Annotated in this window: 116 protein-coding genes (2 of these 116 running past the window's edge); 29 read left to right on the forward strand and 87 right to left on the reverse strand. The window is 60.6% G+C overall.

What is annotated here, in order from left to right; translation table 11 throughout:
* The 39 genes from BT116_RS11105 to BT116_RS11295 all read right to left on the reverse strand — a co-directional run.
* Positions 1-2, reverse strand: partial view of a CinA family protein gene (locus BT116_RS11105; protein WP_072343288.1) — a 2-nt sliver only. It extends 499 nt beyond the left edge of the window; only 2 of the gene's 501 nt are visible here; its start codon straddles the left edge of the window (only 2 of its three bases are visible, at positions 1-2); its stop codon lies beyond the left edge, outside the window.
* Positions 3-73: 71 nt separating this feature from the next.
* Complete coding sequence (locus BT116_RS11110; protein ID WP_072343290.1) at positions 74-613, reverse strand: lysis system i-spanin subunit Rz; 540 nt, start codon at positions 611-613, stop codon at positions 74-76.
* Positions 595-1158, reverse strand: coding sequence for a glycoside hydrolase family 19 protein (locus BT116_RS11115; RefSeq protein ID WP_072343292.1), 564 nt, complete (start codon positions 1156-1158; stop codon positions 595-597). Before BT116_RS11115 ends, BT116_RS11110 begins: the two co-directional genes overlap by 19 nt.
* Before the next feature lie 24 nt (positions 1159-1182).
* On the reverse strand, positions 1183-1629 hold the full coding sequence (locus BT116_RS11120) for a phage tail assembly chaperone (RefSeq protein WP_072343295.1): 447 nt from the start codon (positions 1627-1629) through the stop codon (positions 1183-1185).
* Entirely contained in the window at positions 1630-2526 is an 897-nt protein-coding gene (locus BT116_RS11125; RefSeq protein WP_072343298.1) for a gp53-like domain-containing protein, read from the reverse strand. It abuts the gene before it with no gap.
* A 119-nt stretch (positions 2527-2645) separates the two neighbouring features.
* Positions 2646-3206, reverse strand: coding sequence for a tail fiber assembly protein (locus tag BT116_RS11130; protein ID WP_072343301.1), 561 nt, complete (start codon positions 3204-3206; stop codon positions 2646-2648).
* Positions 3207-3213: 7 nt separating this feature from the next.
* Positions 3214-4314: a phage tail protein gene (locus BT116_RS11135; RefSeq protein ID WP_072343304.1), complete on the reverse strand. Its 1101-nt coding sequence runs from the start codon at positions 4312-4314 to the stop codon at positions 3214-3216.
* Between the two features lie 28 nt (positions 4315-4342).
* Positions 4343-4852, reverse strand: a complete 510-nt coding sequence (locus BT116_RS11140) for a phage tail protein (RefSeq protein ID WP_072343306.1) — start codon at positions 4850-4852, stop codon at positions 4343-4345.
* The gene (locus BT116_RS11145) at positions 4849-6003 is read right to left on the reverse strand and encodes a phage tail protein (RefSeq protein WP_072343308.1); all 1155 of its coding nucleotides are present in this window, start codon (positions 6001-6003) and stop codon (positions 4849-4851) included. Before BT116_RS11145 ends, BT116_RS11140 begins: the two co-directional genes overlap by 4 nt.
* A gap of 11 nt (positions 6004-6014) precedes the next feature.
* Complete coding sequence (locus tag BT116_RS11150; RefSeq protein ID WP_072343311.1) at positions 6015-6614, reverse strand: YmfQ family protein; 600 nt, start codon at positions 6612-6614, stop codon at positions 6015-6017.
* On the reverse strand, positions 6602-7642 hold the full coding sequence (locus BT116_RS11155) for a baseplate J/gp47 family protein (protein WP_072343313.1): 1041 nt from the start codon (positions 7640-7642) through the stop codon (positions 6602-6604). Before BT116_RS11155 ends, BT116_RS11150 begins: the two co-directional genes overlap by 13 nt.
* Positions 7632-8030, reverse strand: coding sequence for a phage GP46 family protein (locus BT116_RS11160; protein ID WP_072343316.1), 399 nt, complete (start codon positions 8028-8030; stop codon positions 7632-7634). The genes BT116_RS11155 and BT116_RS11160 overlap by 11 nt, the downstream gene beginning before the upstream one ends.
* Complete coding sequence (locus BT116_RS11165) at positions 8030-8539, reverse strand: phage baseplate assembly protein V (RefSeq protein ID WP_072343318.1); 510 nt, start codon at positions 8537-8539, stop codon at positions 8030-8032. The genes BT116_RS11160 and BT116_RS11165 overlap by 1 nt, the downstream gene beginning before the upstream one ends.
* Before the next feature lie 130 nt (positions 8540-8669).
* Positions 8670-9710 carry a phage baseplate assembly protein gene (locus tag BT116_RS11170; protein WP_072343322.1) on the reverse strand — a complete coding sequence of 347 codons (1041 nt, stop codon included), beginning with the start codon at positions 9708-9710 and terminating at the stop codon, positions 8670-8672.
* Between the two features lie 3 nt (positions 9711-9713).
* Positions 9714-10952: a DNA circularization protein gene (locus BT116_RS11175; protein WP_072343325.1), complete on the reverse strand. Its 1239-nt coding sequence runs from the start codon at positions 10950-10952 to the stop codon at positions 9714-9716.
* Positions 10939-12513, reverse strand: coding sequence for a phage tail tape measure protein (locus BT116_RS11180; protein WP_072343327.1), 1575 nt, complete (start codon positions 12511-12513; stop codon positions 10939-10941). The genes BT116_RS11175 and BT116_RS11180 overlap by 14 nt, the downstream gene beginning before the upstream one ends.
* A 130-nt stretch (positions 12514-12643) precedes the next feature.
* On the reverse strand, positions 12644-12940 hold the full coding sequence (locus tag BT116_RS11185; RefSeq protein WP_041020046.1) for a phage tail assembly protein: 297 nt from the start codon (positions 12938-12940) through the stop codon (positions 12644-12646).
* A complete protein-coding gene (locus tag BT116_RS11190; protein ID WP_003198314.1) occupies positions 12937-13284 on the reverse strand; it encodes a phage tail tube protein in 348 nt (115 codons plus the stop codon). The genes BT116_RS11185 and BT116_RS11190 overlap by 4 nt, the downstream gene beginning before the upstream one ends.
* 66 nt (positions 13285-13350) lie before the next feature.
* Positions 13351-14847, reverse strand: a complete 1497-nt coding sequence (locus tag BT116_RS11195; protein ID WP_072343330.1) for a phage tail sheath subtilisin-like domain-containing protein — start codon at positions 14845-14847, stop codon at positions 13351-13353.
* Entirely contained in the window at positions 14847-15029 is a 183-nt protein-coding gene (locus BT116_RS11200) for a DUF2635 domain-containing protein (protein ID WP_003198311.1), read from the reverse strand. The genes BT116_RS11195 and BT116_RS11200 overlap by 1 nt, the downstream gene beginning before the upstream one ends.
* Positions 15026-15610, reverse strand: coding sequence for a phage tail terminator protein (locus BT116_RS11205; protein WP_072343333.1), 585 nt, complete (start codon positions 15608-15610; stop codon positions 15026-15028). The genes BT116_RS11200 and BT116_RS11205 overlap by 4 nt, the downstream gene beginning before the upstream one ends.
* A gap of 183 nt (positions 15611-15793) precedes the next feature.
* The gene (locus BT116_RS11210; protein WP_072343335.1) at positions 15794-16810 is read right to left on the reverse strand and encodes a contractile injection system protein, VgrG/Pvc8 family; all 1017 of its coding nucleotides are present in this window, start codon (positions 16808-16810) and stop codon (positions 15794-15796) included.
* Positions 16811-16819: 9 nt separating this feature from the next.
* The gene (locus tag BT116_RS11215) at positions 16820-17032 is read right to left on the reverse strand and encodes a tail protein X (RefSeq protein ID WP_072343338.1); all 213 of its coding nucleotides are present in this window, start codon (positions 17030-17032) and stop codon (positions 16820-16822) included.
* Positions 17025-17408, reverse strand: coding sequence for a phage tail protein (locus tag BT116_RS11220; RefSeq protein ID WP_072343339.1), 384 nt, complete (start codon positions 17406-17408; stop codon positions 17025-17027). Before BT116_RS11220 ends, BT116_RS11215 begins: the two co-directional genes overlap by 8 nt.
* A complete protein-coding gene (locus tag BT116_RS11225) occupies positions 17408-19585 on the reverse strand; it encodes a phage tail tape measure protein (protein ID WP_072343341.1) in 2178 nt (725 codons plus the stop codon). Before BT116_RS11225 ends, BT116_RS11220 begins: the two co-directional genes overlap by 1 nt.
* A gap of 128 nt (positions 19586-19713) precedes the next feature.
* The gene (locus BT116_RS11230) at positions 19714-20280 is read right to left on the reverse strand and encodes a phage tail assembly protein (RefSeq protein WP_072343344.1); all 567 of its coding nucleotides are present in this window, start codon (positions 20278-20280) and stop codon (positions 19714-19716) included.
* A gap of 184 nt (positions 20281-20464) precedes the next feature.
* Positions 20465-20971, reverse strand: coding sequence for a phage major tail tube protein (locus BT116_RS11235; RefSeq protein WP_072343347.1), 507 nt, complete (start codon positions 20969-20971; stop codon positions 20465-20467).
* Positions 20971-22137, reverse strand: coding sequence for a phage tail sheath protein (locus BT116_RS11240; RefSeq protein WP_072343350.1), 1167 nt, complete (start codon positions 22135-22137; stop codon positions 20971-20973). Before BT116_RS11240 ends, BT116_RS11235 begins: the two co-directional genes overlap by 1 nt.
* A gap of 2 nt (positions 22138-22139) precedes the next feature.
* Positions 22140-22349 carry a hypothetical protein gene (locus tag BT116_RS11245; protein WP_072343353.1) on the reverse strand — a complete coding sequence of 70 codons (210 nt, stop codon included), beginning with the start codon at positions 22347-22349 and terminating at the stop codon, positions 22140-22142.
* Positions 22350-22440: 91 nt separating this feature from the next.
* On the reverse strand, positions 22441-22839 hold the full coding sequence (locus BT116_RS30530; RefSeq protein WP_072343356.1) for a tail fiber assembly protein: 399 nt from the start codon (positions 22837-22839) through the stop codon (positions 22441-22443).
* Positions 22840-22848: 9 nt separating this feature from the next.
* A complete protein-coding gene (locus BT116_RS31435; protein ID WP_256572574.1) occupies positions 22849-24999 on the reverse strand; it encodes a phage tail protein in 2151 nt (716 codons plus the stop codon).
* On the reverse strand, positions 25000-25635 hold the full coding sequence (locus BT116_RS11260) for a phage tail protein I (RefSeq protein ID WP_072343358.1): 636 nt from the start codon (positions 25633-25635) through the stop codon (positions 25000-25002).
* The gene (locus tag BT116_RS11265) at positions 25632-26627 is read right to left on the reverse strand and encodes a baseplate J/gp47 family protein (RefSeq protein ID WP_072343361.1); all 996 of its coding nucleotides are present in this window, start codon (positions 26625-26627) and stop codon (positions 25632-25634) included. Before BT116_RS11265 ends, BT116_RS11260 begins: the two co-directional genes overlap by 4 nt.
* Positions 26624-26956, reverse strand: coding sequence for a hypothetical protein (locus BT116_RS11270; protein WP_063322739.1), 333 nt, complete (start codon positions 26954-26956; stop codon positions 26624-26626). The genes BT116_RS11265 and BT116_RS11270 overlap by 4 nt, the downstream gene beginning before the upstream one ends.
* Before the next feature lie 11 nt (positions 26957-26967).
* Positions 26968-27579, reverse strand: coding sequence for a phage baseplate assembly protein V (locus BT116_RS11275; protein WP_072343364.1), 612 nt, complete (start codon positions 27577-27579; stop codon positions 26968-26970).
* Between the two features lie 3 nt (positions 27580-27582).
* Complete coding sequence (locus tag BT116_RS11280) at positions 27583-28095, reverse strand: hypothetical protein (protein ID WP_072343367.1); 513 nt, start codon at positions 28093-28095, stop codon at positions 27583-27585.
* A gap of 36 nt (positions 28096-28131) precedes the next feature.
* Positions 28132-28482 (reverse strand): phage holin family protein, encoded by a 351-nt coding sequence (locus tag BT116_RS11285; RefSeq protein ID WP_060738977.1) that lies wholly within the window; start codon positions 28480-28482, stop codon positions 28132-28134.
* Between the two features lie 132 nt (positions 28483-28614).
* Complete coding sequence (locus BT116_RS11290) at positions 28615-29043, reverse strand: hypothetical protein (protein ID WP_072343370.1); 429 nt, start codon at positions 29041-29043, stop codon at positions 28615-28617.
* Positions 29044-29587: 544 nt separating this feature from the next.
* On the reverse strand, positions 29588-30322 hold the full coding sequence (locus tag BT116_RS11295; RefSeq protein ID WP_072343527.1) for a LexA family transcriptional regulator: 735 nt from the start codon (positions 30320-30322) through the stop codon (positions 29588-29590).
* Positions 30323-30921: 599 nt separating this feature from the next.
* On the opposite strand from BT116_RS11295, the gene BT116_RS11300 reads away from it, so the two are divergent.
* From BT116_RS11300 to fdxA, 4 genes are all read left to right on the forward strand, one after another.
* Positions 30922-31275, forward strand: coding sequence for a DUF6124 family protein (locus BT116_RS11300; protein WP_072343372.1), 354 nt, complete (start codon positions 30922-30924; stop codon positions 31273-31275).
* A gap of 556 nt (positions 31276-31831) precedes the next feature.
* Complete coding sequence (locus BT116_RS31030) at positions 31832-31999, forward strand: hypothetical protein (protein ID WP_170845942.1); 168 nt, start codon at positions 31832-31834, stop codon at positions 31997-31999.
* A 386-nt stretch (positions 32000-32385) separates the two neighbouring features.
* A complete protein-coding gene (mutS, locus tag BT116_RS11305) occupies positions 32386-34953 on the forward strand; it encodes a DNA mismatch repair protein MutS (RefSeq protein ID WP_170845944.1) in 2568 nt (855 codons plus the stop codon).
* A gap of 142 nt (positions 34954-35095) precedes the next feature.
* The gene (gene fdxA / locus BT116_RS11310; protein ID WP_030139464.1) at positions 35096-35419 is read left to right on the forward strand and encodes a ferredoxin FdxA; all 324 of its coding nucleotides are present in this window, start codon (positions 35096-35098) and stop codon (positions 35417-35419) included.
* A 491-nt stretch (positions 35420-35910) separates the two neighbouring features.
* On the opposite strand, the gene rpoS is transcribed toward fdxA, so the two are convergent.
* From rpoS to BT116_RS11350, 8 genes are all read right to left on the reverse strand, one after another.
* Positions 35911-36918 carry an RNA polymerase sigma factor RpoS gene (gene rpoS / locus BT116_RS11315; RefSeq protein ID WP_003198289.1) on the reverse strand — a complete coding sequence of 336 codons (1008 nt, stop codon included), beginning with the start codon at positions 36916-36918 and terminating at the stop codon, positions 35911-35913.
* A gap of 106 nt (positions 36919-37024) precedes the next feature.
* The gene (locus BT116_RS11320) at positions 37025-37870 is read right to left on the reverse strand and encodes a peptidoglycan DD-metalloendopeptidase family protein (protein ID WP_072343376.1); all 846 of its coding nucleotides are present in this window, start codon (positions 37868-37870) and stop codon (positions 37025-37027) included.
* Positions 37871-38081: 211 nt separating this feature from the next.
* On the reverse strand, positions 38082-38717 hold the full coding sequence (locus BT116_RS11325) for a protein-L-isoaspartate(D-aspartate) O-methyltransferase (protein ID WP_170845943.1): 636 nt from the start codon (positions 38715-38717) through the stop codon (positions 38082-38084).
* A gap of 41 nt (positions 38718-38758) precedes the next feature.
* On the reverse strand, positions 38759-39508 hold the full coding sequence (gene surE, locus BT116_RS11330; protein ID WP_072343382.1) for a 5'/3'-nucleotidase SurE: 750 nt from the start codon (positions 39506-39508) through the stop codon (positions 38759-38761).
* Positions 39496-40554 carry a tRNA pseudouridine(13) synthase TruD gene (truD, locus tag BT116_RS11335; protein ID WP_072343384.1) on the reverse strand — a complete coding sequence of 353 codons (1059 nt, stop codon included), beginning with the start codon at positions 40552-40554 and terminating at the stop codon, positions 39496-39498. Before truD ends, surE begins: the two co-directional genes overlap by 13 nt.
* Positions 40551-41024, reverse strand: a complete 474-nt coding sequence (ispF, locus tag BT116_RS11340) for a 2-C-methyl-D-erythritol 2,4-cyclodiphosphate synthase (protein ID WP_072343388.1) — start codon at positions 41022-41024, stop codon at positions 40551-40553. The genes truD and ispF overlap by 4 nt, the downstream gene beginning before the upstream one ends.
* A 43-nt stretch (positions 41025-41067) precedes the next feature.
* The gene (gene fghA, locus BT116_RS11345; RefSeq protein ID WP_072343391.1) at positions 41068-41913 is read right to left on the reverse strand and encodes an S-formylglutathione hydrolase; all 846 of its coding nucleotides are present in this window, start codon (positions 41911-41913) and stop codon (positions 41068-41070) included.
* 88 nt (positions 41914-42001) lie between these two features.
* Positions 42002-43114, reverse strand: a complete 1113-nt coding sequence (locus BT116_RS11350; RefSeq protein WP_072343393.1) for an S-(hydroxymethyl)glutathione dehydrogenase/class III alcohol dehydrogenase — start codon at positions 43112-43114, stop codon at positions 42002-42004.
* Positions 43115-43221: 107 nt separating this feature from the next.
* Here BT116_RS11350 and BT116_RS11355 point away from each other — a divergent pair, with 107 nt between their 5' ends.
* Positions 43222-44118, forward strand: a complete 897-nt coding sequence (locus BT116_RS11355) for a LysR family transcriptional regulator (RefSeq protein ID WP_072343395.1) — start codon at positions 43222-43224, stop codon at positions 44116-44118.
* A gap of 52 nt (positions 44119-44170) precedes the next feature.
* On the opposite strand, the gene ispD is transcribed toward BT116_RS11355, so the two are convergent.
* The 23 genes from ispD to rpsB all read right to left on the reverse strand — a co-directional run bounded on the left by ispD (position 44171) and on the right by rpsB (position 70539).
* A complete protein-coding gene (ispD, locus tag BT116_RS11360) occupies positions 44171-44878 on the reverse strand; it encodes a 2-C-methyl-D-erythritol 4-phosphate cytidylyltransferase (protein WP_072343398.1) in 708 nt (235 codons plus the stop codon).
* The gene (gene ftsB, locus BT116_RS11365) at positions 44875-45153 is read right to left on the reverse strand and encodes a cell division protein FtsB (protein ID WP_003184873.1); all 279 of its coding nucleotides are present in this window, start codon (positions 45151-45153) and stop codon (positions 44875-44877) included. The genes ispD and ftsB overlap by 4 nt, the downstream gene beginning before the upstream one ends.
* A gap of 170 nt (positions 45154-45323) precedes the next feature.
* Positions 45324-46613 carry a phosphopyruvate hydratase gene (eno, locus tag BT116_RS11370; protein ID WP_030139475.1) on the reverse strand — a complete coding sequence of 430 codons (1290 nt, stop codon included), beginning with the start codon at positions 46611-46613 and terminating at the stop codon, positions 45324-45326.
* Between the two features lie 204 nt (positions 46614-46817).
* Complete coding sequence (kdsA, locus tag BT116_RS11375) at positions 46818-47663, reverse strand: 3-deoxy-8-phosphooctulonate synthase (protein ID WP_063322754.1); 846 nt, start codon at positions 47661-47663, stop codon at positions 46818-46820.
* 4 nt (positions 47664-47667) lie between these two features.
* Positions 47668-49299, reverse strand: a complete 1632-nt coding sequence (locus BT116_RS11380) for a CTP synthase (RefSeq protein ID WP_003198266.1) — start codon at positions 49297-49299, stop codon at positions 47668-47670.
* Positions 49300-49573: 274 nt separating this feature from the next.
* The gene (tilS, locus tag BT116_RS11385; RefSeq protein WP_072343400.1) at positions 49574-50902 is read right to left on the reverse strand and encodes a tRNA lysidine(34) synthetase TilS; all 1329 of its coding nucleotides are present in this window, start codon (positions 50900-50902) and stop codon (positions 49574-49576) included.
* Between the two features lie 134 nt (positions 50903-51036).
* Entirely contained in the window at positions 51037-51984 is a 948-nt protein-coding gene (locus tag BT116_RS11390) for an acetyl-CoA carboxylase carboxyltransferase subunit alpha (protein WP_072343403.1), read from the reverse strand.
* Between the two features lie 149 nt (positions 51985-52133).
* Complete coding sequence (dnaE, locus tag BT116_RS11395; RefSeq protein WP_072343405.1) at positions 52134-55655, reverse strand: DNA polymerase III subunit alpha; 3522 nt, start codon at positions 55653-55655, stop codon at positions 52134-52136.
* Positions 55656-55896: 241 nt separating this feature from the next.
* Positions 55897-56556, reverse strand: a complete 660-nt coding sequence (gene rnhB / locus BT116_RS11400; protein ID WP_072343408.1) for a ribonuclease HII — start codon at positions 56554-56556, stop codon at positions 55897-55899.
* Positions 56553-57683 (reverse strand): lipid-A-disaccharide synthase, encoded by a 1131-nt coding sequence (gene lpxB, locus BT116_RS11405; protein WP_072343410.1) that lies wholly within the window; start codon positions 57681-57683, stop codon positions 56553-56555. The genes rnhB and lpxB overlap by 4 nt, the downstream gene beginning before the upstream one ends.
* Positions 57684-57685: 2 nt before the next feature.
* Complete coding sequence (lpxA, locus tag BT116_RS11410; RefSeq protein WP_003198252.1) at positions 57686-58462, reverse strand: acyl-ACP--UDP-N-acetylglucosamine O-acyltransferase; 777 nt, start codon at positions 58460-58462, stop codon at positions 57686-57688.
* The gene (gene fabZ / locus BT116_RS11415) at positions 58459-58899 is read right to left on the reverse strand and encodes a 3-hydroxyacyl-ACP dehydratase FabZ (protein ID WP_003184897.1); all 441 of its coding nucleotides are present in this window, start codon (positions 58897-58899) and stop codon (positions 58459-58461) included. The genes lpxA and fabZ overlap by 4 nt, the downstream gene beginning before the upstream one ends.
* A 105-nt stretch (positions 58900-59004) precedes the next feature.
* Entirely contained in the window at positions 59005-60060 is a 1056-nt protein-coding gene (gene lpxD / locus BT116_RS11420; RefSeq protein ID WP_072343413.1) for a UDP-3-O-(3-hydroxymyristoyl)glucosamine N-acyltransferase, read from the reverse strand.
* A gap of 3 nt (positions 60061-60063) precedes the next feature.
* A complete protein-coding gene (locus tag BT116_RS11425; protein WP_003184901.1) occupies positions 60064-60567 on the reverse strand; it encodes an OmpH/Skp family outer membrane protein in 504 nt (167 codons plus the stop codon).
* Between the two features lie 45 nt (positions 60568-60612).
* Positions 60613-62988 carry an outer membrane protein assembly factor BamA gene (gene bamA / locus BT116_RS11430; protein ID WP_072343415.1) on the reverse strand — a complete coding sequence of 792 codons (2376 nt, stop codon included), beginning with the start codon at positions 62986-62988 and terminating at the stop codon, positions 60613-60615.
* Between the two features lie 74 nt (positions 62989-63062).
* Entirely contained in the window at positions 63063-64415 is a 1353-nt protein-coding gene (gene rseP / locus BT116_RS11435; RefSeq protein ID WP_072343418.1) for an RIP metalloprotease RseP, read from the reverse strand.
* 52 nt (positions 64416-64467) lie between these two features.
* Positions 64468-65658 carry a 1-deoxy-D-xylulose-5-phosphate reductoisomerase gene (gene ispC / locus BT116_RS11440; RefSeq protein WP_072343420.1) on the reverse strand — a complete coding sequence of 397 codons (1191 nt, stop codon included), beginning with the start codon at positions 65656-65658 and terminating at the stop codon, positions 64468-64470.
* Complete coding sequence (locus BT116_RS11445) at positions 65655-66461, reverse strand: phosphatidate cytidylyltransferase (protein ID WP_072343423.1); 807 nt, start codon at positions 66459-66461, stop codon at positions 65655-65657. The genes ispC and BT116_RS11445 overlap by 4 nt, the downstream gene beginning before the upstream one ends.
* Positions 66461-67216 (reverse strand): polyprenyl diphosphate synthase, encoded by a 756-nt coding sequence (uppS, locus tag BT116_RS11450; RefSeq protein WP_072343426.1) that lies wholly within the window; start codon positions 67214-67216, stop codon positions 66461-66463. Before uppS ends, BT116_RS11445 begins: the two co-directional genes overlap by 1 nt.
* Positions 67217-67229: 13 nt before the next feature.
* Positions 67230-67787 (reverse strand): ribosome recycling factor, encoded by a 558-nt coding sequence (frr, locus tag BT116_RS11455; protein WP_063322765.1) that lies wholly within the window; start codon positions 67785-67787, stop codon positions 67230-67232.
* Positions 67784-68527 (reverse strand): UMP kinase, encoded by a 744-nt coding sequence (pyrH, locus tag BT116_RS11460; protein ID WP_003198235.1) that lies wholly within the window; start codon positions 68525-68527, stop codon positions 67784-67786. The genes frr and pyrH overlap by 4 nt, the downstream gene beginning before the upstream one ends.
* 213 nt (positions 68528-68740) lie before the next feature.
* Entirely contained in the window at positions 68741-69607 is an 867-nt protein-coding gene (tsf, locus tag BT116_RS11465) for a translation elongation factor Ts (RefSeq protein ID WP_063322766.1), read from the reverse strand.
* Positions 69608-69801: 194 nt separating this feature from the next.
* Positions 69802-70539 (reverse strand): 30S ribosomal protein S2, encoded by a 738-nt coding sequence (gene rpsB / locus BT116_RS11470; protein WP_003198231.1) that lies wholly within the window; start codon positions 70537-70539, stop codon positions 69802-69804.
* A gap of 447 nt (positions 70540-70986) precedes the next feature.
* On the opposite strand from rpsB, the gene map reads away from it, so the two are divergent.
* The 5 genes from map (at position 70987) to BT116_RS11495 (ending at position 76674) form a co-directional block, all read left to right on the forward strand.
* Positions 70987-71769 (forward strand): type I methionyl aminopeptidase, encoded by a 783-nt coding sequence (gene map, locus BT116_RS11475; RefSeq protein WP_072343430.1) that lies wholly within the window; start codon positions 70987-70989, stop codon positions 71767-71769.
* A 44-nt stretch (positions 71770-71813) separates the two neighbouring features.
* Positions 71814-74516, forward strand: a complete 2703-nt coding sequence (locus BT116_RS11480; RefSeq protein WP_072343433.1) for a [protein-PII] uridylyltransferase — start codon at positions 71814-71816, stop codon at positions 74514-74516.
* 135 nt (positions 74517-74651) lie between these two features.
* Complete coding sequence (dapC, locus tag BT116_RS11485; protein ID WP_072343436.1) at positions 74652-75851, forward strand: succinyldiaminopimelate transaminase; 1200 nt, start codon at positions 74652-74654, stop codon at positions 75849-75851.
* A 189-nt stretch (positions 75852-76040) separates the two neighbouring features.
* Positions 76041-76361: a type II toxin-antitoxin system RelE/ParE family toxin gene (locus BT116_RS11490; protein ID WP_072343530.1), complete on the forward strand. Its 321-nt coding sequence runs from the start codon at positions 76041-76043 to the stop codon at positions 76359-76361.
* Between the two features lie 10 nt (positions 76362-76371).
* Positions 76372-76674: an XRE family transcriptional regulator gene (locus tag BT116_RS11495; RefSeq protein WP_057448352.1), complete on the forward strand. Its 303-nt coding sequence runs from the start codon at positions 76372-76374 to the stop codon at positions 76672-76674.
* A gap of 306 nt (positions 76675-76980) precedes the next feature.
* Here BT116_RS11495 and BT116_RS11500 read toward each other — a convergent pair whose 3' ends face one another.
* Complete coding sequence (locus tag BT116_RS11500) at positions 76981-77340, reverse strand: DUF6124 family protein (protein WP_072343439.1); 360 nt, start codon at positions 77338-77340, stop codon at positions 76981-76983.
* A gap of 1018 nt (positions 77341-78358) precedes the next feature.
* On the opposite strand from BT116_RS11500, the gene BT116_RS11510 reads away from it, so the two are divergent.
* From BT116_RS11510 to BT116_RS11520, 3 genes are read left to right on the forward strand one after another with little or no spacing between them, the layout of a single operon-like run.
* Entirely contained in the window at positions 78359-79273 is a 915-nt protein-coding gene (locus BT116_RS11510; protein ID WP_256572573.1) for a hypothetical protein, read from the forward strand.
* The gene (locus BT116_RS11515) at positions 79273-79716 is read left to right on the forward strand and encodes a hypothetical protein (protein WP_072343448.1); all 444 of its coding nucleotides are present in this window, start codon (positions 79273-79275) and stop codon (positions 79714-79716) included. Before BT116_RS11510 ends, BT116_RS11515 begins: the two co-directional genes overlap by 1 nt.
* Positions 79717-79718: 2 nt before the next feature.
* Positions 79719-81836, forward strand: a complete 2118-nt coding sequence (locus BT116_RS11520) for a hypothetical protein (RefSeq protein ID WP_072343451.1) — start codon at positions 79719-79721, stop codon at positions 81834-81836.
* Positions 81837-81883: 47 nt separating this feature from the next.
* On the opposite strand, the gene BT116_RS11525 is transcribed toward BT116_RS11520, so the two are convergent.
* A complete protein-coding gene (locus BT116_RS11525; RefSeq protein ID WP_072343454.1) occupies positions 81884-82078 on the reverse strand; it encodes a hypothetical protein in 195 nt (64 codons plus the stop codon).
* A gap of 356 nt (positions 82079-82434) precedes the next feature.
* Between BT116_RS11525 and BT116_RS11530 the strand changes: the two genes are divergently transcribed.
* The 4 genes from BT116_RS11530 to BT116_RS11545 all read left to right on the forward strand — a co-directional run bounded on the left by BT116_RS11530 (position 82435) and on the right by BT116_RS11545 (position 85591).
* Complete coding sequence (locus BT116_RS11530; protein ID WP_256572572.1) at positions 82435-82743, forward strand: arsenate reductase; 309 nt, start codon at positions 82435-82437, stop codon at positions 82741-82743.
* A gap of 32 nt (positions 82744-82775) precedes the next feature.
* Positions 82776-83810, forward strand: coding sequence for a 2,3,4,5-tetrahydropyridine-2,6-dicarboxylate N-succinyltransferase (gene dapD, locus BT116_RS11535; RefSeq protein ID WP_072343461.1), 1035 nt, complete (start codon positions 82776-82778; stop codon positions 83808-83810).
* A gap of 174 nt (positions 83811-83984) precedes the next feature.
* Complete coding sequence (locus BT116_RS11540; protein ID WP_072343463.1) at positions 83985-85190, forward strand: aminotransferase class V-fold PLP-dependent enzyme; 1206 nt, start codon at positions 83985-83987, stop codon at positions 85188-85190.
* Entirely contained in the window at positions 85187-85591 is a 405-nt protein-coding gene (locus tag BT116_RS11545) for a SufE family protein (RefSeq protein ID WP_072343465.1), read from the forward strand. The genes BT116_RS11540 and BT116_RS11545 overlap by 4 nt, the downstream gene beginning before the upstream one ends.
* 139 nt (positions 85592-85730) lie before the next feature.
* Here the strand turns inward: BT116_RS11545 and tcdA are convergent, their stop codons facing one another.
* Positions 85731-86549, reverse strand: a complete 819-nt coding sequence (gene tcdA / locus BT116_RS11550) for a tRNA cyclic N6-threonylcarbamoyladenosine(37) synthase TcdA (protein ID WP_030139502.1) — start codon at positions 86547-86549, stop codon at positions 85731-85733.
* A 278-nt stretch (positions 86550-86827) separates the two neighbouring features.
* On the opposite strand from tcdA, the gene dapE reads away from it, so the two are divergent.
* The 3 genes from dapE (at position 86828) to BT116_RS11565 (ending at position 89248) form a co-directional block, all read left to right on the forward strand.
* Positions 86828-87979 (forward strand): succinyl-diaminopimelate desuccinylase, encoded by a 1152-nt coding sequence (gene dapE, locus BT116_RS11555; RefSeq protein ID WP_072343468.1) that lies wholly within the window; start codon positions 86828-86830, stop codon positions 87977-87979.
* Complete coding sequence (locus BT116_RS11560; protein ID WP_072343470.1) at positions 87979-88788, forward strand: putative RNA methyltransferase; 810 nt, start codon at positions 87979-87981, stop codon at positions 88786-88788. Before dapE ends, BT116_RS11560 begins: the two co-directional genes overlap by 1 nt.
* 82 nt (positions 88789-88870) lie before the next feature.
* Positions 88871-89248 carry a hypothetical protein gene (locus BT116_RS11565; protein ID WP_072343472.1) on the forward strand — a complete coding sequence of 126 codons (378 nt, stop codon included), beginning with the start codon at positions 88871-88873 and terminating at the stop codon, positions 89246-89248.
* 82 nt (positions 89249-89330) lie between these two features.
* On the opposite strand, the gene BT116_RS11570 is transcribed toward BT116_RS11565, so the two are convergent.
* On the reverse strand, positions 89331-89540 hold the full coding sequence (locus BT116_RS11570; protein ID WP_003198198.1) for a cold shock domain-containing protein: 210 nt from the start codon (positions 89538-89540) through the stop codon (positions 89331-89333).
* Positions 89541-89774: 234 nt separating this feature from the next.
* Between BT116_RS11570 and plsB the strand changes: the two genes are divergently transcribed.
* The 4 genes from plsB (at position 89775) to BT116_RS11590 (ending at position 94053) form a co-directional block, all read left to right on the forward strand.
* Positions 89775-92273: a glycerol-3-phosphate 1-O-acyltransferase PlsB gene (gene plsB / locus BT116_RS11575; RefSeq protein ID WP_072343474.1), complete on the forward strand. Its 2499-nt coding sequence runs from the start codon at positions 89775-89777 to the stop codon at positions 92271-92273.
* A 187-nt stretch (positions 92274-92460) separates the two neighbouring features.
* Positions 92461-92835: a hypothetical protein gene (locus tag BT116_RS11580; RefSeq protein ID WP_072343476.1), complete on the forward strand. Its 375-nt coding sequence runs from the start codon at positions 92461-92463 to the stop codon at positions 92833-92835.
* Between the two features lie 91 nt (positions 92836-92926).
* Entirely contained in the window at positions 92927-93331 is a 405-nt protein-coding gene (locus BT116_RS11585; RefSeq protein WP_063322781.1) for a YbaY family lipoprotein, read from the forward strand.
* 32 nt (positions 93332-93363) lie between these two features.
* Complete coding sequence (locus BT116_RS11590; RefSeq protein ID WP_072343479.1) at positions 93364-94053, forward strand: DUF4197 domain-containing protein; 690 nt, start codon at positions 93364-93366, stop codon at positions 94051-94053.
* Between the two features lie 171 nt (positions 94054-94224).
* Here the strand turns inward: BT116_RS11590 and BT116_RS11595 are convergent, their stop codons facing one another.
* Positions 94225-97290 carry an efflux RND transporter permease subunit gene (locus tag BT116_RS11595; RefSeq protein ID WP_072343481.1) on the reverse strand — a complete coding sequence of 1022 codons (3066 nt, stop codon included), beginning with the start codon at positions 97288-97290 and terminating at the stop codon, positions 94225-94227.
* A gap of 6 nt (positions 97291-97296) precedes the next feature.
* Entirely contained in the window at positions 97297-98397 is a 1101-nt protein-coding gene (locus BT116_RS11600; RefSeq protein ID WP_072343484.1) for an efflux RND transporter periplasmic adaptor subunit, read from the reverse strand.
* 94 nt (positions 98398-98491) lie between these two features.
* Between BT116_RS11600 and BT116_RS11605 the strand changes: the two genes are divergently transcribed.
* Entirely contained in the window at positions 98492-99127 is a 636-nt protein-coding gene (locus tag BT116_RS11605) for a TetR/AcrR family transcriptional regulator (RefSeq protein WP_072343487.1), read from the forward strand.
* A 64-nt stretch (positions 99128-99191) separates the two neighbouring features.
* Here BT116_RS11605 and BT116_RS11610 read toward each other — a convergent pair whose 3' ends face one another.
* Positions 99192-99974, reverse strand: coding sequence for a class I SAM-dependent methyltransferase (locus BT116_RS11610; RefSeq protein WP_072343490.1), 783 nt, complete (start codon positions 99972-99974; stop codon positions 99192-99194).
* 91 nt (positions 99975-100065) lie between these two features.
* Between BT116_RS11610 and BT116_RS11615 the strand changes: the two genes are divergently transcribed.
* The gene (locus tag BT116_RS11615) at positions 100066-100686 is read left to right on the forward strand and encodes an energy transducer TonB (protein ID WP_072343493.1); all 621 of its coding nucleotides are present in this window, start codon (positions 100066-100068) and stop codon (positions 100684-100686) included.
* Positions 100687-100699: 13 nt separating this feature from the next.
* Here the strand turns inward: BT116_RS11615 and BT116_RS11620 are convergent, their stop codons facing one another.
* The 7 genes from BT116_RS11620 to ppc all read right to left on the reverse strand — a co-directional run bounded on the left by BT116_RS11620 (position 100700) and on the right by ppc (position 108136).
* A complete protein-coding gene (locus BT116_RS11620; protein WP_072343496.1) occupies positions 100700-101398 on the reverse strand; it encodes an extensin-like domain-containing protein in 699 nt (232 codons plus the stop codon).
* A gap of 16 nt (positions 101399-101414) precedes the next feature.
* Entirely contained in the window at positions 101415-102236 is an 822-nt protein-coding gene (locus tag BT116_RS11625) for an isocitrate lyase/PEP mutase family protein (RefSeq protein ID WP_072343499.1), read from the reverse strand.
* Between the two features lie 31 nt (positions 102237-102267).
* Positions 102268-103128, reverse strand: a complete 861-nt coding sequence (locus BT116_RS11630; protein WP_072343502.1) for a DUF72 domain-containing protein — start codon at positions 103126-103128, stop codon at positions 102268-102270.
* Entirely contained in the window at positions 103128-103436 is a 309-nt protein-coding gene (locus BT116_RS11635) for a hypothetical protein (protein ID WP_072343505.1), read from the reverse strand. Before BT116_RS11635 ends, BT116_RS11630 begins: the two co-directional genes overlap by 1 nt.
* Before the next feature lie 359 nt (positions 103437-103795).
* Positions 103796-104473 carry a tRNA (adenosine(37)-N6)-threonylcarbamoyltransferase complex dimerization subunit type 1 TsaB gene (tsaB, locus tag BT116_RS11640; protein ID WP_072343508.1) on the reverse strand — a complete coding sequence of 226 codons (678 nt, stop codon included), beginning with the start codon at positions 104471-104473 and terminating at the stop codon, positions 103796-103798.
* Positions 104474-104566: 93 nt separating this feature from the next.
* Positions 104567-105214, reverse strand: coding sequence for an adenylate kinase (gene adk / locus BT116_RS11645; protein ID WP_072343510.1), 648 nt, complete (start codon positions 105212-105214; stop codon positions 104567-104569).
* 291 nt (positions 105215-105505) lie between these two features.
* The gene (gene ppc, locus BT116_RS11650; protein WP_072343533.1) at positions 105506-108136 is read right to left on the reverse strand and encodes a phosphoenolpyruvate carboxylase; all 2631 of its coding nucleotides are present in this window, start codon (positions 108134-108136) and stop codon (positions 105506-105508) included.
* A 179-nt stretch (positions 108137-108315) separates the two neighbouring features.
* Here ppc and BT116_RS11655 point away from each other — a divergent pair, with 179 nt between their 5' ends.
* From BT116_RS11655 to BT116_RS11665, 3 genes are all read left to right on the forward strand, one after another.
* A complete protein-coding gene (locus tag BT116_RS11655) occupies positions 108316-108660 on the forward strand; it encodes a pilin assembly protein (RefSeq protein ID WP_072343512.1) in 345 nt (114 codons plus the stop codon).
* A 284-nt stretch (positions 108661-108944) separates the two neighbouring features.
* Entirely contained in the window at positions 108945-109358 is a 414-nt protein-coding gene (locus BT116_RS11660) for a DUF4398 domain-containing protein (RefSeq protein WP_003198164.1), read from the forward strand.
* A 51-nt stretch (positions 109359-109409) separates the two neighbouring features.
* A complete protein-coding gene (locus BT116_RS11665) occupies positions 109410-110198 on the forward strand; it encodes a lipotoxin F family OmpA-related lipoprotein LptF (RefSeq protein WP_072343536.1) in 789 nt (262 codons plus the stop codon).
* 100 nt (positions 110199-110298) lie between these two features.
* On the opposite strand, the gene BT116_RS11670 is transcribed toward BT116_RS11665, so the two are convergent.
* The 3 genes from BT116_RS11670 to BT116_RS11680 form a co-directional block, all read right to left on the reverse strand.
* The gene (locus BT116_RS11670; RefSeq protein WP_003198160.1) at positions 110299-110628 is read right to left on the reverse strand and encodes a PA3694 family proteiin; all 330 of its coding nucleotides are present in this window, start codon (positions 110626-110628) and stop codon (positions 110299-110301) included.
* The gene (locus BT116_RS11675) at positions 110625-111530 is read right to left on the reverse strand and encodes an alpha/beta hydrolase (protein ID WP_072343515.1); all 906 of its coding nucleotides are present in this window, start codon (positions 111528-111530) and stop codon (positions 110625-110627) included. Before BT116_RS11675 ends, BT116_RS11670 begins: the two co-directional genes overlap by 4 nt.
* A gap of 84 nt (positions 111531-111614) precedes the next feature.
* Positions 111615-112123: the end of a flavohemoglobin expression-modulating QEGLA motif protein gene (locus BT116_RS11680; protein ID WP_063322801.1), read on the reverse strand. The gene runs 769 nt beyond the window's last position; only the last 509 of its 1278 coding nucleotides appear in the window; its start codon lies beyond the right edge, outside the window; the stop codon is at positions 111615-111617.

The following is a 112123-nucleotide window of genomic DNA, read 5'->3' on the forward strand; positions in this document are numbered from 1 at the left end:
ACGGTGCTCTCCAGATTCGACGCGATGGAGGCCTACCGTACACGAGCGGCCAAAGCTTGCAAGACTCGCCGGATTACCGATCCAGCGCTCTGATATAGGCCTGACAGGCCTGCAAGGCAATCAATCCGCGATCACCGGCGTCGGTGATGGCGATAATTCGTTGAGCATGCGCCGGGTCAAGTCGGGCGCGTGGGGCACCATGATCCAGGCTGCTGGCGCCGGTGGCGGCAGGCACTGCACAACCGGCGGCGGCAACATCGTCGGCGTCGAGGAGGACTGACAGCCGGACATCGGCAGTAGCAAGGCGATCGCGCAGGCGATCCTGGTCACGTTGGGCATCGCTCAAGGCTCGGTAATGGGTTTGTTCGCTGGCGGACAGCTGCTGCTCAAGGGCCAGGCGTTTGTCTTGCTCGATCTTTTGCTGCGTTGCGGCCGCTTGGGTCATTTGATTAAGCGTTTCGGCCTGGGACTGTGCGAGTCGGGCCAACTGCTGTCCGTAACGCCAGTCCTGGAACCGCCACGCGAGCATTGCCGAACCGCCGGCCAGCAGCGCGAGCAACACAACAATGCCCAGGGCGCGAGACGAAAAAGGCATCAGGTCGAAGGTTGGCATAACACCTCCCTCGCCCGCGCCCACAATTGCAGGCGGTCCTCCAGGCCGTTCAAACTGCCATTAATGCGCCGGGTGATGGTGTTGAACTGATCACGATCGGCCAGCTCGTTCAAGCCGCTCTGCTCCCAGAACCAAGCGGCGGATTCGGATGCCCATTGCGGCTGCTCAAGAAGCTCAGGCATCGCCAGCAGCCGTTCATCACCGAACAAGCCAAGACTACAGCGACGATAATTGTCCCGACCGGTAATCTGGATCAAACCTCGGCCGCGATACTTCTGACCGTCACCGTCCGCCGCCGGCGTATTGCCCAGGCGAGCGGCCAACGCGCCGGTGTCGTATTTGCTTAGATAGGCTTCGCTGCCCAGCTCGCGCACATACCGTAGCTGCCCCGACTCATGGCCGATTTGCGCCAGGAACGCAGCGATGCGCTTAGGCGTGGCGATACGGTGGCGGGACATGGCGATGTTAAGGGCTGAAACAAAAACGCCCGCTTGGGAGCGGGCGCTGGGCATGATGTCAATGAGTTGCTGTTGCGTAAGGTCCATATTCAGGTCATCGCAAGTGCATGATCAAAGGTGTACGGCCAGCCAGGACGGCGCAACCGGACGATATTCAGTGACTGGAAAGTGCTCATCCTGCGGCCAATCTCTCAGCGCCCGGCGATAAGCCTGGAGCTGTGTGTACTGTGCCTGGTCCAGCGTCGTACCACCGCCGTCGTCCATTTCATCGCGATCCCTTGCAACGAGGCGGTCTGTTGCCGTGAGCTGGGCGTTGCGCCACACGTATTCATTTTCTGAAGCCTGGGCCGATGTCAGAGCGGCTGGGTCAATGAGAACGGGATAACCGTTGTCAGGGTTGGATGAAACACGCTTGGGCGAGATGGCGAGTTGCTGAAGCAGCGACAACCAGTAAGCCCGAGGTATTTCGATGACATCATCGGGAATATCAGAAACATTGATACCGGGAACATACGCTCCGCAAGTGCTTGGACTGAACAACAAAGTGAATTCATTCATTCAATAACCCTTCGCAAAATAGGTAACGCCCCATCCCGCAGCGACGTGCCCAGAATAGTCTCGGACTTTCAGGCGCACGCCTTGGCGGGTGGCAGTTCCACCGACCATAATCACCATGGCTCCATCACCACCTACATGGTTCGCCACAACCGAAACAAAAGCATTGGGAAATGATATTGGGAACGTAACGAACACTTCCCCATTTGCGTCAGTTGTACCGTAACCCCACTGATCGATGTTTCCGCTCGCGTACTTTTGGTAACCTGGATTCCCCAACTGGCCTGAAAACAACGAGGTATATTTCAGAAGAACGGTGCCGCCTATCAGCCGCCATTGATTGTCCAGCTTGACGAATTCCGCCGTTTCACCACGGCCCAGATCGATTGACCCAAGCGTTGAGGACGAAGGTCCTAGCGTATCGGCAGACGAGGTTGTCGATACATTCACGACCGCCCCTACGTTGATCAGTGTAAGCGTCGCCCCATGCATGATTCCCACTGTACTGGGCAGCGTGACGTTGATCGCCGTAGCGCTGGCAAAACTGACGGCTCCGCCAACATGGGCTTGTGTCAACGCCGTACTGACTGCATACACGGAAAAGCCGGAATATTGAACACCGCTGCGCTTCACAAACTCTGTGGTCGCCACGGATCTATCGTTATCGAACTGGGGAGCAGTGGTGAATAATCCGCTGCTACGCAAGGCCGTCAACAACTGGTTATCCAATTGTTCCGACGGTGTTAGTCCTGCGGCTTGAATGACGCTCAACAACTCCTGCGTCACTCCATTACCCCAACTGGCGGGAATCAAGGAGCCCGGCGTACCCGCCAAGGGATCCTCATCCACGAACCTGCCATTCACCAAGCCCGCACTGGGCACACTTCTTGGATAATCCACGTTGTCCTCCCTTGACACTCAAACGGCCAAAAAACAGGCAATAGAAAAACTGCGCCTGTTGATTCGCCCAACAGAGCTCAAAAAAATGAGTAGGTTTAAGCGGTTTGCTCCGTGGCGATTTAAGCCACAGACTCAGGCACGACCGGCCAGTTGATATTGGTTGGAAAACCGGTTTGGTGCTGGATACGGTTCAACTCGACGCTGTAGAGCTTCCACTCCATCAGGGCCAGTTGTTCCTGGTCGTTGGCGTCGCCGATGTCTTCGGCGTATTGAAAGGGAGCGACTTTTTGAAGGGCTTCGCGCAGCAATTTATCGCGCTTTGACAACGCTTCGCGCTTGAGATCGGCCAGCTGCAGCATCTCGTCAAACACCCAGGTGTTATCGCGCCATACATAGTAATTGCCTGGCCACGGTTCGGCTGTGTATATATCCGGTAATTGGCCGAACTCGGTCCACTTCAGATGAGCGCCGTTGTCCTTGCGATAAACCGAACCGCGCCAGTCCACCATTTCTCGCGGAACGCCGTTCACCATGATCCACGAATGATGCTCTTGGGCGGCAGGAAGTTCGAAGGAAAGTTGAATGCCGTTACTGGGGACTTGAATGCCCATTCCAGGGGTCACGACAAGATCTACTGGACCAGATAAAACACCGGTGTCGTCGAACAGGTAAATAAACATAGTCACCTCAGATCAGCTTGATTCGGGCGGGATAGGCGATATTCCTGGGGCGGGTTTCAGTGCCGAAGCTCCCGATATTGCCTACCATGTCTGGACCGGAAAAGAACTGTGGATTGGGATAAGTCGTACCCACTATCCCTGTTGCCGGTGCAGCATTGACATCGCGGGTGACGTCCCAAGACGCATCAGCAATCGCAGGACCAGGGCGATTGGCACTACCCGAGCTAGTGGGCAAATAATGGTTGTGGCTTTCGAGGGCATACATCTGTCTGCTGCCCGCCGAACGGTCAATATCCACGCCTCGCGCCTCATCCAACACGCGCAAGAATTCGCCGCGAATATCGGGGATCCGAAAAGTTGTCGCCCCATCACCGCTCGTCCACGCGCCTTCATTCCCCGCCCTGCTGGATTCGCTCACTAACGCTCCGGACAATTGCGCGTGATCCCACAACCACGGCCAATCGCTACGCACCAATAGGTTTCCGTTAAGCACTGCATACCCACCCGGAATAACTTGGCGAGTACTCTCGAAAGAAACCCGCCCCAGTGCCGTCGCATCCAACCGGCCTATCGGCCACCAAACTCCGGCTTCATCACTGCGCAAATGCCACCAATCACCACTACCCATTAACACCAGAAATGGATAACCACTGGCTGCCAAGTGAGTATGAAACCGGATCCTGTCAGTACCAGCAGCCCGCACTGTCAGGCGGTTACCACTGTTATCCACGCGCCGCACAATCACATCGCGAACACCGAGCGCCGCATTGGCCGCGGGCAGGGTTACTGTGCTTGTACCCGCACTTGCATCGATCAACACCAGACCCAACTCATCGGCGACCAGCGCCTTCGATGCCGTGAGCCGTGTAACGACAGAACGCATCGGACTGCTACGCCCGAGAATGGTTTGCAGTGCCTTGATCAACTGGCCGTTGTCCACCTCGGATGGCGTCATGCCGGCCGAGGAAATCACGCCGAGGATTTCTTGGGTGACACTGTTTCCCCATACCGCAGGAATCAACGACCCGGGAGTGCCCGCCAGCGGGTTTTCATCCACGAACCGACCGTTCACCAGCCCGACACTGGGAACACTTTTGGGATAATCCATGTTTTATTTTCTCTCTATGAGACAGAGCTCAAGCGTGAAGAGGTAGCGCTCGGAGGGTCGCGAGCACGTCGTCAGCGGCCTGAGTCGCAAGATCCACCTTGCCTTTGGCCATGTGCGCGCGAATCTGCACCTTGGCCTTGAGGCGCAGCTCGCGAAGCGCCAGCAGGTTCGCTTCAAACTCGGCAGCCTTGGCGAGAATCTGATCCGCCGCCTGCCTGGCTGTACGCCCTTTGACAGTCCACGCCGAAACGGCCAGTGGGACGGCCTTTTTCGGGTAGCCCTGATCCTTGAAAGCCTGTGCCTCCAAGGCGGCTTGTTGGTATTCCAGGGCGCGCAATGGATCACCGACCAGCGTGCGACGGGCGCTGTCGGCAGCGGCATCGACCTTGGTGCACAGGCGTTCGGCTTCCTGGCGTAACAGCTCGGCAGCATTCTCTTCAGTCAGCACCCAGGCGCCGTCCTCCCAGGTATGGGCGGAAGAAGGTGAAGGCGGGCGAAGTCCATCCTCGTACTGGTGCAGTTCTTGAATGACTTTCATCGGATCAGCTCCCAGGACAGGTGAACATTGATCGCATTGGTAAAGTTGACGGCAATACCCACGCTGTAATCGGTTAATGCCTGGTGCCCCTTGATTCCCATGCTCAGCAACAGCTCGTCGCTATCAGCAGTGGTGGCACCCAATGTGTGCTCCGCCTGAAAGCATTGCCAAAGCGAGCGAGATTGAGAGTGATCAAAACTGGCTGTGACGGTAGAAACCGTAACGTCGTTGACAACGTTATTGGAGAACAGCACACACATATATGGGCTGCTCCAGCCCCCCGCTTGGTTGCCGATACTTTGCAAGGCGGGTGACAGGTAGCTGTAATTGCCCCCAACCCACCCGGCCTGAACGAAGGCCAGCGAAGTCACGGCACTCGGAGAGGGCGTTGGATTCCCCGCCACAAGCCGCGCTGCACGCGCATGCGGATCCAGCGGCAGATAAACCACCCCCGTGCCATTCACCGTTTGAGACCAGGTCAATTGAGCACGGTTGTAGATCGTGCGAATCGTCGGCAAGGAGCCCGGCGCCCCGGTCATCACCCAGGCCAGGCACATGTCCAGGGGTGTGGACGCAAAGCCGCCGCCGGACGCTCCGTTGACAGTCCCCTTCAAGGATTCCGGCGAGAGGTCATACAAGCTTCCACGCTGCATATAGAACGTCAGCGCGCCGCCTATGACCTGCGCTCTAAGAAAATAGCTGGCGCTGGGCAACAAGTCGGCGCTGCTCCAGGCCGCCGTCACGTAAGTACGGGATCGACCCAACCGCCCACTTACCACCTCTTGTCCAATGCTGATGTACACACCCGCCGGAATCGAGACACGGCCGCCACTGGTGGACAGCGCCATTGGCGTTATCGCCAAGCGGGCGTCCGCAGTTGCAATCGTTGGCAGCGGTAAGGCGCTGATCGGAAGCGCGAGGTCCTGGTTCCAGCCCTTGGCAGTGACTGACTGAATCGCCTCGAGCAGTTGATCGTTTTGAGTTTCATCTGGCGTCAGATCCCCCGCCTTGATGACATTCACGATTTCCTGCGTCACGCCGTTCCCCCAAGCCGCCGGAATCAACGACCCGGGCGTTCCGGTCAAGGGGTTTTCATCCACGAACTTCCCATTCACCAACCCGGCGCTGGGCACACTCTTCGGATAATCCATCCGTCTACTCCCTAGTCATAATTGATGTGAACCTTGGTATGCGCCGGTGCGCTACGGTGGATCAGGCATTCCAGCGCCGAGCCCGGATTGACGCCAAAGCGCTCTCCCCAATAGCTCGCACCAAAACGCCGCCCCAACAGCAGGCGGCCGCCGGTATTGAGGGTCCACATGAACTGCGCCTGCCAGGTGCCGAAATGCGCTTCGCCGAACCGCGCGCGGCCCATGCGCGGTGCCTTGAGTTCGGTGATGGTGGCGTTGGGGTAACCCTGGCTCTTGGCGATTTCCACGTAATAGGCAATGGCCTGGCTGCCCACCGCCAACAACCGTCGGCGCACCGCCAAGCGACGATCGTCATACAACGGCGTGGCGCCCAGGCACGGATCAGGCAGGTTCATCACCCGCTCCCAGTCCGGCACCAACTCACTTACGCCCGCCGGGTCCATCTCGTTGAGCAAGTCGGCGGCACGGGCGTCGAGGCGGGCCAGCTCCTGGGCGATGCCTTCCAGCACTTCCTCCAGTTCCGGCACGCGCTCCGGGTCCCACGCCGGACCGCTGGGCAGCAGGCTGCGCAGTTGGGCCTGGTACTGTTCAGCAGTTCTTATGCCTGCCATACGCAGCCTCCGAACGTCAGCAACTGATTACTGGCCGCCACCACATCGGCGCTCGGCGCAGTGAGTTTGTGGTCGGTTTCGCCAGTGGCGCTGCTGATGGCTTCGGCGATGTGGGTCAGCAGCAGGGTTTCACCGAGGCCGGCTTCGCGGTTGTGCAGGTCGCGCAGTTGCGCCTCGATCGCCGCGCGCACGGCGCTGGTGTCCGGGGTGATGCGCAGCCGGTAGGTCACCGGCACCTGCGTCGGCGCCAGTACGTGCAGCTCGGCGGTCACCGGACGCAAGGGCTCGATGTAGGTCCGCACCTCTTCCAATTGCTCGGCGTTGGGGATCGGTTGCGGATCGTCGTCCCGCATCACGAAAAGACCGACGGTGCCCGGTCCCAGGTAGCTGCCACGACACCACGCGCGGGTAATGCCAGGGTACTCCAGAGCCCAGGTTTCATAGTCCTGTGCCGAACCACCGTGGGGAATGACGCGATAGGAACGGATCACCCTGGCCCGCAGGGATTCAAGGCTTTCCCGAGCAACGCCGCCAGTCAGCCCCGGCGCCACCACCGTGAAGCTGCTACCAATGCCGAGGATCGGTTGGACGGGCGTCAGCACCAGGCCGGCGTCGGCGTTGCCCAGGCTGCCGGCGTCCAACGCGGCGATGGAGGCGGTGTTCAGGCCATTGCTGGTGGTGCGGGCGCTGGTCACTTTGTAGGTGCGGCCATCGGTGGATTGCAACAGCGTGTCGACATCCAGTACCGCGCCGGCGGTGGCGGTGAAACTGACGCTGCCGCTGGCCACCTGGGCCGCTTTGCGCGCCTGGTTCAGGCGCAGGGCGGCGATGCGTTCCAGGGTGGACTCATCGGCCTTGTCCGGCAGGATCTGCTCGGCGATCCAGTCCAGGTAGCCATACAAGCCATAGGCGGCGCCACCGAGGGTGCGGGCCAGCACTTGGGCATCGGACTGGCGCAGCGAATCGCTGGCCAGGTCGCTTTGGGCGCGCTTGATCAGCACCGGCAGCGAAGGGGTTTCAAACGGCATAGGTCACCTGCCAACTGTTATCGGGGTTGATGTCCAGGCGCTCGCCATCGGCCAGAGTCAGGACCGTGCGCAGGTTCAGGCGCTGGGCGTCGAGGCGTTCGCTGATGATGTCGATGGCCTTGCAATGGCCGTCATCGATCAGCCATTGCAAGGCTTCGCGTGCATAGAATTCGGCGTCGAGCTGGGTCTGGCGGGTCAGCTTGACCCGGCGCAACAGCCACAGCCGCGAGCCGATGCGGTCGTCGGCCACGGTGGGAAAGGTGTCGCCCCACCAGCCGAAACGTTCGTCATCATCGACGGCATCGTCGTCAGCGGCGCGGCGCCAGGTGAACAGGCTGATCAGCACCGAGCGGGTCAGCGCGGCGTGCAGGTTCTGGCTGATGAACATCATTGACCTCCCGCCGGCGCACCGGTCTGGCCGCTGCCGGCCTGTACGCCGCCATGCACATGTTTGATCTGGCTGATGCCGCCGGCGATCTGGTCGCCTTGGGAGACGATCTTGCCGGTGTGGTTGATGACCGGGCTGTCGATGTTCACCGCGCTACTGGCGCGGATGTTCAGGGTTGCAGTCTCGATGTCGATGACACGACCGCGCTTGAAGTGGAGCTTGTCGCCTTCGTCGGTGTAGAGCGCCACTTCGCCGGGGGCCAGGGCCTGGAGACGGAAGCGGCGATCGGCAACCACCAGGACCACGGCATGGGAGCGGTCGCCTCCCAGGAACGTGGCAATGCCCTCGGCACCGGCCAGCGGGTTGCTGGTGAAGCCGTAGGGTTCGAAGTGCTCCATGTCGTCGTTCACTTCGCCGGCGGTGAGGCGCATTTGCAGCGACTGCAGCTTGGTGGCCGAATTGGCGAGCACGACAGTGCCGCGCGCCAGGAGGCGGGTCAGTAGGCTCATTGAGGTTTCCTTGAGAATCGGGGACTTGAACGCGGTGTTCGGATCAACGTCTCTATTGGCGGCGCTGCCGCCATCGCGAGCAGGCTCGCTCCCACAAGGGGGCTGTGGTGGGCAGGCATCGGCGCCAGGCTCAGGGTTTGGGCGGCACCGGGTTGGCGTCGAAGGTATGCGGCGGCGCGACTTGCAGGGTGGTGACGGAGCCTTGTGCCGATAGGGAGTACGTGACTTTGGAAATCAGCATGTCAGCGTCGAACCCCAGCACCGGGTCGATCACCCGTACCAAAGTGTTGTGCCGCCACAGGTCGCCATTGGCTTGGCGCCAGCCCTGCACGCGGTAAGTGGTGGTCAGGGCCTTGCCGGAGCGGATGGCGCTTTCCCAGTCGGCCCGTTGCTGGGCCAGCTCGAAGGTCAACTGCGCGCTCTCGCTGATCACCGTCACCCGCTTGCGCTTGAAGCTCAAGTCGGTGGCGGTGCCAGAGACTTCGCTCACCGCCGCCCCACTCTGCTGATCACTGCCCTTGTGCTGACCGATGACCCGGTATTCGGAGAACACCTGGCTATAGTCCATCGGTGCGTTGCCCGACAGAATGTTCTTGCCCAGCTCCAGCACATCACTGGCCCGTCCGCCGCTGCCGGGTTTGGCCAGCAGCACGCGACCTTGCGCGTCATCGGTGGAGAATACCCGGAACAACGTCAGCAAACGGTCGATGGATTGAAAGACCGTTTCCCCCGGTACGATGCTGTGCTCGCTCAACCGCGCGGTTTCAGGGATTTCACTGACGACCCCCACGCCGTATTGCGACGCCAGGGCCTGGACGATGCTCAACACCGTTTGCCCACGCCATTGAGTCGGGCGGTTGATCGCCGCGCAGTCCACCAAGTCCTGGGTCTTGGAACCGCCTTCAATGCTCAGGCTGATCTGCCGACCGTCGTAGCTGACCGGTGCCTTGAACACATAACCGCTGAGCACCAGGTCGGCACCAATGCGTACCTGGCATTCATCGCCCGGACGGATCGGCACCGCTTGGGTCTGCCCCGGCCATTGCCAGGTGACGTCGAGTTTGAAGGTACGGAACTGGCGCTCCAGGTCCGCACTGATTTCCACACTTTTCCAGCCACCGTAATCCAGCCCGCCGACGGTAAGCGAGACAGCGTTGTCGAGCTCGTTCATGGCTTACTCCCCGGAGACTTTCAGGTCATTGGGCGGCAGGAAACCAGGATGGGCGACGCCATTACGCTGGGTCACTTCAGTCACCCGGGTGGCATCGGCAAATTGCTGATACGCCACCACCAGCGCTGGCAGGCTTTGCTTGAACGACAGGTTGATCAGCCTGACACCCGACGACGCCACCGCCGTCAGGTGCGCGGCCATTTGCTGGCGCAGGTTGTTCATCGCCTGATAGTGCTCCGGATCAGCCTTGAGGGAGGCCTGCCAGATCGCATCGTTAAGGGCATCGCGCAGCGCCAGCACATCGTCGGCCACCGGCACGTCTCGGCGCTGGACCGGTTGCACGGCCTGTTGCGCCACCGACGGCGTGGCGTCCAACTTGACCACAGGCGCCGCCACCGGCATCGCCGCAATCCATTGTGCGGCCTGCACCAGCAGCGTGTCCTGGACCAGATCGGCCACAGCCTGGGCCGCCGCCGTGGTGTCCTTGCCGGTGGTGAGCTTGGGCGCGTCGGCCTTGCGAATGGCCTCCACCTGTTGCGACACGCTGGCAATCACGCCGCGATAGCCGTCACGGGCAAAGTCCTTCAGCTCGCGGATGTCGCCCAGCAATCCCTTGAACTCGGCCGCCACTTCCTTGGGCAACGCTTTCACTGCCTTGACCAGATCGCTGAGTTGCCGATAGGTCTCGATCAACGGCTTGAGCTCCTGCTCGATCACTGCGTAAACATCCTTGAGGCTGTTGCGCAGGTCCGCGATACCGATCCGTGCGGCCTTGATCAAGGTCATGGCGTCTTCGAAGCGCCGCACCGCCGAACCGAGGAAGCTGTCGGCCGAGACCAGCAGCAGTTTCTGGCTGTTGATCGTGGCCGATGGGAATTGCAATGGCTGGTCGGGGTAGAACTTCAGGGCGAACGTCACCAGCCCACCGTCCTGACGGGTCTGAGTCATGTCGCATTCGCCAACCTTGACCTGCATGCGCCCCAGCCATGGATGCACCAGCGCACCGCTGCCCTGCTCCAAGGCCTTGAGCAGCTTGTCGCGCTGCTCCAGGCAATCGGGGCCGACGATGAACGCGGTCAACTCATGAATCTTCGCCTGCTGACCGAGCCCCTCGAAAAACGGTTGGTCACGCTGCGGATATTCATGCAACTGGCCTTTGTGGCCGACCGGGGTTTTCGCCTGGTCGACCCAGAACCCGACGCCACGAAACGACGCCGGCAACAAACGATCACGCCAGCTCATTGGAGCCTCCTGTGGACAGTGAGCGATAGCCGATGCGCGAACTCACCGCCAGGGCCGGTTGATTGGTCTGTGGTGGGTCGGCGCGCAACCCGGCCGGCGCATTTTCGAAGCGCACGGTCAGGCCGCCTTCAAGTTGCGTACGATTGTTCGCGGCGCTTTGTTGCACCAAGACGCTGGAGGTCTGTGGCAACGTACCCGCCGCCAGCGAGGTTTTCGCTGGCCCGTTGGCGGACGCTGGCGCCAGGCTGGACGACAGGCCTGGAGGCTGCTCGCTGGCCCCGCCAAAAAACGCCGGCGCCAGCTCACCCTTGCCTTCGGCATTGGTGGCGCGCTGCGCTTCGGTCAGTCCTTCGACCTTGCCAGTGAACGTGGTGATGAGTTCACCGAAGCCGCCATTGAAGAACGCCCTGATCGGTGCAATCACGCCCTGCAGCTTGTCCCACCACTGGCTGAACCACTCGCCCACCGGCCCCCACTGTTGGGTGAGGCCCTCGATGGGCGACCAGTCGAACAGGCCTCTGAACACCGCCAGCATGATCGCCACCTGGTTGCGCACGCCCTCCCAGATCCCGGCGAAGACTTCTCCGATCGTTCCCCAGTTGGCCAGGATCAGCCCCAACGGCGTCCAGTCGAACAAGCCTTTCAGGGCATCCATCACCGGCACGGTCAAGGCCTTGAGCAGGTCCCAGATCGCCGCGAATAACCCGGTCAGCGGTGCCCAATTGGCAACTATCAAGCCTAAGGGTGACCAGGCGAACAGCGTTTGCATGAAGCCAATAACCGGCGTTGCCGCCGCCACGATCACATTCCAGAGCGCACCAAAAAAGCTGCTGATCGGACCCCAGTTGCTGATCACCAGCCCCATCGGGGTAAAGGCGAACATTGTCTTGAAGAACTCGACCATCGGCAGGACGATCGGCGCAAGCCGCTGCCAGAGCCCGGCAAAGAACGCCGAAATCGGTGTCCAGTGGGCGATGATCATCCCTGCCGCCAAGGCGATGCCCATGGCAATCAAGCTGATGGGGTTCATCTTCAAGGCCAGGTTGACCACTTCAAGCGCCTGGCTCGCACCGCTGACCGCCGTCTGGATCGCGCTGAACGCCACGACGCCATTCGCCAGGCCCTGTACCAGTTGCGGGTTGTCCTGCAGTACCTGGGCCACGCCGCTGACCATGGGCTGCAAACTGACCGCCACTGCGTTGACCGCAGGCCCCAAGGCCGAGCCGAACTGCACCGACACGTTGCTGATGGAAGTCTTCAATCCATCCAGGTTCTGTGCCGCTACACGAGGCGCTTCAGGTACCTGGACGGCGCTGGCCACCGCGCTCGCTGCGCCCGCTTCGTCCTTGAAGGCCAGCGCCGACTTGAGCCCGTCCGTAAACGGTTGGGCCAGGCCACCGCTGGGTAGCAGACCGGAAATGTCCAGGCTGCCCAGGCCCGTGGCGTCGAGGTTCTGCTTGAAACTCGCGACCTTCGCACGAAGGCCGGCGAGCTTGGGTGACAGCTCATCGATGCCGGTCAGCAGCACCGCTTTTTTCTCTACCGTTTGTGTGTCTGCCATCACTGCACCTGCTGCATCGCATTGATCCGTTGCGCGTGCTCCAGGGATTCGCGGAGCACATCCAGTGGCCTGGCCATCATCTGTTCGGGGTCAACCTTCCAGAACCAGGCCAGGTCATAGGCGGCGGCGATCAGGTCGCCGATGGCTGCGACGCCGCACTCATGAAAAAACTCGCGACGGCCCAGCTCAGGGCATTGAGGTCAGCCAGGTCCAACTGGTTGACCGACGACGGCGGGATGCCCGCGCACACCGCGATGTATTTGGCCGCGACATCCATGTCCAGGCTCACCTCCTCGCTCTTGTCGATCTTGTACGGCAGCGCCTTGATCGCGCGGACTTCCTGCACCGTCGGCCGGCGCAGGGTCAGTTCGTTCAACGGCTCGCCATGGGCCTCGATGGCCACGCGCAATGTCACGACATCGCTCATTGCCAAGTCCCCTTGATGCCTTCGAATTTCAGCTCGATGGTGGCGTCGTCACCCTTGGACACCGGCTCTTCCACCAGGTAGGCGCCGGCCAGCACGTAGACCTTGCCGTTGTTGAATTCGCAGGTGACGGTCATGTCGGTGCCCGCAACCAGTTGCTTGAGCGGGAAGTCCGCGGTGTGCAGCGCCGTCACCTTGAAGGACGGCGCGATGTCGGTTTCCTTGTAGAAACCCGGTACGACGGTTTCGCGTTTGGTGAACATCAGTGGCGCTTCGCAGCCACCGTTGATGGTTAGTTGAGCGCCGTCCACTTTGACGTAGCAGGTGCCCGCAATCAGTTGACCCATGGTGTTTCTCCCTTCAAATAAAAAGCCCACGCAAGGTGGGCTGATGCATGCGACTGAGTGCTACCGTCAGGCGACGTCGTCGTACTGCAGGCGGAACTGGTTGAGCAGCGCGAACACCCGCAGGCCGTTGATGTAATCCGGTGGGAACAGCACATTGACCCGGCTCGGGTCCTGGCTGTCACGCTCGACAACCAGGTGCTCGGCGAACAGCTCGGCGTTTTCCACGTGGCCTTCCAGCTCGAGCTTGGCGTATTGAGCGATCAGCTCGCCGCGAATGGTGCTCGGGGTCACGATGGGCTGGCCGGCGCCAAAACGGGTGCCGTCGGAGGCCAGCTTGTGGCGACCATATTTGCTGGTGATCACGCTTTGCAGGCGGCGGACGATGAACGCCGACTGGTGCATGGTTTCGCTGTCCAGGTAGGAATTGTCCGCCTGGCCGAAAGCGTTCTTCTGATAGGTGGTGATGGAACGCTGGATGCGTACGTAGCCACCTTCGTAATACGCCGTGGCGATGCCGTAGTTGAGCAGCGACTGACGCTCGGTGAGGGTGAAACGTTCGCTGGCGGGTGCCGGGTCCAGGCCTGGCAGGCTGCCGCTTTGGGTCGGACGGCTGGCGTCGGCGGAGATGAACACCGCCGTGCGCGCCGCCAAGGCAGCGGCCTGGACCCAGAACGGTTGCGGTACGCCCAGCTCCAGCGCCTGGAGCGTCATGTGCTGGTCGTTGCGGGCCTGACCGGCGGCGACCAGGGTGCCGATGGTGCCGCGCTTGGCGCTGTAGACATGGCCGAACAACTGCTTGGCCCAGGACCAGCGGCCGGTGTTGTCGTCCATGACGGCTTGCCAGGTGTTGAGGCTCGCTACATCGGACCAAGGCATGGCGATGAATTCGAAAGGTTCGTCGCCCAGGGCCGCGACGGCAGCGGTCTGGTCTGGCACACCGGCGCCACCGGTCATCGCGTTGATGGCGGTGGTCAGGCCGGCAGGGGTATTTTCGCCATTGCTCTTGCCCAGGCGATTGAATTGAAGGCTGATGTCATTGCCGCTGTCGCCGGTCCATTTGGCACTGAGGGTCACGACGCCCTCGGCGGCCGCAGCGGTCACCGGCAGATCGGCGGCGGCGTTGATTTTCAAGGCCAGCGCGGCGGCGGCCTGGGCCGCCGTGGCACCGTTGACGATGGCGGCCTGGACGCGCACACCGCCGACGTACAGGTTGAGCACACCGCTTTCAGTCGCGGTACCGGTGAAGGTCAGCACGCCCTTGGCGATAGCGCCTTCGACGTTGTGCAGCGGCAGGCACCAGATTTCACCGAGCGGATCGGTCTTGCGCCAGGTCTCGTACATCGAGGCAAGCATCGAGCCCTGCCCGCCGATGTTCTTGGCCAGCGCGACGCTGGACACCAGCACCAGTTTGCCAACTTCCGCCGGGGCGACGTTGTCGTTGACCTGGGCGACGATCAACCGGCGCATGGCCGATGACGCGCTATTGGCGGCCGAGTTGTCCATTTCGGCGTAGAACAGCGGCACACGAATGTCCGCGGGAATGTTGCTGAATCCGATCGCCATTATTTGGCTCCCTGTGGTTTTGCCGCTTTCACGGCTTTGGTGGTGATATCGCCATCGGCCAGACGTCGACGCCACCAGGCGTTGTCTGGCACTTCACGGCCTTCGAGGGGCAACAGATCGCCCGCTTCCGGGTCCGGTACGGCACGGCCCGGGGCCGGCAGCACGGTGATGCGTTTGCTCATGGGGTTACGTCTCCAGAGAAAGTCAGTTCCACGCGCCCGTCGGGGCCGGGACGTTTCAGGTTGGGGTCCGCCGGGTCGATGGCATCGACCCGCACGGTGGCCCCGGTAAAGGACGACAAGCCGTCCAGTTCACGCTCGTGCCAGCTTTCGGCAGGCTGGCTCGCCAGATTGCGGCCCAGCTGGAACTCGGCGAAAAAGCGCAGCCGGTACACCACGCGGCGGCTGTTGATGGAAACCAGTTCGCTGCCGTCGTACTCGACGCCGGTGTACTCAGCGCCCGGCTTGAACCCCACCAGCGCCCGCCACAGTTCGGCCCGCAGGTCGTGCAACAAATCCAGCGCTTTTGTCGCATCGGTGGCATCGAGCACCAGCACGGCATCGAAGCGATCACGCACCGCTTGCAGCGTGACGTTTTGAGCTGCGTTCTTGCTGGCAATGTCGGCGGTGGGCAGGACATAGGCGCAGGGGGTCTGCAGCGGGGTCTCGGCTTGCAGCGTGGCGAGGTCAAAGCCTGCGGCCACGCGATGGGCAAGCGTCGGACAGTGCTCACGCAACTGCGTGAGGATCGGTGTGATCTTCATGGGGGACTCCAGTTGTAGAGACGGTGCAGTCGAGGGCGACCTGTGGGAGCGGGCTTGCTCGCGATGGCGGCGTGTCAGTCAGTGCAAATGTTGAATGTCTGGGCGCTATCGCGAGCAAGCTCGCTCCCACAGGGGGACCCGGTTGGGCGCGGGGTATGTGCAACGCTGAACAAGACTGTGGGATCAGGCCTTGGCATCCAGACAGGTCGCATTGATCAAGCAGCGATAGCTTTTTTCCCGGTCGCCACTGGCGGTGACCTTGTCGATCGACCAGCGACCGCGCATGAAATCCGGCCAGGTGGCGTCCAGCAGTACGATGCCCTCGGCAGACAATCCCGGGTTGCCAGGGCACTCAATCGCCACCTTGAGGGCTTCGCGCATCATCCTGCGCACCTCGCCTTCACCGGCAGCGCGGGCGTCATCTGCGCCCTGGAAACGCTGGCGCAGGGTTTTGAACGGCGCGAGGCCGCTCTCTTCGACCTGCAACTTGCCGGCCGTCGCGTCCCACCAATGGGTCTTGCAGCCTTGGTATTTCGCCCGGGCGGTTTCATCCAGCTTGGCCGAAGTAAAAGCCTGGTCGCCAGGACGATTGTTGGTCGTCACCGACAGTTTTATCTCGGGCAGGACCTTGCCCGACAACGACTTCGCCTGGCCGCGCCGAGCCAGCACATACAGCTCGTTGATCGGCTTGGCGACGGCGTCATAACGATGGGCCAGGCGCGTCAGGAACCCCATGTCGGTTTCGTTGGACTGGTCGATGTGCTCGATCTTGATCAGCGCCAGGTCTGGCGCCACCCGGGGAGAAAAACCGTGCCTGGACGCCAGTTGACGAAACAGCGCCCCCAGGGTCGTCGGTCCATGGCTGACGGATCGGCGCTGCTTGAACCCGGTCTGGTCCGCCGCACTGAACGGCGCGGCCATGGCCACCAAGGTCAGGCGCAACGGGAACAGCGTCGGCGTGCGCCGGGTGATGACGAACTCGCCCTTGTCCACCAGACCCGACTCCAGGTAGCCGACCCGTAGACCGATTTTCCCGCCCAGGCTGGGCAACCCTTCCAGCCCGTCCAGGCTGATGGTGAGGGTCAATTGATCCGACTCGATTCCTGCCGCGTCGACGTGTGTCCAATTGAGCAATCGTGCGTTGAGCAGTGCGGCGTTCGCACCATAAATTTCCACCGCAGGCGTGAAACCCAATGACATGTAGCCTCCTTAATCCCAGGCCGAAACCGGTGGGGTTGCCACGGGCTTGAGGTCCACTTCCGGCAAGACCACCCATACGCCCGCCGGCAATACAGGCCCCCATTCAGCCAACCCCGGATTGAGCCGCCAGAGCGCCTCTTCGACGATGTCGTCACCGCGCTCAAGCTCGCGGTACAGCAACAGATTCACCGAATCACCGGCGATACTTCGAACCCTACGCATTGGCGAACTCCGTCAATTCAACCACCCAGCCGACCACCATCGCCGTGCCGTCATCAATGATCTCGGTCTGGGTTTCCGTCACCTTGCTGATCTGCCACAGACCCCAATTGCGACCGATGCCATCGACCAGCGGCACGGGAACTCGCTGCGCCTGCAAGGCGCGCAACTCATCGAGGCGATCCATGGCGTTGGCGTACATCGACTTGCCGGTGATCGTCAGCCCTTGCAGGCCTTGGCCGACCTGGCTGGACTTGGGTTTGCTGGTGAGGATGTCGATGCTCTTCCAGCCACCGTCCGAGGTGCGTACCAGGCTGTGGTACGCAAAGTTTCTCGACAAACCGAAAATGAAACTGCCGAGTGCCATTTGCTGACGCATCACGTACCTCCGTCGGTCAGGGCCGCGTCACTGCGCATGGCGAGTGAGTTGGGCATGGTCGTCAAGCCGAATTGGCCCGAGAGCTGCTGCACGACCAGGTTGGCCAACTGACTCGCGCTGGCCTGGTCCTGGCCGTTGATGTAGATGTTTGCGGTCATGGTGTTTTGTTGCGTGGTTGTCTGGGTGCTAGCCAGGTCTTTGCTGACCTGGTCTGGAGCGGCGAGTCTGTCGGCGGGGGCGACGAGCTTCTCACCCAAGGACGCGCCCGCATCGCTCCCCAACCAGCCGCCCAGCAGTCCGCCAACCAGACCACCAATGGCAGTGCCGATCACCGGAACGACGCTCCCCAAAGCGGCACCGGCCGCAGACCCCGCAGCAGCGCCTGCCCAGCCGCCACCTGCAGCTCCCAGGCCTGCACTCATCATTCGTTTGTCGCCGGTCAGTACACCCTCGGCCACATCAGCGACGGCACCGACTACTTTTAATGGGCCGGGCGCCCTGCGGGTCATCGAGCGTAATGAGGCCGTTGGCCCGGGTGAAAAACGCCCTGCGCCTCCCAGTGAGCCTCGTGTACTGACGCGTATTTTCGTCCTGCTCGTGGATTCGGGACGCTGGTTGGCATTGCGTGTATCCAGCTTGTCCCCGCGAGGATTTCTGAAATCTTCAGAGATCACTTCCCCCAATCGGCCGGGAAGGTGCGGAGCGACCTTGCCCAACACCCGCTTGGCCACCTGATTGGACATCTCATCCCCTACAGCCTTGAGCAGCGCGCCCACCAGCGGTTTGATCGCCGCGCCAATCAACACAATGGCCGCAGCGGCTTTAGGTGAGGACTCCGCCAACTCACTCATGCCATCGGCCAGCGACCCCAACCACTGGAACGAGGTATCCGCCGAGGGCATCAGGGCATTGCCCGTGGCCAGCGACAAACGCTCGCTGCGGGCGTTGAGGACGTTCAGTTGGCCCTGCCGGGTGTTCGACAGCGCCAACGCGTCCTGCCGCACCGAACCGTTGTTGTCCAATTGTGAAGTGGCGTATTGGCCTGGGTCTTTGACCTGCCAGAACGCGGCGTTCACATCGTCGAGTTTCTGCGACATGCGCAACACCGCGGCATCCCCAGAGCCAAACAACGAAGAGGCCAGGGACGAGCGTTTTTCGGCCGGCTGCGCGTTCAAGGCCGCCAGCACCGACATCACTGTCCCCGGCGCGGCGTCCTTGTCACGCAAGCCGCTCGCCACCTCTTTGGGATCAAGTCCCAGTTGCTTCCAAGCCGCTTGCTCGGTCGCGGAGGCATGATCGCCCTTGCCTAGAGCAGTCGTGAAGTGATCGAGCGCCACACCCGCTTCAGCTTGTTGCGCGCCGGTATTGAGAAGTGCCGCCGTCAGCGCCGCAGCTTGGGTAGGCTGCAGGCCCGCCGAGGTCGCGGCCGCACCGTCACGCTGCAACACTGTGCCGATCTCATTCGCTTTCGCACCACCGGGAATCTTGCTCAGGTGGTTGGTTGCATCCGCCAGATCAAACGCTTTCTCTGCGCTGAGCTTCATGGAGGTGCGCCAGCCAAGCAGCATCTCGGCGGCTTCCATGGCTGGCATTTTGAACGTCGATGCTGTGACACCCGCATCACTGGCGAAACGCAACAGCGCCAATTGCCGGTCCGAGGCATTGGGCAGATCGCTGCCGACTCCTGCCCTGGCCGCCAGGCTTTGCATCCTCACCACCTCAACCGCCGTGGTCCCGCCGGCCGCCACCAACGGCGCACTGGCGATACGCTGGGTTGGCTCCGCCATTTCTGCAATCTGGCGAGGCGTGAAGTGGCCGGCCTGCTTCAGATCGGCCATGGCCGCATCCATCGCTATCGCCGGTTTGAGCAGCGCCGGTGGTTCGATACCGCCACCCGACTTACCCTTTGGCTCATTGGCCGACTCACCCTTGGCGCCAGCGCCCATCGTTTGGGAAAACAATCGTTGCGCCGATAGCTTCACGGTCAGCGACTCGATCGCCGTGGTCAGCAACCCGAGCTTGAGCCCAAGTTTCTCCAGCGCCAGGTCGAGGCCCGACAGCTGATCCCTGGCGAACGTGCCTTGTGCTGACACACCGTTCGTAGGGCTGGTATTACCGAACGCCAACCCACTCTCATTGAAGGCTGCGTATTTGAGCGAATATCTATCGTCCGCCATCCCGCTCTACTCCTGTTTCACGCCAAGGCGAGTGATCGCAATGTCGTAGCGGCGCAAGGCCTTGCCGGCGTCCCACTCCAGGATTTCCGCCTCACTTACCGAGTAAATGAGCGGCACCACATCGAGGATCACTTCGATGTCGCGCTCCGAAAGAAGTCCGCCGGTTTGTTTAAAAAATCGTCGATGCGCACCTGCAGTTGCGTCCAGTCGGGCACGGTCAGTAGGTCCAGATCGGGAATCATCAGGCCGGTGCAGTGGGCGGTGATGAACTCGGCGCGCTCCTTGGCCGTCTTCAGTTTTTTCATCGCCTTGGTCGCACGCAGCACCGGCATCTCCAGGGTCAGCGACGTCAGGCTGCGACCCGCGACGTCGAGCGGTTGCAGCAGTTGCACCTGGTCGGGATCGCCCTGTGGCTCATCCAGAAAGTGCGACGCCGGGCGCGTCGACATGTCGTGCACGTACTGGGCAATGCTCACGTAGTCCGGGCGCTTGAGCTGGTCGAGTTCCTTGACCGACAACCCGGTGGCCAGTTTGGCCAGTTCGAAGAACTGATCGTCTTCATCATCGCCGGCGCGGGCCAGGGCGTCTTTTTGCGCGGCGTAGTACAGCGGTTTGAGGGGGAGCTGCTCGATCCGCGCATCGTCGTCACCGATGATCGGCGACAGCAAGACGTGAACGGGAGGTGTCCAGGGCATGAAGTGAATTCCTTGGTGGATACTGGAAAGTGCTGCGCTTTGCCGGTCAATCACGATGTGCCCCCTGTGGGAGCGAGCTTGCTCGCGATGGCGTCGGATCAGTCAGCATCGATGTTGGCTGACACACCGCTATCGCGAGCAAGCACGCTCCCACAGGGGCTGCATCTAGCCGACTGGCAAAGGTTTAAGGCAACAACACCGCACGGCGAGCATCGCCGAGGATGTCGACGCCGTTGAGCACGAACTTCTGGGTGCGCACGTCGATGTCGATCACCGGGACGCCGTTTTCCAGGCGGTTGTAGGTGCGGCAGGACAGCTCCAGGTTGGTCTTGGGTTTCTCGCCCATTTTCAGCAGGGTTTCCTCGAGGGACTTCAACTTGCCACCCACCGTGTGGTAGGTAAACCAGGTGTTGCCGTCCTGATCCTGGCCGGCTTCACGCACGTTCAGCAGAATGTCGTCGCCCACGCTCACGCCCAGCGCCAGCATGATTTCCGGACCAAGGCCTTGCAGCGTCAACTTGGCTGTCAGCACTTTGCCGCTCTTGGCCATTTCCTCACCAATGAAACGGCCGCCACGCATCTCTTCCATGTCGAATTCGATCTTCGGCGGGGTGAACTCTTCCACGGTCGCCGACAACGGCAAGCCTTGCAGGGTGGCCGCGATGGCCTGTCTTACGCGGTTGGTAAACATTAGAGAACGTCCTCCAGGAACTGCTCGATGATTTCATCGCGGGCATTGAGTTGATAAATCATGTGTTCGTTCGGCGCGTAGCGGCCATAGTCGATGACCACGTACCAGGTGCCGTTCTTGTACTTCTCGACGCTGTTCAATTCCGGGTGCAGGTACACGCTGCCGCCGGGAATGGTTTCGTCGGCAACCAGGGTTTGCAGCCAGTCGTTGATGCGCTTGACCTCCTGGTCCATGAACGACTTGGTCAGGTTCTTCGCCATTGCCTTCTGGCCGGCCTTGACCAGCTTGCGGCTGATGGCATCCTCAAGGCCGACGTAGCTGATGAACTTGCCGGTGATGGAGCGGTTGCCCAGCAGCGAGAAGCCGCCGAGGATGGTCCGGGCGTAGTAACTGACGCCGTAGCGGTTGAGCAGATCGCCTTCGGTGGAGGTGTCGAGGATGTTGTATTCCACGGTGCGGGAAACGTCTTCGGCGTAGGTGACCTGGTTGCCCGGGCTCTCCCATTGCTTGACCTTGGCGAGGGCGGCGATGGCCAGGCTCGACGGGGCCAGGAAGACGTTTTTCTTCGCGGCCTTGGAGTACACCGCCGGCATGTTGTGCACCACCAGGCAACGGTCGAAACCGAGGTCCGCACCGCCCAGTTCCTGGCTGTAGGTCACCTGGTCGGCGACCGAGGCGTCCTTGCCGTCGAGCACCACACGGGCCTTGATGCGCTTGCCGAACGAAGCGAACTCACTGGCCACAGCCTTGGTGCCGGTAAAGCCTGGCGCGCCGATGATGGTCAGGTCTTCAGCGACCCCACTCAACGCGGCCAAGCCCAACTTGCGCCCGGTCTGCGCCTCGATGCCGCCGATCACGTTGTTCTGCGTGTCGGCCAGCGTGGCGCCCTCTTCGACGATGACCACGTACACCGGCACCTTGACCACTTTGAGGATCTGGTAGACGGCGTGGAACAACGTCCCCGCTTCGGCACCGGTCGGATCCAGCTGGGCCTGGGTGGTGAAGCTGTTAATACGGAACGGGGTGTTTTTCGGAATCAGCGGGTTGGCATTCGGCGCGGTGCCGACCAACCCGATGACGTTGTCACCCAGGCCACCCATGGCCTCGGGAGATTCAGTGGCATTGACGGGAATGCCGTTGTGCTCGAAGTTCAAAACCTCAGCCATGGTTATTCAGCCTTCTTGGTGGTGGCCTTTTTGGCCGGGGTGGATGCAGAGGCCGATTCGCCGGCCTCGGTTTTTTTCAGCTCCAGGCGACCGGCGCTGCGCAAGGCATTGGCCTCGACGTCGAGCAGGTCGAGTTCCTGGCCAGTGGTCGACCAGTGACCGCCGCCGGTGGGGAATGGGAGGAGTACGGTGTAGGTTTGGCGTGGTGCCATTTTTTGGTTCTCCAGATACGGAAAAGCCCCTTGGAAAGGGGCTTTGGGTTGTTTTTGACGGATAAGAAAACGCCCCGTCGGTGCGGGGCGTTTATTGGAGTTGAAGATCAATCCATGTTGGCGGTATTGGACGCTGGCCTGTGTCTGGAAATAATTCGGACTGAGGCCAGTCGCGCAACTTTTGAAGGTAATCGAGCAACTCTACAAATTGCTCATTATTGAGCGTCGTGGTCCGCTCCAGGTCCTGCTCGTCTCGGTGCCTATCACGCAGCCATTGACGAGCCAACAGCTCTCCATCGCGCCACAGACGTTCAGACGCTTTCCGCTCCTCCAGCGCCGTGACCTTCTCGGCGAACAAATCATTCTCGAACAACCAGCCTGGCTGAACCTGCGCAGCACACGATTGCCATTTTAGATCGGGGTGATATCGCCCCTCCGGATCAACGGTCGTCGTTTCGAGAACGATGCCGTCTTGTACCAATGCCCACATGGCCTTCCCTCAGTAAGTAATAAATACGCAGCCGTCCGCACCAGCTTGCGACCGGGTCTTTGAACGGCCGCCGCCCCCCATGCCCGGTCGAGTCAGAATCGATGTATCCAGAGCTGCAAAAGCACTCTCGCCACCACCGCCTGGACCGCCCCAGTTCCCTGTACCTGCTGAGTTGCGAACAGGCGGAAAGCCCAGACCGAGCGAGGCGTTAAAATCACCACCGGCCCCTACACCACTTTGAGCACCGTTATTCATAACGCCACCACGCCCACCGGTCGCCGAACAGAAGGAGCCAAAGGACGAGGTACCTCCGGCAATCCCAGGATCACCCTCAACCGTAACGGCTGCACCGCCTGCACCAACTGTTACGGAGATAACACTGCCCGGCACCACGGTACAGAGACGGTTGCTAATACCTCCACCACCGCCCCCGCCGGCACCGATAGTGGTTGACCCATCACCACCAAACGCTCCGCTCCCCCCGCCACCAACGACTTCAACATAAGCCTTCGTCACACCTGCCGGTACAGTCCACTGATAAACGCCGGCAGTTCTGTAATGCATCTTTCCACGAAAGGGCAAATTATCGTTGGTCAACAAACAGGACCAAAACAAACCACCGCTGGGTAAGTTGTATTGTCCGACCCAAAAGCGTCGTTGATTGCCAAGGATTGCATTCTCAAAAGCGAAATAGTAAGTGCAGTCGCTTCGGGGGGTGATAGCCAAGACACCCAGAACGTTTCCGCTACTATCGGGCGGTGCATCAGGGGTAGCCAAATTTGGAACAAGCGCGCCATATGCGAGGTACAGCCCACCAGGAGTAATAGCCTTAAATGTCTCTAGTATAGGTGCTCCTATACCGCCAAGCCCAAGCTGTCCGAAACTGATTTTTCCGGCCATTAGTTCCTTGAAGCTCGTAGACAAAACGTCACGAATCGACCCGCCCTCGGCGTACCAAGTGATACCAGCACCCGTTGAAAGCGTGATGGTATCCATTGTCTTGAGCGCAAGCTGGCCCGGCATCATGCCAGCTACATAATCGGTACCTTGCAGAACGATGGTCGCAGGGCCTGTTGATACATTGGTGAAAGTAATGGTGCCGCCATTAAACCCCGTGCTTGCCTTCGGCAACGTGATATTCACCGGGTTGGCCGAATTGATGATGAACGACCTACCGAACGCATCCGCAGTCAGAACGGTACTTGCGTCCAGCCCACCAACGCTTGAATGGTTACCGAGTGCGCGTTGCACAAACGCAGTCGTCGCGAGTTGCTGATTGTTGGTGCTGACCGGTGCAGTCGGAGCCGTCGGGACGCCCAGCAACGCGGGCGAATTGAGCGGCGCAAACCCTTGAGTGATGTTCTGAAACACCAACCCCGTAGCGCCCAACACAATCGCCCCATCGGTTACCAACTGCCAGATCGTGTTGGCAAGCGTCGCGCCCTCCTCCACCGAGACAATCAACCCCGAAGTCACTTCGGCGCTCGCATCGGCATCCTTTGCCCGAACCCAAGCGTCGTTCGCGGCCACGTAAATACCGTTGTCTTTCGCCAAAGTCTGGGACTTGACCAAGACCCGATTCCCGGCGATCACTGCAATACCATCGATTGCCTGCGCGCCACTCAAGACAATATTGCCCGTCGTCGCTACCCGCACCGACTGTTTCCTGTCGAGCTTGGCAAGTTCATCAGCGACATAACTTGCAACCCAAGCCCGCGTCGCCTTGACCACCGTATCGTCGATCAGCAACGTCACCAACTCAGCATTACTGGTCTCGAAAATCGCCCGGATGTAAAACTCTTTCCCCGACCCCGAAGTCGCCAACACCGGTTTGAACGACTCTGGATATTTGACAATCGCGTACAGGATCCCGGTATCGGTCCAGATCCCGGCCTCTCGCACATACCAGCCACCCACTTCAGGCGGGATGGTCACTTCGGCCAGCAACCAACTCGGGTTTTTCTCATCCTGGAACAACGCATTGAGCGGACCACGCCACACTTCGCGTTTGAGCGCCGTGGCGGTGGCGGCCGGGTTGTAAACCTCGCCGCCGCCATCACCGACGGAAATCTGCGACAGCTTGATGGGTGTGCCCGCCGCCTTACAGGCGGTTTCGTAGGCAATCCCCGCATCGGTGAGCAGGGTGTAGTAGTCGGCCATTTAGGACCCCTGTGGATAAATAGTGGAGGTTTCGACGGTGTAGAGTCCGGCGGCCATGAAGGCCTGGCCCGAGGCTTCCAGTCCTTCGATGACGATCGGATAAACCGTGGTCAGTTCGCCGCACAGCGTCGCGGCGCCGATGACGTGACGACCGAATGCACTCAAGCCGACAGACACCTTCAAGGTGTCGCGTTCGCTTTTGGCATCCGCCAGGCGACGGTCGAGACGGGCGTCGATTTCTTCGCTGTAGGGCTGCTCGGTAAATGCCCTGACGGCAAAACTGTAGGGCGGGCCAGCGGGTGTTTGCTCATACCAGGCGCGCACTTCAGGCATCAGCTGCAAACCCTTGGCAGCATTTTCCAGCGCCTTTCGCGTCCCGGCCTGCCGGGCGGTTGGCCAGGCAAGTTCAACGGTCAGGCGCTTTTCAGCTTCGGGCGCCGTGGAGCTCCACTCGTTGACCCCACGATCCGCCGCGAGATACGGCAGGAACGCCAAGGGCGTGGTGGCCGGGTTCATCAGCTCGGGAAACGGCGGATCGATGCGTTCGAGCAGCCGAGCGAACCCCAGATCCAGTGCCCTTTCCAACGGCGAACTGTTGGCCGGCAACAGACTCGGGCGAGGTGTGTCGTCACTCATAACGTGTCCACCTCGACCTCGACGCCCGTGCAGTACGGGGCTTGGAAAGCCGTCGTCACAATCGGTGCAAGTGGTTCGAGAATCTGGAGCTGAACCGCGCCTGCGCTGTGCAGCGTGTAGTCGATCCAGCTCGGGTCCACCCGACCTTCCAGTCGATGACACGCCTCGGCGTATTCCCGTAATTGCTGTTCGGCGGCAACCTGGGTCAAGCCCGAATCCGGACCGGCATTGATCTTCGCCACGACGCGGATTCTGTAGGGTTTGATTTGTGCGGCCTGCACGATGACCAGATCGGTTTCCGGTCGCACGTCAGGCCGGGCGAAGTGCTGGCGAACACCGCCCAGCAGCGCCTCGGACGGTGTGCCATCGCCCTCGCGGGAAAGCACCGTGACCGTGACTTCACCCGGCGCCGTCCGGCGTCCGTTGCCGTCCTTGACTTGCGCAGCGAGACCGTCCGGATCGAATGTGTAGGTCACGTTCACGACACCGCCAGCGGCACTGTCCACCTTCACCACTGGCCGTTCACCCAAGGTAAAAATCTCCCGCCGATACTGCATGCGCGAGCCGGCCGCTGGCGCATGAGGCGCCAGGTAGTAGCGCAACCGCGCATCGTCATCGCTCTCGTAGACCGGGGGGATGGGCGGGAAGGCCGCCGGGTCGCCCGGGTCGAGCAACTGACGCTCAAGGCCCATGTCCGCGAGACGAGCGTCGAGGTTGGTACCCGTGGCCCACCACGCCAACATCTGCTTGATGCGGGCGTTGTATTTGCGTTCGTGGGTTTGCAGCCGCACGCAGAAGGCTTCAAGCGCCAGGGTCAGCAGTTCGCTTTCGTTTTCAAGACTGTCCACCAGCTTCGCCGCACTTGCTGGCGAGCGCGCGCCGACGTACTCGACCACGAAGGTCTTGAACTCTGCGAGCAAGTCCTCGAACGCTTCGACAGTGACGATGGCCGGTTCGGCCAGTTGGTTCTGGCCGGGTATCAGCATGCTCATGTCACCACCTCGAACGTCTGTTTGCGGTTTTTCCAGGTGCCGGCGAAACGCAACAGCAAGCCGGCGCCGTGTCGACTGGCGACAATGACCTGCGGCTCGAAATCACCGATGCCGTTTTGTGGGTTGTAGAACGCTTGGGCCGCGTGGCTCTGGGCGAGGATCAGCAGGTCGTCACCAAGGTTCTGCCCCAGCAACTGCGTGAGTGCGCAGCCATACAACGGGCGCTTCTGGCGAGTGCCCAACGGCGTCGTCAACGCCCGGGTGGCGCGCTGTACGAACTGCAGCCAGTCGTCGACCGTGGCGCCGGTATTTCGATCGATTCCAATCATGAGGAAGTCCCTTATGCGGTACTGATGACGCGTCCCTGGTGGTCCACCACCGGGCCGCTCAGGTGCACGCCGGAGGCGTCGAGCCGAATGCCGACGGCGCCCAACTGCCATTCGATGGCGTCGGCGGTCATCGCCAACCGCGACGGGCCGATGCTCAGTTGGAGCGCTTCACGGGAACAGCTGAACGTCGCCGGGCCGTTCTGCCAGTGCAGGACATGGCTGGCATGGTCGTAGCCGTTTTCCGTACCGTCCTGATAGAGGCGCCGCGTCAGCGAGGCCTGGGTCGAGACGGGCGGAAACTGACCGCCGTTGAGGCCGAACAACGCCACTGCCTGCCCGCCGCTCTCGCCGCCGCCATGGTTGAGCAACAGGCACTGCTCGCCCACGGACGGAATCCGCGACTCGCTCTGGGCGCCGGCGCTCGGGTTGAAAAAGCGGATCGCCGGGGTCAGCAGGCCACCATGGCTGACCTTGCAGGTGTTGCTGGCAGCATCGACTTCCTGGCAAACGCCAATGCGGCAGAAACTCTCCGCACGCCGATGCAAATCTTCCAGCTCGGTTTCCATCTGAGCCAGACGCTCGATGATCGGCCTCAGATGCATCTGTAACAGCGCATCAAACATGGCTCAGCCCTCGAGTGCGGTGTATTGATCCGGGTCGTCGATGTTCGACACTTCCCAGGTACGGGCAAATTTCGGGATGCCCAACGGGTCCTCCAGCAGCGTCGGGCCGAGGTACAGGGTTTGGTTGAAGGACAGGGTCCAGGCGCTGTACGCCCGTGCTTCGTGGATGAACGTGGATGCGATGCCATCGATTTCCGTGGGCAGGTCGCATCGATCACCCGACAGGCCCCAGCGGTTATCCATGACCAGGTGTTTCAATTCACCGGCCAGATCACAGGCCTCCCATCCTGGAACGGCCATGACCACTTGCAAGGAAACCGTCAGGACATGGGCGATACGCCCGTCATTGGCGCGGTTACCGGGCGCATCGCGCTCAAGCGCAATCAGCACCCAGGGTTGGTCGTCGGCGCCATCGAACGCCTGGGGGCTGCCGACTTTCAAGGCGGGATAAATGGCGCGCAGCGTCTGGGCAATAGCCGAGAACAACTGCGACGGTTTTTCGATAAGGGCAAGCATTGATCGCCTCCTTGTGTATGGATCAGCGCTGTCGATTCACTGCTGGTCGGGCGGCAGGTCCCGCGGTGGCACTTCGCAAACGCCGATCCGCTTGGCGACCCAGCGCTCGTACAGACCGATCGCCACATCGGCACCGGCCATGGCGGTCAGGCAACCCAGGGCGCAAGCACTCCAGATCGACATGCCGAGGGCATACAACAGCATGGTTGCCGACACGCCGCAGACCACGCAGGCACCGGAGCGCAGCACCACGCGGCGCAGCAACGGCCACCCACGAGCGCCCTCCTTGTCGGCGCGCCACATCTCGCCGGACACCCCGCCCACCAGGGCGAGCACGATGACCAACCAGATCGGCATGTCCAGCAACGCTTGTTGCTCGTTTGTCATGTCTCGTTTCCTGGGGTGATTAAGATTGGGCGGGGAAGTTGTTTGAAGTTGAAAGAGATGTGGGTCGTTGCAACCCGTTAAGTCATTGGAAGCGGCGTTCAAACGTTTTTGTCAGCTCATTGAAGGCTGACATCACTTTGGCGCAGCGCAGGTCGCGCCTTTGTAAGTCATGGTGTAGGTGTAGTGCCTGTCCCAGGGTAGCGGTAGCGCACTGGGTGCTGCCCATTCGGCGTAGTTACCCGACATCGAACCTGCGACAACCAACTTACCCATGGCAATGGTCGCGAGATTGTTGGCACTCCCTGCACCCGGCATTGGCACACTCCCGTTCCATTGGAGATCGTCCCCGTTCTGGAACCATGCGCCCTTCCAGCCGGCCTGGGAACTCGAGTACCAGGTATTGTCTTCTTTGAAACAGATCGTTTGGTTGGCATAAAAACCGCCACCCGGAACATGGTAGGAAGCGAATTGCCAGGAACCGACAGGTGAGGTTTCGGCAAACGCGTGGAGGGCCTGGGTCGCCAGGACGGCTGCGAGCAGCATGCTGAGTAATTTTTTCATTAGTTTTCTTCCCTTTAAATGAGTGGATTTTTTGAGAACGTCGATACACGTTTTTATCTGAACACCTCCTTAGCCTTCACAAGTGAGCGCATGGAAATCTCCTTACTAATTTGAAGTGCCTCACGACAGAGGCATTCCAAAAAGCCCGGTTGCCCAGGCTTTTCAGTAATGCGCTTGATCTTTCGGCGCGACTGGCGCGGTACGGATCCATTCAAATTGTTCCTCCGGCCGCGGTCCCTGCCCGCCGGATAACTGCTTCTGGTGCTTTACGCTGCACACCCGGGTCAGTTGCCAACCCTCTGAACCGTCAAGGCCGGTTCATCGCTGCCTGTTAGTGAAACTAAAGAGCTTCGTTGCCAGCCGCTTTGTCGAGCGGCTTGGACACAGAATATGCATGGATGCATATACAGTCAATGCGCAAATGCATTTATTTATGCATGGCGAATGCGAAAATGCATGGAAGCCCCGTAAATACGGGGTTGCGGGCTTTCGAGAGGCGAAAAAAAACCCGCACGGCGGCGGGTTTTATCTGACAGCGCAGGGGTTAACGGGCGTACATGCCCCACCAGAAGACGTGACCGAGGATAACGATTTGCTCGTCCTGCATTTCCTGGAAGGTGTAGTCCTCGTCCGGATGTTCGTCGCGGTTGAAGCTGCGCAGGCGGATGCCGGTGGGCAGGCGATAAAGCTGCTTCACCCGCAGTTGGCCGTTGTGGTTGATGGCGTAGAGATCACCGTCGACGATGTCGCCGATCCCGCATTTGCCTGCGTTCACCCCGACCGTGGCACCGTCGCGCAGCACCGGCAACATACTGTTGCCGCGCACCGTCACGCACTTGGCCTGGTCGAACTGCACGCCGTTATGCCGCAGGCTACGCTTGCCGAAGCGCAGGCTGGAGCGCTCGCTTTCCTCGATGACGAATCTTCCTGATCCAGCAGCCAATTCAACCTCGCGCAGAAAAGGGACCGACACTTCGTCTTCTTCGACGGGTGTTTCGTCGTCCCACAGGCTTATGTCCTTGAGTTCGGAATGCGGCTCATCGCGGCGAGCGTTGCCAGCGGGCGCAACGTCCGCGCGCCCGCGCAACTGGTCGGTGCTCACGGCGAAGTACTCGGCGATCTTCGAGATGTGTTTATCCGAAGGATCGACAATCTTGCCGCTGAGGATCCGCGAGAGGGTGGACTGAGGCACGCCGGTACGCCGGTGAAGCTCCGTGGGGGAGATCCCGTGCTGATCGAGCAATGCTCTTAATACGGTAGAAACGTTGCGTTTTTGCATAACGCGCATAGTGCTTGTTCTTTTCGCAGAAGACAAATGCTGTTTTGCATAAATATGAGATACGGCTCACTTGAAGCATATTCAGTCATTGTGGCGAGGGGATTTATCCCCGCTGGGGCGCGAAGCGGCCCCCAAATCCCGCGGCCGGCGTGTCAGGCAGATTGAATTGACTCTAGGGGCTGCTTCGCAGCCAACGGGGATAAATCCCCTCGCCACAAGAGCGGGCTGGTCGCTGGGGAATTTTCCCTACAACTTCTTGGGAAATCCCTCGATCCGCGTCCTTCAAATGTGCGACACCAGGCTACATCGCCTTGCGCCTCTGCCTACAACTGCGCCAGAATCCGCCGGCTTGTCCACCTTGGATCCCATCGGTACTTTGATTCTCGTCACTGCCCATCAGTGATCGGGTTTAGTAGCTCGGTATCCAAGATGTTCATTGCTCCATTCAGTCAGGTATTCCTGCACTCAATGGTGGCTGTGCGCAGGGCGCCTTCGGGTGCGCCGGTCTCTTGGATCCCCGGTCTACTAACCTGCGTACAGCTGCCACCCACTTCGTTTAGTAGCGAATGGGTGGTGGCTCAACTTCAAGGATCCATAAAATGCCGAAGAACACTCCAAATCCCCCAGACGATCACGTCTCCCGCAGCCAATCGGCCAATGCCAGGAAACTCGACGAAGCCGCCACCCGCGCCTTGGACTATTACCTCAAGCCCAAAGCCGGCAAAGAAACATCCAACACACTCGATACCCTTTTCATCATCGCTCCTAACATCGACGCCGAATGCCTGCTCGCCAACCTCAGCGAAACCCTGGCCTCGGCCAATGCGATGGTCAGTGATCTGGCATTCGACCTGGAGGGCTCACGACGACATATCGCGTTGGGGGTCCAGCAGATGATTGAGTTGGGGCAGTTGTTGGCGAATCGGGCGTTGGATGTGGTTGAGCCGCGATAGGCGTTTTTGATCGTTCCCACGCTCTGCGTCACCCTCCAGAAGCGGAACGCGGAGCGTCCCTGGCGGCATTCCCACGCGGAGCGTAGGAACGATCAATCACCGGTTCAATCCTTTTGGGCGCGCTACTCACGCCAGCGGGAGCAAGCTCCCTCGCCACGGGTTCAATCCAATCCTTGAATTGGGGAATTTCCCCTACAACCTCTTGGGAAATCCCTCGATCGCATCCTTCAATGTGCGTCACCAGGCTACATCGCCTTGCGCCTCTGCTTACGACTGCCCCAGAATCCGCCGGCTTGTCCACCTTGGCCCCCATCTGTATTTTGGTTCTCGTCACTGCCCATCAGTGATCGGGTTTAGTAGCTCGGTATCCAAGATGTTCATTGCTCCATTCAGTTAGGTATTCCTGCACTCAATGGTGGTTGTGCGCAGGGCGCCCTCGGGCGCACCGGGTCCTTGGATCCCCGGTCGACTGACCTGCGTACAGCTGCCGCCCTCGTTTAGTCGCGAGTGAGCGCTTCGCGCTGGAGCGCCAACGAACGGCCATCGGGAGCGCACTATGATTTCGATCAAGCAAGGCTTGTCTAAAGGAGCAAAACGCCCCTTTGCTGATTTCATTCGTAACGCAAAATCGAAGGAAAAGAAGCGTGTTTACCGCATGGTATTGGCCGAGGCTACCAAGCAGCAGAATCTGGCGATGATGCAAGCCGAGGTAAAACGAGCCTGATCTCCAGATTCAAGAGAGCTCGATCAAGTGTCGTAATGCCGTCCAACATTTTCATCGACTGTGGTGCCGCCTTCACGAGTTCAAGCCCGCTCCCACAGGGGGAAACGCGGTCCCGCCAAGAATCAGGTCGGCTATCAGGCCGCCTCGCGGTGGACGTTGATCTCCGCGCCCCATTAACCACGCTGGATTTTCGAAAGTGAGCCCGCCGTCGGGGCGGAACCCTAAGCAGCCGTTACCGCAGCAACGGATATGCACACAATCCCAAACGCTGGGTAGCACCAGACCGCCCATGTTAACCTTGCGCCCATCGCGGAAAAGCCGGGCCAATGCCCCTCCTTTTGCCCCACACCTTTCAACGAGCTTGCCTGACACCCATGAATACCGCCGTGAACGACCTCTCCAGCCACACGCCGATGATGCAACAATACTGGCGCCTGAAGAACCAGCACCCCGATCAGCTGATGTTCTACCGCATGGGCGACTTCTACGAGATTTTCTACGAGGATGCGAAGAAAGCCGCCAAGTTGCTAGACATCACCCTGACGGCACGTGGGCAATCGGCGGGCATGGCGATTCCGATGTGTGGGATTCCTTACCACGCGGCGGAAGGTTACCTGGCGAAGCTGGTCAAGCTCGGTGAATCCGTGGTGATTTGCGAGCAAGTCGGCGACCCGGCCACCAGCAAGGGCCCCGTGGAACGCCAAGTCGTGCGGATCATCACCCCGGGTACAGTCAGTGACGAGGCCTTGCTGGATGAACGCCGGGACAACCTGATCGCCGCAGTGCTAGGGGATGAACGCCTGTTCGGCCTGGCGGTGCTGGACATCACCAGCGGCAATTTCTCGGTACTGGAAATCAAGGGCTGGGAAAACCTGCTGGCGGAGCTGGAGCGGGTCAATCCGGTGGAGCTGTTGATCCCGGACGACTGGCCCAAGGACCTGCCCGCAGAAAAACGCCGTGGCGTGCGGCGTCGGGCGCCGTGGGATTTCGAGCGTGATTCGGCGCTGAAAAGTCTCTGCCAGCAATTCTCCACCCAGGACCTCAAGGGCTTCGGCTGCGAAAACCTGACCCTGGCCATCGGCGCGGCCGGTTGCCTGCTGGCCTACGCCAAGGAAACCCAGCGCACCGCCCTGCCCCATTTGCGCAGCCTGCGTCACGAGCGCCTGGATGACACCGTGGTGCTGGACGGCGCGAGCCGACGCAACCTGGAGTTGGACACCAACCTGGCCGGCGGGCGCGACAACACCTTGCAATCGGTGGTCGATCGCTGCCAGACCGCCATGGGCAGCCGCCTGCTGACCCGCTGGTTGAATCGGCCGCTGCGGGACCTGACCGTGCTGTTGGCGCGCCAGTCCTCCATTACCTGCCTGCTGGATCGCTATCGCTTCGAGCAGTTGCAACCGCAACTCAAGGAAATCGGTGACATCGAGCGAATCCTCGCCCGAATCGGCCTGCGCAACGCCCGTCCCCGTGACCTGGCGCGCTTGCGCGATGCCCTCGGTGCGTTGCCTGAACTGCAGGTGGCGATGACCGACCTCGAAGCGCCGCACCTGCAACAACTGGCACGCACCACCAGCACCTACCCGGAACTGGCCGCGCTGCTGGAAAAAGCCATTATCGATAACCCACCGGCGGTGATCCGTGACGGTGGTGTGTTGAAAACCGGCTACGACGCCGAACTCGACGAGCTGCAAGCGCTGAGCGAGAACGCCGGCCAGTTCCTGATCGACCTCGAGGCCCGGGAAAAAGCCCGCACCGGCCTGGCCAACCTCAAGGTCGGCTACAACCGCATCCACGGTTATTTCATCGAGTTGCCGAGCAAGCAGGCCGAACAGGCCCCGGCCGATTATGTTCGTCGCCAGACCCTCAAGGGCGCCGAGCGGTTCATTACCCCGGAACTCAAGGCGTTCGAAGACAAGGCGCTGTCAGCCAAGAGCCGCGCCCTGGCCCGGGAAAAGATGCTCTACGAAGCGCTGCTCGAAGACTTGATCAGCCAACTGCCGCCGTTGCAGGACACCGCCGGCGCCCTGGCGGAACTGGACGTGCTGAGCAACCTGGCCGAACGTGCGCTGAACCTGGACCTGAATTGCCCACGCTTCGTCAGCGAACCGTGCATGCGCATCACCCAGGGTCGCCACCCAGTGGTCGAGCAAGTACTGACCACGCCATTCGTGGCCAACGACCTGAGCCTGGACGACAACACCCGCATGCTGGTGATCACCGGTCCGAACATGGGCGGTAAATCCACCTACATGCGCCAGACCGCGCTGATCGTGCTGCTGGCCCACATCGGCAGTTTCGTCCCGGCGGCCAGTTGCGAATTGTCCCTGGTGGACCGGATTTTCACCCGGATCGGCTCCAGCGACGACCTGGCCGGTGGGCGTTCGACCTTCATGGTGGAAATGAGCGAAACCGCGAACATCCTGCACAACGCCACCGAACGCAGCCTGGTGCTGATGGACGAAGTCGGACGCGGCACCAGCACCTTCGACGGCTTGTCCCTGGCCTGGGCCGCGGCCGAGCGCCTCGCGCACCTGCGGGCCTACACGCTGTTCGCCACCCATTACTTCGAACTCACCGTGTTGCCGGAAAGCCAGCCGCTGGTGGCCAACGTTCACCTCAATGCCACCGAGCACAACGAGCGCATAGTGTTCCTGCACCACGTGCTGCCCGGCCCGGCCAGCCAGAGCTACGGCTTGGCGGTGGCGCAACTGGCCGGCGTGCCAAGTGAAGTCATTACCCGTGCCCGCGAGCACTTGAGCCGCCTGGAAACCACCAGCCTGCCTCATGAAGCGCCGCGCCCGACCAAAAGCAAACCGGCCGCACCGCAGCAAAGCGACCTGTTCGCCAGCCTGCCGCATCCGGTACTCGATGAACTGGCCAAGCTCGATCTGGACGACCTGACACCTCGTCGGGCACTGGATTTACTCTATACATTGAAGACACGGATCTAACATACAGGCTTTCAAGCTGTTAGAATCGCGCGCGGTTTGGGATGCTGCGGACTATTAGCCTGGTTCGCAGACTATCGCTCCCAAACCTGGCGACCCTACCGTGAAGGGGCTTCGCTGCCGCCGCCTGAGGAGAGAATTAGAAATGACCTTCGTCGTCACCGACAACTGCATCAAGTGCAAGTACACCGACTGCGTAGAAGTGTGTCCGGTGGACTGCTTTTACGAAGGGCCGAATTTCCTGGTCATTCACCCGGACGAGTGCATCGACTGCGCCCTGTGTGAACCGGAATGCCCGGCGAATGCCATTTTCTCGGAAGACGAAGTGCCGGCCGGCATGGAGAACTTCATCGAGCTGAACGCCGAACTGGCAGACATCTGGCCGAACATCACCGAGAAGAAAGACGCGCTGCCTGACGCCGAAGAGTGGGACGGCAAGACTGGCAAGATCGCAGACCTGGAACGCTGATTGCCCAGCGTTCGCTAAAAAGGCCCCTTGCGGGCCTTTTTTGCTTTTTCGGATCAAGAAATCGCAGGCAAAAAAAGGGGCGGTTTGACCCGCCCACATTTTTTCCCTAATCCCTTTAATCCTTTTCATCATCCTGATGAATCGCGTCCTGCGATGTCCTTCCTTCCCATCGTCCTTGACGGGTGTGTCTGTCCGTCGACACAGGACTGATATTAGTATTTTCCCTGGCGAGTGCAACGCGGCTGATACAGGTGGCTTGCTCTGTCACGTCACCTTCACAAAATAAAAACCCTTATAAATCATATAAATACAAAAAAATCACAATACTTATAGCAGTCTGTCCCGCCAATGAGAAACCGATCACTTACGCGACACTAGGCAAAGGCTTACAAGTCGAACCTACAAATAGAGCGACCCTGGAAAAAACAATCCTTCCGAAACGGAAAAGCCCCGAACCAGTCGGGGCTTTTCTTGCTGATGCTGCACTCGGGTTATTGAAACAGCGACTCACTCGACAGGCCATTCTTCTCCAGGATCTCCCGGAGGCGCTTGAGGCCCTCCACCTGGATCTGCCTGACCCGTTCACGGGTCAAACCAATCTCCAGGCCTACATCTTCAAGCGTGCTGCTTTCATGACCGCGCAAGCCGAAGCGGCGAATCACCACTTCCCGTTGTTTGTCCGTAAGTTCCGAAAGCCACTGGTCAATGCTCTGGGACAAGTCATCGTCCTGGAGCAACTCGCACGGATCGGTCGGACGATCGTCGGTCAGGGTATCCAGCAGGGTCTTATCCGAGTCCGGCCCCAGTGAGACATCTACCGAAGAGACACGCTCGTTGAGCCCAAGCATGCGCTTGACCTCACCTACCGGTTTTTCCAGCAGGTTGGCGATTTCTTCGGGTGAAGGCTCATGGTCGAGCTTCTGGGTCAACTCGCGGGCGGCCCGCAGATAGACGTTCAGTTCCTTGACCACATGAATCGGCAACCGGATCGTCCGGGTCTGGTTCATGATCGCCCGTTCGATGGTCTGGCGGATCCACCAGGTGGCGTAGGTCGAGAAGCGGAAGCCGCGCTCGGGGTCGAATTTCTCGACGGCGCGAATCAGGCCCAGGTTGCCCTCTTCGATCAGGTCCAGCAGCGAAAGCCCACGATTGACGTAGCGTCGGGCGATTTTCACCACCAGGCGCAGGTTGCTTTCAATCATGCGTTTTCGACCGGCCGGGTCGCCACTTTGCGACAGCCGCGCAAAATGAACTTCTTCCTCTGGGGAGAGCAGTGGCGAAAAACCGATTTCGTTGAGGTACAGCTGAGTGGCGTCCAGCGCCCGGGTGTAATCGATGTACTTATGTTGTTTAAGCGAAGCGGAGTGTTTGGATTTGGCACGAACGGAAGGTGGAGTCGCCCCTTCATCATTCGACATCGAATCCATAGCGATGCCGGTCTCCATAAGGAGAACCTCATCGTCGATGTCAAACTCCGGCACTTCTTTACTGAGAGCCATTGTTATAGTCCTTTGGTGAGTTCGACCTCAAGCCCAAGCGACGCCTTTATCCTTGGCAACGCTGGAGCCTGTTCCCTCTACGTGACGGAACAGGCTGACAATCAAATCAACGCCGAGGCAGGAATTGCAGCGGATCGACTGGTTTACCTTGCCGGCGAATCTCAAAATGCAGTTTCACCCGGTCTGTTCCCGTTGATCCCATTTCGGCAATTGTCTGTCCGACTTTGACCTGCTGCCCCTCCCGAACCAACAGCCTGCGGTTGTGACCGTAGGCACTGACGTAGGTATCGCTGTGTTTGATGATCACGAGTTCGCCGTAGCCCCTCAAACCACTCCCGGCGTACACAACCGTGCCATCAGACGCGGCTAAAACAGGCTGTCCCAAATTCCCGGCGATATCAATTCCTTTATTCAAACTACCGTTTGAAGAGAATTTTCCAATGAGAACGCCATCAGAAGGCCATCCCCAGCCGGTCGGGGCGGGGCCTGCGGGAGGCATTGGAGCAGGGGCTGGTTTGCTCGCGACGGACGGTACTACCGCCGTCCCAGCCCCCGTCGGCCGGCGAATGACCGTGGTCTTGCTCGACGAAGAAGGCGTCGAACCCGACTGCGTAACCACCGCGGTAGGCGTTGAACCGCTACGGCCATCGAAGCGAATCGTCTGACCGGGGTGAATCGTATAAGGCGCAGGAATGTTGTTGCGCGCCGCGAGGGCTTTGTAGTCCCAGCCGTAGCGGAAAGCGATGGAAAACAGCGTATCGCCGCGACGGACTACATATTGGCCGGTCGTTACTGTAGGACGTTGCGGTGTTGCACTGTTGCGATCGACAACCCGCACATTACTCGACGGCGTACTGGAACATCCGACCAGCAAAGTGCTCAAGACGAGGCCAGTCACCAGGCGCTGAAAGCTCGTGATACCCATACGCTGCGCAATGACTGTGAGACTCACCCGCCGCTCCCTTTGTGGTGGCAGAAAAATTGGAAACTGCCTGTCCAGGCAGAACTCATACAAATATAGCTGGCAACGACTACGCCTCTATTAATGAAGCGCAACGTGCCGCCGCACACGTTTGCTCGACGCCGTTGGACTCTGTTCAGCAAATCGGTGCCGCTGTAAGACACAGGCCAGGCCATGGAATTCAGCGTGTGTTTATAAATGCTCAGGCCAACGGCCCATTGAGTAACGGCACGAACCGCACCGCCCCCAGGACGTGCCGTGAAAAACCATGTTCCTCACGCACGATCAGCATCAGTTGCTGGACTTCACCGGCGCCCACCGGAATGACCAGTCGCCCGCCGGGAGCAAGCTGATCCAGCAGGGCCTGGGGTACATCGGTGGCCACCGCGGTCACGATGATGCCGTTGTACGGTGCCAGGGCCGGCCACCCCTCCCAGCCATCTCCCCAGCGAAACACCACGTTGCGCAGGTTCAACTCCGCCAGGCGTTCCTTGGCGCGATCCTGCAGTACCTTGATCCGCTCTACGGAAAACACCCGCTCGACCAGTTGCGACAACACCGCCGTCTGGTAACCCGAGCCGGTACCGATCTCCAGCACCTTGTCCAGCGGCCCCGCCTCCAGCAGCAACTCGCTCATGCGGGCCACCATGTATGGCTGGGAAATGGTCTGGTTATGGCCGATCGGCAACGCCGTGTCTTCATAGGCGCGATGGGCCAGGGCTTCATCGACGAACAGATGGCGCGGCGTACGGCGAATCACCTCCAACACCTGGGCGTTGGAGAGACCTTCTTCGTAGAGACGCTGGATCAGTCGTTCACGGGTGCGCTGGGAGGTCATGCCGATTCCGCGGCGCAGCATATCGTCTTGCTCACGAGCCATCAGCGCAGCCCCTCCAGCCAGCCATCGAGATTTCGAAAGGCGTCGTTGAAGGTACGGTCCAACTGCAACGGCGTGATCGAGACATAACCTTGCATCACCGCATGGAAATCAGTGCCCGGCCCGCCGTCTTCGGCATCACCGGCGGCGGCGATCCAGTAACCGGCCTTGCCGCGCGGGTCGACGACATGCATTGGTTTGGCGGCCCGGGCACGGTGGCCCAGGCGAGTGAGCTGGATGCCACGGATGTGATCGAGCGGCAGGTTGGGGATATTCACGTTCAGTACCGTGCGTGGCGGCAGCTCCAACTCGCCGTGGGCTTCGACCAGTTTACGGGCGAAATAGGCAGCGGTCGGCAAGTTATCGACCTGCCGCGAAACAAACGAAAAGGCAAACGATGGCTTGTCCAGGAAACGACCTTCCAGGGCGGCGGCAACCGTGCCGGAATAAAGCACGTCGTCCCCCAGGTTGGCACCCAGGTTGATACCTGACGCCACCATGTCCGGCTCGCGCTCCAGCAAGCCGTTGAGGCCCAGGTGCACGCAATCGGTCGGCGTCCCGTTGAGGCTGATGAAACCGTTATCCAGATAGCAGGGGTGCAACGGACGGTCGAGCGTCAGCGAGCTGCTGGCGCCGCTTTTGTCCTGGTCCGGGGCGATGACCACGCACTCGGCAAAATCCGCCAGCGCAGCATAAAGCGCGGCAAGACCGGGTGCTGTCACCCCGTCGTCGTTAGAAATCAGAATACGCATGGGCTGTCCGTCTGCCCCACCGGCACCAAATCGACGAGTTCGCGCACCAAGACAGTGGCGAAACATCCGGCCGGCAGGACGAATTCCAGTTGCAGAATGTCAGGCTGGGGATAATGCCACGACAGGCCGCCAATGGGCAGTCGCAGGATGCGACGTTCGTGACTCATTCCCGCGTTTATCAACCAGTCCCGCAGGTCGGCTTCGCCCGCGGCGATGGCTTGTTCCAACTCGAACGTCGCGCCGGCGGCAGGCGACGGTCCTTCGCCCCACTGCGGCCCGGTCGGGTGCAGGTCGAGAATGGCCAGGCGCGGGTCGCTGCACTCAGCCTCGCCGGCAGGGAAAAAACTGCGGCTGTCGGTGAAGGCGAGCAAGTCACCCACCTGCGCTTGCTGCCAGGTACCGTCGGCAACCCGCGCCGCCAACACCCGGTTGAACAGAAAGCTGCGGGCGGTGGACAACAACCGCGAGCGTACATTGCGCTGTTCCGGCAACGCCTTGCGCGCCGCCCAGGCCCGGGCATCGACGACATTGCCGCCGTCATGGCCGAAGCGCTGGGCGCCAAAATAGTTGGGGATGCCCTGGCGGACGATCTGTTGCAGCCGCGTATCGATCGCCGTCGTGTCGCCGTTGAATTGAGTCAGGCGCAAGGTAAAGCCATTGGCCGAGTGCGCGCCGCGTTGCAGCTTGCGCCTGTGGCGTGCGGTCTTGAGGATTTTCAGCGTGTCGTTCTCTGCCGCCGACAGGTCCGGATCGGCCTTGCCCGGCAATTGGACGCTGAACCACTGGCGGGTCAGGGCCTGACGGTCCTTGAGCCCGGCGTAGCTGACAGTGCGCAACGGCACGCCGGCAGCCTTGGCGATTCGCCGGGCGGCTTCTTCGGTGTTCAAACCCCGTTTTTCAACCCAGATCCACAAGTGCTCGCCATCACCGGTCAACGGGATGTCGAGCACTTCATCGACCTGGAAATCTTCAGCGGTGGCCTTGAGTACCGCACTGCCCAGCGGTTCGCCGTAGGCCCGCGGCCCCAACAGTTCCAGTTCGGTCATGGGCGCAGCAACAAGGCAACGGAGTGGACGGCAATGCCTTCTTCGCGACCGACGAAGCCCAGCTTCTCGGTGGTGGTGGCTTTCACGTTCACTTGGTCCAACTCAACTTGAAGATCCTCGGCAATCAATTGGCGCATCGCTTCGATGTGCGGCGCCATCTTGGGGGCCTGGGCAACGATGGTGTTATCGACATTGCCGACTTTCCAGCCCTTGGCGTGGATCAGCGAAACCACATGACGCAGCAGCACGCGGCTGTCGGCGCCCTTGAATTGCGGGTCGGTGTCGGGGAAGTGCTGGCCGATGTCACCCAGGGCCGCCGCGCCGAGCAGTGCATCGCTCAAGGCATGCAGCAGGACATCACCGTCAGAATGCGCAAGCAGCCCGAAGCCGTGTGCGATCCGCACGCCGCCCAGAGTAATGAAGTCGCCTTCAGCGAAACGGTGAACATCGTAGCCGTGGCCAATACGCATAAAAAAACGCCCCGATTTTTGTCAGGGCGTGATTCTACCTGCATTAGACGTTTAGAGCGCGCGCATGATGCTGCAAGTGGTCGTCGATGAAGCTGGCGATGAAGAAGTAACTGTGGTCGTAGCCCGGTTGCAAGCGCAATTCCAACGGATGGTCGGCAGCCTTGGCCGCCTGTTGCAGGGCTTCGGGCTTGAGCTGGTTGGCCAGGAAATCATCACGATCACCCTGGTCCACCAGCAATGGCAGCTTCTCCTGCGCCTCGGCAATCAACGCACAGGCATCCCATTCACGCCATTTCGAGCGGTCTTCCCCCAGGTAACGAGAGAAAGCCTTCTGGCCCCATGGGCAATCCATCGGATTGTTGATCGGCGAAAAGGCCGACACCGAACGGTAACGCCCCGGGTTGCGCAAGGCGCAGACCAGCGCACCGTGGCCGCCCATGGAGTGGCCACTGATGCCACGTTTGTCAGAAGCCGGGAAATGCGCTTCGACCAGCGCCGGCAATTCCTGCACCACGTAGTCATGCATCCGATAGTGCCGCGCCCACGGATCCTGCGTGGCGTTCAGATAAAAACCCGCCCCCAGGCCGAAGTCCCAGGCGCCGTCCGGATCGCCCGGCACGTCGGCGCCACGGGGGCTGGTGTCCGGCGCAACGATGATCAGGCCCAACTCGGCGGCCATGCGCTGGGCACCGGCCTTTTGCATGAAGTTCTCGTCGGTGCAGGTCAACCCGGACAACCAGTACAGAACAGGCAACTTGCCGCCCTGCTCCGCTTGCGGCGGCAGGTACACGGCAAACACCATGTCACAACCGAGCACGTCGGAACGGTGCCGGTAACGTTTGTGCCAGCCGTCGAAGCTTTTCTGGCAGGAGAGATTTTCGAGGTTCATTGCATTTCAGCCTCAAGCCTCAAGCCTCAAGCTGCAAGAGAACGCGATGCCCACTTGCAGCTTGTAGCTTGCCGCTTGCAGCTGCTCCTTAAAAATTAATGACGGTGCGGATGCTCTTGCCTTCATGCATCAGGTCGAATGCCTTGTTGATATCTTCCAGGCCCATGGTGTGGGTAATGAAAGTATCCAGCGGGATCTCGCCCTTCTCGGCCATTTCCACATAGCTTGGCAATTCGCTGCGACCGCGCACGCCACCAAAGGCCGAACCGCGCCAGACGCGCCCGGTCACCAACTGGAAGGGACGGGTGGCGATTTCCTGGCCGGCGCCGGCCACGCCGATGATCACCGACTCGCCCCAGCCTTTGTGGCAGCACTCCAGCGCGGCACGCATCAACTGGACATTGCCGATGCACTCGAAGGAAAAGTCCACGCCGCCGTCGGTCATATCCACGATGACCTCCTGGATCGGACGATCGAAGTCTTTCGGGTTGACGCAATCGGTGGCACCCAGTTGCTTGGCGATTTCGAACTTGGCCGGGTTGATGTCAATGGCAATGATGCGCGAGGCCTTGGCCTTCACGGCACCAATCACCGCCGACAGGCCGATGCCGCCCAGGCCGAAGATCGCAACGGTGTCGCCTGGCTTGACCTTGGCGGTGTTGAGGACCGCGCCGATACCGGTGGTGACGCCGCACCCCAGCAGGCAGACTTTTTCCAGCGGGGCTTCTTTTGGAATCTTCGCGACGGAGATTTCCGGCAGTACGGTGTACTCCGAGAATGTCGAGGTGCCCATGTAGTGGAAAATCGTCTCGCCCTTGTAGGAAAAGCGCGAAGTGCCGTCCGGCATCAGGCCTTTGCCCTGGGTGGCGCGAATCGCTTGGCAGAGGTTGGTCTTGCCCGACTTACAGAATTTGCACTGGCCGCACTCCGGGGTGTACAGCGGGATCACATGGTCCCCCACCGCGACCGAGGTCACGCCTTCGCCGACGGCTTCGACAATAGCGCCGCCTTCGTGGCCGAGGATCGACGGGAAGATCCCTTCCGGGTCGGCGCCCGACAAGGTGTAGGCATCGGTGTGGCAGACACCGGAAGCCACCACGCGCAACAGCACTTCGCCCGCCTTGGGCATGGCGACGTCGACTTCAACGATTTCCAGGGGTTTCTTGGCCTCGAAGGCAACGGCAGCGCGCGACTTGATCATCCGGTCTCTCCAGCAAATAAAAACAAGACCGGGAGTGTAATCCTCCGCCAGACGATGAATAATCCAATCAAAAGCAAAACATTATTGCCGTACAGGGATAATCCTTCATGTCCGAAAACCGCTGGGAGGGGATCGACGAGTTCGTCGCCGTAGCCGAATGCAGTCAATTCACCGCCGCCGCCGAACGCCTCGGGGTGTCGTCCTCCCATATCAGTCGACAAATCGTACGGCTCGAAGAACGTCTACAGACACGTTTGCTGTACCGCAGTACCCGCCGAGTGACACTGACCGAGGCCGGGCAAACCTTTTTGCAGCATTGCCAGCGCCTGCAGGACGGACGCGAGGAAGCACTGCGGGCCGTCGGCGACTTGGCCAGCGAACCCAAGGGCATGCTGCGCATGACCTGCGCCGTGGCCTATGGCGAGCGGTTTATCGTGCCGCTGGTGACGCGCTTCATGGGGCTCTACCCGCAACTGCGGGTCGACATCGAGCTGAGCAATCGCCCATTGGACCTGGTACATGAGAGCCTGGACCTGGCGATTCGCCTGGGTCGCTTGCAGGACTCCCGCCTGGTCGCTACGCGCCTGGCACCGCGGCGCATGTACCTGTGCGCTTCACCCTCATACCTGGAACGCTACGGGCGACCCCACAGTCTGTCGGAACTGAGCCGCCACAATTGTCTGATCGGCAGCTCCGACATCTGGCAACTGGAACAGAACGGGCGGGAATTTTCCCAACGGGTACAGGGAAACTGGCGCTGCAACAGCGGGCAAGCGGTGCTCGATGCGGCGCTGCAGGGCGTGGGGTTGTGCCAACTGCCGGATTATTACGTGCTGGAGCATTTGCACAGTGGTGCGTTGATCTCGCTGTTGGAAGCCCATCAGCCGCCGAATACGGCGGTGTGGGCGTTGTATCCACAGCAGCGGCATCTGTCGCCGAAGGTGCGCAAGTTGGTGGAGTATTTGAAGGAAGGGTTGGCTGGGCGGCCGGAGTATCGGGGGTGACCGGGGGTCTTTGTTGCCTGGGCTGACGATCTAACGAGGGAACAGATCCCGTTTAATGCCGATTCGCCCAGCGCTGGCGCAACCACTCCAAATCTTCCGGCCGGGTGACCTTGATGTTATCGGCCCGCCCTTCGATCAGCCGTGGCGCCTGCCCCGCCCACTCCATGGCGGACGCGTCATCGGTAATCACCGCATCCGCCACCAGGCTGTCAGCCAGGGCCCGATGCAAGGCGCCGAGGCGGAACATCTGTGGCGTGTAGGCTTGCCAGATCACGCTGCGATCAACGGTCTCCAGCACGCGGCCGTGTTTGTCGACGCGCTTGAGGGTGTCGCGCGCCGGAACGGCCAGCAGGCCACCGACCGGGTCGTTCGCCAACTCGCTGAGCAGTGTGTCCAGGTCGGCCCGGGCCAGGTTGGGCCGGGCAGCGTCGTGCACCAGTACCCAGTCGTGATCGTCGGCGCCCTGCTCGTGCAGGTGCAGCAAGGCATTGAGCACTGAATCCGAACGTTGCTCGCCACCGTCGACACGCTGGATGCGTGTGTCGTTGGCACAGGCCAGGGTCGGCCAGTAGGGATCATCGTGTGCGAGGCTGACCACCACGCCCTTGACGGTGGGATGGTCGAGAAAACAGCCGAGGCTGTGTTCAAGAATTGTGCGTCCGCCCAATTGCAAGTATTGCTTGGGACGGTCCGCAGCCATACGAGCGCCAACGCCCGCGGCAGGAATTACGGCCCAGAAGGCCGGCAAACGAATACTCATTGGGCCAACTGGTAGAGGGTTTCGCCCTCCTTGACCATGCCCAGTTCATGTCGAGCCCGCTCTTCAACGGTCTCCATGCCTTTTTTCAGCTCTGTCACTTCGGCGTCCATCACCCGATTACGCTCCAGCAGCGCCTCGTTTTCGGCGTGTTGGTCGGCAATTTGCTGAGTCAGGTCGGCCACTTGCGCCAAGCTGCCATTGCCCACCCACAGGCGGTACTGCAGGCCGGCCAGCAACAGGAGCAAGACAAGAAACAACCAATTGGGACTGCGCATCGAATATCAGTATCCAGTGAAAAAAGACCGCCATGCCAAACTTTGAAGCGTCTGATAGCACGAAGCCTGGAAGAACCAGGCTTGTGCTTGATAAGGCATCAGATTAGAGGCAAAACCGCCGCCATGGCGACTTTTGCGACCTAAACCGCTGTCTTTTTACCATTTACCGCTTAACCGCGAAACTCGGCGCGACCGTTGTACTTGGCCTTGCCATTCAATTGCTCTTCGATACGCAGCAGTTGGTTGTACTTGGAAACGCGATCGGAACGGCACAGCGAACCGGTCTTGATCTGGCCCGCCGCAGTGCCCACGGCCAGGTCGGCAATGGTCGAGTCTTCGGTTTCACCGGAACGGTGGGAGATCACGGCGGTGTAGCCGGCAGCCTTGGCCATCTGGATGGCTTCCAGGGTTTCGGTCAGGGTGCCGATCTGGTTGAACTTGATCAGGATCGAATTGGCGATCTTCTTGTCGATGCCTTCTTTCAGGATCTTGGTGTTGGTCACGAACAGGTCGTCACCCACCAGCTGGGTTTTCTCGCCGATCTTGTCGGTGAGGATTTTCCAGCCAGCCCAGTCGGACTCGTCCAGGCCGTCTTCGATGGAGATGATCGGATAACGTTCGGTCAGGCCCTTGAGGTAGTCGGCGAAACCTTCGGCAGTGAACACCTGGCCTTCGCCGGACAGGTTGTACTTGCCGTCTTCGAAGAACTCACTGGCGGCGCAGTCCAGAGCCAGGGTCACGTCGGTGCCCAGCTTGTAGCCAGCGTTGGCCACGGCTTCGGAGATCACTTTCAGCGCGTCTTCGTTGGACGCCAGGTTCGGTGCGAAACCGCCTTCGTCGCCAACCGCAGTGCTCAGGCCACGGGCTTTGAGCACAGCCTTGAGGTGATGGAAAATCTCGGTGCCCATGCGCAGGCCTTCGGAGAAGGTCTTGGCGCCAACCGGCTGCACCATGAATTCCTGGATGTCGACGTTGTTATCGGCATGCTCGCCGCCGTTGATGATGTTCATCATCGGCACCGGCATCGAGTAGACACCCGGGGTACCGTTGAGGTTGGCGATGTGGGCGTACAGCGGCAGGTCCTGGTCCTGGGCCGCGGCCTTGGCAGCGGCCAGGGACACGGCGAGGATCGCGTTGGCGCCCAGGGTGGCTTTGTTTTCGGTACCGTCGAGCTTGATCATCGCGTGATCGAGGGCTTTCTGGTCGGCAGGATCCTTGCCCAGCAACAGGTCACGGATCGGACCGTTGATGTTGGCGACGGCTTTGAGCACGCCCTTGCCCAGGTAACGGCTCTTGTCGCCATCACGCAGCTCCAGCGCTTCGCGCGAGCCAGTGGAAGCACCGGACGGCGCGCAGGCGCTGCCGATGATACCGTTGTCGAGAAGCACGTCCGCTTCAACAGTGGGGTTGCCACGGGAGTCGAGAACTTCACGACCTTTGATGTCGACGATTTTTGCCATTGTTGTAAACACTCCAAAGTTGACTAGAACGTTGCAGGAAGCTTGCTCCCACTCGGCTGCGACACGACTTGAACTCAACGGGAGCGCTTCGCACTCCCGCGGGAGCAAGCGCCCTTGCCACAGGGTACAAGGCGTGCCCTCAAGAACGGTGCGGCCCGCAGGCCAGAGCGATAATCGAGCGGTACTTTACCGGAGAAAACCGCGTTACGCGGTTTCTATCGTCGGAAAACTCTTGACCAGCTCGTCCAACGCCTTGAGCTGAGACAGGAAGGGTTCCAGCTTGTTCAAACGCAAGGCACAAGGACCATCGCACTTGGCGTTGTCTGGATCGGGGTGGGCTTCAAGGAACAGGCCGGCCAGGGACTGGCTCATGCCCGCCTTGGCCAGGTCAGTGACCTGGGCGCGACGACCGCCAGCGGAGTCGGAACGGCCGCCAGGCATCTGCAAGGCATGCGTCACGTCGAAGAGCACCGGGTACTCAAACTGCTTCATGATGCCGAAGCCGAGCATGTCCACCACCAGGTTGTTGTAGCCGAAGCTCGAACCACGCTCGCAGAGGATCAACTGGTCATTGCCGGCCTCTTCGCACTTGCTCAGGATGTGTTTCATTTCCTGGGGCGCGAGGAACTGGGCTTTCTTGATATTGATCACCGCGCCGGTCTTGGCCATCGCGACCACCAGGTCGGTCTGGCGCGACAGGAAGGCCGGCAACTGGATGACGTCGCAGACCTCGGCAGCGACGGCGGCCTGGACCGGCTCGTGGACGTCGGTGATGATCGGCACGCCAAAGGCTTGCTTGATGTCCTGGAAGATCCGCATGCCTTCTTCCAGGCCTGGGCCACGGTAGGACGTCACCGACGAACGGTTGGCCTTGTCGAAACTGGCCTTGAAGACATAAGGAATCCCCAGTTTCTGGGTAACCTTCACGTACTCTTCGCAGACCTGCATCGCCATGTCGCGGCTTTCCAGCACGTTCATGCCGCCAAACAGCACCATGGGTTTGTCGTTGGCAACCTCGATGTCGCCGACGCGGATGATCTTCTGAGCCATCGTCTTATGCCTTTTTCTGGTGTTGAGCCAAAGCGGCTTTCACGAAACCGCTGAACAACGGATGACCGTCCCGTGGTGTCGAGGTGAACTCGGGGTGGAACTGGCAGGCGACGAACCATGGGTGATCCGGGGCCTCGACCACTTCGACCAGCGCGCCGTCACCGGAACGACCGGAGATTTTCAGGCCGGCTTCGATCAACTGCGGCAGCAGGTTGTTGTTCACTTCGTAGCGATGACGGTGACGCTCGACGATCACATCCTTGGCGTAGCAATCGTGCACCTTGGAGCCGGCTTCCAGCAGGCATTCCTGGGCACCGAGACGCATGGTGCCGCCCAGGTCCGAACTTTCGGTACGCACTTCCACGGCACCGGTGGCGTCTTCCCACTCGGTGATCAGGCCCACGACCGGATGGCCGCTGGCGCGATCGAATTCGGTGGAGTTGGCATCTTTCCAGCCCAACACGTTACGGGCGAACTCGATGACCGCCACTTGCATGCCCAGGCAGATACCCAGGTAGGGCACCTTGTTTTCGCGAGCGTATTGCACGGCAGTGATCTTGCCTTCCACGCCCCGCAGGCCGAAGCCGCCCGGCACGAGGATCGCATCGGCGCCTTCGAGCAGGCCGGTGCCCTGGTTCTCGATGTCTTCGGAATCGATGTAGCGCAGGTTGACCTTGGTACGGTTGCTAATGCCGGCGTGACTCATCGCCTCGATCAGCGACTTGTAGGCGTCCAGCAGCTCCATGTACTTGCCAACCATGGCGATGGTGACTTCGTGCTCCGGGTTGAGCTTGGCATCGACCACGGCTTCCCACTCGGACAGATCGGCACTGGCGCATTGCAGGCCGAAGCGCTCGACGACGAAGTCGTCCAGGCCCTGGGAGTGCAGGATGCCCGGAATCTTGTAGATGGTGTCGGCGTCTTCCAGACCGATGACCGCACGCTCTTCAACGTTGGTGAACTGGGCGATCTTGCGACGCGAAGAGATGTCGATCGGGTGATCGGAGCGGCAGATCAGGACATCTGGCTGCAGGCCGATGGAACGCAGCTCCTTGACCGAGTGCTGGGTGGGCTTGGTCTTGGTTTCGCCGGCCGTGGCGATGTACGGCACCAGTGTCAGGTGCATCAGCATCGCGCGCTTGGCGCCGATTTCAAAACGCAACTGGCGGATGGCCTCGAGGAACGGCTGGGACTCGATGTCGCCCACGGTGCCGCCGATTTCGACCATCGCCACGTCGGCATCGCCAGCACCCTTGATGATGCGGCGCTTGATTTCGTCGGTGATGTGCGGGATGACCTGGATGGTCGCGCCCAGGTAGTCACCACGACGCTCCTTGCGCAGCACGTGTTCGTAGACACGGCCGGTGGTGAAATTGTTGTTCTGGGTCATGGTCGTGCGGATGAACCGCTCGTAGTGGCCCAGGTCCAGGTCGGTCTCGGCCCCGTCGTGGGTGACGAACACTTCACCGTGCTGGAACGGGCTCATGGTGCCCGGGTCGACGTTGATGTACGGGTCCAGCTTGAGCATGGTGACCTTAAGTCCCCGCGCCTCCAGGATGGCCGCCAATGAAGCCGAGGCAATGCCTTTCCCCAATGAAGAAACAACACCGCCCGTGACGAATATGTAGCGCGTCATGAAAAACCCTAGAAGTCTGCGTTAAAGCGGTCCGAGCCGCCGGGGAAAGCGAAGGAAGGCCGAAGCCCCCGATCACCTGCATTAATCACAGTGCACCTTTCAAAAAAACCGCCGCGTTGGGACAGACCGGAAGTGAAATCACCGGTACGTTGCTCGCTACACATTTTTTGGAATCGCCCAGCAAAGACTGCTTGGTAATCGGCAACTCCTGCAATTCAGGCGAATCCACAGAAGTTGTATCAAGAAGGGAGCGTAGTCTACCGGAAAGCCCCTTTCAGCTCAAACCCAGATCTTGGTTTCCTGGCGTCCAGATCAATTGCCAACTGCCATCAGCCTGTGCATCGAGCCCGGCCAGGTTGGCCACCGCCAGCAAGTGCTCGCCCTGATAGAGCAGCGGCAATCGACCGCGAACGAACACCGGCACGGCCTTTTCATTGAGCAAACGCTTGAGGTCACGATGACCACGACCCGCTAACACCATCACCTCGCCGCCTTGACGATAGCGCACGCTAAGCGGTCCCGCAGGCGGCGTGCCGTCGAGCACTACCCGACCATTGCCCGGCAAGCGCAGCGCAACCGCCGGATCGGCCCAGTCGACGGTGCCTGGCAGCGAACATAGCCAGTGGTCGGATAACCACCAGACCCGCCCGGCGGCGCGATGCAGCTCGCCCCCGGCCAGGCGCCAGATCGGCCGGGCATCGTCGGCGGCATCGCGCAACGAGTCCCAGCCCGACCAGTGATCGGTGTCAGGCAGCAGGGTCATCGGTGCCAGCCAGTGGCTCAAGGCGTTGCGCTGACGGGCCGGCGACAACGCCCGCAAAGGCGCCAGCGCCAGGGATTGCAGCCCGAGCCAGTCGAACGCGCCCGGGGTCGCGGCCCGGGCCAGGTCGATTTGCGCCAGATCGTCCAGCAACCCCTGGGCTTCGCCCATGTGCGCAGCGCTACGAGCCAGGGTCGTCGAAGCTTGGGGCCATTGCTTGGCCAACACTGGAAAAACTCGCTGACGCAGGTAATTGCGCGCGTACCGATGGTCGTCGTTGGAGGGGTCTTCGATCCAGCTCAAGCCTTGCTGCCTCGCATAGGCTTCCAGCTCCGCCCGGGGCACATCGAGCAAGGGCCGCAGCAAATGCCCTTGGCCCAAAGGACGCTGCGCCGGCATCGCCGCCAGGCCCTTCACCCCCGCTCCCCTGAGCAGGCGAAACAGCAGGGTTTCGGCCTGGTCATCGCGATGCTGGGCAGTGAGCAGCACTTCATCGCTGTGGATCGCCGCGACAAATGCCGCGTAACGCGCTTCCCGCGCGGCGCGCTCGACACTGGGGCCTGGGCGCACTTGCACAGCCACCACGTCCAGCGGCACGCCCAGGGCCACACAGACCGAACGGCAATGCTCCGGCCACGCCTCGGCCACCGCCTGGAGGCCGTGATGCACATGGATAGCGCTCAGCGGGGGCAAGGGTTGGCGTTGAGAAAGGGTTACGAGCAGGTGCAGCAGGACGGTGGAGTCGAGGCCGCCGGAGAAGGCGATGCGCCAGGTGGCGGCGTTGCGCCAGGGGAGCATGTGCTTGAGGAGCCGGGTTGGCAGATCAATCGTAGGCTGATTCATCGCAACTGCCTTCACACAAATCAAATGTGGGAGCGAGCTTGCTCGCGATAGCGGTGTATCAGTCAACTTATCTGTTGAATGTTAACCCGTCATCGCGAGCAAGCTCGCTCCCACACAGGGGTACAGCGCTTGAATCAGAGGCCGTAGCTCATCAACCGCTCGTAGCGACGAGCCAGCAGCGCTTCGTTGTCGAACTTCTTGAGCATCGACAGTTGCGAGCTCAGCTCGGCGCGGATCAGTGCCGCCGCTGCAGCCGGATCGCGGTGAGCGCCGCCGACTGGCTCGCTGATCACTTTATCGACGATACCCAGGCCTTTGAGACGCTCGGCGGTAATGCCCATGGCCTCGGCGGCATCCGGCGCCTTCTCGGCGGTTTTCCACAAGATCGAGGCGCAACCTTCCGGCGAGATCACCGCATAAGTGGAATATTGCAGCATGTTCAACTGGTCGCAGACGCCGATGGCCAACGCACCGCCGGAACCGCCTTCGCCAATCACGGTGGCGATGATCGGGGTTTTCAGGCGTGCCATGACGCGCAGGTTCCAGGCAATTGCTTCGCTCTGGTTGCGCTCTTCGGCGTCGATGCCCGGGTAGGCACCCGGCGTGTCGATGAAGGTCAGGATCGGCATCTTGAAACGCTCGGCCATTTCCATCAGGCGGCAGGCCTTGCGGTAGCCTTCCGGACGCGGCATGCCGAAGTTGCGGCGTACTTTCTCGCGCACTTCGCGGCCTTTCTGGTGACCGATCACCATCACTGGCTGGTTTTCCAGACGGGCGACACCGCCGACGATCGCGGCGTCGTCGGAGAAGTGACGATCGCCATGCAGCTCATCGAACTCGGTAAAGATGTGCTCGATGTAGTCCAGGGTATAGGGACGACGCGGATGACGCGCCAGGCGAGCGATCTGCCAGCTGGTCAGCTTGCCGAAGATGTCTTCGGTCAGCGTGCGACTTTTGTCCTGCAGACGAGAGATTTCATCGCCGATATTCAGCGAATTGTCATTACCGACCAAGCGCAACTCTTCGATCTTGGCTTGCAGGTCGGCGATCGGCTGTTCGAAATCTAGAAAATTCGGGTTCATAGGCGTCCGTCTTGGGTCGACGCCCAAGAGAGCTTGGGCCGGCCGGTTGTCTATTCGCGCCTACCTTAAGGGAGAGGCGCGTTCAGGTCGAGATTAAAAATTCGGGTCGAGATCAGGGGTATTCCGGTTTCAAGAATGGCCCCTGGCCGTCAACGGTATTGGAGGAAGACGTTGTCTTTGCCGAACTGGTCACGCAAGGCTTGAATCAACGCATCCGCCGGATCGATCCGCCAGCCTTCGCCAAACTGCAACACAGCCTTGGCATCGGGGCGTACGTACTCCATGGTGATCGGACAAGCACCGCGATGGCGCTTGAACAATTCGCCCAACCAGCGTAGCTGATCGCCCTTGAGATCCTGGGTCTGCAACTTCAGGCGCAGGCTTTCAGCCAGGTTGGTACGGGCATCTTCCATGCTCATCACCCGCTTGACCCGCAGCCGCAGGCCACCGGAAAAGTCATCGTTGCTGACCTCGCCTTCCACCACCACCATCGCATCGGTCTGCAACAGCGACTGCGCCGAGTGGAACGCATCGGCGAAAAGTGACGCCTCGATGCGCCCGGAGCGGTCGTCGAGGGTGATGAAGCCCATCTTGTCGCCCTTTTTGTTCTTCATCACCCGCAGGGCGATGATCATGCCGGCGACGGTTTGCGTATCGCGCGCCGGCTTGAGGTCGATGATGCGCTGACGGGCGAAACGGCGGATCTCGCCTTCGTATTCGTCGATCGGGTGCCCGGTGAGGTACAGGCCCAGGGTGTCTTTCTCACCCTTGAGGCGCTCCTTGAGGGTCAGCTCCTTGGCCTTGCGATGATTGCCGTAGACATCGGCGTCTTCTTCGACGAACAGCCCGCCAAACAGGTCGGCATGGCCGCTGTCATGGGTGCGGGCAGTCTGTTCGGCGGCCTTGATCGCCTCCTCCATTGCCGCCAGCAACACCGCGCGGTTGCGGTCGATGTTGGCCTGGTAGGCCTTGGGTTCGTCCTGGAAATAAGGCCCCAGGCGGTCCAGGGCGCCACTGCGAATCAAGCCGTCGAGGGTGCGCTTGTTGATGCGCTTGAGGTCAACCCGGGCGCAGAAATCGAACAGATCCTTGAACGGCCCGTCCTGGCGCGCTTCGGTGATGGCTTCCACCGGCCCCTCGCCCACCCCCTTGATCGCGCCCAGGCCGTAAATGATGCGGCCTTCGTCGTTCACCGTGAACTTGAACTCCGAAGCGTTCACGTCCGGTGCGTCGAGGCGCAGCTTCATGGTCCGCACTTCTTCGATCAAGGTCACGACCTTGTCGGTGTTGTGCATATCCGCCGACAGTACCGCGGCCATGAATGGCGCCGGGTAATGCGCCTTCAACCATGCCGTCTGATACGACACCAGGCCATAGGCGGCGGAGTGGGATTTGTTGAAGCCGTAGCCGGCGAATTTTTCCACCAGGTCGAAGATGTTGCCTGCCAGGTCCGCATCAATGCCGTTGTTCGCGCAACCTTCGATGAAACCGCCGCGCTGCTTGGCCATTTCCTCGGGCTTTTTCTTACCCATGGCTCGACGCAGCATGTCCGCGCCGCCGAGGGTGTAGCCGGCCATCACCTGGGCAATCTGCATCACCTGTTCCTGGTACAGGATGATGCCGTAGGTCGGGGCCAGCACCGGCTTGAGGCCGTCGTACTGATAATCCGGGTGCGGGTACGCCAGCTCGGCGCGGCCGTGCTTACGGTTGATGAAGTCATCCACCATGCCCGATTGCAGGGGCCCCGGACGGAACAGGGCCACCAGTGCGATCAGGTCTTCCAGGCAGTCGGGCTTGAGCTTCTTGATCAGCTCCTTCATGCCCCGGGATTCAAGCTGGAACACCGCCGTTGTTTCGGCTTTTTGCAGCAGGCTGTAGGTCGGCTTGTCATCCAGCGGGATGAAGGCAATGTCCAGTGGTTCTTCGCCGACCTTGGCCCGGTCGCGGTTGATGGTTTTCAGCGCCCAATCGATGATGGTCAGGGTGCGCAGGCCGAGGAAGTCGAACTTCACCAGGCCTGCCGCCTCGACGTCGTCCTTGTCGAACTGGGTCACCAGGCCGTCGCCTTCTTCATCGCAATAGATCGGCGAGAAGTCGGTCAGTTTGGTCGGCGCGATCACCACGCCACCGGCGTGCTTGCCAACGTTACGCACCACGCCTTCGAGCTTGCGGGCCATCTCCCAGATTTCCGCGGCTTCTTCATCGACCTTGATGAAGTCCCGCAGGATTTCTTCCTGCTCGTAGGCCTTCTCCAGGGTCATGCCGACTTCGAACGGAATCATCTTCGACAGACGATCCGCCAGGCCGTAGGACTTGCCCTGCACCCGCGCCACGTCACGCACCACCGCCTTGGCGGCCATGGAACCGAAGGTGATGATCTGGCTCACCGCGTTGCGGCCGTATTTCTCGGCCACGTAGTCGATGACCCGGTCGCGACCGTCCATGCAGAAGTCGACGTCGAAGTCGGGCATGGATACCCGCTCAGGGTTGAGGAAACGTTCGAACAGCAGGTCATATTCAAGCGGGTCGAGGTCGGTGATCTTCTGCACATAGGCCACCAACGACCCGGCACCCGATCCACGGCCAGGGCCCACCGGCACGCCATTGTTCTTGGCCCACTGGATGAAGTCCATCACGATGAGGAAGTAACCGGGAAAACCCATCTGGATGATGATATCCAGCTCGAAATTCAACCGATCGACATAGACCTGGCGCTTGGCTTCGTAATCTTCGGTGGTGTCCTTGGGCAACAGGACGCGGAGGCGGTCGTCGAGGCCATCGAAGGAGACTTTGCGGAAATACTCGTCGATGGTCATGCCATCGGGAATCGGGAAGTTGGGCAGGAAGTGCTTGCCCAGCTTCACTTCGATGTTGCAGCGCTTGGCGATCTCGACGGTGTTTTCCAGCGCCTCCGGCAGGTCGCTGAACAACTCGGCCATTTCCTCGGCGCTCTTGAGGTATTGCTGGTCGCTGTAGTTCTTTGGACGGCGCGGATCATCAAGGGCGCGGCCCTCACCGATGCAGACACGGGTTTCGTGGGCCTCGAAATCTTCCTGCTTGATGAAACGCACGTCGTTGGTCGCCACCAGTGGCGCGCCAATCTTGTCGGCCAGGGCCACGGCGGCGTGCAGGTGCTCTTCGTCGTTGGGGCGATTGGTGCGTTGCACTTCGATGTAGAAACGATCGGGGAACACCGCCATCCAGTCGCGTGCCAGGACCTCGGCCTCTTCGGCGTTGCCACTGAGCAGGGCCAGGCCGATTTCACCCTCCTTGGCCGCCGACAGCATGATCAGCCCTTCGCTGGCTTCGGCCACCCACTCGCGCTCGATAATGATCGAGCCATTGCGCTGGCCGTCGATAAAGCCGCGGGAGATCAGCTCGGTGAGGTTGCGATAGCCCACGGCATTCATCACCAGCAGGCTGATGCGACTCAACGGTGCGTCCGGGTCCTTGTTCGACAGCCACAGGTCGGCACCGCAGATCGGCTTGATCCCGGCGCCCATGGCGGCCTTGTAGAACTTGACCAGCGAACACATGTTGTTCTGGTCGGTGACCGCCACGGCAGGCATGTTCATGCCCACCAGGGTCTTGACCAATGGCTTGATCCGCACCAGGCCGTCGACCAGGGAGTATTCAGTGTGCAGGCGTAGATGAACGAATGAAGCCGGCATAGTGATCCTGCGTTAAGTCATGAAAACAACAAGGCCCGGATTGTACCGGGCCTTGGGTAAAACATCAGCCATGAGTGTCGGACCTTGAAAATGCGAACACGGCTTTTGTGGCGAGGGGATTTATCCCCGCTGGGACGCGAAGCGGCCCTTAAACCTGACAACCCGGTATGTCTGATGGACTTTAGGACTGCTTCGCAGTCCAGCGGGGATAAATCCCCTCGCCACAAAAGCAGCGTTCGCCTTAAGAAACAGGGCACTGACTGGTTATGATCAATCCTTCACGGGCTTCATAAGCCAGCCGCACCGGAGCGAACGAACGCCGATGGATGGGCGTCGGCCCAAGGCGCGCCAGGGCTTCCAGATGAACGGGGGTCGGGTAACCCTTGTGACCGCCGATGCCATAGCCCGGGTAAATCAATTCGAAAGCGGCCATTTCCCGGTCGCGACTGACCTTTGCCAGGATCGAGGCCGCCGCGATGGCCGGCACCTTGGCGTCGCCCTGGATCACCGCTTCGGCGCGCATCGACAGTTTCGGGCAGCGATTACCATCGATCATCGCCAGTTTCGGCGTGATGTGCAGGCCCTGCACGGCACGTTGCATGGCAAGCATGGTGGCGTGCAGGATATTGAGTTCATCGATTTCTTCCACTTCGGCCCGGGCGATGCACCAGCTCAGGGCTTTCTCGCAGATCTCGTCGTAGAGCTTTTCGCGACGGGCTTCAGTGAGTTTCTTCGAATCGTTGAGGCCCAGGATCGGCCGCTTCGGGTCGAGAATCACCGCCGCCGTCACCACCGCGCCGCACAACGGGCCACGCCCCACTTCATCGACACCAGCCACCAGTTCTTCCACTTCGGCGACCAGATTGAAGTCCAGGCCCATCTGTAGCTTTGAGTTGCTCATGGTTTTGCGCCAATCAGGGTCAGTACCGCGTCAGCCGCCTGGTTGGAAGCATCACGACGCAAGGTACGGTGGATTTCGTCAAAGCCTCGGGTCTGTTCCTCGCCACCGTCGATCAAGGGCGACAGCGTGGTGGCCAGCGCCTCGGCGGTCGCCTCGTCCTGCAACAGCTCCGGCACCAACAAGCGCTGGGCTAACAGGTTCGGCAAGGACACGTAAGGGCTCTTGACCATGCGCTTGAGAATCCAGAACGTCAGCGGCGCAAGGCGATAGGCGACCACCATCGGACGTTTATACAGCAGTGCTTCAAGGGTAGCAGTGCCGGAGGCAATCAACACGGCATCGCAGGCCGCCAACGCTTCGTGGGAACGACCGTCGAGCAGCGTCACCGGCAAATCGCGACCGACCAGCAACGCCTCCAGCTGGACGCGACGCTGCGCATTGGCACACGGCAGGACAAAACGTACACCGGGACGCAGCGCCCGAAGGCGTTCGGCGGCGTCGAAAAACAGGCCTCCCAGGCGACTCACTTCGCCGCCCCGGCTGCCGGGCATCAAGGCCACCAGGGGCCCCTCGGGCAGGCCCAAGGCCTGGCGGGCCGCATCGCGGTCGGCTTGCAGGGGAATGGTATCGGCCAGGGTGTGCCCGACAAATCGAACCGGCACGCCCTTCTCTTCATAGAACCGGGCTTCGAACGGCAGCAGCGTCAGCATCAGGTCGCAACCTTCGCGAATCTTCAGCACCCGCTTCTGCCGCCAGGCCCAGACCGATGGACTGACGTAATGCACGGTCTTGATACCGGCCTGACGTAGCTTGAGTTCGATATTGAGAGTGAAATCCGGCGCATCGATGCCGATGAACACATCCGGCTTTTCGTCGATCAAGGTCTGGATCAGCTTCTTACGCCGGGCCAGCAGCTCACGCAGGCGACCGAGTACTTCCACCAGGCCCATCACCGACAGGCGTTCCATCGGGAAATAGGACGTCAGGCCCTCGGCCTCCATCAACGGCCCGCCAACACCCATGAATTCGACAGCGGGATGCTGCGCCTTGAGCGCACGCATCAGACCGGCACCCAGAATGTCACCGGAAGCCTCTCCCGCCACCAGTGCAATACGCAAATTAGCCATGGTCAGCGAGTGATGCCGCGGGTCGAAGACTGGATGGAGTCGCGGAAGATCGCCACTTCCGGGTGTTGCGCCGAAGCCTCGGCCAGTTCGGCAAGTGCCTGTTCGACCGTCAGGCCCTGGCGATACACAACCTTGTAGGCGCGACGCAGTGCCGTGATCGCCTCTTCGCTGAAACCACGACGACGCATGCCTTCGAAGTTCATGCTGCGGGCTTCGGCCGGGTTGCCGAACACCGTGACATAGGCCGGGACGTCCTTGCCGATGGCAGTGCCCATGCCAGAGAAACTGTGGGCGCCGATATGGCAATACTGGTGCACCAGGGTGAACCCGGACAGGATCGCCCAATCGTCCACGTGCACATGGCCGGCCAGGGCGGTGTTGTTGACCAGGATGCAATGGTTGCCAATCACGCTGTCATGGCCGATGTGCGCATAGGCCATGATCAGGTTATGGTCGCCCAGGGTCGTTTCGGAACGATCCTGAACGGTGCCACGGTGAATCGTCACACCTTCGCGGATCACGTTGTGATCGCCGATGACCAGACGGGTTTCTTCACCTTTGTACTTGAGATCGGGCGTGTCCTCGCCTACCGAAGAAAACTGGTAGATGCGATTGTGCCGACCAATCCGGGTCGGCCCCTTGAGAATTACGTGGGGACCGATCACCGTACCCTCGCCGATTTCCACACCTGCGCCGACAATCGACCACGGGCCGACCTCGACATCGGCGGCCAAGACGGCCGTCGGATCGATGATTGCGCGAGGGTCAATCAAACTCATAGTTTGCGTTCCGCACAGATGATTTCAGCGGAGCAGACTGGCTTGCCGTCGACCGAAGCCTGGCATTCGAATTTCCAGATCTGGCGCTTGCAACTGATGAACTTGGCTTCGAGGATCAACTGATCGCCCGGGGTGACCGGCTGGCGGAAGCGCAGCTTGTCGGAGCCGACGAAGTAATAGAGCGTGCCGTCGGCAGGCTTTACGTCGAGCATTTTGAAACCAAGGATCCCGGCAGCCTGAGCCATCGCCTCGATGATCAATACGCCCGGCATGATTGGATGCGCGGGGAAGTGACCATTGAAGAACGGCTCGTTGATGCTGACATTCTTGTAGGCGCGAATGCGCTTGCCTTCAACATCCAGGTCCACCACCCGATCCACCAGCAGGAACGGGTAACGGTGAGGCAGGTATTCGCGAATCTCGTTGATGTCCATCATTTCGGGGGGAAGCCTATGTAAAGATTGGAAGCGCACGAGTGACGCGCACTCCGCTAGCAAATCAAGATGCCCTAACGGCTGTGCACACTTGATATGGAAATGGTATCAGCCATCTGATGAAGCATTACCGCCAGGGGTCACGTCCCCTACACGCTTTTCCACCTGCTTGAGGCGCCGCGCGATGTCGTCGAGCTGGCGGATACGCGCCGCGCTCTTGCGCCATTCGGCTGCCGGCTGCATGGCCGTACCGGAAGAATAGGCACCTGGCTCGGTAATCGAGTGGGTCACCATGGTCATCCCGGTCAGGAACACGTTGTCACAGATATCGATATGGCCCACCAGCCCCACGCCACCGGCGAGCATGCAATGCTTGCCGATCTTGGTGCTGCCGGAGATGCCCACGCAGGCGGCCATGGCGGTGTGGTCACCGACCTGGACGTTGTGGGCGATCTGGATCTGGTTGTCGAGCTTGACACCATTGCCGATGACCGTGTCGGCCAGGGCGCCGCGGTCGATCGCGGTGTTGACGCCGATCTCCACGTCATCGCCAATGGTGACGCCACCGATCTGGGCGATCTTCTGCCAGATGCCTTTCTCGTTGGCGAAACCGAAGCCTTCGCCGCCCAACACCGCGCCGGATTGAATCACCACGCGCTTGCCGATGCGCACATCGTGGTACAGGGTGACCCGTGGTGCCAGCCAGCCGCCTTCGCCGATCTCGCTGCGCGCGCCAATGACACAATGGGCACCCAGCGTGACGCCGGCACCGATACGGGCTGCGCTTTCGATGACCACGAACGGACCGACGCTGGCCGTGGCATCGACCACGGCATCCGCCGCGATCACCGCGCTGGGATGAATACCTGCAGCCGATTTCGGCTTGGGATCGAACAGATGGGAAATGCGGGCATACGCCAGGTACGGATCGGGCACGATCAGGGCATCGCCGGCAAACCCATCGGCATCAGCGGCCTTGAGCAACAGCGCAGCCGCCCGGCTGTCGGCCAGGTACTTGCGGTATTGAGGATTTGCCAGAAAGCTCAACTGAGCTGGGCCAGCCTCTTGCAAAGTGGCTAGCCCAGTAATTGCCTTCTCCGGGTCGCCACGCAGGGTGGCGCCGAGGAACTCGGCCAATTGGCCGAGCTTGATAGTCGCTGTCATGGATTACTTCAGCTGATTCATGCGCTCGATCACCTGGCGCGTGATGTCGTATTGAGGCTTGACATCGATCACTGCGCCACGCTCGAACACCAGGTCAAAACCACCTTTCTTGATGACTTCTTCCACGGCGCTGTCGAGTTTCGGCTTGAGTTGCTTGAGCATTTCGCGGTCGGCAACAGCTTTCGCTTCGTTCAGCTCCTTGGACTGGAACTGGAAGTCACGGGCCTTTTGCTTGAATTCAAGCTCCAGACGCTCACGCTCGCCCTGGGCCATCTTGTCGCCACCGGCCACCAGACGATCCTGAATGCCCTTGGCGCTGCTTTCCAGGCCCTTGAGCTTGGTCAGTTGCGGGCCGAATTTCTTCTCCGCATCCACGGCGTATTTCTTCGCCGCGTCGGATTCCAGCAGGGCCATCTGATAATTCAGCACGGCGATCTTCATGTCGGCAAAAGCCGGACCTGCGACCAGTACGGTCGCCAGGAGAACCAATTGAGTCAACTTACGCACGATGTACTCCTACAAAATCCATTGTCGTTGTCATGGGTCAGACGCTTAGAACGTCTGGCCGAGGGAGAATTGGAACACTTGGGTTTCAGCGTCATCCGGTTTCTTGATCGGCATCGCCAATGCGAAGCTCAAAGGACCCAGCGCGGTGACCCAGGTCACACCCACGCCGACGGAACTGGCCATGTTGCTCAGGCTGATGTCGTTGCACTTTGTGTCGGACTTGGTGCCGTTGGCGTTGGTGGTGTCACTGCAACTTGAATCGAAAACGTTACCTACGTCCCAGAATACCGAGGTACGCAGGGAGCGTTGATCCTTGACGAACGGCATTGGGAACAGCACCTCAAGGCCACCCTGGATAAGGACATTGCCACCGAACGGCAGTGGATCCTGGTCCGGGTCTCTAATGGTGCCCGGGTTATTGCCCTGACTCGGCGTACTGCGCGGACCAAGCGTACTGTCCTTGAAACCGCGCACCGAGTTGAAACCACCGGCGTAGTAGTTCTCGTAGAACGGCAGGCCATCGGTCGAACCGTAGCCGTCGCCATAGCCCAACTCAGTGTGCAGGCGCATGGTGTAGTTATCGGTTAACGGCTGGAACAACTGGCCGCGATAATCAAGCTTGAAGAACGACAGGTCGCTGCCAGGGATGGTGGATTCCAGCACCAGGCTCTGGGAATGACCACGGGTCGCCAGCACACCCTTGTTCAGGGTCGACTCGGACCAACCGGCAGACGCCTTGAAGTTCAGGTAGCTGTTGCCCTCCTTCTTGACGAAGTCGAAGATCTCGTCAACGGTGTAGCGACCGGTGTTGATCTTGTCCTGCTGGGCGGTGAGGCCGAAGGTCAGGCGCGAAGTCTCGCTGATCGGGTAACCCACGTTGGCACCGACACCGTAGCTGTCCACCGCATAGCTGGAGATATCGGAGTCGAGTTCGTCGTAGTCGGTGGTGCGATAGAAGGCGTTGTAGCCCAGGCTCACACCGTCAGCGGTCCAGTAGGGGTCCACATAACCGAAGTTGTAGCGGGTCTGGTACTCACTGCGGGTCAAGCCGATGCTGACCTTGTTACCGGTACCCAGGAAGTTGTTCTGGGTGATCGAGCCACCGAGGATCAGACCGGCGCTCTGGGCGAAACCGACACTGGCGGTGATCGAACCGGAGGCCTGCTCTTCAACGCTGTAGTTCACATCGACCTGGTCATCGACACCGGGCACGGCCGGGGTCTCGACGTTGACTTCCTTGAAGAAGCCCAGGCGCTCCAGGCGGGTCTTGGACTGGTCGATCAGGTAGGTCGAGGCCCAGCCGCCTTCCATCTGGCGCATTTCACGGCGCAGCACTTCGTCCTCGGACTTGGTGTTGCCACGGAAGTTGATGCGGTTGACGTAGGCACGCTTGCCCGGGTCCACGGCGAAGGTGATGTCGACGGTGTGGTCTTCATCATGCGGCTGTGGCACGCCGTTGACGTTGGCGAAGGTGTAGCCCTCGTTACCCAGGCGGCGGGTAATCAGCTCGGAGGTGGTGGTCATCAGCTTGCGCGAGAACACCTGGCCCTTCTGCACCAGCAGCAACGACTTGACCTGGTCTTCAGGCACTTTCAGGTCGCCGCTGAGCTTGACGTCACGAACGGTGTATTTCTCGCCTTCGTTGACGTTGACGGTGATGTAGACGTGCTTCTTGTCCGGGGTGATGGACACCTGGGTCGAGGCGATGTCCATGTTGATGTAGCCGCGGTCCAGGTAGTAGGAGCGCAGGCGCTCCAGGTCACCGGAGAGTTTTTCACGGGCGTACTTGTCGTCGTTCTTGAAGAACGACAGCCAGTTGGTGGTCTTGAGTTCGAACAGGTCGATCAGGTCTTCGTCAGGGAAAACCGTGTTGCCCACCACGTTGATGTGCTGGATGGCTGCCACGGTGCCTTCGTTGATGTTGACCTTCAGGCCGACGCGGTTGCGCGGTTGCGGCACCACTTCGGTGTCGACGGTGGCCGAGTAGCGGCCCTGGGCAACGTACTGGCGTTGCAGTTCGTTGCGTACACCTTCGAGGGTGGCACGCTGGAAGATCTCGCCTTCGGCCAGGCCGGATTGCTTGAGGCCTTTCATCAGGTCTTCAGTGGAGATCGCCTTGTTGCCTTCGATCTCGATACTGGCGACCGACGGGCGCTCGACAACGGTGATGACCAGGACATTGCCGTCACGGCCCAGTTGGATATCTTGAAAGAAGCCGGTCTTGAACAGCGCACGCGTGGATTCCACCAGGCGCCGATCATCCGCCTGCTCGCCGACGTTCAACGGCAAGGCACCAAAGACGCTACCCGCGGAGACCCGCTGGAGGCCATTGACGCGAATATCAGAGATAGTGAAGGACTCGGCGTGAACTTCGGCGATCATCAATACGGTGAGAACCGCAGTTAGCAGCAGACGTTTCATGAAGTCCTTTCTTATTCCAACTGGCAATAAACAAACTGCCGCAAAATGCGGCAGATTCGCAATTCAGCGAAGCGTTACAGACGACCCAGATCGTTGACGAGGGCAAGCAACATGACCCCGACCACCAAGCTGATACCGATCTGTATCCCCCAACCCTGCACCCGATCCGACAAGGGACGACCACGCGCCCACTCGATCAGATAAAACAGCAGATGCCCCCCATCCAGTACCGGGATGGGCAGCAAATTCAGAACCCCCAGGCTAATGCTCAGATAAGCAAGGAAATTCAGGAAATCAGCGACGCCCGACTGGGCAGAAGCGCCCGCCACTTTAGCAATGGTTATCGGTCCACTCAAGTTTTTTACCGAGAGCTCGCCGAACAACATTTTCTTGAGCGAGTCCAGCGTCAGGACGCTCATGGTCCAGGTACGACGCGCACCCTCGCCAATCGCCGCCACCGGGCCGAAACTGACCTCGCGAATCATTTCCGGTGGCCAGTCGACCGCCTTGACGCCCGCCCCCAGGTAACCGCTCGGCGCCTTGCTCTCGCCACGGGCGGCCAGGGTCACCGGGACATCGATTGGAGCACCGTCGCGCTCGATGCGCAGCACAATTTTGGTATCAGGACGTACACGAACCGAATCGACCACCTGCTGCCAGTCGCTGACCGGCTGGCCGTCGAGGGCCAGCAACCGATCGCCGGTCTTCAGACCTGCCATCTGGGCCGGGCCTTTCGGATCGAGTTCGGCGAGTATCGGTGGCATCGCCGGACGCCATGGCCGGATCCCCAGGGACCGGATCGGATCCGGCTCGTCGGCACCCTTGAGCCAGTTGTCCAAGGTCAGTTCGCGAGGCGAATCCACCGTGGAGCCCTGCTCGCGCACCATCAATTGCAACGAACCACTCTCACCCAGGCGACGCACCAGTTGCAGATTGACCGCCGCCCAGCCCGAGGTCAGCTCGCCGTCGATAGCGACGATTTCCTGCCCGACACCCAATCCGGCACGGGCGGCAACGCTACCCGACTCCACCGCACCGATGACCGGACGCACCTGCTCGCTGCCCAGCATGGCCAGGCCCCAGAAAAACACCATGGCTAGCAGGAAGTTGGCGATCGGCCCCGCGGCGACGATGGCGATACGCTGACGGACGGTCTTGCGATTGAAGGATTGATCGAGCTGGTCTGCCGGGACTTCGCCTTCTCGCTCATCGAGCATCTTGACGTAGCCGCCCAGCGGGATGGCCGCCACTACGAACTCGGTGCCTTTCTTGTCGTGCCAGCGCAGCAAGGGCATGCCAAAGCCCACGGAAAAACGCAGGACCTTGACGCCACAGCGCCGCGCGACCCAGAAATGACCGAATTCGTGAAATGTGACCAACACCCCCAAGGCAACCAGGGTGCCGACAATCATATAGAGCGCGCTCATCTGTTTTCTCCGCAATCCTGTCCAGGGCAACCCTGGCTAACGTATCGCAGCTTCAACGCCCGTGGCGCTGCAGCCATTGGCCCGCCAATTCACGAGCCCTGGCATCCGCCGTAAATACCGTATCGAGGTCATCGACCGAAACCACGGCCTCGAGATTCAAGACTTCCTCGATGATACTCGCGATCTCGAGGTAACGGACACGCCCATCGAGAAACGCTGCAACCGCCACTTCATTGGCGGCATTAAGCATGGCCGGCGCGCTGTCGCCCGCCTCGGCCGCCTGTCGCGCCAGGCGCAGACAGGGGAAACGCTGCTCATCGGGCGCCTGGAAATCCAGGCGAGCGATGGCGAACAGGTCCAGCGGTGCAACACCCGAATCGATGCGCTCCGGCCAGGCCAGGGCATTGGCGATCGGGGTGCGCATATCCGGATTGCCCAACTGGGCCAGCACCGAACCGTCGACATAGTCCACCAGGGAATGAATCACGCTCTGGGGATGAATCACCACCTCGACCTGGGACGGCTTGGCATCGAACAACCAGCAGGCCTCGATCAGCTCCAGGCCCTTGTTCATCATGCTGGCCGAATCCACGGAAATCTTGCGCCCCATGGACCAGTTCGGGTGGGCACAGGCCTGCTCGGGTGAAACATGCACCAATTCTTCCAGTGGCGTCTGCCGGAACGGGCCACCGGAGGCTGTCAGCAAAATCCGCCGGACACCCACCGCGCCGAGGCCACGGGAAAAATCCTGCGGCATGCATTGAAAAATCGCATTGTGCTCGCTGTCGATAGGCAGCAACACCGAACCGCTTTTGCGCACAGCCTGCATGAACAGCGCGCCGGACATCACCAACGCTTCTTTATTGGCCAACAGGATCTTCTTGCCTGCTTCCACCGCCGCCAGCGTCGGACGCAAGCCCGCCGCACCGACGATTGCCGCCATCACGGCGTCGACTTCCGGGTCGCAAGCCACTTGGCAGAGACCCTCCTCCCCCACCAGCACGCGAGTTTGCAGGCCGGCTGCGCGCAGATCGTCCTGCAGCACCCGCGCCACAGGGGCCTCAGGCACCACGGCAAACCGCGGCGTGTGGCGTATGCACAAGGCCAGCAATTCACTCATGCGTGTGAAGCCACTGAGGGCGAACACCTGGTAACGCTCCGGGTGCCGGCCGATGACGTCAAGCGTACTCAGGCCGATCGAACCGGTCGCACCAAGGACAGTGATCTGCTGGGGGCGACTCACGACGCTGCCATCCACAACAGCACGGCAAAGATCGGAATCGCGGCGGTAAGGCTGTCGATGCGATCCAGCACGCCACCGTGACCGGGCAGCAGGTTACTGCTGTCCTTGATTCCCGACTGACGCTTGAACATGCTTTCGGTCAGGTCGCCGACCACAGACACAAATACGATCAAGGCGGCCCCCATAAGGCCCATCAACAGCTGCGCGACCGTCCAGTCCCGCACGAAGCCGACCACAGTGGTGATCACCAGGCTCAAGGCCAGGCCACCATAGACCCCTTCCCAACTCTTGCCAGGACTGACCTTCGGCGCCAGCTTGCGCTTGCCGAAGGCCTTGCCGGAAAAATAGGCGCCGACGTCGGCCCCCCAGACCAACACCATCACGGCCATGATCTGCCAGTTGCCCAGCGGGCCTTGCTTGATCCAGATCAGCCCTTGCCAGGCCGGCAGCAGGATCAACAGACCGATCACCAGCTTGGTCGCCGCATTGGCCCAATGATGGGTAGTCTGCGGGTAGGTCAGGACCAGGAAGGTCGCTGTCGCCCACCACAGCACCGCGGCACCCAACACCCAAGGCGCGAGCCCGGGCATCACGTACATGATGAACAGCATGGCCGCCACGGCCGCTGCGTAGGCCACGCGCGCCGACTGCGCAGGAAAACCCGCCAGCCGCGCCCATTCCCACGCCCCCAGGGTCACGACCAGTCCGATGAACAGCGCAAAACTGGCGCCTTCGAGCAGGAAGAAACCGCCCAGGGCGATGGGCAACAGGATCAAGGCAGTGATGATTCGTTGTTTGAGCATTAAACCCGGGCTCCAGCTTCGATCTGCTCGCTCGTTTTACCGAAGCGACGCTGACGGGAAGCGAAATCGGCCAGTGCGGTGCGCATGGCTTCGTGTTTGAAGTCCGGCCAGAACAGGTCGGAGAAGTACAGCTCGGCATACGCCAACTGCCAGAGCAGGAAGTTGCTGATGCGATGCTCGCCACCGGTACGGATGCACAGGTCCGGCAACGGCAGGTCGCCGGTCGCCAGGCAGGTCTGCAGCAGTTCCGGCGTGATGTCTTCGGGGCGCAAGTGCCCGGCCTGGACTTCCCGCGCCAGCCGCTGGGCAGCCTGGGCAATGTCCCACTGTCCACCATAGTTGGCGGCGATCTGCAGGACAAACCGATCGGTACCCGCAGTCGCAGCCTCGGCTTCACGCATCGCAGCCTGCAATTCAGGATGGAAGCGCGAGCGATCACCGATGATCCGCAGGCTGATCTTGTTATCGTTGAGGCGCTTGGCCTCACGACGCAGGGCCTTGAGGAACAGGTCCATCAAGGCACTGACTTCATCGGCCGGACGCTGCCAGTTCTCACTGGAGAAGGCGAACAGGGTCAGCACCTCGACCCCTGCCTCGGCGCACACCTCGATGACCGCACGAACCGCATCGACCCCCGCCTTGTGCCCGGCGACGCCAGGCATAAAGCGTTTCTTGGCCCAACGGTTATTGCCGTCCATGATGATCGCCACGTGGCGCGGCACCGCGAACGGCACGGCCTGCTTGGTCTTTTCCATGAAAACGAGACCCTTATACGGCCATCAGGTCTTTTTCTTTCTGCGCCAAATCCGCGTCGATCTTAGCCACGTACTTCTTGGTCAGGTCGTCGATCTCGCCAGTGGCACGACGCTCTTCGTCTTCGCTGATTTCCTTTTCCTTGACCAGGTCCTTTAGCTGGCTGTTGGCATCACGACGGATGTTGCGCACGGCAACACGGGCGTCTTCAGCCACGTCACGAGCCTGTTTGGTGAAGCCCTTGCGGGTCTCCTCGGTCAGGGCCGGCATGGAGATCAACAGCAACTCACCCAGGTTGGTCGGGTTCAGGTTCAGACCGGCACTGCCGATGGCCTTGTCGACCGCAGCCAGCATGTTGCGCTCAAAGGCCACGACCTGCAGGGTACGCGCGTCCTTGACGGTGATGTTGGCCACTTGCTTGATCGGGGTATCGGAGCCGTAGTACGGCACCATCACGCCCTCAAGGATGCTCGGGTGCGCCTGGCCGGTGCGGATGCGACCGAAGTTGTGCGCCAGGGACTCCAGGGATTTCTGCATGCGCTGTTCAGCGTCTTTCTTGATTTCGTTGATCATTGTTGAACTTCCTCGATCAGTGTTCCTTCGGCGCCGCCATGGACGATATTCAGCAGGGCACCGGGCTTGTTCATGTTAAAGACGCGCAGCGGCATCTTGTGGTCGCGGCAGAGACAGATAGCCGTCAGATCCATTACCCCCAGCTTGCGATCCAGCACTTCATCGTAGGTCAGATGATCGAACTTCTCGGCATGCGGGTCCTTGAACGGGTCAGCGGTATAGACGCCATCGACCTTGGTTGCCTTGAGCACGACATCGGCATCGATCTCGATCGCTCGCAGGCAGGCGGCCGAATCCGTGGTGAAGAACGGATTACCGGTACCGGCGGCAAAAATCACCACTTCCTTGGAGTTGAGGTGGCGCATGGCTTTGCGGCGGTCGTAGTGATCGGTTACGCCAACCATGGAAATGGCCGACATCACGATGGCCGAGATATTGGCACGCTCCAGCGCGTCACGCATAGCCAGGGCGTTCATCACAGTAGCCAGCATGCCCATGTGGTCGCCCGTGACCCGATCCATGCCGGCCGCGCTCAGCGCTGCGCCGCGAAACAGGTTGCCGCCGCCGATGACCAGACCGACCTGAACGCCGATCCCGACCAGTTGGCCGACTTCCAGGGCCATGCGATCCAGCACTTTCGGATCGATCCCGAACTCTTCCGAGCCCATCAGGGCCTCGCCGCTAAGCTTGAGTAGAATGCGTTTATAGCGAGCCTGATAACCACTGCCCTGCTGAGCCATTGCGAATCTCTCCTGCGGCGTATTTTCGAAAATTCTTTGCAGGCTGTTTGCAGCCTGCGTCTACTCTAGTCTGACGCTGACACAGCGCCATCGGAACACGGCTTTGTAAGCCAGTTCCGACAGGAAACCAATAAAAATCGGCATCCCCATCCAAAAAGAGGCTGCGCGCGTTAAGCGGGCAGCCTCTTCAGGGCGACAGTTGTAAAAACCGTCTTATTGCTTGCTGGCAGCAGCTACCTGGGCAGCAACTTCTTCAGCGAAGTTGTCGACCGGCTTCTCGATACCTTCGCCTACTTTGAAGTAGGTGAACGAAACGATTTCAGCACCGGCTTTCTTCGCCAGGTCGCCGACCTTGACTTCCGGGTTCTTGACGAAAGCCTGCTCAACCAGGCTGGCTTCGGCCAGGAACTTGGAGATACGGCCGCTGACCATTTTTTCTGCGATTTCAGCAGGCTTGCCTTTCAGCTTTTCTTCGTTCAACTGCAGGAAAACGCCCTTCTCGCGCTCGATCGCTTCAGCCGAAACGTCCGAAGGCAGCAGGAACTCAGGGTTGGTTGCAGCAACGTGCATGGCGATGTCTTTCGCCAGCTCGGTATCGCCGCCCTTCAGGACAACCGCAACACCGATCTTGTTGCCGTGCAGGTAGGTACCGACTACATCACCTTCAACACGAACCAGACGGCGGATGTTGACGTTCTCGCCGGTCTTGCCGACCAGGACCAGGCGCGCTTCTTCCTGAGCTTCGATCAGCGGAGCTGCGTCGGTCAGTTTGTCAGCGAAGGCTTTTTCGACGCTGGCAGCGACGAAGGCCTTGAAGTCATCCTGCAGGGCCAGGAAGTCGGTCTGGGAGTTAACTTCCAGCAGAACGGCAGCCTTGCCGTCGTCCTTGATGGCGATGGCGCCTTCAGCGGCAACGTTGCCCGCTTTCTTGGCAGCCTTGATGGCGCCCGAAGCACGCATGTCATCAATGGCTTTTTCGATGTCGCCGCCAGCCTTGGTCAAGGCTTTCTTGCAGTCCATCATGCCTTCGCCGGTACGCTCGCGCAGTTCTTTGACCAACGCTGCAGTAATCTCTGCCATTTCAAAATCCTCTTGGATAGGTTTTCAACCATTCCACCCGATCGAACGGGCGATCAATTCTTCCTGGAAAACCACTGCTTATAGGCCACGGCAGGTTACAAACAGATCACTGCGCTGGCGACAAATGGTTTTCGAGGTGGCAAAAAGGGGGCCAAGCCCCCTTTTTGCTTACTGAGTCAACGCCAGGGCGTCAATTACTCAGCGGCTGCTGCCGGAGCTTCTTCAGCGAAGACTTCGGTGCCGCCATTCACGTTGTTGCGACCACGGATAACAGCGTCAGCCATCGAACCCATGTACAGCTGGATGGCGCGAATGGCGTCATCGTTGCCTGGGATGATGTAGTCAACGCCTTCCGGGCTGCTGTTGGTATCGACAACGCCGATGACCGGGATACCCAGCTTGTTGGCTTCGGTGATCGCGATGCGCTCGTGGTCAACATCGATCACGAACAGCGCGTCAGGCAGACCGCCCATGTCCTTGATACCGCCCAGGGAGCGGTCCAGCTTCTCAAGATCGCGAGTGCGCATCAGCGCTTCTTTCTTGGTCAGCTTGGCGAAAGTACCGTCTTCGGACTGGACTTCAAGGTCACGCAGACGCTTGATGGAAGCGCGAATGGTCTTGAAGTTGGTCAGCATGCCGCCCAACCAGCGGTGATCGACGTACGGCGAACCGCAACGTGCTGCTTCTTCAGCAACGATCTTGCCAGCGGAACGCTTGGTGCCGACGAACAGAATCTTGTTTTTGCCCTGGGCCAGGCGCTCTACGAAGGTCAGTGCCTCGTTGAACATCGGCAGGGTTTTTTCAAGGTTGATGATGTGGATCTTGTTACGCGCGCCGAAAATGTACTTGCCCATTTTCGGGTTCCAGTAACGGGTCTGGTGACCGAAGTGCACACCGGCCTTCAGCATATCGCGCATGTTGACTTGGGACATGATAGTTCCTTGATAAGTCGGGTTTGGCCTCCACGTATCCCAATGACCAACCAGCGGCTATATAAGCCAAAGGCACCCAGGTCATCGTGTCGACACGTGTGTGGATTTAAGCTTACGGGGTCATCCCCGGAAAGCGGCGCATTTTATACCACAGCAAGGGCGAAAACGGAACATGGAATCTGAAAACCTCTTGTGGCGAGGGGATTTATCCCCGCTGGGACGCGTAGCGGCCCCATACCAGGCGATTCAATCCACTTGATACACCATGCTGCCTGATTTGGGGCTGCTGCGCAGCCCAACGGGGATAAATCCCCTCACCACAGAGTTCCAGCCTGGAGAGCTCATTGTACTGATCGTCTGTTAGAATCGCGTTTTCAGGGCCGCCCGGATCCCCATCCGCCGCCCATTTCGTTTTGAACAGCGCCGTCGGGCGCAGAGAGAGCCTGTATGACCGTTACCCTCAAGACTCCCGAGGACATCGCCAAAATGCGTGTCGCCGGCAAACTCGCCGCCGACGTCCTGGAAATGATTGCCGATTACGTCAAGCCGGGCGTAACCACCGAAGAGCTGGACCGCATCTGCCACGACTATATCGTCAACGAGCAGAAGGCCATCCCTGCCCCACTCAACTACAAAGGCTTCCCGAAGTCGATCTGCACCTCGATCAACCACGTGGTCTGCCACGGCATCCCCAACGAAAAACCGTTGAAGGATGGCGACACCCTGAACATCGACGTCACCGTCATCAAGGACGGCTTTCACGGCGACACCAGCCGCATGTTCCATGTCGGCAACGTGCCGGAGTGGGCCGAGCGCCTGTCCAAGGTCACCCAGGAATGCATGTACATGGCCATCGAACTGGTGAAGCCGGGCTGCCGCCTGGGGGACATCGGCGAAGTGATCCAGAAGCACGCGCAGAAAAACGGCTTCTCGGTGGTACGCGAATTCTGCGGCCATGGCATCGGCAAGGTGTTCCACGAAGAACCGCAGATCCTGCACTACGGCCGTGCCGGCACGGGCATGGAACTGCAGGCGGGCATGACCTTCACCATCGAGCCAATGATCAACCAGGGGCGCCCCGATACCAAGGTGCTGGGCGACGGCTGGACTGCCATCACCAAGGATCGCAAGCTGTCGGCCCAGTGGGAACACACCTTGCTGGTCACCGAGACCGGATACGAGATCTTTACCCTGCGCAGCGATGACACCATCCCTCGCGTTTCCGCCTGATCCGAACCCAGCCTATAGATATAGATAGAAAGGAAAGTCATTCAATGCCGCAGGTGGATCCCGAACTCTTCGACCGCGGCCAGTTCCAGGCTGAACTGGCCCTGAAGGCAAGCCCCATCTCGGCGTTCAAGAAGGCGATCCGCCAGGCCCATGAAGTACTCGACCAGCGTTTTCGCAACGGCCGGGACATTCGGCGGCTGATCGAGGACCGTGCCTGGTTCGTCGATAACATCCTGCAAAAGGCCTGGGAGCAGTTCAACTGGAGCGAGGATGCCGACATCGCCCTGGTGGCGGTCGGCGGCTACGGGCGCGGCGAACTGCACCCCTACTCCGACATCGATCTGCTGATCCTGCTCGACAGCGCCGATCATGAAATTTTCCGTGACTCCATCGAACGGTTCCTGACGCTGCTGTGGGACATTGGCCTGGAAGTCGGCCAGAGCGTGCGCTCGGTACAGGAATGCGCCGACGAGGCCCGCGCCGACCTGACGGTGATCACCAACCTGATGGAAAGCCGCACCATCGCCGGCCCCGAGCACCTGCGCCAGCGCATGCTCGATGTCACCAGCACGGCGCACATGTGGCCCAGCAAGGACTTTTTCCTGGCCAAGCGCGCCGAGCAGAAGGCCCGCCACCACAAGTACAACGACACCGAATACAACCTGGAGCCCAACGTCAAGGGCTCGCCCGGCGGGCTGCGGGACATCCAGACGATCCTATGGGTCGCCCGGCGCCAGTACGGCACGCTGAACCTGCGCGCCCTGGCCGGTGAAGGTTTCCTGGTGGAAAGCGAAAACGCCTTGCTGGCCTCGTCCCAGGAATTCCTGTGGAAGGTCCGCTACGCCCTGCACATGCTGGCCGGGCGCGCCGAAGATCGCCTGCTGTTCGACCATCAGCGCTCCATCGCCAGCCTGTTGGGTTTCGAAGGGCAGGATGCCAAGCAATCCATCGAAAACTTCATGCAGCAGTACTACCGCGTGGTGATGAGCATCGCCCAACTCAGCGAACTGATCATCCAGCACTTCGAGGAAGTCATCCTCGCCCCCGAAGACGAAGAACCGCCGCAGCCGATCAATTCACGTTTCCAACTGCACGACGGCTACATCGAGGCGCGCAACGCCAATATATTCCGCCGCACGCCGTTCGCCATGCTGGAAATCTTCGTGCTCATGGCCCAGCAACCGGAAATCAAGGGTGTACGCGCCGACACCATTCGCTTGCTGCGGGAAAACCGTCACCTGATCGATGAAGATTTCCGTCACGACATCCGCAACACCAGCCTGTTCATCGAGTTGTTCAAGTGCAAGATCGGCGTGCATCGCAACCTGCGGCGCATGAACCGCTACGGGATTCTCGGGCGTTATCTGCCGGAGTTCGGTTTCATCGTCGGGCAAATGCAGCACGACCTGTTCCACATCTATACGGTCGATGCCCACACCCTGAACCTGATCAAGCACCTGCGTAAGCTCCAGTACACCCAGGTGTCGGAGAAATTCCCGCTGGCCAGCAAGCTCATGGCCAAGTTGCCCAAGCCCGAACTGATCTACATGGCAGGGCTGTATCACGACATCGGCAAGGGTCGTCAGGGCGATCACTCCGAGATTGGCGCGGTGGATGCCGAGGCTTTCTGCCAGCGCCATCAACTGCCGCTGTGGGACAGCCGACTGATCGTCTGGCTGGTGCAGAACCACCTGATGATGTCCACCACCGCCCAGCGCAAGGATTTGTCCGACCCGCAGGTGATCCATGACTTCGCCCAGATCGTCGGCGATGAAACGCGCCTGGACTATCTCTACGTGCTGACTGTGGCCGACATCAACGCCACCAACCCGACCCTGTGGAATTCCTGGCGCGCCAGCCTGTTGCGCCAGCTCTACACCGAGACCAAGCGCGCCTTGCGCCGCGGCCTGGAAAACCCCGTGGATCGCGAAGAGCAGATCCGTCGCACCCAAAGCGCAGCCCTGGACATCCTGGTGCGCGGTGGCACCGACCCGGACGACGTCGAGCAGCTCTGGTCGCAATTGGGCGATGACTACTTCCTGCGCCATACCGCCGGCGACGTGGCCTGGCACAGCGACGCGATCCTGCAGCAACCGGCCGATGGCGGGCCGCTGGTGCTGATCAAGGAAACCACCCAGCGCGAGTTCGAGGGTGGCACGCAGATCTTCATCTACGCCCCGGACCAGCACGACTTCTTCGCCGTGACCGTGGCAGCGATGGACCAGCTCAACCTCAACATCCATGACGCCCGGGTCATTACCTCAAGCAGCCAGTTCACCCTCGATACCTACATCGTGCTCGACACCGACGGCGACTCGATTGGCGACAACCCGGCGCGGGTCAAGCAGATTCGCGACGGCCTGACCGAAGCCCTGCGCAACCCGGCGGACTACCCGACCATCATCCAGCGCCGGGTGCCGCGCCAGCTCAAGCATTTTGCGTTTGCCCCACAGGTGACGATCCACAACGACGCCCAGCGCCAGGTCACCGTCCTGGAACTCAGCGCCCCGGACCGCCCGGGCCTGCTGGCGCGAATCGGCCATATTTTCCTGGAGTTCGACCTGTCGCTGCAAAACGCCAAGATCGCCACCCTCGGCGAACGGGTGGAAGACGTCTTCTTCATCACCGACGCACATAACCAACCGCTGTCCGATCCGCAGCTGTGCAGCCGCTTGCAGGAAGCGATCGTGCAGCATTTGAGCGTCAACCAGGAACCCGATGCTCACATGACACGTATCAGCATCTGAACGAACAATCCCCCTCTGTGGGAGCGAGCTTGCTCGCGATAGCGGCGGAACATCCAGCATTGATGCTGCTGACACACCGCCATCGCGAGCAAGCTCGCTCCCACAAGGACCGCGCCCACATTGACGAGGCCCTCGATGAACAACGCTTTGAACCAGTTGCAGCCCTACCCGTTCGAAAAGCTCCGCGCCTTGCTTGGCAGCGTCACGCCCAACCCGGACAAGCGCCCGATCGCCCTGTCCATCGGCGAGCCCAAGCATCGCTCGCCCAGCTTCGTGGCTGAAGCCCTGGCCAGCAACCTGGAAAAAATGGCCGTGTACCCGACCACCCTCGGCATCCCGGAACTGCGCGAAGCCATCACCGGCTGGTGCGAGCGTCGCTTCAACGTGCCGAACGGCTGGCTGGACCCGGCGCGCCATGTGCTGCCGGTCAATGGCACCCGTGAAGCCTTGTTCGCCTTCACCCAGACTGTGGTCAACCGTGGCGACGATGCCTTGGTGGTCAGCCCGAACCCGTTCTACCAGATCTACGAAGGCGCGGCGTTCCTGGCCGGAGCCAAGCCGCACTACCTGCCGTGCCTGGACGAAAACGGCTTCAATCCGGATTTCGATGCCGTCTCGCCGGACATCTGGAAGCGCTGCCAGATCCTGTTCCTGTGCTCTCCTGGCAACCCGACCGGGGCGCTGATCCCGGTGGAGGTGCTGAAAAAACTCATCGCCCTGGCTGACGAACATGACTTCGTCATCGCGGCGGACGAGTGCTACAGCGAACTGTACTTCGACGAACAGACCCCGCCGCCGGGGCTGCTCAGCGCCTGCGTCGAACTGGGGCGCAAGGATTTCAAGCGCTGCGTGGTGTTCCACAGCCTGTCCAAGCGCTCCAACCTGCCAGGCTTGCGCTCCGGTTTCGTCGCCGGCGACGCGGACATCCTCAAGGGTTTCCTGCTGTACCGCACCTACCACGGCTGCGCCATGCCGGTTCAGACCCAACTGGCGAGCATCGCGGCGTGGAACGATGAAGTGCACGTACGGGCCAACCGTGCGCTGTACCGGGAAAAATTCGACGCAGTGCTGGAAATCCTCAGCCCGGTGCTGGACGTGCAGCGTCCTGATGGCAGTTTCTACCTGTGGCCAAACGTGGCCGGCGACGACGCGGTGTTCTGCCGCGACCTGTTCGAGCAGGAACACGTGACCGTGGTGCCGGGCTCCTACCTGTCCCGTGAAGTGGATGGCGTCAACCCAGGCGCCGGGCGTGTGCGCATGGCCCTGGTTGCGCCATTGGCCGAATGCGTGGAAGCGGCGGAGCGGATTCGCGCGTTTATCCAGCGTCGGGGTTGATGGCTGTATCGCGCTGAAGCGGACCGCTGTTGGGGCGTGGGAGCTTGCTCCCGCTGGGCTGCGCAGCGGCCCCAACAGCAACATCCGTACCGGCCACCCCCTCCCCCTGTACAAATCCTCAGTGATGCCTAGGTTGCGCAATGCACCTATTTCGGTACACTTCATTCATGGTTGATATTGCCCCCCATACTGAACGTACGTTTTTTCCGCACAGACGCTGGGAATGAACCCGTTCGCGAATGGCTGACTGACCTGCCTCGCGAGCACAGACGGATGATCGGAACTGACATCAAGACAGTTCAGATTGGTTGGCCGATAGGTATGCCGGTGGTTCGCAAGCTGGACACTGGGCTATGGGAGGTCAGGATTGACCTTGGAGATACCATTGCCCGTGTTCTCTTCACCGTGGTGGGCTCCGATATGGTTCTACTCCACGGCTTCATCAAGAAAAGTCAAAAAACGCCAACCACCGACATGGCAACCGCCAAGCAGCGCAAAGCAAGATTATGAGGTACCGCAAATGAACAAGCATATTGGATCTGATTTTGACGATTTCCTCGCCGAGCAAGGCATCGCCGAAGAAGTTTCCGCCGCTGCGCTCAAACGCGTTATTGCCTGGCAGATTGCCGAAGCCATGAAGCTTCAGAAAGTGACCAAAAAGGCCTTGGCACAACGGATGCACACCAGTCGCACTGCTGTTGATCGTGCGCTGGATCAGAACGATGCAGGAATGACACTGGCAACGCTTGCCAGCGCGGCGCGTGCGCTGGGTCAGAGGGTGGAAGTACGGTTGGTGCCGGAGCAGGAAGAGGCCCACGCATAAGCGCTTTTTGTGGCAAGGGAGCTTGCTCCCGCTGGGCTGAGCAGCGGCCCCCACGGCAGTCAACTCAATTTGCTTGATACACCGGGTTGTCAGGTTTTGGGGGCGCTTCGCGCCCCAGCGGGAGCAAGCTCCCTCGCCACAGGGGTCTGGCGTTGATTGAATTGATCGTTCCCACGCTCTGCGTGGGAATGCATCCCGTGACGCTCTGCGTCACCTCCAGAAACGGAACGCAGAGCGTCCCTGGCGGCATTCCCACGCGGAGCGTGGGAACGATCAGTGTTGGCCGGATGGTCGGCATCTATGGCATCAAATCCGAAGCTCTGCTCGGTCCAGGCACTTGTTCGCCAACAACGCCCCCAACTCGATCATCTGCGCCACTCCCAATGCTACATGCCGCCGCGAGCCGTCCAAGCCAAACGCCAGGTCGCTGAGCATCGCATTGGCCGAAGCCAGGGTTTCGCTGAGGTTGGCTAGTAGGGCTTCGGTATCGACACTGTCCGACACGGTGAACAACTGTACCGAGGGCTTGGGGCCTGACTCGCTGTCGTCAGGCTTGAGGTAATGATCCAGCGCACGATCAGCGGCTTCTTGCAGCTTTTCGGGGGCGTAGTCGCCGTAAGGGAAAGTAGAGGCAGGTTTGGGTGAGGTTTGAGATTCTTTGGTCATGAAACTGCTACCTAGAGCTGAAGTATTGGAAACCCTGCACTTAATAGCGCAGAAGTATGTGCTCCTAGGGAAAGTTCGGATTCTCACGTCCGGCCGCTGAATTGGCAGCGACACCCAAAGGCTAGAGCCCTCGCTTCCGACGGACAACCTTAAAAACTTGTCGGAAACTTCGGCGCGTCTGTCAGACCACGATCGCCTGCTCAGACAAGAAAAGAAATAAAATGTACTGCGATAAGCGAAACCATTGATTTCGTTGGCTTAGTGCGTCGACACATCCCAGACAACGCTGTTTAGAGCGTGCAAGCTGGCTTGAATTCGCTAATACCAGTAGCCATGATCGCCCCCGTCACCAGCGAGAGCTGGCAGGAGTCTGGGTCCCTCTCGAGGTTGACCCAGCGGCGCAGAAAGGGCGAAGCAAGCTCAACTGCGTGTCGATTGAAGCCGCCTTCGGGCGGCTTTGCTTTTTCATGAGGATAAGGAAGGCCTCTTTATTACCATCCAAAGCAAGCTGCTGGGGGTTTCGACCAGCCAGGCGCCCCTGGCTGCGGAAGCTCGTCTGCTCGGCGCTAACCTGCCCGCCTACAAGGCTGATTGGGATGTCCAGGTGGTGAGTCATTTAGAGCTCGGTCTCCTTGGGAGCGCTCTTCAGGAGTCTGCCGTGAAGCGGGTCATGGCGCTGTCGCTGTTGTTGGAGTGGATGCCGACTCTTAACCAGTTTTGCGGTCGGGATTGTTGATAGTTGCGCCACTCATCATAGTTACCCGGGTTGAATGCATCCTCATACTCGTTCTGATCATCTAGTGCTGCGGTCATAACCAATTAGTAGTGGCTATAAGCACAGCACTGTGTTTATAGCCAGTTTAATTAGTTACCAATTTTCTTATAAATCGTAGACCTGCCTCTGGCCATTTGATAGCGTCGCTTAACGCGGTGCCCAGCACCCTATGCGATATCTGAGGTAGACCTTCGCTCCCTCGGAAATGGACTAATCGATACGCGTGGTAAGGCAGGCGAGCTTTTGATTATCACACCAATGGGGCCTTTCAACGGAACGACTTGGGAGGCGACGCTTCAGCTCGTCCTGAAGGCAAAATTCGGCGCTGACGGATACCAGCACGTTCCTGCTACGCCAGGCGATTTCGGTATCGAGGGATTTACCAAGCATACCGGGCTTGCCTTCCAGTGCTATTGCCCAGACACGCACTACGAGCGCAAAGAGCTCAACAAGAAGCAGCAAGACAAGATCACAAAAGACCTCAAGAAGCTGAAGGATAACCAAACCAGCCTCTTGGGGATTCTCGGCGGTACCAAAATCAAAGACTGGTACTTCATCACGCCCGAAATTGCCCACAACGCCTTGCTGACCCATGCTCAGAAAAAACAGGATGAGGTCAGAGCCTGGGGGCTGCCTCATTTGGACGAGAACTTCACAGTGCTCGTTCAGGACATTGGGTTCTACACCCAGGAAATAAACCAGCACCGTATAACAGCCGGAATACCGATCTCCATGGGCCAGGACAAGCAGTCCATTCCCAAGGTTAACGGCAGCCCAACCGCCTACGACGAAAACCTGCAGCGCAAGACTCAATTACGCATGTCCGACAAAGGTGAGCGCGCGACCGCCGCCCTGCTCGGCAAAACCAAGGACTCTTTCCTGGATCACGACAGCTTCTTCCAGATGCTGTACGAAAAAGCGCCTCAGACATATTTCCAGGTCGCGAAAACCCTCAACGGCTTTGAGGAAAACGTGGATGAATGGAGCCTGACCGCCTCCGGTCACCCTGACGATCTGGTTAAAATGGTTAAGGAACGTCTATCTGATCGGCTGATGGCCGATGAGCAACTGCTGATCGATGGAACACTCACGGACGACATAGTACGCAGAACAGTCGCCCGTTGGCTCGCGGTCTGCCAACTGGACTTCTATAGCTGATGGCAACGATCAACTTCACCGTAAGACCGATGCCGGTTTTGACCGAACTCAGACCGATGTACAAAATCAGCCAAGCATTACTGATTCTCTCGATCTGTGGGCACGGCAGCAAATGCAGCCTGGTCAAACTGCATCTGATGCACTGGGCGATGAAAACGCCTCGACGCATGGAAACATTGATCCTTGCTGCACAACTTGGCCAAATCAGCCTTCCCGTCTGGGGATTCGACCCTGCGCTGTCCATCGCCCTGCAGCTCGCTTTCAGAGACGGGCTGATCGAGCCTACGTCGAATGGCTTCAAGCTCTTGCCCAAAGGGGCGCTGCTGGTAAAAGACATCATGAGCGATGAAACCGTCATGATCGAAGAGAAGGCCGCACTTTCGAAAATCGGCAGGAAGATCACTGAAACTATGGTCAAGACCATATCCAAGGAATGGGAATAGCCTTGTTTATCAAACGTATCAAAATCGCAATCGAAACCACCGGCGGCCCGTTTGGCTTTATGGCGAAATTCGATCGTAACCTGAACATAATCCGCGGTCGGAACTCGTCGGGCAAAAGCAGCATCGTCCACAGCATTCTTTACGCTCTGGGGATGGAAGAGCTGCTGGGCGCCCAGAACGCCGCAGCACTGACTTATGTCCTGAAGGATCATGTCGAGTTCGAGGACGTGAAGTACCCGATCCTACGCTCCGAGGTCATGCTGGAGCTGGAGTCGCTTGGCAAGACGATCACTGTTACCCGCAAAATCAAGGAGGACGGCGTCAACCCAAAGCTGGTCGAGATTCAGGAGTGCGCCGTTCTCAGTGAAGGGGAATCCGGGCCAGTCATCTATCGGTTCCTCCATGACGGCGGGAGCGCCCAGATCAGGGAAGGCTTCTACACCTACCTGGAAAACTTCCTTGGGCTCAGGCTGCCCATGGTGCCCCATACCAACGGCAAGCAGGTGAAGCTCTACCTGCAATACATCTTCGCGGCGATGGTCATTGAGCAAAAGCGTGGCTGGACAGACTACATCGCCAACCTTCCCTACTTCGGGGTCAAGGAAGCCCGGATCAAGATCGTCGACTTTCTGGTTGGCACCAATGTGTTTGAGATGGATGCCAACCGTGCGCGGCTGGATCACGAGTCGCAAGAGCTGAACACCGCTTGGCAAGATACTTATCGGGCAATTAACAGCGATGCCCTGAAAAATTCGATGAAAGTTCTGGGTCTGCCGAAGAATCCGGTGCTGGAGTTCCTCCCAGAGAGCGTGACTTACCAGAAGTCCACACTTCATGGCCTGGTAGCGCTGGACCAGTTCAAAAGCAACCAGATCCAGGCTCTTCAGAAGTTAGCTCAGGATGAGGCAAAGTGGAAAGACACGCTGCCAGAGGAAACACTGAAACTCATCGAATATGAAAGTTCGGCGCTTCAAGAGCTGACAGTCGCATACGAGACCAGTGTTGGTGAGTTGACTCTGCACCGGGCTTCGCGAAACGCCAACGCCATCCACCAGCGGCAAGCTGAAGAAGAGCTGTCGAAGAACCAGGCCGCTCAGAAGCTCATCAAGTATGGCGCCTCACTCGAACTTAATGTGGCCAGCGACGTATGCCCGGCGTGCCATCAGAATATCGGCCACTCCCTGACCGACCTCCATGAAAGCACTCCGCACATGGATATCGAGACCAACATCGATTATCTGAAGTCGCAGATCAAGATGCTGGAGCGGGATACTGCCGGTATCGAGCAATCGGTCAAGGAAACCACCGTGGTTGGTGAAGAGCTGGCCAAGCGGATCAACAGTTCAAAAGCCAAACTTCGCGCCCTAAAATCTGACCTCACCACAAATGCCGTGGTATCGAAGGCAAACCTGCGCCAACAGCTTCAGATCGAGATAAGCATCGAAGAAGTCTCGCAGTTTGTTCAGCGTAACGAAGAGCTATTGGAAACCCTCGCTCAGCTTTCAGATCAGTTCAAACTCAATCAAAAAGCCAGAGCCGCTCTACCGAAAGAACATTACTCTGATGCCGACCTGGCGAAATACGAGTATTTTGGGAAAGTTTTCAGATCGAACGTAAGTTCATTTGATTATCACAGTGCTTCAGTGGCTGACATCAGATTCAATGTGGAAAACCTGCTGCCAGAACTGGACAAGATTGAGCTCAGGGAAATTTACACAAAGGATTTCGCCGAACAGAAGAGCGCTTCGGTTACCAGCACATCCAAGAGCAGTTCCAACATCGCGCGTGAATCCAGCGCCAGTGACTTTGTACGTCTGATCTGGAGTTACATCCTGTCGCTCTACGAAACGTCAGCGAACTTCACCATGAAGGGCAACCATCCGGGATTCATCTTGATGGATGAGCCAGGACAGCACTCCATGGCAACTAAGAGCCAGCTGGCGTTGCTTCAGAAATTATCTGCCCAGAAGAACCTTCAGAGCATCGTCGCAGCGTCATTTGATGACAGCGAAGCGGCGTACCGTGAAGCCACCCACAATGTTGAGTTCAACCTCATTCGCCTCGGCGATAAGGCCATTGTTCCTAACGGGGATACGGTGCTGCTGGGTGATCTCGTCTAGCTCACGCGTGGGGCATGTGAGCAGGCAAGGTCTGCTGCTGACAGGTCTTACGCGTGGTGACGGACATAGCAGGGCCGGTTTTTCGAAGGGCATATCCCGCTGTTTGCGTCCAGGGACGGCCAGGCCAGCAAGGCACCGGCGCCGATCTGCACCAGGGGCAACGGCAACGGGATCAGCCGTCCGATCAGGCGCGACACGCCCACCAGCATCAACAGGATCAGGACGGTATAGGCGCTTTGCATAAACGGACTTCCAATCACAGCAACACACATCCGGCAACAGCTTGCCGTTGAAGTGCCATATTAACCGCCTAGGATTAACTTGGCCGTTACACCTATGTCGCAGCCCCACCTCTTGTGGGAGCGAGCTTGCTCGCGATAGCGGTGTAGCCAGTCGACATCAAGTTTGAATGTAAGACCGCCATCGCGAGCAAGCTCGCTCCCACAGGTTTTGGCGTACAACAACCTGGGCCGTCGCGAAACCGTCCGGTCATGGCATAATCCTTCACCTTTTATTTCCAGCACCTGCAAAGGGGGCAATTTCCTTGACCGATTCAAGCAAAACGTTGCACCTTTTCGGCATCAAAGCCTGTGACACCATGAAAAAGGCGCGCACCTGGCTCGATGAACACGCTGTGCCCTACGACTTTCACGACTACAAGAGCGCCGGCATCGACCGTGAGCACCTGACCCAATGGTGCAACGAACATGGCTGGCAAGTGGTGTTGAACCGTGCCGGTACGACCTTTCGCAAACTCGACGACGAACGCAAAGCCGATCTCGACCAGACGAAAGCCATCGAACTGATGCTCGCCCAACCCTCGATGATCAAGCGCCCGGTGCTCGATCTCGGTGACCGAACCCTGATTGGCTTCAAGCCAGATATCTATGCGGCAGAAATCAAGTAAACCTGCCCAGTCCATTTTGTAGAGGTAATTTCATGTCCACTACCCTGTTCAGCCTGGCCTTCGGTGTCGGCACTCAAAACCGTCAAGGCGCCTGGCTGGAAGTGTTCTACGCACAGCCACTGCTCAACCCGTCGGCTGACATCATCAAGGCCATCGCGCCGATCCTCGGCTACAGCGAAGGCAACCAGGCCATCACCTTCACTACCACCCAGGCCTCGCAACTGGCTGAAGCCCTCAAGGGCGTCGATGCCGCACAAGCCGCGCTGCTGACCCGCCTGGCTGAAAGCCACAAACCGCTGGTCGCCACCCTGCTGGCCGAAGATACCCAACTGAGCTCCACCCCTGAGGCCTACCTCAAGCTGCACCTGCTGTCCCATCGCCTGGTCAAGCCCCACGGCCTGAACCTGGCAGGCATCTTCCCGCTGCTGCCGAACGTGGCCTGGACCAGCCAAGGCGCGATCGACCTGGCCGAACTGGCCGAGCACCAGCTCGAAGCCCGCCTGCGTGGCGAACTGCTGGAAGTGTTCTCGGTGGACAAGTTCCCGAAAATGACCGACTACGTGGTCCCGGCCGGCGTGCGTATCGCCGATGCCGCGCGGATCCGCCTGGGCGCCTATGTGGGTGAAGGCACCACGGTCATGCACGAAGGTTTCGTCAACTTCAACGCCGGCACCGAAGGCCCGGGCATGATCGAAGGCCGCGTATCGGCGGGCGTGTTCGTCGGCAAGGGTTCGGACCTGGGCGGCGGCTGCTCCACCATGGGCACCCTGTCGGGCGGCGGCAACATCGTGATCAAGGTCGGCGAAGGCTGCCTGATCGGCGCCAACGCCGGCATCGGTATCCCGCTGGGCGACCGCAACACCGTGGAGTCGGGCCTGTATGTGACCGCCGGCACCAAAGTGAAGCTGCTGGACGAAAACAACCAACTGGTCAAAGTGGTCAAGGCCCGCGACCTGGCTGGCCAGCCCGACCTGTTGTTCCGCCGCAATTCCGAGACCGGCGCGGTGGAATGCAAGACGCACAAGTCGGCCATCGAGCTGAACGAAGCACTGCACGCTCACAACTAAGCGTCACACCACCACCTGTGGGAGCGAGCCTTTGTGGGAGCTGAGCTTGCTCGCGATGAACGATGACGCGGTCTTGCAGTTGAACCGTGTCGCTGCCATCGCGAGCAAGCTTGGCTCCCACAAAAAAAGCCCGCTCCCACAGGGTCCGGCGTCATTCCAGCAGGGCCCGAAAGCATGTTGATTCCCTCCCCCTGGCGCACCGACTTCCCGGCCATCGCCGCCCTGCAACGGCAAGGCCAGACCTACCTGGACAGCGCCGCCACCACGCAAAAACCTCAAGCACTGCTGGACGCCCTGACGCATTACTACGCCAACGGCGCGGCCAACGTGCACCGTGCGCAACATTTGCCGGGCGCCCATGCCACCCAGGCGTTCGAGGACAGCCGCCTCAAGGCTTCGCAATGGCTCAATGCCGGAAACTGCGGGCAGGTGGTCTTCACCCACGGCGCGACTTCGGCGCTGAATCTGCTGGCCTATGGGCTGGAACATTTATTCAACCCGGGCGACGAGATCGTCATCAGCGCCCTGGAACACCACGCCAACCTGCTGCCGTGGCAGCAATTGGCCGAGCGTCGTTCGTTGACCCTGGTGGTGTTGCCACTGGACGCCGACGGGGTGATCGATTCTGGCGCAGCCGCCGAACTGATCGGCCCGCGTACGCGCTTGCTGGCGGTGAGCCAGTTATCCAATGTGCTGGGCGCCTGGCAGCCGGTGCCGGCGCTGCTGGCGCTGGCCAATGCCCAAGGCGCGTTGACGGTGATCGACGGCGCCCAAGGCGTGGTCCATGGTCGCCATGATGTGGAGGCGCTGGGCTGCGACTTTTATGTGTTTTCCAGCCACAAACTCTACGGCCCAGACGGGCTGGGCGTGCTGTTTGGCCGTACCGAAGCCCTTGGCAACCTGCGTCATTGGCAATTCGGCGGCGAAATGGTGCAACAGGCCGATTACCACAGCGCCACCTTCCGTCCGGCGCCGCTGGGCTTCGAAGCCGGCACGCCGCCGATTGCCAGCGTGATCGGGCTGGGGGCAACCCTGGATTACCTGTCCGACCTCGATCCGCAGGCGGTCATCGACCACGAGGCGGCGCTGCACGACTACCTGCTCCATGGCCTGCGGGCCCGCAACGGCGTGCGCCTGGTGGGCAACCCGCGCCTGGCCTTGGTCAGCTTCGTGGTCGAAGGCATCCACAACGCCGACTTGGCCCACCTGCTGACCGAGCAAGGCATCGCCGTGCGCGCCGGACATCACTGCGCCATGCCGCTGTTCAAGCACCTGAAACTTTCCGGGGCGATCCGCGTGTCGCTGGCGCTGTACAACGACTCCGCCGACATCGAACGCTTCTTCGAAGCCCTCGACCAGGCCTTGGAGATGTTGCGATGAACCTGCCCGCCGAGGCTGCCACAGCGCTACAGATTTTCCAGGACGCGTCAGGTTGGGAACAACGGGCCCGGCTGCTGATGCAATGGGGCGAACGTTTGCCGCCGTTGAGCGATGCGGACAAGTGTGAGGCCAACCTCGTCCACGGGTGTGAAAGCCAAGTGTGGCTGGTGGGACAGTTGCACGACGGGCATTGGCAGTTTTATGCCAGCAGCGATGCGCGGTTGATCCGTGGGCTGGTGGCGTTGCTGCTGGCGCGGGTCAACGGGTTGTCCGCTGAGGCGTTGCAGCAGGTGGATCTGCCAGATTGGTTCAACCAGCTGGGATTGTCGCGGCAGTTGTCGCCGTCCCGTAGCAATGGCTTGAATGCGGTGTTGAAGCGGATGCGCGAGTTGACTCAATGATTGTGGCGAGGGGATTTATCCCCGTTGGGCTGCGAAGCAGCCCTAAAGCAGTCAACTCAAGCTGTCTGACACAGCGCATTGTTAGGTTTGAGGGCTGCTTCAGCCCAGCGGGGATAAATCCCCTCGCCACATAAAGCGCTCACTGCCCAGGCTTGACCCTGTCAGCCGGTCGCCGCACTCCGGCCACAATCTTATCCACAGCCTTGGTCGCCGCGACCATGCCAAACGTCGCCGTGACCATCATCACCGCGCCAAACCCACCGGCGCAGTCGAGCTTGACGCCGTCGCCGACAAAACTTTTCTGCAGGCAAATGCTGCCGTCCGGTTTCGGGTAGCGCAGTTGTTCGGTGGAGAACACGCAAGGCACGCTGTAGTGGCGGGTCACGGTGCGGGAAAAGCCGTAGTCGCGGCGCAAGGTGGAACGTACCTTGGAGGCCAGTGGATCGTTGAACGTGCGGTTCAAGTCGCAGACCTGGATCAGCGTCGGGTCGATCTGCCCGCCCGCGCCACCGGTGGTGATGATCTGGATCTTGCGGCGCTTGCACCAGGCGATCAGCGCAGCCTTGGCGTTGACGCTGTCGATGCAGTCGATCACGCAGTCGATGTTCGGCGTGATGTATTCGGCCATGGTGTCGCGGGTGACGAAGTCGGCCACCGCATGCACCGTGCAATCGGGGTTGATCCCGCGCAGCCGCTCGGCCATGACCTCGACCTTGGGCTTGCCGACGGTGCTGTCCAGTGCGTGCAACTGACGGTTGGCGTTGCTGACGCAAACATCGTCCAGGTCGAACAGCGAGATCTCGCCCACGCCGCAACGGGCGATGGCTTCCGCCGCCCAGGAGCCGACACCGCCAACCCCGACAATCGCCACATGGGCCGCCCGCAGGCGCTCCAGGCCTTCGATGCCATACAAACGGGCGATGCCGGCAAACCGTGGATCTTCTGTACTCATGACCATTACCCCAAAAACCGGCGCGCATTATAGGGCTTTGCTGGAGCAAATTAAGCAAAACCTCTGTGGGAGCGAACTTGCTCGCGATGGCGGTGTATCAGTCGACATCGATGCTGGCTGATCTGACGCCATCGCGAGCAAGCTCGCTCCCACAGGTTTTGTGTTCCACCTGTCCCGCACCAGGGGCCCATGGTGGTCGTTTTGCTATAAGATAACTGCCATTTTGCGCGAGCCAGCCCGCGCCTGTACAAGCCTTGCGTCCATTCTATATTTCCGGAGCTTCCATGACGGCCCACGCCGACCTCTCGCCGACCCTGCAACTCGCTTGCGATCTGATCCGCCGTCCGTCCGTGACGCCGGTGGATGCCGATTGTCAGAAACTGATGATGCAACGCCTGGGCGACGCCGGTTTCAAGCTCGAGCCGATGCGCATCGAGGATGTGGATAACTTCTGGGCCAGCCACGGCAAGCATGACGGCCCGGTGCTGTGCTTCGCCGGGCACACCGACGTGGTGCCGACCGGTCCGGTGCAGGCCTGGCAGCTCGACCCGTTCGATGCGGTCATCGACGAGCACGGCATGCTCTGCGGCCGTGGCGCGGCGGACATGAAAGGCAGCCTGGCGGCGATGATCGTGGCGGCCGAGCGCTTCGTCGCCGACTACCCGGACCACAAGGGCTCGCTGACCTTCCTGATCACCAGCGATGAAGAAGGCCCTGCGCACCACGGCACCAAGGCCGTGGTCGAGCGCCTCAAGGCCCGTCAGGAACGGCTGGACTGGTGCATCGTCGGCGAACCGTCGAGCACCACCCTGGTGGGCGACGTGGTCAAGAACGGCCGGCGCGGTTCCCTCGGCGCGAAGCTGACCGTGCGTGGCAAGCAGGGCCACGTGGCTTATCCACACCTGGCGAAAAACCCGATCCACCTGGCCGCTCCAGCGTTGGCAGAATTGGCCGCCGAGCATTGGGACCACGGCAACGACTTCTTCCCGCCCACCAGTTTCCAGATCTCCAACCTCAACGCCGGCACCGGCGCGACCAACGTGATCCCCGGTGACCTGGTGGCGGTGTTCAACTTCCGTTTCTCCACCGAATCCACCGTCGAAGGCCTGCAACAACGCGTCGCCGACATCCTCGACAAGCATCAGTTGGACTGGCACATCGACTGGGCGCTGTCCGGCCTGCCATTCCTCACCGAACCGGGCGCGCTGCTCGATGCGGTGTCGTCGAGCATCCGGGATGTCACCGGCCGCGAGACCCAGGCGTCTACCAGCGGCGGCACGTCCGACGGTCGCTTCATCGCCACCATGGGTACGCAAGTGGTGGAACTGGGGCCGGTCAACGCGACCATCCACCAGGTCAACGAACGCGTACTGGCCGCCGATCTCGACGTACTGACCGAGATCTACTACAAGACGCTGATCAAGTTGCTCGCCTGATGCTCGCCTGCCCTATTTGCAGTGAACCGCTGAACGCGGTGGACAACGGCGTGGTGTGCCCGGCCGGCCACCGCTTCGACCGCGCGCGGCAGGGTTACCTGAACCTGCTGCCGGTGCAACACAAGAACAGCCGCGACCCCGGCGACAACCAGGCGATGGTCGAAGCCCGGCGCGATTTTCTCAACGCCGGGCATTACGCCCCGGTCGCACGGCGCCTGGCCGAACTGGCCGCCGAGCGTGCACCCGGGCGTTGGCTGGACATCGGCTGCGGCGAGGGTTACTACACCGCGCAGATCGCCGAGGCGTTGCCCCATGCCGATGGCTATGCCCTGGACATTTCCCGCGAGGCGGTCAAGCGCGCCTGCAAACGCAACCCGCAGCTGACCTGGTTGATCGCCAGCATGGCCCGGGTGCCGCTGGCCGACGGTTGCTGCCAGTTCCTGGCCAGCGTGTTCAGTCCGCTGGACTGGCAGGAGGCCAAGCGCTTGCTCAGCCCCGGCGGCGGCCTGATGAAAGTTGGCCCCACCGCCGGCCATCTGATGGAATTGCGCGAGCGGTTGTACGACGAAGTGCGCGAGTACACCGACGACAAGCACCTGGCCCTGGTGCCGGCGGGCATGGTCCTGAATCACAGCGAAACCCTCGAATTCAAGCTGACGCTCGCCAGTGGCCAGGACCGCGCCAACCTGCTGGCCATGACGCCCCACGGCTGGCGCGCCAGTGCCGAACGCCGTGCCAGCGTGATCGAGCAGGCCGAGCCGTTCCAGGTCACGGTGTCGATGCGCTACGATTATTTCGTTCTTCAATAACCTTTTGATTCCGGGCCCGGGCAACCGCTCGGGCCCCGTTAAATCCGCGAATGGATTTTTCAAGACCGCAGCGAGGACATCCATGCGCCAACCCGATATCGAGATTTACCTCAAAGACGCCGACGTCGACCACAAGGCCATCGCCGCTTGGCTCGGCCAGGCCCTGGGCCCGTGCAGCGACTGGGTCCAGAAAGGCCAGACCTACAAGTGCAAGGCCGGCAACATCCCGGTGACCTGGCTGCCCAAGGCCGTGGGCAAATGGAACAGCCTGTACCTGGAAAGTGACCAGACCCCGTGGGAAGACGACATCGCCTGCGCCCGCGCCGCCTTCGCCGCACTGAACATCGAAGTGCGCTGCGCGCCTGGGTCATGGGTCGAGGAAGAAGGAGAGGAATCGGCGGATCGCTGGATTCGCATCAGTGCCGATGGGGAAGAAGAGATTACCTGGAAGACGGCCTGACGCAGACTTCCAGCCCACCGAAGAGCCAATGTGGGAGCGAGCTTGCTCCCACAATGGGTTTCGCGTAGCCAGTGAATGCGGTTTACAACCCCACCACATCCTCAGCCTGCAGGCCTTTCTGCCCTTCCACGACCGCGTACTCGACCTGCTGGCCTTCGGTCAGGGAACGGTGGCCTTCACCGCGGATGGCGCGGTAATGCACGAACACATCCGCCCCGCCTTCGCGTTGGATGAAGCCGTAACCCTTGGCGTCGTTGAACCACTTCACACTGCCGGTTTCCCGTGCTGCCATGATGCTCACTCCCATTTTTATCTTATAAGTCGGCTTTTCGATGGAAAGCCGTACGAACTTTCACCACCGTCAGGCCGTCCATGGGGAGGCCGGGTAGCAACCTGGCGAGTATATGACACCCGGAAAAACTCTCAACTGACTTTACTTCGGCGCTTTTTTGCCGATTTTCGATGAATCCGGCACACTAGCGAGCCCGAGCAGCCGCTCGGTTTTATTCACTCATGCAGAAGCCGTATGACCCGCTCCCCGTTCCGCCGTCTTGTGTTTGGCACCCTGCGCCGACTGTTGTACCTCTGGGTTCGCTCCGAGACCATCAACCAGTCGTCCTTTACCCTCAACCTCGACCGCAGTCGTCCGGTGTTCTACGTCCTGCAAGACCCTTCGCTCACTGACCTGGCGGTGCTCGACACCGAATGCACCAAGGCCGGCCTGCCCCGTCCGGTGCTGCCGGTCTCGGTGGGCAACCTGCTGGAACCGGCGGCGTTTTTCTACCTGACCCCAGCGCCGGACTGGCTCGGCCGCCAGGACAAGCGCGGTGCGCCGCCCACCCTGACGCGACTGGTCAACGCCCTGACCCACAATGCCGCCGAAGACGCCCAGATCATCCCGGTCAGCGTGTTCTGGGGCCAGTCGCCCGACAGCGAATCCAGCCCCTGGAAGCTGTTGTTCGCCGACAGCTGGGCCGTCACCGGACGCCTGCGCCGCTTGCTGAGCATCATGATCCTGGGGCGCAAGACCCGCGTGCAATTCTCCGCGCCGATCCACCTGCGCGAGCTGATTGAACACGATAAGGGCCACGAGCGCACCGTGCGCATGGCCCAACGGATCCTGCGGGTGCACTTTCGCAACCTGAAGGCCGCGGTCATCGGCCCCGACATTTCCCATCGGCGCAACCTGGTCAAGGGCCTGCTGAACCAGCCGCTGGTCAAGCAGGCGATTATCGACGAGGCCGAGCGGGAAAAGATCACCCCGGAAAAAGCCAAGGCCCAGGCCCTGCGCTATGGCAACGAAATCGCCTCGGACTACACCTACACCGCGATCCGCTTCCTGGAAGTGGTGCTCAGCTGGTTCTGGAACAAGATCTACGACGGCATCAAGGTCAACCATATCGAAGGTGTGCAAAACGTTGCCCAGGGCCACGAAGTCATCTACGTGCCGTGCCACCGCAGCCACATCGACTACCTGCTGCTGTCGTACCTGTTGTTTCGCAACGGCCTGACCCCGCCGCACATCGCCGCCGGCATCAACCTCAACATGCCGGTGATCGGCGGCCTGTTGCGCCGAGGCGGGGCTTTCTTCATGCGCCGCACCTTCAAGGGCAACCCGCTCTACACCGCAGTATTCAACGAATACCTGCACACGCTGTTCACCAAAGGTTTCCCGGTGGAGTACTTCGTCGAGGGTGGGCGCTCGCGCACCGGACGCATGCTGCAACCCAAGACCGGCATGCTTGCCATCACCCTGCGCAGTTTCCTGCGTTCATCGCGCATGCCCATCGTGTTCGTGCCGGTCTACATCGGTTATGAGCGCGTACTGGAAGGCCGCACCTACCTGGGCGAGCTGCGCGGGGCCAGCAAGAAAAAAGAATCGATCTTCGACATCTTCAAGGTCATCGGCGCCCTCAAGCAACGCTTCGGCCAGGTGGCAGTGAACTTCGGCGAACCGATCAAGCTGGCGGAATTCCTCGACGGTGAACAGCCGGGTTGGCGCCAACAGGAGCTGGGGCCGCAGTTCAAGCCGGCCTGGCTCAACGCGACCACCCACCGCCTCGGCGAGCGCGTGGCCCGGCACCTGAACGAAGCCGCAGCGATCAACCCGGTCAACCTCGTCGCCCTGGCGCTGCTGTCCACCAGCCGCCTGGCCCTGGACGACCGCGCCATGGCCCGGGTGCTCGACCTGTACTTGGCGTTGCTGCGCAAGGTCCCGTACTCGCCCCACACCACCCTGCCCGAAGGCGATGGCCGGGCGCTGATCGAACATGTGAAAGGCATGGACCTGCTGTCGGAACAGAGCGATGCCCTGGGCAAGATTTTGTACCTGGATGAGCAGAACGCGGTACTGATGACCTACTACCGCAACAACGTCCTGCACATCTTCGCCCTGCCGGCGTTGCTGGCGAGCTTCTTCCAGAGCAGCTCGCGCATGAGTCGCGAGCAGATCCTGCGCTACACCCATGCGTTGTACCCGTACTTGCAATCGGAGTTGTTCATTCGCTGGTCGCTGGAAGAACTGGACGGCGTGGTCGACCAGTGGCTCGAAGCATTCGTCGAACAAGGCCTGCTGCGTTTCGAAAATGACCTGTACCTGCGTCCGGCGCCAAGTTCGCGGCACTTCGTGCTGCTGACCCTGCTGTCGAAAAGCATCGCCCAGACCTTGCAGCGCTTCTACATGACCGTTTCGCTGCTGCTCAACAGCGGCCAGAACACCATCAGCGCCGAAGAACTGGAAGACCTCTGCACCGTCATGGCCCAGCGCCTGTCGATCCTGCATGGCCTGAATGCGCCGGAGTTCTTCGACAAGAGCCTGTTCCGCCACTTCATCCAGACGATGCTCGACCTCGATGTACTGCGCCGCGACGAAGCCGGCAAACTCAGCTACCACGAGCTACTGGGCGAACTGGCCGAAGGCGCAGCCAAGCGGGTGCTGCCAGCGGAAATTCGCCTGTCGATCCGTCAGGTGGCGCTGCATCGCAGTGACGATGCAGCGGACGTCGCCATCAGCTCCGACAGTTGAAGGTTGCCGATCACTCACCGAGAAGCACGGAAGGTTCCGGTGAGTTGATGGGGCAGTCAACGAGTTTACTCCGACGCTGCGCAGCGGCTAAGGTGACGTCAAACGAAGAAAAGACCTACAGAGAACTTTGGAGCAGGCCTCTAGGATGGGTTCACGTCAATGTCGACGTACTGAAAAGGAATTCAGCATGAACATCATCACGTTAACCCTGCAACTGCCCGAAGGCTTTCAACTCCCACAAGACGCTCGCACCGAAGTCAGTGTGCGCAATGCAGCCGGTGCACAGATCAGCGCCAGTGGCGGCCAGGGCTCCAATGTGGCGCCTAAGGAGCCAGTGGCCCAGCAGCCTTGGCAATATCGCTTTCTTGTCGAGCCCAAGATGACCTCCGTAGGGGAGAAACTCTCGGTCAAGGTACAAGCGTACCGAGGCGACACCGCTCTTTTTCTTGAAACCGAACAGGCCTTCACCTGGGACGGCGGCAATCAACACGTTGACATCCCGCTGAGCCTGGCGCCAGCATCGCTGGCTGAAACTGTTCAAGCACCCGCGTTCGGTTCCTGAACCGCGACGTTACGAATGGATGCTTGGACGCAAACCCGCTAAATGCTCATTGACGCCCGTGTGGCTGGCGTCAATGAGCCAGGTGCATCCAATGAAAAAACTTGCTCTGCTTGCATCCATGGCATTACTGGCCGCTTGCCAATCGGCAACGCCCCCCTCCACGACCGTTGCGGCCCTCGATGGCGAAGTGTTCTATCTGCAACGCATTGCCCTGCCACCCAACGCTACCTTGAGCGTGAGCCTGCAGGACGTTTCCCTCGCCGACGCCCCTGCGGTGGTCCTCGATGAGCAGAGCGGCCCGATCAAAGGCCAGGTCCCGCTGCCGTTCCACCTCAGTTATGATCCAACCCAGGTCAAGCCCGGCCACCGTTATGCCGTGAGCGCCCGCATCGAAGTGGACGGCCAGTTGATGTTCATCACCACCGAACAACACACCGTGCAACTCGATGGCAAGGATCCGCAGCCGTTGAAGATTCGCGTCAACGCCGCACGCTGAGTCCTTTTCAAATTCTCTTCAAGGAAGCCCTCATGCTCCGTCCTACTCTCCGTTTCACCGGCCTGTGCGCGGGCCTGCTGATCTGCGCCAATGCCATGGCCCTGTCCCTGGGTGACCTGTCGCAAAAAGACGCCACGGGCGGTCTCAAGGACGCCTTGACCCAAGGCGCGCAAGTGGCGGTCAAGCAACTGGGCACACCCGGCGGCTTCAGCAACAACCCGGATGTGAAAATCGAACTGCCGGGCAAACTCGGCAAAGTCGCCAGCAAGATGAAAGCCTTCGGCATGGGTGACCAGGTCGATCAACTGGAAACCAGCATGAACCAGGCCGCTGAGGCTGCCGTGGTCCAGGCCCAGCCGATCCTGGTCAATGCCGTGAAGAACATGAGCGTGAGCGATGCCAAGGGCATCTTGAGCGGCGGCAACGACTCGGCCACGCAATACCTGAACAAGAGCAGCCGCGAGCAGATCCGCGCCAAGTTCCTGCCCATCGTCAAGCAAGCCACCGACAAGGTCGGCCTGGCGCAGAAATACAATGCCTTCGCCGGCCAGGCCGCGACCTTCGGCGTGCTGGATGCCAAGAGCGCCAACATCGAGAACTACGTGACCGAGCAGGCGCTGGACGGTTTGTTCGAGATGATCGGCAAGCAGGAAGCCACCATTCGCCAGAACCCGGCGGCGGCGGCGACCAGCTTGGCGAAGAAGGTTTTCGGCACCCTCTAGACCTCAGTGCAAAACACCTGTGGTGAGGGGATTTATCCCCGTTGGGCTGCACAGCAGCCCTCAAATCAGGCAATTCGGTGTGTCAGGAAGATTGAGTCCTCTGCTTTAGGGCTGCTACGCAGCCCAGCGGGGATAAATCCCCTCGCCACAGGTTCGGTGTGCAGCTGTTGATCAGGTTTTCTTGACCCTGAACCAAGCCGCATACAGCGCGGGCAAAAACAGCAACGTCAACGCGGTCGCCACGATCAACCCGCCCATGATCGCCACGGCCATCGGGCCGAAGAACAGGCTGCGCGACAGCGGGATCATCGCCAGCACCGCCGCCAGTGCCGTGAGCACAATCGGGCGGAAGCGGCGCACTGTCGCTTCGATGATCGCCTGCCAGGGCGACAGCCCCGCCTTGATGTCCTGTTCGATCTGGTCCACCAGGATCACCGAGTTGCGCATGATCATCCCCGACAGCGCGATCGTGCCGAGCATGGCGACAAAACCAAACGGCTGGCGGAACATCAACAGGAACAGCGTGACACCGATCAACCCCAGTGGCGCGGTCAGAAACACCATGGCCGTGCGCGAAAAACTGCGCAGTTGCAGCATCAGCAAGGTCAGCACCACCACGATGAACAACGGTACCCCGGCGTTCACCGATTTCTGGCCGCGGGCCGAATCCTCTACCGTACCGCCCACCTCCAGCAGGTAACCGTCCGGCAGTTGCGCACGAATCGGCTCCAGGGTCGGGAAGATCTGCTGCACCAGGGTCGCCGGTTGTTCCTTGCCGTAGATATCGGCCCGTACGGTCACGCTCGGCAAGCGGTTGCGGTGCCAGATCACGCCTTCTTCGAAACCGTATTCCAAGGTCGCGATCTGCGACAGGGCAACGCTCTTGCCGTTGTCGGTCGGCACCGCCAGGCTCGGCAGCAAAGACAGCTCGGTACGCTCATGCACCGTGCCACGCAGCAGGATCTCGATCAGTTCGTTATCTTCCCGGTACTGGCTGACGCTGGAGCCGGTAAGGGAGCTGCGCAGGAAGCTTGCCAGGGTGGCCGTGCTCACCCCGAGGGCTCGGGCACGGTCCTGATCGACGTTCAGGTACACCACCTTGCTCGGTTCTTCCCAGTCCAGGTGCACATTGGTCACGTAAGGGTTTTCGCGAACTTTTTCCGCCACTTTGCGCGCCAGGGCGCGAACCTTTTCGATGTGCTCGCCCGTGACGCGGAACTGCACCGGGTAGCCGACCGGCGGGCCGTTTTCCAAGCGAGTGACCCGCGAGCGCAGGGTCGGGAACTGTTCGTTCAGGGTCGCGATCAACCAACTGCGCAAAGGCTCGCGGTCTTCGATGGTCTTGGCCAGCACCACGAACTGGGCAAAGCTGGACGCCGGCAGTTGTTGGTCCAGCGGCAGGTAGAAGCGCGGTGAACCGGTGCCGACGTAGGCCACGTAATTGTCGATGCCCGCGTGGTCCTTGAGCAGCGCTTCAAGGCGCTTGACCTGCTCGGCGGTGTTGCTCAGGGAGGCGCCTTCCTGCAGCTTCAGGTCGACCATCAGCTCCAGCCGCCCCGATGCCGGGAAGAACTGCTGCGGCACGAAACGGAACAACACCACCGAGCCGACGAACAACAGCACGGTCAGGATGATGACGGTTTTGCGGCGACGTACGCACCACTCCACCATCCGCCGGACACGCTGATAGAACGGCGTGCCGTACGGGTCGGTCTGGCCGTCAGCCGTGCCATGTTTGGCCGCGTGAATTTTCGCCAGGTCCGGCAGGAGCTTTTCCCCCAGGTACGGCACAAACACCACGGCAGCCACCCAGGATGCCAGCAATGCCAGGGTCACGACCTGGAAAATCGAACGGGTGTATTCGCCGGTGCCCGATTGCGCGGTGGCGATTGGCAGGAAGCCGGCCGCGGTGATCAACGTACCGGTGAGCATCGGGAATGCCGTGCTGGTCCAGGCAAAACTGGCGGCCTTGATCCGGTCGAAGCCCTGCTCCATCTTGATCGCCATCATCTCCACCGCGATGATCGCGTCGTCCACCAGCAGCCCCAGCGCCAATACCAGCGCGCCGAGGGAAATCTTGTGCAGGCCGATGCCCAGGTAGAACATCGCGGCAAACGTCATTGCCAGCACCAGCGGGATCGCCAGGGCCACCACCATCCCAGTGCGCAGCCCAAGGGAGAAGAAGCTCACCAGCAACACAATCGTCAGCGCTTCCACCAACACCTGGACGAACTCACCGACCCCGGTCTTCACCGCCGCCGGCTGGTCCGACACCTTGCGCAATTGCATGCCGGCCGGGAGCGTGTTCTGGATCCGGGCAAAATCGACCTCGAGGGCCTTGCCCAGCACCAGGATGTCACCACCGTCCTTCATGGCCACCGCCAGGCCGATGGCATCTTCACCCATGAAACGCATGCGTGGCGCCGGTGGGTCATTGAACCCCCGGCGCACATCCGCCAGATCGCTGATACGCAACGTACGATCGGCGACCCGGATCGGGAAGTTGCGGATCTCTTCCACGGTCTGGAAATTCCCGGAAACCCGTAGCTGCAGGCGCTCGCTGCCGGTTTCGAAGAAGCCAGCGGTCGATACGGCGTTCTGCTCTTCCAAGGCCTGCTGGACAGCCGCCAAGGGCAGGCCGAGGGTCGCCAGTTTCACGTTCGACAGCTCGATCCAGATCTTCTCGTCCTGCAAACCGAGCAGTTCGACCTTGCCCACGTCCTTGACCCGTTGCAGCTGGATCTGGATGCGGTCGGCGTAGTCCTTGAGCACGGCGTAGTCGAAGCCGTCACCGGTCAGCGCATAGATGTTGCCGAAGGTGGTGCCGAACTCATCGTTGAAAAATGGCCCTTGGATACCCGGCGGCAAGGTGTGGCGGATGTCACTGACCTTCTTGCGGATCTGGTACCACAGCTCGGGGATCTGCACCGAATGCAGGGAGTCACGGGCCACGAAGGTCACCTGGGACTCGCCCGGACGGGAGAACGAGACGATCCTTTCGTAATCGCCGGTTTCCATCAGTTTCTTTTCGATGCGCTCAGTGACCTGTCGCGAGACTTCCTCGGCCGTGGCGCCCGGCCAGTTGGTGCGGATGACCATGGCCTTGAAGGTGAACGGCGGGTCTTCGCTCTGACCGAGCTTGGTGTAGGAAAGCGCGCCAACGACGGCCAGCAACAACATCAGGAACAGTACGATCTGGCGGTTGCGCAGCGCCCATTCGGAAAGATTGAAACCCATCGGGGATTACTCCTTGGCCGTCAGATTGACCACGCGGTTGGAGCGATCCACCGGCCGCACCTGCTGGCCGTCGAGGAGCACATGCACGCCGGCCGCCACCACCCAATCATCGGGGCTGAGGCCTTCCAGCACCGGAACAGTCTTTTCGCCGAAGGCGCCGACGCGCACCGGGGCCTTTTTCACGGTGTTGTTGGCGTTGACCACCCAGACATACGTCGCACCGTTCTCGGCCGTCAGGGCCGACAACGGCACCGACAGCGAGACCTTGTCAGCCGCCTGGATAAACACCCGGGCGCTCTGGCCCAATTCAGCCGGAACGCTGCCGGCGGTGAACGCGACACGGGCGGCGAAGGTGCGAGACTTGGGGTCGGCGGCCGGCGAGAGTTCGCGAATGCGCCCGCTGAAACGCTGGTCAGGCTGGCTCCACAATTCGACCGAAACCGGCTGGCCGATCTTGAACCGGCCGAAACTCTGTTCCGGCAGGTCGATCAGCACTTCCCGCTCGCCATCGGTGGCAAGGGTGAACACCGTTTGACCCGCCGATACCACCTGCCCGACCTCCACCGAACGTCGGGCGACCACGCCATCCTGGGGGGCACGCAATACCGAATAACTGGCCTGGTTATTGGCGACATCGAACTCGGCCTTGATCTGCTTGAGCCGCGCAGCGCCGGAGCGATAGAGGTTCTCCGCGTTGTCGTACTGGGAGCGGCTGACCATTTGCCGCTCCATCAAGGTCTTGTAGCGGTCACGCTCGGCACGCACCAGGTTCAGGTTGGCCTCGGCGGCGGCGACCTGGGCGCGGGTGGCCTCCAGCTGCAGGCGCACATCCTCGGGGTCGAGCTCGGCCAATGGTTGATTGGCCTTGACCCGCTGGCCCTCTTCGACCAGGCGTCGGCTCACTTTGCCACCAATGCGAAAAGCCAGATCGGGCTCGAAACGGGCGCGCACTTCGCCGGGGTAACTGTCCATCGCCTGGGACGAAGGCTGCGGTTTCACCACAATGGCGGGGCGCACGGCTACGGACACCGGTTCGTCATGACCACACGCAGACAACAAAAAAGCCAGGCTGATTGGCAGGGCGAAGGACAAGGCATAGCGGAACATGGCGAGCAACCTTTCGCTAATGGTGCTTGGAATAATTATACTGACGAGTATGTTATTAATAGCAAACTCACCAGTCCAGTATTAAAAGCGAAGAATGTCGAACAATCTTTCACCTCCCAACGGCCCTGGCCGTCCGAAGGACCTGGCCAAGCGCCAAGCCATTCTCGACGCGGCAAAAAAACTGTTTCTGAGCCTGGGTTATGCCAGTACCAGCATGGACGCCGTCGCCGCTGAGGCGGGCGTGTCTAAACTGACGGTCTACAGCCACTTCAACGACAAGGAAACGCTGTTTACCGCTGCCGTCGTGGCCAAGTGCGAAGAGCAGGTGCCGCCGCTGTTTTATGAATGGCCTGACGGCGTGCCGATCGAGCACGTGTTGTTGAACATAGCCCGTGGCTTTAACCAACTGATCAACAGCGACGAATCGGTGAACCTGCATCGGCTGATCATGGCCCTGGGCAGTCAGGATCCGAAGCTCTCGACGATCTTCTACGAAGCCGGTCCTCAGCGGATGCTCTCGGGCATGGAGCGGCTGCTGAGCAAGGTCAACCAGAGCGGCGCGCTGAGCATCGACAAACCGCGCAATGCCGCCGAGCACTTCTTCTGCCTGATCAAGGGCGCGGCGAACTTCCGTCTGTTATACGGCTGCGGGCCTCAGTTGGAAGGCGAAGCCGCCGAGGCCCATGTACAGGAAGTGGTGGGGTTGTTTGTGCGGGCTTATCGGCCTTAGCTCGCCCCGGTAGCCTTGGATCCAATGTGGGAGCGAGCTGGCTCGAGATACAGGCGACACGGTCTCAGGACTTGAGCGCTTTCTTGGGGTAGATGTCGTAGCGACTGGATTTGCCATCGAGCCCATGACTTGGTTTCGGCCCTTCGATACATGGGGCCTTGCGTGGGCGCTTGACCACCACCCGGTGAGTCGCCAGGGCCAGGGCCGCAGCCAGCAGCGCCGGGGCGTCCGGGTCATCGCCCACCAGGGGGCGGAACAAGCGCATTTCCTTCTTCACCAGGGCGGTTTTCTCCCGATGGGGAAACATCGGGTCCAGGTAGATCACCTGGGGCGGCTCGCCTTCCCAGTCGCGCATCACCTCGATGGAGTTGCCCTTGAGCAAACGCATGCGCGCCACGATCGGCGCCACGTCGAAATCCTCCGCCCCACGGGCCAGGCCATCCTCCAACAGCGCCCCAATCAGCGGTTGACGCTCGATCAGGCTCATCTCGCAGCCCAGGCTGGCCAGCACAAACGCATCCTTGCCCAACCCGGCGGTGGCATCCAGCACCCGCGGACGCACACCTTGGGCAATGCCGACCGCCTTGGCGATCATCTGGCCACTGCCGCCACCGTACAACCGACGGTGGGCCGCACCGCCCTCGACGAAGTCCACCCGCACCGGCCCCGGCGCATCCGGGCCCAGTTGCTGCAACTGCAACCCCTGCTCGCCGACCTGCAAGGCAAACTCGCCATCGCCCACCTGCAAAGGCAGGCCAAGCCGCTCGGCCCAGTGCTCGGCCTGCGACTGAAAGGCCGGGGCCAGGGCCTCGACATGGATGCGGCAGGCCGCGGGTTGCTCACTCATGGAAACATGCTCAAAAAATTAAGGATCGGCAAAAACGGCCGATAACAACGGTGAACGGCATTTTGCCAGAGCTGAGCGTCGACCGAGAAAAATGTCAGACATTCAATCCACATCGATAGGCGTTATCTCCCCTTACGGTGATTACAGCCTGCGTAACACCCAAGCGCTGAGCGGCGTCAGTCACCTGTGGCAGGATTTTTTTGCCCGAGCCCTGGCCGATCAACTGGGCGATAACGCACCAGCACCTGGCAGCTACCAGCCAGTGCCTCTCGATGAAGCGGTTGAACCGACCCTCGGCGCCGAACTGCTGGAACACATCATCAGCCAGCGCACCTGCGAAGTGATCGAAACCCCGGTCAAACCGCCTGAGCCGCTGTTCCTGCCCATCGCCGAATTCGAACTCGATCTGCTGGACAAGCCGTTCCCACCTTTCCCAGCGGAAGAAATCGCCGCCCAGCAAAAACAGCAGACCTTCGAAAGCAACTGGGTTCGCCCACTCGTTCTCACCGCCGGCCAACCGCTGCCTGAACCTGGCCCGGCGCCGCAGCCGCGTCCATTGCACCTGCCGATTGCCGAGTTCGAACTCGACTTGCTGGACAAGCCGTTCCCGCCCTTCCCGGAAGAGGAATTGGTGGCACAACAGAAACAACTGGACTTCGACATCCGCTGGGCACGTCCGATCGTGCTGCAGAATCTGCGTATCGCCGCCTGATCCACCCAGGACACTAGCGACAGATCCACCAGGGCCCGACATCCAGATGAAAATGGTTGCGGTGCGCCGCGTTGTAATCCGGACTCAAGACCACACTGAACATATCGCAGGCACCCTCGCGAACCTGGCGCAGGAACCGCGCGTCGGCGTTGTCCTTCGGCCAGTCCCTGAGCACGCTGATCGTGCGGCCATCGGCCAGGCGAAACCCGGCGATGTCCAGCGCACTGGCGGTGGCGTGCTGGCTGCGCGCCCCGCTTTCCCGACCGTACATGTTGCGGCAGGCAAAACTGCCGAGATGATCAACCCGTGCCACTCTCTGGCCATAGGTCGCGACCGCCGCCGGCTGCAACCCATGGCGCTCGAATAGCGCGAACGCCACCGCCAACGGGCAACTGGCAAGGAAACTGCTGCTCAGCGCCACCTCACCGCCCTGCACCCTCAGCACGTTGGTCAGCGGGCAATCTGTATGGGCACCGCTGTCAGCCTGGCGAGCGGTGCGCAGCCCCGAGGTGGCGAGGGCCTGGTCGCAGAGCTGCGGGTCGTTGCGCAGGGCCATGAGTTTGAAACGGCTCAGCAGGTTCGGCGCAAGGTTGACGTCCAGCGGCGCCCAGGGATTCCATTGGGGCGGCAGCGACACCCAACCGCGCCATACCCCCAGCACTGCGACGCCAACGAGCAGTGCCACGCCAGCAAGAACTTTCAAAAACCGCACGACGTTGCCTCGGGCATCAACCCTTGAATAATTGGTTGGCCTGCTTGAATGGCATCGAGCGGCACGTGAAAGTGAATGTGCCCTGCTGCTGGATTTCTTCGGCGGCGCGGAAGAACTCGCCATAGGCAGCCAGAGCCAGGGCCGATCCGACGCTGATGCGCTTGACCCCCAGTTCACTCAATTGTGTCACCGTCAGGTCCAGCGCCCCGGACATCAGCACGTTCACCGGTTTCGGCGCCACGGCCCGCACCACTGCAAGCACTTGCTCGGCGCTGCTCAGCCCCGGGGCGTACAACACGTCGGCCCCCGCGTCTGCGAAGGCCTTCAAGCGGCGAATGGTGTCGTCCAGGTCCGGATTGCCGTGCAGGAAGTTCTCCGCCCGGGCGGTCAGCAGGAAGGGGTATGGCAAGCTGCGCACTGCGTCGGCGGCGGCCTTGACCCGTGCCACCGCATGCTCGAAGCAATAGATCGGGCTGTCTTCGCGCCCCGTGGCATCCTCGATCGAACCACCCACCGCACCGGCCTCTGCCGCACGGAGCAGGTTACGCGCGCAATCGTCGGGGGCATCGGCAAAACCATTTTCCAGGTCCACGGCTACGGGCAGGTCGGTGGCCGCCACAATCGCCCGCACATTGGCCAGCGTGTCCTCCAGGCCCAGCGCGCCATCGGGCCGGCCCAAGGAAAAAGCGTGCCCGGCACTGGTGGTCGCCAGGGCTTCAAAGCCGAGGCTGGCCAACATCTTGGCCGAACCGGCATCCCACGGGTTGGGAATGACAAAAGCCCCTTCACGTTCGTGCAAGGCCTTGAACGCCTGAGCTCGACGAGTTTGCGCATCCATGTAGTTCGCTCCTGGACAGAGAGTGTTGGCCTCAGAGCAAACCCAGTTGCTCGGCGGCGGGCTCTCTATATAGCTCAGGCAGGGCCGGCAAGCCAGGCAAACGACGCATCAGGCGAGTGTGGAAGCGTTGCGCGAGTTTCGCCGCCAGCAGGTTGTCGGCGGTGTGCAGGAAGATATAAGGCGTGCGCCCGTCTTCGATCCATCCGGCGATTTTCTCTACCCACGGCGTCAGGAACGGTTCATTGGCCTCCAGCACCGGATGGCCGATGAAGCGCACCTGCGGGCATTGGGTGAAGGCCGTCGGTCGCGGTGGCACCCGCGGTTTTTTCGATTGGGCATGGAGCACGCCAGGGTCGGTGGAGGTGCAACTGAACAGCGCCCGGGGATCGAGGCAGATACGTTCGACACCGCGGTCGAGCAACAAGCGGTTGAGTCGCCGTTCGGCATCGCCCTTGGCAAAGAACTCATCGTGGCGCACTTCCACGGCCAACGGTCGCTCGAAAGCGTCGATGAACCCCGCCAGCTCGGGCAATCGATTGGGGGTAAAGGCCTTGGATAATTGCAGCCAGAACGGCGAAACCCGCTCACCCAGGGGGCTGAGCAATTGCACGAAGGTTTCGGTGGCTGTCAGCCGCTCACGCAAGTCGCCGTTGTGGCTGATGTCACCGGGCAGTTTGGCGGTGAAGCGAAAATGCCCGGGCATGGTTTCGGCCCAACGCTGGACGATGACCGCAGAGGGGCTGGCGTAGAAAGTCGTATTGCCTTCCACGGCATTGAATACTTGGGAATAGAGATTCAGGAAGTCGGAGGTTTTGGCGTCCTGGGGATAAAGATAATCGCGCCAGGCGTTTTCGCTCCAGGATGGACAGCCCAGGTAGTAAGGCAAGACCATCAGATGTAGAGATCGAGACCCAGCACTTCCATATCCCAATCGACGAAACCGGCGGTACTCAGGTAGCTCGCCAGGGCCGTGGCGACGCTGCGGCTCATCGCACGGTGATAAATCATGTCTTGCTGGCGGGCGGGAAGATTGCTCAGGCGTTGCGCGGAAGCTTTGGCGGCGCGGGCGGCCAATTGTTCCTCGGACGGAAATTCCAGGTCACCGTCGATGTCATCGAAGTTTTCCGGCTCAGTGGCTTTACCCGCACGAGGCCGACGCTTGATGGGATAGGACTGGGATGAAAAGCCGTCTATACGCATAACAGAATGCTCGGTATCAATGATGGCAATTTAGCGGCACTTTCGCAGCCGCGCAAATGCGCAAGTGATAACTAGAACACATAAAGTCCAAAAGGTTTAAAAACGGGCTGAAAAAGTGACGACTGGCAATATTGGGTGTGACTTTTGGCAGGGGGAATGACTTTGGATGGGGGCCGGGTGTGCATGACAATCCACAGTGTCAGGGAATGCTTTTGTGGCGAGGGGATTTATCCCCGTTCGAGTGCGCAGCACTCGCCAAATAAGTGGATGGCCTAACACCGTCGGGGGCGCTTCGCGCCCCAGCGGGGATAAATCCCCTCGCCACAACGGTGTTCGCTTGAATACCCGTTGCTGTCGAGTTACCGCTCGGACTTGGGCGTTGCCACCTTGTCCCGCAGGTACACCGGCTGCGCATCATCGGCGGGAATGGCTTCGCCGCGTTCCCAGGCGAAGCGCGCCAGGGCCAGCAGGTCTTCGGCGTGAGGCAGCAGGGTGGCGTCCTGGCCGGTCAGGCTGACGGCGATGCGCTCGCCGTAGCCCCAACCCGTACCGGCACCGAACCAGTCACCGCCGACCCCGCTTGGCAACGCCGCCGCTTCGGGTGGCAATACCGCCTCAGCACCGACCAGACGCATCTCGCCGTCGGTTTCGCGATAGCAGCCCCAGTACACCTCGTCCATGCGCGCATCGATGGCCGCCGCGACTTGGCAGGCGCCCTGCTCACGCAAGGCGCGCTGGGCCAGCACCGCCAGGTTCGACACCGGCAACACCGGCCGCTCCAGGGCAAACGCCAACCCTTGCACCACGCCGATGGCGATACGCACGCCGGTAAAAGCCCCCGGCCCGCGACCGAAGGCAATCGCATCCACTGCTTGCAAGGTCGTCCCGGCATCGCTCAGCAGTTTCTGGATCATCGGCAATAGCTTCTGCGCATGCAGGCGCGGGATCACCTCGTAATGGCTCGTGACCTTGCCGTCGTGCAGCAAGGCAACGGAGCAAGCTTCAGTCGCGGTGTCCAGGGCCAGCAAGGTGCTCATCGATGTGTCCGTAAATCAGGTGGAAAAAAGTGCGCCAGTATAAACAACTACGGCCCGCAAGCGGGCCGTAGTTGATGCAACTGATCAGACTTTTCAGCTCAGCGCTTCGAGCACCTTGCCGGTGATCGCATCGACCGAGCCAACGCCCGGGATGTGGCTGTACTTCGGCTTGCCCTGGGCAGCCGACAGGTTCTGGTAGAACGCCACCAACGGCTTGGTCTGGGAGTGGTAGACCGACAGGCGATGACGCACGGTTTCTTCGGTGTCGTCCTTGCGCTGCACCAGCTCTTCACCGGTAACGTCGTCCTTGCCCGCGACTTTCGGCGGATTGTAGACGGTGTGGTAGACACGGCCGGATGGCTCGTGGACGCGACGACCGGCAATGCGCTGGACGATCTCTTCATCGTCGACCGCGATTTCGACCACATGATCGAGCTCAACACCGGCAGTCACCAGGGCTTCGGCCTGGGGAATGGTGCGCGGGAAGCCGTCGAACAGGAAGCCGTTGGCGCAATCGGCTTGAGCGATACGATCCTTGACCAGGGCGATGATCAGGTCATCCGACACCAGGCCGCCGGCATCCATGATGCTCTTGGCCTTGACGCCCAGCTCGGTGCCCGCCTTGACTGCGGCACGCAGCATGTCGCCAGTGGAAATTTGCGGGATACCGAATTTTTCGGTGATGAACTTTGCCTGAGTACCTTTACCGGCCCCGGGAGCTCCCAGCAGAATGACGCGCATCGATGTGCTCCTCAATTTTTTTATGTAAAACGCTCGGATTCGCCTCGTGGGGCCAATCTTCGAAAAACAGGATCGTGACCGCCCAAACGGCCAAAGGCTGATCAAGATACACAGCAGGCCCGACCCACACAAGCCGCCGAAAGTCGGAGGAACCCGCACCCGATACGACCTTCGGAGGAGGTGGCGAGAGTCGCAACCGGGCAACAAACTGTCGCCTGGCCAACCCGTTCCCTCCCCCGCCGGACAACGCCCGGGAACGCCGGGCGAGCCGTTTCGGTGCGCTGCCTGATCTTAGCCGGTATTGCGCAAACCGGCGGCAATCCCCGCCACAGACACCAGCAATGCCTGTTCCACGGGGCTGCCCTGGGCCACATCCTGCTGCCGCGAGCGCGCCAACAGTTCGGCCTGCAACAGGTGCAATGGATCGAGATAAGTGTTGCGCAGGCGAATGAATTCCAGCGTGGCAGGGCTATGTGCCAGTAGCTGCGACTGACCGGTCAACCCAAGGACCACCGAGCAGGCCTGCGACAATAGGTCGCGTAAATGCGCACCCAAAGGCAGCAGCGCAGGTTCCACCAAACGCTCGTCGTAAGAGCGCGCGATATCGGCGTCGGCCTTGGCCAGCACCATCTCCAGCATATCGATGCGGGTGCGGAAGAACGGCCATTGCTCGCGCATCTGCCCCAGCAACTCACCCTCGCCGCGCTCCAAGGCCTTGCTCAGCGCGGTTTCCCAGCCGAGCCAGGCCGGCAGCATCAGGCGGGTCTGGGTCCAGCCGAAGATCCACGGGATCGCCCGCAGGCTTTCGATGCCCCCGGCCCGACGCTTGGCCGGACGGCTGCCCAGGGGCAAGCGCCCGAGTTCCTGCTCGGGGGTGGACTGGCGGAAGTACTCGACGAATTGCGGGTTCTCCCGCACCACCGCGCGGTAGGCACTGACGCCGTCGGCCGCCAGTTCGTCCATCAAGTCCCGCCACTGCGGCGTGGGCGGCGGCGGTGGCAGCAGCGTCGCTTCGAGCACGGCGGCGAGATAAAGGTTGAGGTTCTGTTCGGCGATGTCCGGCAGGCCGAATTTGAAACGAATCATTTCGCCCTGCTCGGTGGTGCGGAAACGCCCGGCCACCGAACCCGGTGGCTGGGACAGGATCGCCGCGTGCGCCGGACCACCACCACGGCCCACGGTGCCACCGCGACCATGGAACAACAGCAATTCGACTTGCTGCTCGCGGCAGATGTCCACCAGCCGCTCCTGGGCCCGATACTGTGCCCAGGCCGCCGCCGTGGTCCCGGCATCCTTGGCCGAGTCGGAATAGCCGATCATCACTTCCTGAGGGCCTTGCAGCCGCGAGCGATAACCGGGCAGCAGCAACAAGCGCTCGATCACCGGCCCGGCATTGTCCAGGTCGGCCAGGGTCTCGAACAGCGGCACCACGCGCATTGGCCGCAACACGCCGGCGTCCTTCAATAACAGCTGCACCGCGAGGACATCGGAAGCCGCACCGGCCATGGAGATCACGTAGGAACCCAGGGACGCCGCTGGCGCCGCGGCCACTTCTCGGCACGTCGCCAAAACTTCCGCCGTATCGGCCGATGGCTTGAAATGGGCCGGCAGCAGCGGACGCCGGTTGCTCAGTTCCGCCAGCAAGAAGCTGATGCGCTGCTCCTCGTTCCAATTCTCATAGCGCCCCAGGCCCAGGTAGTCGGTTATTTCCGTCATGGCGGCGGTATGGCGCGTCGAGTCCTGGCGCACATCGAGGCGTACCAGGAACAGGCCGAAGGTCACCGCCCGGCGCAGGCAATCGAGCAACGGCCCGTCGGCAATCACACCCATGCCACATTCGTGCAACGAGTGGTAGCACAGCTCCAGGGGGTCCAGCAGCTCGCGGTTGTGCTGTAACACGTCGGCGCTTGGCGGCGTGGCGGCACTCAAGGAGGCGTGGGCCCAGTTGCGAGTGGCGCGCAGGCGTTCACGCAATTGCTTGAGCACGGCGCGATAAGGTTCGGCGCTGTCGCCGGCCTGGGCACGCAAGGCCTCGCTGGCGTGTTGCATGGACAACTCGGCCGCCAGTTGATCGACATCACGCAGGTACAAGTCCGCCGCCATCCACCGCGCCAGCAACAGCACCTCGCGGGTCACGGCAGCGGTGACATTCGGGTTGCCGTCACGGTCGCCGCCCATCCACGAGGCAAAACGGATTGGCGCGGCCTCCAGCGGCAGGCGCAAGCCGGTCGCGGCATGCAGGGCCTGGTCGGCCTTGCGCAGGTAATTGGGAATGGCCTGCCACAACGAGTGCTCGATCACCGCGAACCCCCACTTGGCCTCGTCCACCGGGGTCGGCCGGGTGCGGCGGATTTCTTCGGTGTGCCAGGCTTCGGCGATCAAGCGTTGCAGGCGTTCGTGAATCTGCGCGCGCTCGGCGCTGGTCAGGTCGCGGTGATCCTGGGCCGCCAGTTGCGCGGCGATGGCGTCATATTTCTGGATCAGCGTACGGCGAGCCACTTCCGTGGGGTGGGCCGTGAGGACCAATTCGATCTCCAGCCGCCCCAATTGCCGGGCCAGGGCCTCGGCGCCATGGCCTTCGGCCCGCAACCGGGCGAGCAGCTCGGGCAACACCCGCGCCTCGAAGGGTTCCGGCTGCGATTCTTCGCGGCGGTGGATAAGTTGGTATTGCTCGGCGATATTGGCCAGGTTGAGAAACTGGTTGAATGCCCGCGCCACCGGCAACAGTTCGTCCTCGCTCAACTGGTTGAGGCTGGCGCTGAGTTCGGCGTCCACGGAACCGCGTCGGTCAGCCTTGGCGCCCTTGCGGATCTGCTCGATCTTGTCGAGAAACGCATCCCCGTATTGTTCGCGGATGGTGTTGCCCAATAACTCACCCAGCAGGTGAACGTCTTCGCGCAAACGTGCATCGATATCGGTCATCAGCATTTCTCCAGCAAAAAGTCCGGACGGCTCTTGGATTAGAGAGTGCCGATGCCCACCGTTTCTGACAAGCGACGAAGGGACTTTAAACCTTGCAGGACAAAGCTAGTCTCATGATTAAGCCACACAACGGCTTGTCACTCACCGCGCCTGCCACGAGCAGGCTTATTGAGGTCATCATGAAAATTCGTGAGCTTGCCCAGCATTGGGAAGAAAACGCCAAGGGCCGTCTGACCGAGACTGGCTACACGATTCACCTGGACGTGGAAGCCGCCGCCCGGCTGGCAGCAATCTGCGACATGTACCCCAAGCGCCAGCCCGAGGAGCTGCTCGGCGAGCTGATCGGAGCGGCACTGGAAGAGCTGGAAGCCAGCTTCCCCTACATCAAGGGCTCGCAAGTCGTCGCCACCGATGAAGAAGGCGACCCGCTGTACGAAGACGTAGGTCCGACCCCACGATTCCTCGCCTTGTCCCGGCGGCATCTGCACGACCTTTCCTCGCAGAACGACAAATCCAAACACTGACCGCTTTCATTCCTGGTTGCGACTTTCCGGCGCGGGGGCTTTTCCACCGGCGCCGGAATACCGCTGCGCGCCTTGAAAGTTCAGCTTTTTTGCCGCTGACCGATCAGTCAGTAATTCTTTTGGCGAATGGCCATCTTCGCTGAACTTTTGAAAAACGCCTCGGGTCACACCGAGTAACCATACTGGAACGGTTGTTTAAATAAACGCGCCTTGGCGCCAGCGCCAAACCAGACGTCACGGCTTCGGTCCCAGCATGGATTTGTCGTTTTTTCAGGAGTTTTCCAATGGAGTTGAAGCCTATGAATACCTGCACTGCCAAACCCTCATCCACTGGCCTGCGCGGCTTGAAGTTGGCTGCCCTGGCGATCGGTAGCAGCTTCATTCTCGCCGGTTGCGCCGGTAATCCCCCTTCGGAGCAGTACGCGGTGACCCAATCGGCGGTCAACAGCGCCGTCAGCGCCGGCGGTACCGAATTCGCTGCTGTGGAAATGAAATCGGCCCAGGACAAACTCAAGCAGGCGGAAATCGCCATGCATGACAAGAAATACGACGAAGCCAAGCGTCTGGCCGAACAGGCCGAGTGGGACGCCCGCGTCGCCGAGCGCAAGGCTCAGGCCGCCAAGGCCGAACAAGCACTCAAGGATTCTCAGAAAGGGGTTCAGGAACTGCGTCAGGAAGGCATGAACAAGGTTCAGTAAGCCGTTCACGCCACGACGTATTTCTCATTGATAAAAGGACGACAGACTATGATGCACAAACACTTGATGATGCCCGCCCTGCTCGCTGCCTGCGTAGCCCTGGCCGCTTGCTCCCACGACCCGAACGCGAACCTGGAACAGGCCCGCACCAACTACAACGGCCTGCAGGCTGATCCAGCGGCGACCAAAGTGGCCGCATTGGAAACCAAGGACGCCGCCGACTTCCTGGCCAAGGCTGACAAGGCCTATATGGACAAGGAAGACGAAGCCAAGGTCGACCAGTTGGCCTACCTGACCAACCAGCGCGTCGAAGTGGCCAAGCAGACCATCGCCCTGCGCAACGCCGAAGCCGAGCTGAAAAACGCCGGTGACGAACGTGCGCGTGCCTTGCTCGATGCGCGTAACGCGCAGATCAAGCAACTGCAGGACAGCCTCAACGCCAAGCAGACCGAACGCGGGACGCTGGTGACCTTCGGCGACGTGCTATTCGCCACCAACAAGTCCGACCTGCGCGCCAGCGGCATGACGAATGTGAGCAAACTGGCGCAATTCCTCCAGGAAAACCCGGACCGCAAGGTGATCATCGAAGGCTATACCGACAGCACCGGTTCGGATTCCTACAACCAGTCGCTGTCCGAGCGCCGCGCCAATTCGGTGCGTATGGCTCTGGTGAAAATGGGCGTGGACATGGGCCGTATCGAGACCCAAGGCTATGGCAAGGAATTTCCCGTGGCTGACAACAATAGCGTCTCGGGCCGTGCCATGAACCGTCGCGTGGAAGTGACCATCTCCAACGACAACCAGCCAGTGGCCCCGCGCTCGACCATGAGCGCCAACTGATCGACTGACGGCCAACAAAAAGCCCCGCCTGACATCAATCAGGCGGGGCTTTTTCATGGCCGAATAGGTTTGGTGGTACCCATTCACTGTGGGGATTGGATTACGGCTGCAGTTTCTGCGGCGTCTCCTGCCCCATGCAGCGCACCGCGCGTTTCTTCTCGTTGATCAGCACGCCGGTCAGGCCTTTCTGCTCGGTGTCGAACAACACCAGCACACCATCGATGCACTGGGCAACCTGGGGGGCCGGTTCCAGGGAAACCTTGTAGTCCTCGCCCGGTACGGTCTTGAGCATGGTGAATTGGTTGAGCAGCAACGCATCCTCAGGCTTGGCGAAGTGCAGGTAGCCGTAATACCACAGCGTCGCAACGGTGCCGAGGATGCTGCAGATACCGGTGATGATCAGGGGGATGGCGTTACGTTCTTCGCTCATTGCGGGTTCTCTGGTGATTCAACAGGTGATTTCGGGTAATTCGGGATCTCGCCCAGGCGGCGCAGGCCGTCGAAGTGCTGGGGATCGGCGAGGTAGCGCAGCATCACAGTGCGCCAGGTCGGGTCGGCGAACGTCTGCACATGGCCGCCGCGTGTCAATTGCAGGACCCGCGGCGGCGGCGCAGCTTGATACAGGCGGATGCCATTGGAAAGGGGAACGATGGGATCGTCCAGGCTGTGGTAGATCAATTTCGGCACGCCATTCAATTGCGCCACGGAACTGATCGCGCTGTCACCGTCCGGTACCAGCCAGGACAACGGTACCTGGAACGGCCAGGTCAGCCAGGACGTACTCAGGGCAAAACGGCCGACGTCGCGATAGCTGGCGGGCACGCCATCGAGCACCAGCGCCTTGAGCTGTCGCTGGCGCTGCGGGTGTTCGACCAGGTAATGCACCGCCAGCGCACCGCCCAGGCTCTGGCCGAGCAGCACCAGGGGCTTGCCCTGCACCTCGGGCGCCTGGTCGAGCCACTGGAACGCGGCGTCAATATCCTGGTAAATCGCCGGCAGGCTCGGCTCGCCTTCGGACAGGCCATAACCCCGGTAGTCGACCATCAACACCTGGTAGCCCTGCTCCGGCAACCACCAGCTCCCGCCCAGGTGCCAGGCCAGGTTGCCACCGTTGCCGTGCAAATGCAGGACCGTGCCCTTGACCTCCACACCCGGTTTGACGGGCAGCCACCAGCCGTGAAGCTTGAGACCGTCGGCGGTGGTCAGGGTGACGTCGCGGTACTCGAGCCTGGCCCGCTCCGGGGTGAACGGCAGGCCGTGCTCGGGGTAGAACAGCAGGGAACTGCAACCGCTCAGGGCCAACAATAGGCAAATGATGCCGAGGGTTCGCATCCGGTGAAGCCTCGCAAAAAAACAGAATTGGAACACGGTCCCCTGTGGGAGCGAGCCCGCTCCCACAATTGGACAGTGTGATGCTCAAAGGATATTGGAATAATCCGCCTCGATCCGGTCCAGGCTCAGGTGGTTCAGGAAGTTGGAGAAACACATCCAGGCCGACAGGGCATTCATGTCGCGGAACTGCTCGGGCAGGTACTTGGGCGGTACGACCAGGCCTTCGTCCACCAGTTGCCGCAACGTCCGCATGTCCTCGAGGGTGGTCTTGCCGCAGAACAGCAGCGGCACCTGCTCCAGTTTGCCTTTGCGCACGGCCAACTGAATGTAGTTGTAAACCATGATGAAGCCCTTGAGGTAGGACAAGTCTTTGGTAAATGGCAGCCCCGTCGGCACCGAGCCACGGAACACCCGACTGGCGTTGCCGTAGCTTTCGGCCATTTCAAAACCCTGCTCGCGGAAGAACTCGAAGATCTGCAGGAAATCGGCGCCCTCCTCCACCATATGAATGGCCCGGGTACGGTTGGTCAGTTTACGCAGGCGGCTCGGGTAGGAGGCGAAGGTGATGATTTCCATCAGGATCGCCAGGCCTT

This window comes from Pseudomonas sp. NFACC16-2, assembly GCF_900119205.1.
Lineage (GTDB): Bacteria > Pseudomonadota > Gammaproteobacteria > Pseudomonadales > Pseudomonadaceae > Aquipseudomonas > Aquipseudomonas fluorescens_Q.

Excerpts from the sequence above, each read along its gene's own strand:
- BT116_RS11110 (WP_072343290.1), bottom strand. The coding sequence starts at position 613 with ATGCCAACCTTCGACCTGATGCCTTTTTCGTCTCGCGCCCTGGGCATT.
- BT116_RS11115 (WP_072343292.1), bottom strand. The coding sequence starts at position 1,158 with ATGGACCTTACGCAACAGCAACTCATTGACATCATGCCCAGCGCCCGC.
- BT116_RS11120 (WP_072343295.1), bottom strand. The coding sequence starts at position 1,629 with ATGAATGAATTCACTTTGTTGTTCAGTCCAAGCACTTGCGGAGCGTAT.
- BT116_RS11130 (WP_072343301.1), bottom strand. The coding sequence starts at position 3,206 with ATGTTTATTTACCTGTTCGACGACACCGGTGTTTTATCTGGTCCAGTA.
- BT116_RS11135 (WP_072343304.1), bottom strand. The coding sequence starts at position 4,314 with ATGGATTATCCCAAAAGTGTTCCCAGTGTCGGGCTGGTGAACGGTCGG.
- BT116_RS11140 (WP_072343306.1), bottom strand. The coding sequence starts at position 4,852 with ATGAAAGTCATTCAAGAACTGCACCAGTACGAGGATGGACTTCGCCCG.
- BT116_RS11145 (WP_072343308.1), bottom strand. The coding sequence starts at position 6,003 with ATGGATTATCCGAAGAGTGTGCCCAGCGCCGGGTTGGTGAATGGGAAG.
- BT116_RS11150 (WP_072343311.1), bottom strand. The coding sequence starts at position 6,614 with ATGGCAGGCATAAGAACTGCTGAACAGTACCAGGCCCAACTGCGCAGC.
- BT116_RS11155 (WP_072343313.1), bottom strand. The coding sequence starts at position 7,642 with ATGCCGTTTGAAACCCCTTCGCTGCCGGTGCTGATCAAGCGCGCCCAA.
- BT116_RS11160 (WP_072343316.1), bottom strand. The coding sequence starts at position 8,030 with ATGTTCATCAGCCAGAACCTGCACGCCGCGCTGACCCGCTCGGTGCTG.
- BT116_RS11165 (WP_072343318.1), bottom strand. The coding sequence starts at position 8,539 with ATGAGCCTACTGACCCGCCTCCTGGCGCGCGGCACTGTCGTGCTCGCC.
- BT116_RS11170 (WP_072343322.1), bottom strand. The coding sequence starts at position 9,710 with ATGAACGAGCTCGACAACGCTGTCTCGCTTACCGTCGGCGGGCTGGAT.
- BT116_RS11175 (WP_072343325.1), bottom strand. The coding sequence starts at position 10,952 with ATGAGCTGGCGTGATCGTTTGTTGCCGGCGTCGTTTCGTGGCGTCGGG.
- BT116_RS11180 (WP_072343327.1), bottom strand. The coding sequence starts at position 12,513 with ATGGCAGACACACAAACGGTAGAGAAAAAAGCGGTGCTGCTGACCGGC.
- BT116_RS11185 (WP_041020046.1), bottom strand. The coding sequence starts at position 12,940 with ATGAGCGATGTCGTGACATTGCGCGTGGCCATCGAGGCCCATGGCGAG.
- BT116_RS11190 (WP_003198314.1), bottom strand. The coding sequence starts at position 13,284 with ATGGGTCAACTGATTGCGGGCACCTGCTACGTCAAAGTGGACGGCGCT.
- BT116_RS11195 (WP_072343330.1), bottom strand. The coding sequence starts at position 14,847 with ATGGCGATCGGATTCAGCAACATTCCCGCGGACATTCGTGTGCCGCTG.
- BT116_RS11200 (WP_003198311.1), bottom strand. The coding sequence starts at position 15,029 with ATGAGCAAACGCATCACCGTGCTGCCGGCCCCGGGCCGTGCCGTACCG.
- BT116_RS11205 (WP_072343333.1), bottom strand. The coding sequence starts at position 15,610 with ATGAAGATCACACCGATCCTCACGCAGTTGCGTGAGCACTGTCCGACG.
- BT116_RS11210 (WP_072343335.1), bottom strand. The coding sequence starts at position 16,810 with ATGTCATTGGGTTTCACGCCTGCGGTGGAAATTTATGGTGCGAACGCC.
- BT116_RS11215 (WP_072343338.1), bottom strand. The coding sequence starts at position 17,032 with ATGCGTAGGGTTCGAAGTATCGCCGGTGATTCGGTGAATCTGTTGCTG.
- BT116_RS11220 (WP_072343339.1), bottom strand. The coding sequence starts at position 17,408 with ATGCGTCAGCAAATGGCACTCGGCAGTTTCATTTTCGGTTTGTCGAGA.
- BT116_RS11225 (WP_072343341.1), bottom strand. The coding sequence starts at position 19,585 with ATGGCGGACGATAGATATTCGCTCAAATACGCAGCCTTCAATGAGAGT.
- BT116_RS11230 (WP_072343344.1), bottom strand. The coding sequence starts at position 20,280 with ATGCCCTGGACACCTCCCGTTCACGTCTTGCTGTCGCCGATCATCGGT.
- BT116_RS11235 (WP_072343347.1), bottom strand. The coding sequence starts at position 20,971 with ATGTTTACCAACCGCGTAAGACAGGCCATCGCGGCCACCCTGCAAGGC.
- BT116_RS11240 (WP_072343350.1), bottom strand. The coding sequence starts at position 22,137 with ATGGCTGAGGTTTTGAACTTCGAGCACAACGGCATTCCCGTCAATGCC.
- BT116_RS11245 (WP_072343353.1), bottom strand. The coding sequence starts at position 22,349 with ATGGCACCACGCCAAACCTACACCGTACTCCTCCCATTCCCCACCGGC.
- BT116_RS30530 (WP_072343356.1), bottom strand. The coding sequence starts at position 22,839 with ATGTGGGCATTGGTACAAGACGGCATCGTTCTCGAAACGACGACCGTT.
- BT116_RS31435 (WP_256572574.1), bottom strand. The coding sequence starts at position 24,999 with ATGGCCGACTACTACACCCTGCTCACCGATGCGGGGATTGCCTACGAA.
- BT116_RS11260 (WP_072343358.1), bottom strand. The coding sequence starts at position 25,635 with ATGAGTGACGACACACCTCGCCCGAGTCTGTTGCCGGCCAACAGTTCG.
- BT116_RS11265 (WP_072343361.1), bottom strand. The coding sequence starts at position 26,627 with ATGAGCATGCTGATACCCGGCCAGAACCAACTGGCCGAACCGGCCATC.
- BT116_RS11270 (WP_063322739.1), bottom strand. The coding sequence starts at position 26,956 with ATGATTGGAATCGATCGAAATACCGGCGCCACGGTCGACGACTGGCTG.
- BT116_RS11275 (WP_072343364.1), bottom strand. The coding sequence starts at position 27,579 with ATGTTTGATGCGCTGTTACAGATGCATCTGAGGCCGATCATCGAGCGT.
- BT116_RS11280 (WP_072343367.1), bottom strand. The coding sequence starts at position 28,095 with ATGCTTGCCCTTATCGAAAAACCGTCGCAGTTGTTCTCGGCTATTGCC.
- BT116_RS11285 (WP_060738977.1), bottom strand. The coding sequence starts at position 28,482 with ATGACAAACGAGCAACAAGCGTTGCTGGACATGCCGATCTGGTTGGTC.
- BT116_RS11290 (WP_072343370.1), bottom strand. The coding sequence starts at position 29,043 with ATGAAAAAATTACTCAGCATGCTGCTCGCAGCCGTCCTGGCGACCCAG.
- BT116_RS11295 (WP_072343527.1), bottom strand. The coding sequence starts at position 30,322 with ATGCAAAAACGCAACGTTTCTACCGTATTAAGAGCATTGCTCGATCAG.
- BT116_RS11300 (WP_072343372.1), top strand. The coding sequence starts at position 30,922 with ATGCCGAAGAACACTCCAAATCCCCCAGACGATCACGTCTCCCGCAGC.
- BT116_RS31030 (WP_170845942.1), top strand. The coding sequence starts at position 31,832 with ATGATTTCGATCAAGCAAGGCTTGTCTAAAGGAGCAAAACGCCCCTTT.
- fdxA (WP_030139464.1), top strand. The coding sequence starts at position 35,096 with ATGACCTTCGTCGTCACCGACAACTGCATCAAGTGCAAGTACACCGAC.
- rpoS (WP_003198289.1), bottom strand. The coding sequence starts at position 36,918 with ATGGCTCTCAGTAAAGAAGTGCCGGAGTTTGACATCGACGATGAGGTT.
- BT116_RS11325 (WP_170845943.1), bottom strand. The coding sequence starts at position 38,717 with ATGACCTCCCAGCGCACCCGTGAACGACTGATCCAGCGTCTCTACGAA.
- surE (WP_072343382.1), bottom strand. The coding sequence starts at position 39,508 with ATGCGTATTCTGATTTCTAACGACGACGGGGTGACAGCACCCGGTCTT.
- truD (WP_072343384.1), bottom strand. The coding sequence starts at position 40,554 with ATGACCGAACTGGAACTGTTGGGGCCGCGGGCCTACGGCGAACCGCTG.
- ispF (WP_072343388.1), bottom strand. The coding sequence starts at position 41,024 with ATGCGTATTGGCCACGGCTACGATGTTCACCGTTTCGCTGAAGGCGAC.
- fghA (WP_072343391.1), bottom strand. The coding sequence starts at position 41,913 with ATGAACCTCGAAAATCTCTCCTGCCAGAAAAGCTTCGACGGCTGGCAC.
- BT116_RS11350 (WP_072343393.1), bottom strand. The coding sequence starts at position 43,114 with ATGATCAAGTCGCGCGCTGCCGTTGCCTTCGAGGCCAAGAAACCCCTG.
- BT116_RS11355 (WP_072343395.1), top strand. The coding sequence starts at position 43,222 with ATGTCCGAAAACCGCTGGGAGGGGATCGACGAGTTCGTCGCCGTAGCC.
- ispD (WP_072343398.1), bottom strand. The coding sequence starts at position 44,878 with ATGAGTATTCGTTTGCCGGCCTTCTGGGCCGTAATTCCTGCCGCGGGC.
- ftsB (WP_003184873.1), bottom strand. The coding sequence starts at position 45,153 with ATGCGCAGTCCCAATTGGTTGTTTCTTGTCTTGCTCCTGTTGCTGGCC.
- eno (WP_030139475.1), bottom strand. The coding sequence starts at position 46,613 with ATGGCAAAAATCGTCGACATCAAAGGTCGTGAAGTTCTCGACTCCCGT.
- kdsA (WP_063322754.1), bottom strand. The coding sequence starts at position 47,663 with ATGGCTCAGAAGATCATCCGCGTCGGCGACATCGAGGTTGCCAACGAC.
- BT116_RS11380 (WP_003198266.1), bottom strand. The coding sequence starts at position 49,299 with ATGACGCGCTACATATTCGTCACGGGCGGTGTTGTTTCTTCATTGGGG.
- tilS (WP_072343400.1), bottom strand. The coding sequence starts at position 50,902 with ATGAATCAGCCTACGATTGATCTGCCAACCCGGCTCCTCAAGCACATG.
- BT116_RS11390 (WP_072343403.1), bottom strand. The coding sequence starts at position 51,984 with ATGAACCCGAATTTTCTAGATTTCGAACAGCCGATCGCCGACCTGCAA.
- dnaE (WP_072343405.1), bottom strand. The coding sequence starts at position 55,655 with ATGCCGGCTTCATTCGTTCATCTACGCCTGCACACTGAATACTCCCTG.
- rnhB (WP_072343408.1), bottom strand. The coding sequence starts at position 56,556 with ATGAGCAACTCAAAGCTACAGATGGGCCTGGACTTCAATCTGGTCGCC.
- lpxB (WP_072343410.1), bottom strand. The coding sequence starts at position 57,683 with ATGGCTAATTTGCGTATTGCACTGGTGGCGGGAGAGGCTTCCGGTGAC.
- lpxA (WP_003198252.1), bottom strand. The coding sequence starts at position 58,462 with ATGAGTTTGATTGACCCTCGCGCAATCATCGATCCGACGGCCGTCTTG.
- fabZ (WP_003184897.1), bottom strand. The coding sequence starts at position 58,899 with ATGATGGACATCAACGAGATTCGCGAATACCTGCCTCACCGTTACCCG.
- lpxD (WP_072343413.1), bottom strand. The coding sequence starts at position 60,060 with ATGACAGCGACTATCAAGCTCGGCCAATTGGCCGAGTTCCTCGGCGCC.
- bamA (WP_072343415.1), bottom strand. The coding sequence starts at position 62,988 with ATGAAACGTCTGCTGCTAACTGCGGTTCTCACCGTATTGATGATCGCC.
- rseP (WP_072343418.1), bottom strand. The coding sequence starts at position 64,415 with ATGAGCGCGCTCTATATGATTGTCGGCACCCTGGTTGCCTTGGGGGTG.
- BT116_RS11445 (WP_072343423.1), bottom strand. The coding sequence starts at position 66,461 with ATGCTCAAACAACGAATCATCACTGCCTTGATCCTGTTGCCCATCGCC.
- uppS (WP_072343426.1), bottom strand. The coding sequence starts at position 67,216 with ATGGAAAAGACCAAGCAGGCCGTGCCGTTCGCGGTGCCGCGCCACGTG.
- frr (WP_063322765.1), bottom strand. The coding sequence starts at position 67,787 with ATGATCAACGAAATCAAGAAAGACGCTGAACAGCGCATGCAGAAATCC.
- pyrH (WP_003198235.1), bottom strand. The coding sequence starts at position 68,527 with ATGGCTCAGCAGGGCAGTGGTTATCAGGCTCGCTATAAACGCATTCTA.
- tsf (WP_063322766.1), bottom strand. The coding sequence starts at position 69,607 with ATGGCAGAGATTACTGCAGCGTTGGTCAAAGAACTGCGCGAGCGTACC.
- rpsB (WP_003198231.1), bottom strand. The coding sequence starts at position 70,539 with ATGTCCCAAGTCAACATGCGCGATATGCTGAAGGCCGGTGTGCACTTC.
- map (WP_072343430.1), top strand. The coding sequence starts at position 70,987 with ATGACCGTTACCCTCAAGACTCCCGAGGACATCGCCAAAATGCGTGTC.
- BT116_RS11480 (WP_072343433.1), top strand. The coding sequence starts at position 71,814 with ATGCCGCAGGTGGATCCCGAACTCTTCGACCGCGGCCAGTTCCAGGCT.
- dapC (WP_072343436.1), top strand. The coding sequence starts at position 74,652 with ATGAACAACGCTTTGAACCAGTTGCAGCCCTACCCGTTCGAAAAGCTC.
- BT116_RS11495 (WP_057448352.1), top strand. The coding sequence starts at position 76,372 with ATGAACAAGCATATTGGATCTGATTTTGACGATTTCCTCGCCGAGCAA.
- BT116_RS11500 (WP_072343439.1), bottom strand. The coding sequence starts at position 77,340 with ATGACCAAAGAATCTCAAACCTCACCCAAACCTGCCTCTACTTTCCCT.
- BT116_RS11515 (WP_072343448.1), top strand. The coding sequence starts at position 79,273 with ATGGCAACGATCAACTTCACCGTAAGACCGATGCCGGTTTTGACCGAA.
- BT116_RS11525 (WP_072343454.1), bottom strand. The coding sequence starts at position 82,078 with ATGCAAAGCGCCTATACCGTCCTGATCCTGTTGATGCTGGTGGGCGTG.
- BT116_RS11530 (WP_256572572.1), top strand. The coding sequence starts at position 82,435 with ATGAAAAAGGCGCGCACCTGGCTCGATGAACACGCTGTGCCCTACGAC.
- dapD (WP_072343461.1), top strand. The coding sequence starts at position 82,776 with ATGTCCACTACCCTGTTCAGCCTGGCCTTCGGTGTCGGCACTCAAAAC.
- BT116_RS11540 (WP_072343463.1), top strand. The coding sequence starts at position 83,985 with ATGTTGATTCCCTCCCCCTGGCGCACCGACTTCCCGGCCATCGCCGCC.
- BT116_RS11545 (WP_072343465.1), top strand. The coding sequence starts at position 85,187 with ATGAACCTGCCCGCCGAGGCTGCCACAGCGCTACAGATTTTCCAGGAC.
- tcdA (WP_030139502.1), bottom strand. The coding sequence starts at position 86,549 with ATGGTCATGAGTACAGAAGATCCACGGTTTGCCGGCATCGCCCGTTTG.
- dapE (WP_072343468.1), top strand. The coding sequence starts at position 86,828 with ATGACGGCCCACGCCGACCTCTCGCCGACCCTGCAACTCGCTTGCGAT.
- BT116_RS11560 (WP_072343470.1), top strand. The coding sequence starts at position 87,979 with ATGCTCGCCTGCCCTATTTGCAGTGAACCGCTGAACGCGGTGGACAAC.
- BT116_RS11565 (WP_072343472.1), top strand. The coding sequence starts at position 88,871 with ATGCGCCAACCCGATATCGAGATTTACCTCAAAGACGCCGACGTCGAC.
- BT116_RS11570 (WP_003198198.1), bottom strand. The coding sequence starts at position 89,540 with ATGGCAGCACGGGAAACCGGCAGTGTGAAGTGGTTCAACGACGCCAAG.
- plsB (WP_072343474.1), top strand. The coding sequence starts at position 89,775 with ATGACCCGCTCCCCGTTCCGCCGTCTTGTGTTTGGCACCCTGCGCCGA.
- BT116_RS11580 (WP_072343476.1), top strand. The coding sequence starts at position 92,461 with ATGAACATCATCACGTTAACCCTGCAACTGCCCGAAGGCTTTCAACTC.
- BT116_RS11585 (WP_063322781.1), top strand. The coding sequence starts at position 92,927 with ATGAAAAAACTTGCTCTGCTTGCATCCATGGCATTACTGGCCGCTTGC.
- BT116_RS11590 (WP_072343479.1), top strand. The coding sequence starts at position 93,364 with ATGCTCCGTCCTACTCTCCGTTTCACCGGCCTGTGCGCGGGCCTGCTG.
- BT116_RS11595 (WP_072343481.1), bottom strand. The coding sequence starts at position 97,290 with ATGGGTTTCAATCTTTCCGAATGGGCGCTGCGCAACCGCCAGATCGTA.
- BT116_RS11600 (WP_072343484.1), bottom strand. The coding sequence starts at position 98,397 with ATGTTCCGCTATGCCTTGTCCTTCGCCCTGCCAATCAGCCTGGCTTTT.
- BT116_RS11605 (WP_072343487.1), top strand. The coding sequence starts at position 98,492 with ATGTCGAACAATCTTTCACCTCCCAACGGCCCTGGCCGTCCGAAGGAC.
- BT116_RS11610 (WP_072343490.1), bottom strand. The coding sequence starts at position 99,974 with ATGAGTGAGCAACCCGCGGCCTGCCGCATCCATGTCGAGGCCCTGGCC.
- BT116_RS11615 (WP_072343493.1), top strand. The coding sequence starts at position 100,066 with ATGTCAGACATTCAATCCACATCGATAGGCGTTATCTCCCCTTACGGT.
- BT116_RS11625 (WP_072343499.1), bottom strand. The coding sequence starts at position 102,236 with ATGGATGCGCAAACTCGTCGAGCTCAGGCGTTCAAGGCCTTGCACGAA.
- BT116_RS11630 (WP_072343502.1), bottom strand. The coding sequence starts at position 103,128 with ATGGTCTTGCCTTACTACCTGGGCTGTCCATCCTGGAGCGAAAACGCC.
- BT116_RS11635 (WP_072343505.1), bottom strand. The coding sequence starts at position 103,436 with ATGCGTATAGACGGCTTTTCATCCCAGTCCTATCCCATCAAGCGTCGG.
- tsaB (WP_072343508.1), bottom strand. The coding sequence starts at position 104,473 with ATGAGCACCTTGCTGGCCCTGGACACCGCGACTGAAGCTTGCTCCGTT.
- adk (WP_072343510.1), bottom strand. The coding sequence starts at position 105,214 with ATGCGCGTCATTCTGCTGGGAGCTCCCGGGGCCGGTAAAGGTACTCAG.
- ppc (WP_072343533.1), bottom strand. The coding sequence starts at position 108,136 with ATGACCGATATCGATGCACGTTTGCGCGAAGACGTTCACCTGCTGGGT.
- BT116_RS11655 (WP_072343512.1), top strand. The coding sequence starts at position 108,316 with ATGAAAATTCGTGAGCTTGCCCAGCATTGGGAAGAAAACGCCAAGGGC.
- BT116_RS11660 (WP_003198164.1), top strand. The coding sequence starts at position 108,945 with ATGGAGTTGAAGCCTATGAATACCTGCACTGCCAAACCCTCATCCACT.
- BT116_RS11665 (WP_072343536.1), top strand. The coding sequence starts at position 109,410 with ATGCACAAACACTTGATGATGCCCGCCCTGCTCGCTGCCTGCGTAGCC.
- BT116_RS11670 (WP_003198160.1), bottom strand. The coding sequence starts at position 110,628 with ATGAGCGAAGAACGTAACGCCATCCCCCTGATCATCACCGGTATCTGC.
- BT116_RS11675 (WP_072343515.1), bottom strand. The coding sequence starts at position 111,530 with ATGCGAACCCTCGGCATCATTTGCCTATTGTTGGCCCTGAGCGGTTGC.